Origin of the sequence: Bradyrhizobium sp. BRP56 (genome assembly GCF_020194035.1) — a bacterium.
Lineage (GTDB): Bacteria > Pseudomonadota > Alphaproteobacteria > Rhizobiales > Xanthobacteraceae > Bradyrhizobium > Bradyrhizobium australafricanum.
The window spans coordinates 1-87,245 of sequence record NZ_JADYVV010000037.1 but is presented as its reverse complement, the minus strand read 5'-3'; the positions used below and the strand labels follow the sequence as shown (position 1 = coordinate 87,245).

The following is an 87,245-nucleotide window of genomic DNA, read 5'->3' as shown; positions in this document are numbered from 1 at the left end:
CCCTCGGCGCGCCCGGAGGCATGGTGCAGCGTGCGCGCGGCAAGCTCCTTGCCGGCGCCGGAGGGACCGACGATCAGGATGCGGCTGTTGGCCTTGGCGGCGCGGTCGATGGTCTGGCGCAGCTGGTCTACAAGCACGCGATCTCGACCATCATGCCCGGAGCTCCGATTCAGTTGTTCGAAGGTGGTGAGGACGCACCGGCTTGAGAGTGAACTGATTGGAACCCTTCAATCGTGAAGGGGGCGCCGACCGTGCACGGTCGGCGGGGGACGGCAGCACCGGGCGGGTGATCGTCATCGGCCCGTACCTGCGCACGCGCCGTGGCGACGGCGATGCGCAAACGGATTCCTCTGTCCGCGATTATGAAGCGCGGATCGAGGAAGCCGCCGGCCTCGCTGGTGCGATCGACCTCACGGTGGTGGACTCCGTGATCGCGCCGATCAGCCAGATCCGGCCGGCGACCTATCTCGGCAAGGGCAAGGTCGAGGAGATCAACGGCCTCGTTGCCAGCAACGACGTCGAGCTCGTGGTGATGGATTGCGCGCTGTCGCCGATCCAGCAGCGCAATCTCGAGAAGGCCTGGAGCACCAAGGTGCTCGACCGCACCGGCCTGATCCTGGAAATCTTCGGCCGCCGCGCCAAGACCAAGGAGGGCGCGTTGCAGGTCGAGCTCGCCCATCTCAACTACCAGCGCAGCCGTCTGGTGCGGTCCTGGACCCATCTCGAGCGCCAGCGTGGCGGCTTCGGCTTCATGGGCGGCCCCGGCGAAACCCAGATCGAGGCCGACCGCCGCCTGATCAGCGAGCGCATCACCAAGCTCGAAGGCGAGTTGAAGAAGGTGCAGGCGACGCGGCGGCTGCATCGGGCCGGCCGCCAGCGCGTGCCGTATCGCGTGGTGGCGCTGGTCGGCTACACCAATGCCGGCAAATCGACGCTGTTCAACCGCCTGACCCGCGCTGATGTGCAGGCCGCGGACATGCTGTTTGCGACGCTCGACCCGACCCTGCGCGCGCTCAACCTGCCGCATGGCGGCAAGGCGATGCTGTCGGACACGGTCGGCTTCATCTCCAATTTGCCGACCCAGCTGGTGGCCGCGTTCCGCGCCACGCTGGAAGAGGTGCTGGAAGCCGACATTATCCTGCATGTCCGCGACATCTCTCATGAGGATGCGGAGGCGCAGGAGCGCGACGTCGAGGCGGTGTTGCGCCAGCTCGGCATCGATCCCGATGCCGACGGTGGCCAGCGCATCATCGAGGTCTGGAACAAGATCGACCGCTTCGATCCCGAGGAGCGGGACAATTTGCGCAATATCGCCGCGCGCCGTCCGCCGGAGCGGCCATGCTTCCTGGTTTCGGCCGCAACAGGCGAGGGGATCGATGCGCTGCTCGCCGCGATCGAGGATCGCCTCGCGGCCAAGCGCTCGACGCTCAATCTCTCGATCGACGCCTCCGATGGCGCCGGCATCAGCTGGCTGCACCGCAATGCCGAGGTTCTGAACAAGGAGCTGCATGGCGAGCGCTTCGACATGACGGTGCGCGTCGACGAGACCAAGCGCGACATCGTGATGAGCCGGTTCGCCGCCGTTCCCCACGAGGCGTAAGCCCTCGAATACGGACCCTGCAATCTTCCGAAATATGACGATGCCGTGACGTTGCGGGCGCCGATGCGCCTGCGACGCGGCGTCGCACTTTCTGTTTGAAATCCGCACCGCCTTGGTTCATTGCGCTGCAGAACGCAAAGCCGAGGCGGATCGATGCAGGACACCAGCGAAACCATCACGAAAGAGACGCTCGCCGGCCAGAGCGGTGATCTTGCCCAGGAGCGGGCGCCCGAAATCGTCGAGGCGCTCAATGCCCGGGAGCCCGCGGATGCCGCGAAGCTGCTGCGATCGCTGCCGGCCGAGAAGGCGATCGAGGTGCTCGACCTGCCTGGGCTCGACAACACCTGCGAGATCCTCGCCGAGCTGCCGAAAGATACCGCGGTCTCGCTGCTGTCGGGCGTCTCCGACGACCGTGCCGCAGATATCTTCAAGGAGCTGGTCGAGCCGCTGCGCACCACGCTGTTGAACGGGCTCAATCCGGAGACCCGCAACGTCATCTCGGGCCTATTGGCCTATCCCGAGCGCAGCGCCGGCAGCATCATGACGACCGAGTTCGTCAGCGTGCCCTCGAGCTGGACCATCGCCGAGGTCCTGCATCACATCCGGATGGTCGAGCGCACCCGCGAGACCGTCTACTCGATCTTCGTGATCGACCCGGTCAAGAAGACGCTGATCCAGGCCGTGCCGCTGCGCCGCCTGATCTCGGGCGATCCGCACGCCAATGTGCTGACGGCGGCGCCGGCGCGGAAGCCGTTGATGATCTCGCCGGAGGCCGACCGCATGGAGGCGGCGCGGCTGATCTCGCGCTACGACCTGCTCGCCGTCGCCGTCGTCGATGGCCCCGGCCATATCCTTGGCATCGTCACAGTCGACGACGTCATCGATGCCATCGTCGAGGAATCGACCGAGGACGCCCAGAAGTTCGGCGGCATGGAAGCGATCGACGAGCCGTATTTGCGGATCGGTTTCGGCGAGATGATCAAGAAGCGCGCCGGCTGGCTGTGCGCACTGTTCCTGTCGGAAATGCTGACCGCGACTGCAATGCAGTCGTACCAGAGCGAGCTCGAGAGGGCGATCGTCCTGACGCTGTTCATCCCGCTGATCATGAGCTCCGGCGGCAATTCCGGCTCACAGGCAACCTCGCTGTTGATCCGCTCGCTGGCGCTGCACGAGGTCCGGCTGCGCGACTGGTGGCGTGTCGCCGTGCGCGAGGTGCCGACTGGTATCGTGCTCGGCGCCATTCTCGGCCTGATCGGCGTCGTCAGGATCACGCTCTGGCAGACGCTCGGCCTGTTCGACTACGGCCCGCATTGGGTGCTCGTCGCAGCGACCGTCGGCACCGCGCTGATCGGCATCGTCACCTTCGGATCGCTGTGCGGCTCGATGCTGCCGTTCATCCTCAAACGCATCGGCTTCGACCCGGCCAGCGCCTCCGCGCCGTTCGTCGCGACACTGGTCGACGTCACCGGCCTCGTGATCTATTTCGGCGTCGCCGCGGTGATCCTGCGCGGGACGCTGTTGTAGCAGACTGCGTGGGCAGAGCGCCGCGCTGCGTCCACAAACTCACCGTCGTCCCGGCGAAGGCCGGGACCCATAACCACAGGCCGTCGTGATTGAGCCGGTCGCAGTTCCACGTTTGCGTGCGACTGGCAGTCTCGATGAACCGTTAGATCACGCGGTATGGGTCCCGGCTTTCGCCGGGACGACATCGGTGTTTGCGCTCTTCGCTTCATTCCACAACGCGTCCATCTCCTCCAGCGACGCACCATCGAGCGAACGCCCCTTCGCCGCCAGCGCCTTCTCGATATAGGCGAAGCGCCGCTCGAACTTGGCGTTGGTCGCACGCAGCGCCGCTTCCGGATCGGCGTCGACGTGACGGGCGAGGTTGACCAGCGCGAACATCAGGTCGCCGGTTTCCTCCGCGATCTCCGCCTTGTCGTTGCGGTCGAGCGCGGCCTCGATCTCGTTGGCCTCCTCGCGGATCTTGGCGAGCACCGCGCGCGGGTCGTTCCAGTCGAAGCCGACGGTGGACGCCTTGCGCTGCAACTCCATCGCGCGCGTCAGGGCAGGCAGGCCCGCCTTCACGCTCGCCAGCAGCGATTTGTGCGCGGTCTCTTCGGGCGGCCGCCGCGCCGCGCGCTCGGCCTTCTCCTCGGCCTTGATCCGTTCCCAGGCGCTCTTGACGCCGGCCGGCTGGATATTGCCGTCCTTGTCGGCGAAGACGTGCGGATGACGGCGGATCATCTTCCTGGTGATCGCCTCGACCACATCGCCGAACGCGAACGCGTTCTGCTCCTCGGCCATCCTGGCGTGATAGACCACCTGCAACAGCAGGTCGCCGAGCTCCTCGCGCAAATCGTCGAGATCGCCGCGCGTGATCGCATCCGCAACCTCATAGGCCTCCTCGATCGTGTAGGGCGCGATGGTCTCGAAATTCTGCACGAGGTCCCATGGGCAGCCGGTGACCGGCGTGCGCAGCGCAGCCATGATCTCGATCAGGCGGGAAATGTCGCGGGATGGGGTCATGGGGCACCGGCATCAAAGAGGTATTGGCTTTATGCCAAAACACCCCTCCCGATCCCAGTAAAACACGCCGGAATCGCGACGCTGTCCACGGATTGGCCACGGGCGCCGTCAGGTGCTAAATCGCGTTCCATGACCGATCAGAACGCTTCCGACACCGCGCTGGTGCTGTTTTCCGGCGGCCAGGATTCCACCACCTGCCTTGCCTGGGCCTTGTCACGCTTTGCCCGCGTCGAGATGCTCGGCTTCACCTACGGCCAGCGCCACGCGATCGAGCTCGATTGCCGGGACCAACTGCTGGCCGGGATCAAGCGGGTCCGGCCGGAATGGTCTGCGAAACTCGGCGACAGCCACACGCTTGATATCCCGACGCTGTCGGAGATTTCCGACACCGCGCTGACCCGCGACGTCGCGATCGAAATGGGCGCGGACGGCTTGCCGAACACCTTCGTGCCCGGCCGCAACCTCGTGTTCCTCACCTTCGCGGGGGCGCTGGCCTATCGGCGCGGCATCCGCCACATCATCGGCGGCATGTGCGAGACCGACTATTCCGGCTACCCGGATTGCCGCGACGAGACCATCAAGGCATTGCAATCCGCGCTCAATCTCGGCATGGCCAGGGATTTCGAGCTGCACACGCCGCTGATGTGGCTCGACAAGGCCGCGACCTGGCGGCTCGCGCACGAGCTCGGCGGAGCCGGGCTGGTCGACCTGATCCGCGAGCACTCGCACACCTGCTATCTCGGCGAACGCGGCGCGCGGCACGAATGGGGCTATGGCTGCGGCGAATGCCCGGCCTGCAGCCTGCGGGCCAAGGGCTGGCGGGAGTACGTCGCGCAGGGCGGCCCGTAACCGTGGGCTGATGGCCCCGCAGGGGAGCACGGCCAAAATATCGAAAACAACCCCATGCAAAGGAGTCGGCGGCTGCCGGCGTTCGACACGGCAACTTGACACGTCGGGCAACTCAACGGTACTCTTCTATTATCCAGAAATCCTGCAGGGCGACCCGACCGGGCGATCCTGTATGCTGCGGCTTCTCGGCTCCAGCACTGGCGTCTCTGGAATCCGTGCGCGCGGTTCTCTCACCGTCGTCGTCCCGGCGAAGGCCGGGACCCATACGCCGCGGCAGGCGTTGTAGGTGGGGCTCGTCGTTCCAGCATCGCGTAACAATTTGCAGTTGGGGTTATGGGTCCCGGCCTTCGCCGGGACGACGATGAGGATGAGTTCGCGATTCAAGGCGCCCCCCACGCGGTGTCATCACCCGCGCATGCGCATGCAGGTGATCATGGCATTCGAGGCTACCTAAAATCCCCCGCCGTCAACACGATCGGCTGGCCGTGCGGGGTGCGGTCAGCGGCGTGGTCCCAGGCGTCGCGGTAGCGGTGCAGCGTCTCCGGTGTCGTGACGCCTTTGGCGGCGACGAGATGTTCGAGCGTCGCGAGCCAGTGCCGGTAGTAGGTCTCGCCGGTGTCGGGATCGCCGGCAGCTTGCGCGCGCTTGATCTGGTCGGCAAGCGCCGCAGCCCATTCGGGCCAGGTGAACACGCCGCGGTCATGCAGCGTCAACGCCATGGCGAACGCCTGCGCCTCCCACGGTGCGCGGAACACCGGGCCGTCCTGGTCGCGGGGAATGCTGGACACTGCGCTGGTGGCGCGTGCGGCGGCACCTGCATCCATCACACGGCCTCCAGATACGGCTCGAACGCGTCGATCGAAACCTTGATGGTCGGATCGGAGTCCGGGCCCCACAGCTCGCGTCCGTCGAACACGACGGTGTACAGCCATTGCGGATGCTCGCCGGCGTCGTTGGCCACCGTATCGGGAAACACGTGGCAGCCATGATCGCGCTCGACCACCCCGACGTGACCGCGCACGTAGCGCGGCAGCCGGGTGTGCGTGGCGGGATGGATATTCTTCGCCCGCACCCGATCGCCGGCCTTGAATTTCGCAGGCCCCGGCGCGGCGCGGCCGAACTTGCCGCGCACCATGATGCGCTCGATGTCGGCCACCGAGAACTTGCCGTGCTTGAGCGATTTCGCCGGCGCGACCGAATGTCCGGCGGCGACGTCGTCCTCGGAGATATAGCCCTTGTCGAGCAGCAGGGCTTCCAGCCCGAGCAGCCATTTCCTGTAGTAGGAGCTCGACAGATAGACCTGCGGGGGCAGGGTCTCGCGATAGAAGCGCGACGCGTCGATGTTGAAGGCGCCGGCCGCGCCCATTGCGCGGACCATGGCGAGCACCCGGGATTCCCATTCCTCATGGAACATCGGCTCGTTCGGCTCGGGCTCGACCTTGCCGAACCCGTCCATGCCGCCCATGTCGTGGACGCCGTTCATGACGGCGCTCCCGGTTTTTTGGGAAAGCCGGTGCCGATCATGGAATCGCGCGTCACCAGCTCGGCGAGCTGGTCTTCGCTCCAGCCCTCGGTGCCTTCGGGCCGCATCGGCAGCACCAGGAAGCGCGTTTCCGCGGTCGAATCCCAGACCCGGATTTCCGTCTCCTTCGGCAGGCTGACGCCGAAATCGGCGAGCACGCCGCGCGGATCCTTGACCGCGCGCGAGCGATACGGCGAGGCCTTGTACCAGACCGGCGGCAGCCCGAGCATTTCCCAGGGATAACAGGAGCACAATGTGCAGACGACCATGTTGTGGCGGCCAGGCGTGTTCTCGATCGCGACCAGATGGTCGCCGACCCGGCTCACATGGCCGAGGGTGCCGACCGCTTTGCTGGCGTCCTCGAGCAGCGCCTTCTTGAAGGCAGGATCGGTCCAGGCCTTGGCGACGACCCGGGCGCCGTTATGCGGCCCGATCTTGGTCTCGTAGGCCTGCACGATGGCGTCGAGCGCGGCAGCCTCGACATAGCCCTTCTCGGTCAGGATCGATTCCAGCGCGCGGACGCGCAGTTCGGTCTCCGACAGTTCGGAATGGTCGTGATCGTGGTGGTGATGATCATGTTCGCTCATGCCCGCAGAATAGGCGAAACGGTCGTGCTATGTCGAGGCAGGCAGTACACAAGAATGCGAACGGGGAGGTATGCGTGGTTGATGATGTGACGATCGAGAAGGGCCTCGGGCCGGACGGCCGCATCGCCGTGGTGCGGTTCGACCGCGGCGACGGTATCAACGCGCTGTCGCCGGAGGCGCTGCGGCAGCTGACTGACGTGGCGCGCAGTTTCGAGGACGATGGCGAGACCTCGGTGGTGGTGCTGACCGGCGGAGCCAAATCGTTCAGCGCCGGCTTCGACCTCAAGGATGCCGAAGGACGTTCGCGCCAGACCATGGACATGGGCACGCTGCGCCGGCACCTGAAGCTCGGGCCGCGGCTGACGCGTGCCTGGCAGGACATGGAGCAGATCACGATCGGCGCGATCGAGGGCTTTTGCGTCGGCGGCGGCGTGGCACTCGCGGTCGCGCTGGATTTCCGCGTCATGGCGCGCGACGCGCATATGCGGGTGCCGGAAATCGCGCTCGGCATGAACATGAACTGGCAGAGCGTGCCGCGCATGCTGCATCTGATGGGACCGGCGCGCACCAAGCAGGCGGTGATCCTGGCCGACGACCGGATCTCGGCCGAGGAGGCCTACGAGTGGGGCCTGGTGGAGCAGGTGACCGATCCTGGAAAGTCATATGACGCCGCGATGGCGCTCGCGGCCAAGGTCGCTGCCCAGCCGCCGATCTCGGTCGCGATGACCAAGCTGACGGTCAACCGGCTCGCACATGCGCTCGACGATCTCGCCAGCCACATGGACCTCGACCAGTTCGCGCTGGCGAGCCTGACCGAGGATCACAAGGAAGGCGTCGCGGCCTTCCTCGGACGGCGGAAGCCGCGCTTCAAGGGGCGCTGATACGCGTCGTTCAAGAGCCCTTCCGGGCTTCGAAATGGCGAAGGCCCTGACGCCGGGCCGGTGCGTCAGGGCCTTTGCGGTGCGGAGACGACCCCAGCACCTTTGCGGGCCCTGGGGCCGACGCTGGGGTCATCCGCCTGCACCGTTGTCGAGACCGAGCAGGCAGCGGGTACCATGCGCCCATCACCGCTGTCCGCATTTGCCTATGTGAATCGCGCCTGTCGTGGATCCTAGGTTCCCGAGATCAAGGCTGCGCAGTGGCGAGCGATCATTGCTTCCTCTTTTGTCGCCATGACGAGCACGTCCGCCGAACTGTCCTCGCCAGCAATGTGCAGCTGCGCCGCGGCGTTGGCGGATGGATCGAGCTGGACACCCAGCCATCCCAGTCGTTCGCAGATCTGGCTGCGAACCTCGCCCGCGTGCTCGCCGATACCGCCGGTGAACACCAGGCATTCCAATCCACCCAGCGTGCCAGCCATCGCGGCGACTTGTTGCGCGATGCGGAACGTGAAGAGATCAACCGCTTCCTTCGCGGCGGGCTCCTGGCTTGCGAGCAGAACACGCATGTCGGAGGAGATGCCCGAAACGCCGAGCAGTCCCGATTGGTGATAAAGCAGCTGCTCAAGGTCGTCGACCGACATGCCGTTCTGCTGCTGGAGGTAAAGCAGAACGCCCGGATCGATCGTGCCGCAGCGGGTCCCCATGACCAGGCCGTCGAGGGGCGTCAGACCCATCGTGGTGTCGATGCTCCGGCCGCTCTGCATGGCGCAAAGGCTCGCGCCATTGCCGAGATGCGCCACCACGGTTCGCTTCGAGGAAAATTCCGGCGAGATGTCGGCAAGGCGGCCTGCGACATATTCAAAGGAGAGGCCGTGAAAGCCGTAGCGCCGGATGCCGGCGCGTTCGAGATGTCTCGGGATCGCAAACCGATTGACGGGCGGCGCGAGGCCATGATGGAACGACGTGTCGAAGCATGCGACCTGCATCAGTTCCGGCCGGATCGCGCTGATTGCCCGGATTGGCGTCAGGCAGCGTGGCTGATGCAACGGCGCCAGAGGGGTGAGGGCTTCGAGGACGGCAAGCACCGTCCGATTGACTTCGACCGGTCGCGGAAATTCGCGGCCGCCGTGTACGACGCGATGCCCGACGGCACGCAGCCGCTCGCCGAGATGATGTTCGATTCGTGTCAGGACATCGGCGAACAGCCGATCGGGCGGCGCATCCGGTTCGGCTTGCTCCAACGCGAACGACGCGCGGCCGGCCGGATCGGTGAAGACCAATCGCGACGCGCCCTCGTGCTCGTCGATCTGTGCCTTGCAGAGCAGCGCGGGATCGGCGTGCGAAGCATCGAAAACGCCGAACTTGATGCTCGACGAGCCGGAGTTGACGACCAGAACCGCATCGGACGTCGGCATGGCTCAACCGCCGGATTTGGCAGGGGTGGCACCGCCAGTGCTGTTCGGCCAGACCCAGTCTCGAACCTCCGGCATATCCTCGCCATGCTCGCGCACATATCGCGCATGCGCGATCAAGGCGTTCCGGTATCCTTGCTTGATCTGTGCGGCCTTGGTAGCGAGCCCCGGCACGCGCTCGATCACCTCGATCGCGAGATGATAGCGGTCGAGCCCATTGAGAACGACCATGTCGAAAGGTGTGGTCGTCGTGCCTTCCTCTACAAAGCCGCGCACGTGCATGTTGTCGTGATTGGCCCGGCCATAGGTGAGCCGATGGATCAGATAGGGGTAGCCGTGGTAGGCAAAGATGACGGGGCGATCGCGCGTGAACAGGCTGTCGAAGTCGCGGTCGCTGAGGCCGTGAGGGTGCTGTTGCATCGGCTGTAGCGTCATCAGGTCGACGACGTTGACCACGCGGATCTTGAGGTCGGGCAGGGCCCTTTGCAGCAGATCAACGGCGGCGAGCGTCTCCAGCGTTGGAACGTCACCCGCGCAAGCCATCACGACATCGGGCTCGCTTGTGGCATCCTCGGTTCCGGCCCACGTCCAGATGCCAATGCCGGCATCGCAATGAGTGGCGGCGTCCTGCATCGAAAGCCATTGCGCGGACGGTTGTTTGCCGGCGACGATGACATTGATCCGATCGTAGGTCCTCAGGCAGTGATCGGCGACCCACAGCAGTGTGTTGGCGTCGGGCGGGAAATACACACGGACGATGTCGGCTTTCTTGTTGGTGACCAGATCGACAAAGCCGGGATCCTGGTGGCTGAAGCCGTTGTGATCCTGTCGCCAGACATGCGACGTCAGCAGATAATTGAGCGAGGCGATCGGACGCCGCCAGGCCAATTGGCGCGAGACCTTCAGCCATTTGGCGTGCTGGTTGAACATGGAATCCACGATGTGGATGAACGCTTCATAGCAGGAGAAGAAGCCATGGCGTCCGGTCAATAGATAGCCCTCCAGCCAGCCCTGGCAGAGGTGCTCGCTAAGGACTTCCATGACGCGGCCGTCGTGAGCGAGATGGACATCATACGGCTCGGTCGGCTCCATCCAGACCCGGTCTGTGGCTTCGAATACGGCATCGAGGCGGTTCGAGGCGGTTTCGTCAGGCCCGATGATGCGGAAATTGCCGGCATCGGCATTCAGCTTGAGGACATCGCGCAGGTATTTTCCAAGCTCGTGGGTCGCTGCGGCGACGGTCTGACCCGGCTGCTTTACCTCGACGGCAAATGCGCGGTAGTCCGGCAGCCGGAGCTCGCGTTTCAGAAGGCCGCCATTGGCGTGTGGATTGGCGCCCATCCGGCGGTTCGCGGTCGGGGCCAGGGCCTGGAGCTCCGGGATCAGGGCACCATCCTCGTCGAACAGATCCTCGGGATGGTAGCTGCGCATCCAGTCTTCAAGCAGCCTGAGATGCGCGGGGTTGTCGCGGACTTGCGCGATCGGCACCTGGTGCGCGCGCCAAAAGCCCTCGACTTTGAGCCCGTCGACTTCCTTTGGTCCGGTCCAGCCCTTTGGACTGCGCAGCACGATCATCGGCCAGCGCGGCCGCTCCGATCGTTTGCGGCCGCGCGCCTCGGTTTGGATCTTGTGAATGGCTGCAAGCGCCTCATCCAGGGCAGCAGCCATGGCGCGATGCATCGGCATCGGATCGTCGCCCTCGACGAAAAGCACCTCATGTCCGTAGCCGCGAAACAGGCTGCGGATTTCCTCGTCGCCCATCCGCCCGAGCACCGTCGGATTGGCGATCTTGTAGCCGTTGAGATGCAGGATCGGCAGCACCGCGCCGTCGCGCGCGGGATTCAAGAACTTGTTCGAGTGCCATGATGCAGCCAGCGGACCGGTTTCCGCCTCGCCATCGCCGACGACGCAGGCCACGATCAGATCCGGATTGTCGAACGCCGCGCCATAGGCGTGAACCAGCGAATAGCCGAGTTCGCCACCCTCATGAATGGAGCCGGGCGTTTCCGGCGCCGCGTGGCTTGGGATACCGCCGGGGAAGGAAAACTGCCGGAACAGTTTGCGCAGACCGTCAGTGTCTCGGCCGATGTCGGGATAGATCTCGCTATAGGTGCCTTCGAGATAAGTGTTCGCCACCATGCCCGGACCGCCATGTCCGGGACCGCAAATGTAGATGACGTTGAGATCAAGCGCGCGAATGACCCGATTGAGATGGGCATAGACGAAATTCAAGCCCGGCGTGGTGCCCCAATGGCCGAGTAGGCGAGGCTTGATGTGTTCCTTGCGCAGCGGCTCGCTGAGCAGCGGATTGTCGAGAAGATAGATCTGGCCGACCGAAAGGTAATTGGCGGCGCGCCAGTAGCGGTCGAGCAGGTCGAGATTGCCGGCGGTCGTTCTTTGTTCGATCGTTGCTTTCATGGAGCCAACTCCTCCCCAAAACTATCACAACAGCTACAGGTTGATTCGGTCGGTGATCGTGCTCGATCCATGCCTTGTCGAGGATCTGGCGAGGCCGGGCGAGACGTCGGGCAGCGATAGCGTCGGCGGTTCTTGGCTGCGGTTCTTGGCTGATGCATTGCCTTCGCTGGCTCCAACCGCAGGCGCCGACCCTCGTTCCTTCGTTTGCCGCGCTGGAGCCGCGCTGCCGCTGCAGCCTAGCGGTGATGGCGACCGGTGTGTTCTTCGACATCGGCAAACGAGGCATCTCCGAGTGGAATCACCGATCTCTCATATGTAAATGCCGGAACCGGGCAGAGAGATGACAAGCGGCGGCGACTGATGTTTCGACCGCGATTCGATATCCGCCATAGTCAGCCGAAGGTGCAGTTGATGAATCTCATCGACCGCTACTTTTTCGCCGCAACGATTACCGTGACAATTGTACTCTGGCTGTACCTTGGGTTGCTGGTCGCCGGTAGCTGACGGCGCGTGCCTGGAGAACGGCACCAATCCGCCCCGGCGTCGAAATTCCCCGCCCGTTGAAATAGGTCATGGCCGCTGTCCTGAAGGTGCGCGGAACGACGCGCCCCGGAAACCGGACCGGCGCGAAAACGTTAACGCCTCGATCATCCGCGCACTGGCAGAGGTACTGCTATGCGTACGATCTTGATCGTGGAAGACGAGTATTTCATTGCCGATGACTGTGCCGCGCTGGCACGACAGGCCGGCTATCACGTCGTCGGCCCGTTCGCTTCGATCGACGAAGCCCGCCCGCACGCTTCCGCAGCCTCCGGCGCGCTGATCGACATCAACGTCAATGGAACCTCGTCCTACAGGTTGATCGATACACTGATTGCGATGGGGACACCGGTCACCCTGTACACCGGCTACGACGCAAGCACGCTGCCCAAGAAGTATGCGCATCTCCCCGTGGTGACCAAGCCGCGCGGGTGTGGGGAAGCTCTCGGGATACTGTGCAAGCAGATGAGCGTCGCCGGATAGCCGGCGAGCTGACCGCAGATCGATGCGCGCGCCGAGGTGCGCAGCGGTGGTTATGGCTCCCGGCCCACCGTGCGCAATGACACCAAAGAGAATGAGAGCTCGCTGCTCTTTCCACACGTCGTCCCTGCGAAAGCAATGCGAAAGCAGGGACCCATAACCACAGGGCTGCGTTGTTGAAACAGGCTGTGGCTCCAGCACAGCAAGCCAACTGACGTCGGCGGCTATGGGTCTCTGCTTTCGCAGGAACGACACCGTTTGTATTGCGCTGCCGGTGAGTCATACTTTCTTTTGCGTTGTCCGACGTCTCAGGTTCCCGGCGCGGCATTTTGTTGGCAACTTTCCTGGCCGAGGTTTATTGTCTTCGCATCACCGGCCGAGGCTCTGCCCGTAGGCGTCGGTGGCTGAGAGACCGATGGTGCTCCCGCCTGCATAATCCAGGGAGCACGCCCATGCCCAACGAGCGGCGTATCTATCGCCTTTCCAATTTCGACGATCTCGACGATGCCCAGCGGACGATCCGGGTCGTCGGCCAGGCACGCAAACTCCTCGCCGAGAGCCCGGCCAGCACGTTTCTGGGCCGCAAAACGCAGGAGCCCTTCCCGCAGGAGGAAAGCCAGTACGGGAACCTGAAATCCTGACCTGCGTTAAGCTTCGCAGCCTGCGGAGGCGGAACCATGCGGGATGACGATTACGGGGACCAGCTCGCCAATTATCAGGCCATGAAACGGCGCATCGATGCGGGCTACGAGCGCACGCTCGAACAATTTTCGAAGTCTCATGAGCTGATACGTTTGTCGCACCGCCTGCTCGGCAAATCTGTCCCTGACTTATCCCATGACAGGGCGGACGCCGCGATCGAGTGACATGTTTCGCCGATGATCGATCCCCTGTTCGCCCGCGCCCAGCTTGCCATCGAAGAAAGTCACACTTTGCGCGCACAGAAGAAATCGCTCGCCGATCAGCGAGACGATCAGCTCGCTGAGCTGCGGCAATCGGTGCGTAACTCCGCGAGCGCGCGCATGGAGATCAAAGCCCACCGCGACAACAGCGAGTAGGGCTTTCGCTGGCGGGGCGGGCACGTGCAATGTCCCGATCGGTCGGCAGGCCGACTAGCGGGCTTTGATGAAGCGCGCAAGATGCGTGGAGAATTCGTAGCTCAGCGCCAATCGTCGCCAGGATCGCGCCAGCAATTCGTAATCCTTGCGCGTCGTTTCGACGCTGGATGTCGAGGCCATACGGTCGGCTTCGTCAGCCAGTTGCCGGCATTCCGCGATCCGATCCGTTGAATCATGCGGCATCGTTGTGCTTCCTGAAGACGATGCGCCGTGAGGATGCGTCACGCCGCCGGTTCGCCGGAGATCGCGGGCCGAGACAATCAGAAGATATGAACGTCACCCGGCCTCAAGGTCCGGAGCTGCGCAATGACGAGGCGCAACTCGTCCGCCAATTGGGCGTTACGGATGCGGGTTTCCGTGACGGTTGAGAGGTCAGCGATCAGCGCGCGTTCTGCGGCCGTCTGCTCAAGTTGCTCGATACGTCTTTCGATGTCGGTCATTACGCACCCCAGTCCGATCGCAACTGGAGTATCGTGGGGCTCTGTGCAAACCTTCGCACTAACATTTGCAAATGGTCGAGCGGATTATTCGTGCCCGGCAGCGTCATTGAGACGGGTGGTCAAGCCTGCGGCTCAATCCGCTTCATGGGATCGCCATGCAGGATCATGCCGGCGAGCCCGTGCGCCATGGCGCGATGGTCGAACGGCTTCTCCCACAGCGGGACGTCCGCGAATTCGGTGCCGAGCACGATCTTGTCGTATCCCGAGGTGAACACGATGGGCACGCCGCGCGCCTGGAGCTCGCGCGCGACCGGATAGATCATCTGCTTGCGGATGTTCACATCGAGCACCGCACCATCGATCACGCCGCCGTCCTGCAGGATGCGAAGCGCATCGTCGATGTCCCCGGCCGGCCCGGCGATATCGGCACCAAGCGCGCGCAGCGCGCTGCGCATGTCGTCGGCAAGGAAATATTCGTCTTCGACGATCAGGACGCGCCGTCCTGTCAGGAGTGGGGGGTCGCGCAAAGGTGCAAATTCGGACATTTCAATTCCGGCCGCGCCCGGCGTGATGTCATCGCAAAATTGGAACATAGGACGAATGCTCGCCTTGTTGCAAACAATGTTGGAAAAGGCAGGTTCCATGTCCAATCGGGACATCATCGTCATCGGCGGCTCGGCTGGGGCGACTGCACCCTTGAAGGAGATTCTGGGCCGGCTGCCGACGGACCTGCCGGCCGCGGTCTTCATCGTTTTGCACATACCGTCTCACGGCATCGGCATTCTCTCCACGGTCGCCAGCGCGGCCGGCAAGCTGCCGGTCCGACAGGCGGAAAGCGGCATGGTCATCGAGAATGGTCACGTCTATCTGGCGGCACCGGACCGCCATCTCCTGATCCAGGACGGCCACCTGATGCTCGGCCGCGGGCCACGTGAAAATCTGGTGCGGCCGGCGATCGACGCGCTATTTCGCTCGGCCGCACTGCACTATGGACCGCGGGTGATCGGCGTCGTGCTCAGCGGCCTGCTGTCCGACGGCGCGGCAGGCCTGAACGCGATCAAGCGCTGCGGTGGGGTTGCGCTGGTTCAGGACCCGCAGGACGCGATGTCCGACGAAATGCCGCTCCGGGCATTGGAAGCGACCACGGTCGATCTCTGTATCTCGGGTGCACAGCTTGGCGATGTGCTGTCCGAACTGGCCCGGGAACGGGCCGGCGCGGTGCTGCCGATCCCGCCCGAGATCGCGCTGGAGGTGAAGATCGCGGCAGGCGAGCGCGTCGGCAGCGATACGCTGGTCGATATTGCCGATCCCGCGCCGCTGACCTGTCCGGGGTGCGGCGGCGTCCTTTCCGAGCTCAAGGTCGGGCATCCGCTGCGATTTCGCTGTCAGGTCGGCCACGCCTATACCGCCGATGCCCTCGCCAAGGAGCAGGAAGGCCGGGTCGACGAAGCGCTCCGGGTCGCGCTGCGCATCATCGAGGAGCGCGCCGAACTGGTGCATCGGATGGCCGAGGACGGCCGCCAGAGCGGGCGCCCGGCGGTCGCACAAATGTACGACGCGCGCGCCGCTGAATACCGCGAATATGCCGATATGATCCGGCGTGTCGTGCTACAATCACTCGATCCGAAGCGACCGGTGCGGAAGGAACCGTGATGGTCAGCGCCGAGCATGCGAACTGGGCCGGACAGTTGCGGTCCGAGCGCGAGCTGCTGGTCAAGGCCGACATCGACATCGAGGAGGGCTGGCAGCGCATCCGCAACCAGCAGGATTTGCTGGATTGGCTCCAGCGGGCCGGCCACGATACCGAGCAGGCCGAACGTCTCGTCAGTCTGCTCAAGCGGACCCTGATCGAGTGGGAACGACACCGGACCCTGATTGTGCAGCGGGTCGCATACCTGGAGGAGCAGGTCGCATCCCATTAGCGTTCGGGAAAAGCACGGCCCCGCGTTCGAGCATGCGGTTGGCCTGCCGCGGAAACCTCCGCCGGAGGTCATTTTCCGCCGAGCAACCACTCGTCCCCGCCGCAGCGGCCGTCGGCGCCTGCAAGGTTCCCAGCAAGGTGGAGATTCCCTACTTATCCCGTTGGGATAGGACTAAACTCTGCTAACAGCAGATGCAGGCGCGACGCCCGCAGACAAGACGCCCGCAGAAAAGTGAGAGCCGCTGCAACCATGGATGACGTTGGCCAACCCCAGAGCGGAGACGAAGGGCGCCAGTCCAAGGCGCCGCTGATCATCGGTGTGGGCGCATCCGCCGGCGCCCTCGATAGCATCGAACGGTTCTTCTCGAAACTGAGGCTCAATCCGGACCAGGCCGTCGTGCTCGTGTTGCAGTACCGGGATGCCATCGAGGACACTCGGTTGCGCAAAGCCTTGCAGCGATCGGAAGGCGCCCGGCTGTCCGAGATCAGCGACGGACAGCTGGTCGAGGGCGGCGTGATCCATCTGTGTCCGTCCGACATGATCACCACCGTTCACGGCGATCGTTTCGCCGTCCGGCGCGCCGAGCAGGCGCGCGCCGAGCGGGCCACCATCGACAGCTTCCTGGTGTCGCTGGCGGAGGAGCGCGCCGAGGAATCGATCGGCGTGGTGCTGGCCGGCACGGGTGGCGACGGCACGCTCGGGGTCGGGACCTTGAAGGATCATGGCGGCCTCGCGATCGCCGAACGCATTGGCGACGGTCAGTCCAACCCGCACGACGAAGGCAGTTCGGCCGCGGCGATCGCCGATTTTGTGCTGCCGCCGGAGGACATCCCGGAGCATATCGACGTCTATTCGCGCCATTTGCGCCGGCTCGAGGAGAAACAGGGCTTCGACGAGGTGCTGGCCGCGGCTGCAACTTCGCTTGCGCGCATTGCGGATATCCTTCGCAACAAGACCGGCAACGATTTCCACGGCTACAAGCAGAACACCTTCCTGCGCCGCGTCCAGCGCCGCATGCAGGTGGTGCAGATCGATGATATCTCCGCCTATGTCGATTTCCTGAGAAACGACAAGGACGAGGCGCAACATCTGTTCAACGATCTCCTGATCGGCGTCACGGAATTCTTCCGCGACAAGAAGGAGTTCGATGTCCTGGAAACCCAGGTCATCCCGAAGATATTCGAAGGGAAGGGCGCCGGCCGGCAGGTGCGTGTCTGGGTGCTTGGCTGCGCGACCGGCGAAGAGGCCTATTCGATCGGCATCCTGCTGCGCGAGCATATGGCCAGTCTCGACTCGGTGCCGCAGGTGCAGATCTTCGCGACCGACATCGACGGCCGCGCGCTCGCCGCCGCGCGGGTCGGGCGTTATCGGACCAGTATCGAGAACGATATGACGCCGGATCGGCTGGCGCGCTGGTTCGTGCGCGAGGGCGACACTTACTGCGTCGTCAAGGAGCTGCGCGAGATGTGCATCTTCTCGCAGCACAACGTCATCAAGGACGCGCCGTTCTCCAAGCTCGACCTGATCTCGTGCCGCAACCTCCTGATCTACCTCAATGCCGAGCTGCAGAGCCGCGTCATCCCGCTGTTCCATTTCGCGCTGCTGCCGGACCGGTTCCTGTTTCTCGGCAATTCCGAGAACGTCACCCGGCATCCGAAGCTGTTCGCGCCGGTCGACCGGCGCGCGCGCATCTTCAAGAAGCTCGAGACCGGAACGCGGCTGCCGCCGGAATTTCCGATCACGACGGCGACCGGGCGGGCCGCGATCGACGTGCCGCCGGTGCGCTCCGTTGGCCACGATGTCGGCCTCGAGCGGCGCGCCCAGCGCATCGCCGAGCGCCATGCGCCGGCCTACGTGATCACCGACGACCACTTTCACATCCTGCATTTCTCCGGCCGCACCGGCCGCTATATCGAGCCGACCGCAGGCACGGCGACGCTCGATCTGCTGCAGCTCGTGCATCGCGATCTCAGGCTGGAGCTGCGCACCGCGCTGAGCCGTGCCGCGGAAACCAACGAGGCCGCCCAAGCCGAGCAGGTGCAACTCGGCGTCAACGGGCATCGCGTGCTGGTCGATATCACGGTCGAGCCGATCCAGGACGGCCCTGCCGGCCATCGCAACTTCGTCGTCCTGTTCAAGGATGGTCCGATCCGGCAGGCGGAACAGGCCGAGACCAATCCCAACATTCTGGTCAGGACCGAGCATGTCGAGCGGCTGGAGAGCGAGCTGCGCGCCACCCGCGAGCGGCTGCAGGCCACGATCGAGGAGCTCGAAAGCACCAACGAGGAATTGAAATCCTCCAACGAGGAATATCAATCGCTCAATGAGGAGCTGCAATCCGCCAACGAGGAACTGGAGACCTCGCGCGAGGAATTGCAGTCGGTCAATGAGGAGCTGACCACCGTCAACGGCGAGCTGGCGCACCGCGTGCAGGAATTGACCCGCGCCACCAGCGACCTGAAGAATTTCCTCGAGAGCACCCAGATCGCGACCGTGTTCCTGGACAACGATCTGAAGGTGATGAACTTCACGCCGGCGATCACGCATTTGCTGCATCTGGTCGAGACCGATGTCGGCCGCCCGATCGCGCATATCAAGGCGCGGATTCCGATCGAGGAGCTCTACGACGATGTGCGGCGCGTGCTGCGGACGTTGGCCAGCGCCGAGCGCGAGCTGACCGCGCCCGACAGCGGCACGCGCTATATCGTGCGCATCCTGCCGTATCGCAGCATCGACAATTTCATCGCCGGCGTCGTGATCACCTTCATCGACGTCACCGCGATCACGCGGGCCGAGGAACGGCAGCGGCTGCTGCTCGCCGAGCTGCAGCATCGCGTGCGCAATACGCTCGGCGTGGTCCGCTCGATCGCGCGCCGCTCGGCCGAGACCAGCGCGAATGTTGAGGACTACGCATCGCATCTCGACGGCAGGCTCAACGCCTTCGCGCGGACCCAGTCGCTGGTGACCCGCGATCCGGAAGGCGGCGTCGATCTCGAATACCTCGTGGTCGAGGAATTGCTGGCTTACAACGCGCGGGAAGGCGAGCAACTGAGGGTGTCCGGTCCCGGGATTCGCCTGCAACCGAAGGCCGCGGAGACCTTCGCGCTGGCGATCCACGAGCTCGCAACCAACGCCTTGAAATATGGCGCACTGAGCCAACGCGCCGGGCGCATCGACGTCTCATGGCGGGTCGATGACGCCGCCGAGCCACGGCAACTGGTGTTCGACTGGCGCGAGCGCAACGGGCCTGAAGTGACGCCGCCGAGCCGCAGGGGATTTGGATCCGATCTCCTGGAGCGGACGCTGGCGTTCGAGTTCAAGGGTAAGAGCACGCTGGAGTTCAATCCGTCGGGACTGCGCTGCACGATCGCCATACCGATGAAGCCGCAAGCCATCCATACGCCGAGCATGGGGAGCTAGATGCATCCCCCGATCCTCGAGGGAAATCTGGCGCAGCCGGTGATCCGGCGGCTCAATGCCCTGCGCCAATTGTCCGAACGCGGGATCGCGTTGCTGCAACAGGCGATCCAGGATGGGCTGCACCGAGCCCGCCCGGGCGAAGACCTCGCGACCGAGGGCGATCCGGTCGAAAGCGTCAGGATCATCCTGTCGGGCTGGCTCTGCCGCTACAAGACGCTGCCGGACGGCCGCCGCCAGATCGTCAATTTCATCCTGCCGGGCGACAGCTGCGACGCCTGCGTTTATCTGCTGTCGGTGATGGATCATTCGATCGGCGCGCTGACCCCGGTCACCTATGCCGACATCAAGCGTCCGGCGTTCGAGCAGCTGCTGGCGAGCGACCGTTCGCTGGAGGAAGCGCTGTGGTGCGAAACCATGGTGAACAGCGCGATCCAGCGGGAATGGACGGTCAATATCGGACGGCGCGTGGCGCTGGAGCGGGTCGCGCATCTGTTGTGCGAACTCCATGAGCGCCTGCTGCCGGTTGGAATGATCGACGGCGATTCCTGCCTGTTCCCGGTCACCCAGATGGATCTCGCCGATGCCACCGGCCTGTCGGTGGTCCATGTCAACAGGACGCTCCAGGAGCTGCGCGGCGCCGGCCTGATCGTGCTGCGCGACCGCATGCTGACGATCAACGACCTGAAGCTGCTCAAGGACACGGCGCTGTTTTCGGCCGACTATCTACACACCAAGCGGCGCGGCTGAGACGCGGCAAGGCGGCTCTATGCTGCTCCCCCTGAAGTCGCGACGGATGCCGGTGCGGCTGGTGCGCGAGGCGCCGCAGGCGTTCGCTGATGCGATCCTTGAAATGGCGCAGCGGGACTGACGCGGGCGCGTCATTTTGCAGAGTGTACTGACGATCTGAACGTGACAGTGATTTGTCACGACGAAGACAGCGCGACGGTCGGCCGCGCAAGATTTGGATACGGCTGTAAACATACTTGAACGCCTCTCGCGCGGTCTCGCGCTACGATGCGGTTCGATCCACGAGGGCAGGGAGGCAATCATGCTCGATGGAGAGACGGCGGCAGTGCTTCGCGCGGTGCTCGACGAGGTCTGCGGAGGCGTGCCCCGCTCGGATACGACGAAGCGGACCAACGTCGCCTCTGGATTGCTGCAAGCCATCCGCGAGGGACGCTCGTCAATCGATGAGCTGCGCATCGCAGGCCAGGCCGCGTTGCGCACCGCCCCGAGCATGTGGCGCTAAGCGGTCCGATCGGACAATCGCAGCGGCACGATTGTGCGTCGCACATTTGCAGACGTTAGTGCCGGAACTGATTGCGACGCGCATGCTCTCGCGAGCTGACGCGCCGACCGGCCGTCAGCGCAACCAGGAGAACCCCGCTAAGACCCCAGCTCTCCATCCCTGAGCTGGGGTCACTTGTGTCGAACAGAGAGTGGAGCCACGCGATCGAGTAGAGCGTCGAGGGCTCCTCGATCTCGTGCGCCGGTCACGTCCAGCCGCCAAGATGGTGAAGGAACGTTCAGGAAAGTTCCGATCCTGTTCCTGCAACATGCGCGGACGCCAGTCGTTATCACGGCGTACTAGAAAGGAGGATGCCATGACGAAGCTTACTTACGCTCTTGCCGCGGTTGCGGCACTCTCGATAGCGGCACCGACCGTTGCGAGCGCGCAGGGTGTGGGCATCTATGTCGGCAGGGACCACGGGTACTACGGTGATCGATATTATGGTGGTCCGCGCGTCGACGTATACCGGCATGACCGGGGCTGGCACCACGGCTGGTACAACCATCATCGCGACTACTACCGCGACCGCGGCTTCGTGATCCGTGGTCATGACTGGGACGACGACTAACGGTGTTGGTCGCACGTCGCGATCAGCAGATCGCGACGACCAATGAGGGCCTCGCTTCGGCGGGGCCCTTTTTATTGGCCTGCCGCATCGCGCCGGTTCGTCCGCGTAGGAACCTTGGCTTCTCCACCAGATTGTCAGGACGGGAAGGACGGAGGAGGTTTTCATGAACCAGTTGATTTATCTGGTCGGACTGATCGTGGTCATTTTGGCGATATTGTCGTTCTTCGGGCTGCGGTAGGCGCGTCATGGATAACGAGCGAGGGCTTGCCGTTTCCGCCGCCAACAGGACCGGGCTTCGGCTGCAATGGAGCCCGGTCGTCGCCGGCGCGCTGGCCGCGACTGCGCTGTCGGTGATTTTGATCGGCTTCGGAGCGGCGGTCGGATTGGGCGTGAGTTCAAGCTCGCCGTCATGGCGCGACGCATCAGCCGCGCTCGCGTTGCTGTCGGGGCTGTATCTGATTCTGCAAGCACTGGTGAGCTTCGGCGTCGGCGGCTACATCGCCGGCCGGGCCCAGCGCGTGATCGGCGCGACGCCATCCGACGAGATCGACAGCCGCGACGGGCTTCACGGACTGACCGCCTGGGCGCTCGCCGTCATCCTCGGTGCTACGATCGTCGCGTTGGTCGGCCTGTCGACCGCGCGTCCGGTGGTTCAGAGCCGGCCATCTGCGACGGCCGCGGAGCCGTTGCTGAGCGCCGAACTCGACCGTCTGTACCGGTCGCCGCGGCGTCCGGCCAATATCGATATCGGCTATGAGCGGGCGGAGGCGGGCCGCATCCTGCTGACGAGCTCCGGCCGCAGTGGCGTCAGCTCCGACGATCGCAGCTATCTGATCCAGCAAGTCGCGGCCGCGACCGGTCTGCCTGCTGCGGAGGCGGAGAAGCGCGTCGACAGCGTGATGGGCGATGCCAGGACCGCCATCCAGCGGTCGCGGCGCAGCGCGGTGATTTTGGCGTTCTCGGTTGCGGCGGCGCTGCTGTTCGGTGCGGTCGCCGCGTGGGCCGCGGCCGGCGCGGGTGGCCGTCACCGCGACGGCGCCGCGCTGCCGGAGTGGATGGGCGGCAGGCCGACGACGGCCGCGCCGATTGTCTGATGCAGTTGTGAATGTCCTTCAAGGGAGACGATGATGGCAACGATCTTGGTGATGGACCACTCCGGCGACACGAGACAGCAGTTCGACCCCGACAACAGTGAGCAGCTGGCCTGGGCGAATGCTCGCTTCACCCAGCTCACGTCCGACGGCTACACCGCCGCAATCCGGCAAGCGACCGGAGAGGCGAAGTTGGTCCGCGCGCTCGATCCGACCGCCGAGGAAACCCTGCTCTATCCGAGGCTGGTCGGCGGCTGACGCCATGCTCGTCCGTCTGCGCGAGATGTCCCTGCGGTCCGTGCTCCGGCGCGCCGCCAGCACGCTGGGTGCGACGCTGGCCGCGATCTGGGATCGCTGGCAGGCCTATGAGCGAATTGAGGCGCGCGGACTTGCGCTGCTGTCCGCGTGGCTGTCACCCGAGCAGCGGGCGCAGTTCGAAAAGTATAAGCGCTTCGACGTCATCGGCTCGGAGTCCGGCAAGCGATACCGGATTTGCTACGGCACCTCGACCAACGTCTATGAGATGGACGGCGGCGATCGCATCGTGCTGGGCTGGTGCTTCCGGCCCGTCGGCGCGCTGGCGGCGGGCGACGTGATGCTTGCCCAGAAGATCGCGCTCGAAACCGACGAGCGCGGGACACTCTTGGTCGCTAAGCCATTCCCGAGCTCCATGCCACCACGCGCAAATCTCCCTCCGGTCAGTTAGCGCTCGGTCCGCGTTGAACCGCATGGCGCGAACTGTTGCGCGTTGCCAGGACAGGAACGTCGATCTTCCCGCCGGGTTGTCGGATGCCGCCTTGCAATGGATTTCGTCATGCCCGTCAACACGTCGTCTTCGCTGAGCCTGATCTTCCGCTCCTACCTTGCGGACTTGCGACAATGGATGACGCGCCTGGTGACCGGCTACGCATTTGCGTGCAGCTTCATGCTGGCGGGTGCGGTCTCGCTTCTGATCGCGATCGGGATCGGGGTTGGCGCGGCTTTCCACGCCCTTGAAATGCATTACGACATCTGGATCGCATATGCCGCGATCGGCGGCGCCTTTGTCCTGCTCGGGATCCTGGGGCTGGTCATGGGCCGCGTGCTGCTCGCGCGTCCTGCGCCGGCCGTGCCGCGCCCGGGCCGACAGGCCGACATGCTCAAGCGCGCGATCGCAGTGCCCGTCGCCGCGCGGCTGATCGCCACCACTCGGACGGGAGCAGGGGCGAGCGTAGATCCCACCACCCGCGCACTGGCCGCCGGAGCTGCAATCATGCTTGTAGGCTGGTTTGCTGCATCGCGCGCCCGGCGTCAGCGCGATGCGATCCAGGACTAGCGATGGCTACGCTGCGCAATTGGCCGAACGACCTGATGCTCGCCGGTGCAACGGCTCTGGCGACGTTGGCGATCTCTCGCCACCTGTCCCGATCGGAGCGGCCGTCCGCTCGGGAGCAGGGCGTCGAACCCGTGCTAGCGGAAACGCAAGATCGTGGACGGCTCGCCGACACGCCGCTCGAGATTCCGACTGCCGGCTGGAAGGACATTCTGCTCCGCACCTATCAGCAGATCGACGAGGACCGTCTGCTGGCAACCGCGGCCGGCGTCGTGTTCTACGGCTTGCTGGCGATCTTCCCGGCGATCACCGCGCTGGTCTCGAGCTACGGCCTGTTCGCCGATCCGTCCACGATCTCATCGAACCTGCAGAGCCTGGCGCTGATGCTGCCGGAAGGCTCGTTTGCGATCGTCCAGGACCAGATCGCGCGCGTGCTCGCGAAGGGGACCTCGACGCTCGGCCTGACCTTTGCCGCCGGCCTGCTGATCGCGATCTGGAGCGCCAATGCCGGCGTGAAGGCGATCTTCGATGCGCTCAACGTCGTTTATGACGAGAAGGAAAAGCGCAGCTTCGTCAAACTCAATCTGATGTCCCTCTCGTTCACGATCGCCGGGCTGATTTCCATCATGTTGATGGTCGGAGCGGTGGTCGTCGTCCCGCTTTTGCTGCAGCAGGTCGGACTGGGCACGACGGCGGAGCTCGTCATCCGGTTCGGACGGTGGCCAATCCTGGTGCTCCTGCTCCTCACCGCGCTCGCGGTGCTGTACCGCTATGGTCCGAGCCGAACCAGGCCGCGCTGGCAGTGGCTCAGCGTCGGCGCCGTCGCAGCGGCCGTACTGTGGCTGGCCGGTTCGGTGCTGCTCTCCTGGTATCTGGCGAATTTCGGCGATTACAACGCGACCTATGGCTCGCTGGGGGCGGCCATCGGTCTGATGACGTGGATGTGGATGTCAGCCATCATCGTGCTGTGCGGGGCAGAGCTGAATTCAGAGATCGAGCATCAGACCATGCTCGATTCGACTGAGGGCCGCCGCAAGCCGCTCGGAGCGCGTGGCGCAACCATGGCCGACACGGTCGGCAGGGCGTCTTAGCCGGCGCAGACCCCGCCGCAGCGCACCCGGCAATGAGCATAGGAACCAACGGCATGACCCGGGCTTATGCCAAAATGGTTGAGATCAACGTGCTGGAAAAACCGATCGAGCGGATCAAGCAAACCTGCGAGCTGATGGGCATCGCGCGCGCAATGGCTTTCAACGCATCGGATGGCATCGCACCGGCTCCTTTCCTTGGGAGCCAATGCAGGCTGGAACCGTTCGTTCCTATTGCGAAGGCTGCCGCGGAACGGCGGAGCCGAGCAGCGCGCAAAGCCGTTTGGCATCCGCCGGCGCTGCGCTCTTCTGGTCGTTGTCGAAATAGACATAGATGTCGCATCCCTGCCGCTTCCAGCCGCGGATGCGTTTGGCCCAGTCGGAAAGCTCGGCCGGCTTGTAGTGCCCGCGATATCGGCCGCCCGGGCCATGGCCGCGGACATAGACGAAATCCGCGGTCCGTTTCCACGGCGCCGGCGCGTCGTGGTGATCGGAAATGCAGAGCGCGATATTGCGATCCGCCAGCAGTTTCAGGATATGCGGCGCGTACCAGCTGGGGTGGCGGAATTCGAACGCATAGCGCCGCCGCCGCTTCAACAGCTTCAGGAACGAGGCTAGCCGATCGGCATCGATCGTGAAGTTCGGCGGCAGCTGAAACAGGACCGGGCCGGCCTTGTTGCGCAGCAACGACAGACGCTCTTCCAGCAACTGGAGACTGTTGACCGAGTTCGCGGAGAGGCGCTTCCAGTGCGTGATGAATTTCGACGCCTTCCAGGCGAAGACGAAATCCGCATCGGTCGCATCGCGCCAGCCTGTCACCGCTTGTTCGGTCGGCGTGCGGTAGAAGACGCCGTTCAGCTCAGTCGTCGGAAACTGCGTCGCGTAGTAGTCGAGTTGCCGCTTGAGCGGCAAGCCCCTGGGAAAGAACGGACCGCGCCAGGACGAATAGTGCCAGCCGGAGGTGCCAATCAATACGCGCGCCATGCGATGGTCCAAGCGGTGGATCAAGCCTTCGCCTAGGGCTTGCTGATGCCGTTGCGCTCGGCAAGGTCCGCTTCCCAGCCGAACACCGAGCGGCCGTCGAGCGCGGGCGAACGGGCGCGCTCGTTCGCGACAAACGCCTCGAAGGAGGGGCCGGTGGCGGTTCGTTCCAATCTGCGGGCCTGATCGTCGAGCCGCTTCAAGGCCTGCATCTCCTCGTCGCGGCCGAGCTTTGCCTGCTGCACGGCCGACTTCAGCACGCGGATGGTCTCGTCATAGACCTTGATCGGCACCGGGAAGGGATGACGGTCCTTGCCGCCATGGGCGAGCGAGAAGCGCGCCGGGTCGCGGAAGCGGTAGGGCGTCCCGTGAACGACCTCGGCGACCATCGCGAGCGACTGCACCGTGCGGGCGCCGACGCCGGGCGTCAGCAGCAGTTCGGGAAAATCCAGCGGCCCGCAATCGGCAGCCGCGGCCAGGGTGCCGTGCAGGCGGCGGACGAACACGTCGCTCGAGCGCACGTCGTGATGCGCGGGCATGATCAGGTGGAGGAGATCCGGTTGCGCGGTCGCGCTCTGCGTCAGCTCGGCATATTCGCGCGTGATGCCGTCCGGCCCCAGCGCAGCGAGCAGATCGAGCTGCGCCTGGCGGGAGCTTTCGGCGCGGTGATCGGTGAGATTGACGATCTCGCCCTGCGTCGGGCCGTCGATCGCGCTGTGCGGCTCGTCGACGAAGCTACGCAGGCCTTCGGAGTGCCAGTGATAGCGGCGGGCCTGCCGCTTGTCGCCGTTCATGCCTTGCTGGACGACGGTCCATTTGCCGTCGTCGGTGACGAAGAAGCCGTGCAGGTAGAGCTCGAATCCATCCTGCACCGCGGCGCTGTCGACCTTGGCCACCAGCCGGCTCGCGCGGGTCAGGGCGGCACCATCGAATCCGACGCGGTCGCCGAGGGCGGACAGTTCATCGGGCGTGCGGCGCGAATGCTTGCCGCGGCCGCCGCAGACGTGGATTCCGAGTTCGCCTTGCAGCGGCGCCAGACCTCGCTTCAACGCGCCGATGACGCTGGTGGTGATACCGGACGAGTGCCAGTCCATACCCATCACGGCACCGAACGACTGGAACCAGAACGGATGCGACAGTCGCTGCAAAAAGGCATCGCGGCCGTAATGGTGGACGATGGCCTGGGTGATGATGCCACCCAGCGTCGCCATGCGCGCCGCCAGCCATGGCGGCACGCGGCCACCATGGAGCGGAAGATCGGCGCTGCCGGTGCGTCGGGCCATCGGGCTCCCGGATGCTGAATCGGCGTCCAATCTACCAGCAAATGCGAGCGTGTGTACAAAGCGGACGTCGCTTCATCGCGCGTCTGGTCAGGCGGCTTCGGCGTTGATGCCGCTGACGGCGAGCTTGGTGAGCGCTTCATCCGTCTTCTTTTCCTCGGCCAGGGTCTGGTCGATGAGCTTGACCGCATCCTTCATGCTGAGCCGGTTGGCCCAAGCCTTCAAGGTGCCGTAGCGGGCGATCTCGTAATGCTCGACCGCCTGGGCTGCCGAGAGCAGGCCCGCGTCGAGCGCCGGCGTGTCGGCATACTCCTCCATGATCTCCTTACCCTCGTCGATGATCCCCTCGATGGCGTCGCACTTCTTGCCGCGCGCCGGCTTGCCCATCAGGTCGAAGATCTGTTCGAGCCGCTCGATCTGTCCTTCGGTCTCGTCATGATGCTTCTCGAACGCCGCACGCAGATCGTCGGACTCGGCGGCCTTGGCCATCCGCGGCAACGCCTTCAGTATCTGCTTTTCCGCGTAATAAATGTCCTTGAGGGTATCGAGGAAGAGGGCGCTGAGATCCTTGTCCGGCATTGGTCGCTCCGTGAGTTGGGTGAACAGTCCGGAGTGCCAACACGAATGCGGAAAGCAAGTTCCTATCCTTGATCGATGCGTGGCAAAGCGCCTCGTCGGCCGTCGCACATTCGAGCGCGTCACGATGGAGCTTGGTCGGATTGCGAAGTCTGGATTGCGAAGTCTTGATTGCGAAGTCTTGCCGCAACGCGGCTTCGGAACGAAGCCTCGGCCGGCCCGTTGGTCGGTCTCATCGTTCAAGGGAGAACCGCGATGGATTGGAATCGTGTCGAAGGCAACTGGAAGCAGGTCAAGGGTAAGGTCAAGGAGCAGTATGGTGAACGGGACCGCGTTCCGGGCCCCGCTTCGGCGGGGCCTTTCGCGGCCTGGGCGGCTGACCCTGCGTGTGACGGCATCCGGTCGGCGCGCGCAGGAGTGAGCGATGGGACAGCTTCTGAGCCCGCCGGGTCCGCGCGCGGCGCACCTTTGCATCGACATGCAGCGGCTGTTCGAACCCGGGGCGCCCTGGGCGACGCCCTGGATGGATCGCGTGCTGCCGCGCATCATCAAGCTGGCGCAGCATGCGCCTGAACGTACCGTGTTTACCCGCTTCATTCCGCCGCGCTCGAAGCACGACGCGCGAGGGATTTGGCGGGCTTATTACGAGAAATGGGAATGCGTGACCCGCGAGCGGCTCGATCCGGAGTTGATCGAGCTCGTGCCGGCGCTCGCCGCCTGTGTGCCGCCGGCCGCCATCGTCGACCGGCCGATCTATAACGCGTTCGGCAACGGGCGCCTGCAAGCTCATCTGGATGCGCATGGGATCGATACGGTGATCGTGTCGGGCGGCGAGACCGACGTGTGCGTGCTCGCCACCGTGCTGGCCGCGATCGATATCGGCTACCGGGTGATCGTGGCCGAGGATGCGCTGTGCAGCTCTTCCGATCAAAGCCATGACGCGCTGCTGCAGCTCTATGCCGAACGCTTCAGCATCCAGATCGAGGTGGCATCCACGGCCGATATCCTCCGGATGTGGACCCTCGACGACTGAAGCGACAACGGGCCGAAACGAGGTACCGGTATCAGGGCGGTCGGAGCAGGGGTGGCAATACCTGCTTCCTGAGGCTGAGCTGACGCTGGCGATCGGTAGCCATAACCGGACCGCACAAGGTCTCGTAGTCCGCGGCATTCCAGACCGTCGGGACCCCGCCGAGAGCCAGGTCTTCAATGGCGCGGTCTCGTCGCGGTCTCCGCGGTCGGCATTTGCGCGCGCCTGGACGCGGCACGATCGCGGCTTGTGGTCCGGCTGCGACCGGCTGATGGCCATCGCGGGCACTGAGCAAGCCGAGTGCGCGCGCCAATCTTGCGAGCCCGGAGCGCGTGCCTGGGGCCGATACGGCTCATCGCTCACCGCTGGAAGGTAGGACTGGGCCGTCGATCTGCCAGACGGTGCATGGTTCCTGATTCTCGGCGTTGCGGCGAAGGTGAGCGGAGCTATGGGATAGCTGTCGGCAATCGTGGCCACGCCCGCATCCGTATTTCGCATAAGGTATATTATGGAATATTTATATCTACAATTAGATCAGATATTTAGTGGGAAATCTTCGCACTGGTCCGCAAGTTGGCGCGCGTGATGGTGTGTCCAAGCCGTTCGTCGGGCCCGTGCTGACGCCGCAGCGATCCACGCGCGCGCATCTCGTCTGAAAGCCGATATTGCCGCCGCGTACGGACGCTGCAATAAGCCCCAGCTGTGCAGAGATCGCTGGTGACCCCGCGGCATCAGGTCCGTATAGGATGGCATCTCAGAACAACAACAAGCCTCTTGAGGGAGCAACCAATGAGCTTTTCACGACGCACGCTGCTGAAGGTTTCCGCCGCTTCCGCCGTCCTCGGCGGGATCGGCGCGCCCTATGTCGCGCGCGCCCAGTCGGCCGAATTCTCTTACAAGTTCGCCAACAATCTGCCGGAGTCGCATCCGTTCGTGGCGCGCGCCCGGGAGATGGCCGCGGCGATCAAGACCGAGACCAACGGCCGTTTTGACCTGCAGGTGTTCCCGAACAGCCAGCTCGGTTCCGATACCGACATGCTGAGCCAGGTGCGCTCTGGCGGCGTCGAGTTCTTCACGCTGTCCGGCCTGATCCTGGCAACCCTGGTGCCGGCCGCCTCGATCAACGGCATCGGCTTCGCATTCCCGGACTATCCCACGGTCTGGAAGGCCATGGACGGCGAGCTCGGCGCCTATGTGCGCGGCGAGATCAACAAGGCCGGCCTCGAGGTCATGGAGAAGATCTGGGACAACGGCTTCCGCCAGACCACGTCCTCGACCAAGCCGATCACCGGTCCCGACGATCTCAAGGGCTTCAAGATTCGCGTGCCGGTGTCACCGCTGTGGACCTCGATGTTCAAGGCGTTCGATGCATCGCCCGCCTCGATCAATTTCAGCGAGGTCTATTCGGCGCTGCAGACCAAGATCGTCGAAGGCCAGGAAAACCCGCTGGCGCTGATCTCGGCGGCGAAACTCTACGAGGTGCAGAAATACTGCTCGATGACCAACCACATGTGGGACGGCTTCTGGTTCCTGATGAACCGCCGGGCCTGGGCGGCGCTGCCGGACGACATCAAGACCATCGTCGCCAAGAACGTCAACGCGGCGGCCGTCAAGGAGCGTGAGGATACCGAGAAGCTGAACGCCACCGTGAAGCAGGAGCTCACGGGCAAGGGGCTCGTGTTCAACCAGCCCGAGGTCGGGCCGTTCCGCGACAAGCTCCGCGCCGCCGGCTTCTACGCCGAGTGGAAGGGCAAATACGGCGAGAAGGCCTGGGATCTGCTCGAGAAGTCCGTCGGCAAACTGTCCTGATCGATCAAGCAGGAGGCTTGCCATGGCTCATGTCGAGATGACGCCGGCCGTGGCCGGCGAGGCGGCGTCGCAGCCCCCTCGCCGCCGCTCCGTCCTCGGTTCCATCGACGCGGCGCTCGGGATGCTGGTCGAACTCCCGGCGGCGATCCTTGTCGTCGCCGAGGTCGTGATCCTGTTCGCCGGCGTGGTGTCGCGCTACGTGCTCCATGCGCCGCTGATCTGGTCCGACGAACTGGCGTCGATCCTGTTCCTGTGGCTCGCGATGCTCGGCTCGGCGGTGGCGTTTCGCCGTGGCGAGCACATGCGGATGACGGCGCTGGTCGCAAGTGCGGGACCGCGGCTCTGGGCCTATCTCGATGTGATCGCGACCTGCGCCGCGCTGGCGTTCCTGATCCTGATCGTGCGGCCGGCCTATGAATATGCCTACGAGGAAAGCTTCATCACCACGCCGGCGCTGCAGATATCCAACACCTGGCGCGCGGCGGCGCTGCCGGTCGGCACCTGCCTGATGGCGCTGTTCGCGCTGCTGCGGCTGGCCCGGGTCGGCGATTTCAGGACCTTCCTGCTGGCCGCGCTGACCGTGGCGGCGCTAATCGGCGCGTTCTGGCTGGCACAGCCGATGCTGCGGCCGCTCGGCAATCTCAACCTGATCATCTTCTTCGTCGGCGTGGTCGGCTTCTGCGTGTTTGCCGGCGTGCCGATCGGCTTTGCCTTCGGCATGGCGATCTTCGGCTACCTGGCGCTGACCACGCGAACGCCGCTGATGGTGCTGGTCGGCCGGATGGACGAGGGCATGAGCCATCTGATCCTGCTGTCAGTGCCGCTGTTCGTCTTCCTCGGCCTCCTGATCGAGATGACCGGCATGGCGCGGGCCATGGTGGCGTTCCTGGCGAGCCTGCTCGGCCATGTCCGCGGCGGCCTGCATTACGTGCTGGTCGGCGCCATGTATCTGGTCTCCGGCATCTCCGGATCGAAGGCCGCCGACATGGCCGCGGTCGCGCCTGTGCTGTTCCCGGAAATGAAGCAGCGCGGTGCCAAGCCGGGCGATCTGGTCGCCCTGCTCGCCGCCACCGGCGCGCAGACCGAAACCATTCCGCCGAGCCTCGTGCTGATCACGATCGGCTCGGTGACCGGCGTCTCGATCTCGGCGCTGTTCACCGGCGGCCTGCTGCCGGGTGTGGTGCTGGCGATCACGCTGTCGGGGCTGGTGTGGTGGCGCTACCGCGGCGAAGACCGCAGCCACGTCCAGCGCGCCACCGGCAGCGAGATCGGCAAGGCGTTCGTGTTCGCCCTGCCCGCATTGGCCCTGCCCTTCGTGATCCGCTACGCCGTGGTCGAAGGCATCGCCACCGCCACCGAAGTCTCGACCATCGGCATCGTCTACGCCTTCGTCATCGGCCTCCTGATCTACCGCCAGTTCAACTGGCGACGTCTGTTGCCGATGCTGATCGACACGGCATGCCTGTCGGGGGCGATCCTGTTCATCATCGGTACCGCGACCGGCATGGCCTGGGGCCTGACCCAGTCCGGCTTCTCGCGGGCGCTGGCGGCGGCGATGACCGGGCTGCCCGGCGGGTCGGCGACCTTCATTGCGGTCTCGATCCTGGCCTTCGTGATCCTCGGCAGCGTGCTCGAGGGCATCCCGGCCATCGTGCTGTTCGGGCCGCTGCTGTTTCCGATCGCGCACCAGGTCGGCGTTCACGAGGTGCACTACGCCATGATCATCATCCTGGCGATGGGCATCGGCCTATTCGCGCCGCCGTTCGGGGTCGGCTATTATGCCGCCTGCGCCATCGGGCGCGTCGATCCGGCCGAGGGTATCCGGCCGATCTGGGGTTACATGCTGGCGCTGTTGATCGGCCTGATCATCGTCGCCATCTTCCCCTGGATATCGATCGGCTTCCTGTAAAGCACCTTGCGGATGGGATAGAGCCATGAGTGCAGCTCAGAACCAGTACTCGATCGGGTTGGACAAGACGCCGGCCAACTACGTGCCGCTCTCGCCGCTGAGCTTCCTGGCGCGCTCGGCCGCCGTCTATCCCGACCATCTCAGCGCGGTCTATGAGGGCCGCAGTTTCACCTGGAAGGAGACCTACGAGCGCTGCAGGCGCTTTGCCTCCTATCTCGCGGGCCATGGCATCGGCCATGGCGACACGGTCGCGGCGATGCTGCCGAACATTCCGGCGATGAACGAATTGCACTTCGCCGTGCCGATGACCGGCGCGGTGCTCAACGCGCTCAACATCCGCCTCGACGCGGCGTCGATCGCGTTCCAGCTCGAGCATGGCGGCGCGAAGATCATTCTGGTCGATCCCGAATTCTCCGGCGTGATCGCGGAGGCCCTGACGCTGATGAAGGGCGCAAAGCCATTCGTGATCGACGTCGATGACGCGGCCTTCAGTGGCGGCAAGCGGATCGGCGAGATCGAGTATGAGGCGGCGGTCGCGGCGGGCGATCCCGGCTTCGTGGAACGGCCGCCGGCCGACGAATGGGACGCGATCGCGCTGAGCTATACGTCGGGCACGACGGGCAATCCCAAGGGCGTCGTGACCCATCACCGCGGCGCCTATCTCAACGCGGTCAGCAACATCCTCGCCGGCAATCTCGGCCAGCATCCGGTCTATCTCTGGACGCTGCCGATGTTTCATTGCAACGGCTGGTGCTTCCCCTGGACCATCGCGGCGGCCGCCGGCGTCAATGTCTGCCTGCGCAAGGTCGACCCGGCCAAGATCTTCGAACTGATCCCGAGGCACGGCGTCACCCACATGTGCGGCGCGCCGATCGTCTACAACACGCTGATCAACGCGCCCGATGCGCCAAAGGGCGGCAAGGCAAAGCCCGTCGTCGGCCTGATCGCCGGCGCGGCGCCGCCGGTTGCGGTGCTCGAGGGTGGCGAACGCATCGGCATCAAGCTGACCCACGTCTACGGGCTGACCGAGGTCTATGGCCCCGCCTCGGTCTGTGCCGAGCAGCCAGGTTGGGACGAACTGTCGGCTGATGCGCGCGCACAGCTGAAGCGGCGTCAGGGCGTGTCCTATCCGCTGCAGGAAGGCGTCACGGTGCTCGATCCCGAGACCATGCGCGAGGTGCCGCGCGACGGCGAGACCATCGGCGAGGTCATGTTCCGCGGCAACATCGTGATGAAGGGCTATCTGAAGAACGTGACGGCGACGCAGGAAGCCTTTGCCGGCGGCTGGTTTCACACCGGCGATCTCGGCGTGCTCGACGAGCACGGCTACGTCATCATCAAGGACCGCTCCAAGGACATCATCATCTCCGGCGGCGAGAACGTCTCCTCCGTCGAGGTCGAGGACATCCTCTACAAGCACCCGGCCGTGCTGTTCGCGGCGGTCGTGGCCAAGCCCGACCCGAAATGGGGTGAAGTGCCCTGCGCCTTCATCGAGCTGAAGGACGGCGCCAAGGCAACCGAGGCCGAGATCATCGCCTATTGCCGCGAGCACATGTCGGGGTTCAAGACGCCGAAATCCGTGGTGTTCGGCGTGATCCCGAAGACCTCGACCGGCAAGATCCAGAAATTCCTGCTGCGCAACCAGGTCGGATCGGCCAAGGCGATCTCGGCCTGAGCCTTCAGCCTGCCCGGTCGAGCGTCAGCCGCATGCCGTCATGGGCCGGGATGACGTCGGCCGGCAGGCTCTGCCGCAGCACCTCGTAGTCGAGGTCGGAATGCATGTTGGTGATGACGGCGCGCTTCGGCTTGAAGCGCTCGATCCACGACAGCGCGTCGGCAACGCTGAAATGGCTGGGATGCTGCGCATAGCGCAAGCCGTCGACGATCCAGAGATCGAGACCTTCGAGCGCCGGCCAGCTCTCCTGGGGGATGTCGTGCAGATCGGGCGTGTAGGCGGCACCGCCAATGCGGTAGCCGAGCGCCGGGATTTTGCCATGATGCACCAGGAAGGCCGCGAGCTTCAGCGGACCGCCCTTCCCCTGGACCGTATGGCTCTCGCCGGCCTCGATCGAATGCCGCGTCAGGATCGGCGGATAGTCGCTGCCTTCCGGCGAGATGAAGCAATAGGAGAACCGCGCCATCATGTCCTTGGCGGTCGACTGGTTGAAGTAGACCGGGATGCGGCGGCGCTGATGCAGTACGACCGAGCGCAAATCGTCGATGCCGTGGGTCTGATCGGCATGCTCATGCGTCAGGAACACCGCGTCGATGTGCTCGACATTGCTGTCGATCAGCTGCTCGCGCAGATCGGGCGAAGTGTCGATCACGACCCGCGTGGTGCCGTGCTCCATGGTGCGCTCGGCCATGATCGAGCAGCGGCGGCGGCGGTTCTTGGGATTGCCGGGATCGCAGGCGCCCCAGCCGAGTGCCGGGCGCGGCACGCCGGCGGACGAGCCGCAGCCCAGAATGGTCAGTGTCAGCGTCATGCAGCAACCTTCGGCGCCGGCACCTTGGAGAACAGCCGGAAGAAGTTTTCGGTGGTCTGCCGCGAGATCTCCTCCAGGGAGACGCCGCGGGTTTCCGCGAGCACCTTGGCGACCTCGACGACATAGGACGGCTCGTTGCGCTTGCCGCGGAATTTGCCGGGCGCAAGATACGGCGCGTCGGTCTCGACCATGATGCGGTCGGCCGGCAGCTCGGCTGCCAGCGCGCGCAGCGCGTCCGACTTCTTGAAGGTCAGGATGCCCGTGAACGAGATCGACAGCCCAAGCGCGATCGCCTTCATCGCAAGCTCGCGCCCGCCGGTGTAGCAGTGCAGGACCGCCTTGAACGGGCCCTTCGCGACCTCGTCCTCCAGGATGCGGCCGCAATCCTCATCGGCCTCCCGGGTGTGAATGACGAGCGGCAGGCCGGTTTCGCGCGCCGCCGCGATGTGCGCGCGAAAGCCGCGCTCCTGCGCCTCGCGCGACCCATGCTCGTAGAAATAGTCGAGCCCCGCCTCGCCGAGCGCCACGACCTTCGGATGCTTCGTCAACTCGATCAGTTCGCTGGCCGGGATGCCATCCTCTTCATCGGCATGATGCGGATGAGTGCCGACCGAGCAGTAGACGTCGGGGAAGCGCTCGGTGATCGCAAGCAGGCCGCCGAGCCGCCTCACCCGGGTCGAGATCGTGACCATGCGGCCGATGCCGGCCGCTTCGGCGCGCCCGAGTATCCCGTCGAGATCGTCGGCGAAATCAGGAAAATCGAGATGGCAATGACTGTCGACCAGCATGAATTTCGAACCGCTCACTCGGTCTTCGGTTCCACATAGCGCGGGAACACGCCGACAGGCGCCGGCAAAACCGTACCCGGTTTGATCCGTTCGGCGACCGCGGCAAAGCTGCGGGCGTCAGCAGCGATACCGAGGCTGTCGAGCATCTTGCCGCAGGACTCCGGCATCACGGCCTGCGCCATGATCGCGATCTGGCGCACGACTTCGGCGGTGACATACAGCACCGTCTTCTGGCGCGCGGGATCAGTCTTCGCCAGTGCCCACGGCGCCTCGCCGGCAAAATAGCGGTTGGCCTCGGCGACCACAGCCCAGACCGTGTTGAGCCATTGATGGATCTGTTGCGTCGCCATCGCGGTCCGCGACGTCTCCAGCATGGCGTCGGCCTGCGCCAGAATCGCCTTGTCGTTGTCGCTGAATTCGCCGGGCTCCGGCAGCACGCCGCCGAGTTGTTTGGCGATCATCGACAATGAACGCTGCGCCAGATTGCCGAAATCATTGGCGAGGTCGGCGTTGATACGCGCGACGATGGCCTCGTGGTTGTAGTTGCCGTCCTGGCCGAACGGCACTTCGCGCAGAAAGAAGTAGCGCATCTGGTCGACGCCGTACTGCTCGGCGAGATTGAAGGGGTCGACCACGTTGCCGACCGACTTCGACATCTTCTCGCCCCTGTTGAACAGGAAGCCGTGTGCATAGACCCGCTTCTGCACGGGAATGCCTGCCGACATCAGGAAGGCCGGCCAGTACACGGCGTGGAAGCGGATGATGTCCTTGCCGATGATATGCACGTCGGCCGGCCAGTAGCGCCAATGCTTGTCGTTCTCATCGGGATAGCCGACGCCGGTGATGTAGTTGGTCAGCGCATCGACCCAGACATACATCACGTGCTCGGGATCGTCCGGAACCTTGACGCCCCAGTCGAACGTGGTGCGCGAGATCGAGAGATCCTTGAGCCCGCCGCGCACGAAACTCATCACCTCGTTGCGGCGCGAATCCGGGCCGATGAAATCGGGCTGGCTCTCATAAAGGTGCAACAGCTTGTCCTGGTAGGCCGACAGCTTGAAGAAATAGCTCTTCTCCTCGACCCATTCGACCGGCGTGCCCTGCGGGCCGCGGCGAACATTGTCCTCGCCGACGACGGTCTCCTCCTCGGCGTAATAGGCCTCGTCGCGCACCGAGTACCAGCCGGCATAGGTGTCGATATAGATGTCGCCATTCTCCTGCATACCGCGCCAGATCGCCTGCACCGACTCGTGATGCGCAGGCTCCGAGGTGCGGATGAAGCGGTCGAACGAAACGTTGAGACGCTCGTCCATCTCCTTGAACCGCGCCGCGTTGCGGGTCGCGAGATCGTACGGCGTCATGCCCTCGCCGGCCGCGGTCTGGATCATCTTCTGTCCGTGCTCGTCGGTGCCGGTGAGGAAGAACACGTCCTTGCCGTCGAGCCGCTGGAAGCGCGCCAGCGCATCGGTGGCGATCGCCTCATAGGCGTGGCCGATATGCGGCTGACCGTTCGGATAAGCGATCGCGGTCGTGATGTAGAAGACGTTGCCGCGGTCCGCGGCGGGCACCGGAGCGGAAGCGGCCGCGGGAGCCGCCGCTGCGGGTTTGGGCTGCTTCGGCGCGCGAACCTTTGCCGGTCTCGGCGCCTTCTCGGTAACGGGAGCCACCGACAGAGCGGGCTTCTTTGCCGCCGGTGCGACGGCTGCTGCGGCTGCTTTCTTCGGCGGAGTTTTGGCGGCCTTCGCAGCAGCCTTCTTGGCCGTGCTCTTGGCCGTCTTCTTCACAGTCTTCTTGACGGCCTTTTTGACGACCTTCTTCGCCGCCGATTTCCTGGCGCCCTTGGCTCCGGTCTTGGATTTGGACTTGGCGGCCTTCTTCGCTTTCCTGGCGACGCGCCCGGCCTTCTTGGCCGCGCGCGATTTCGCCGTGGCTTTGCTGGTCGCGCGAGCGGGCGATGCCTTTTTCGTCTTCTTGGCTTTTTTCGACGATTTCTTCTTAGCGGTCGCCACCACGGAATCCTTTGCAGATCGAAACGAGATTGTCGGGAGTGTCGTCAGACGGATGTGTTTTCAGCAGATGCGTTTAGGACGCGGTGTCTATCGGGTCGCATCCGCGAGCATCGAAAACACCGAGAAAACCAGCGGCTTGCGCTCCAGATTGTAGGCTTCGGTATCGCGCGCGGCGCGGACGATCTTTTCCCATACCTCCGCCAGCCGTGCAAGGCGCGGCAGATTGGCATTGGCGTCGCCCGTGCGCATGCGCTCGCTCATCCAGCGATCGATGCCGTCGATAAAAGCGGCGAGCGCGACGCGGTCGCTGGTGCCGAGCGCTTCGCCCAGCGCATGCAGCTCACGCGGATCGACGCTCGGAAGCGTCGCGAGCAGCGCGGCCGTGCGTTGCTGCAGTTTCAGCGCATCGCCGCCGAGCAGCGACAGCGCCCGCCCGACGCTGCCTTCGGATGCTGCGGCGGCTTCCGCCAGCGCCGGATCGTCGGCCTCGATATCGGTTGCGGCCGCGGCCGCGCCCACCACATCGTCCGCCTCCAGCGGCCGCAGCAGCAATTTGCGGCAGCGGGACAGAATGGTCGGCAGCACCCGTGACGGTGCGTGGCTGACCAGGAGGAAGAGCGACTGCTGTGGCGGCTCCTCGAGGATTTTCAGCAGTGCGTTCGCGGCGTTGGGATTGAGCTCGTCGACGGTATCGACAATGCAGACGCGCCAGCCGTCGACCGCAGCCGTCGAGCCGAAGAACGAGATGGTCTCGCGCGTCTCGTCGACGGTGATGACGGTCCGCATCACGCCGCGATCGTTGAGGCCGCGCTCCAGCACCAGCAGCCCGCCATGAGCGCCTGCCGCGACCTGCCGCGCTACGGGGTCGGCCGGATCGACCCGCAGCGTCGGCGCCTGCTGCACCTGGGACGATTTCGGATTGCGAAACGCCAGCACGAACCGCGCCATGCGGTAGGCCAGCGTCGCCTTGCCGATGCCCTGCGACCCGCCGATCAGCCAGGCGTGCGGAATTCGCCCGCTGCGATAGGCATCAAGCAAGGCGGTCTCCGCCTCGCGATGCCCGAACAAATCCGGCGTTTCGCGCGGATGGCGGGCGGCGCTCTCCTGTTCGACCTTGCGCGCGCTCATGCAGGATTGTCCGCCGTGAGCGCTGCGCGCAGATGTTCGCGCAGCGCGGCCCATATCCTGGCCGTGACCGTGTCCGGATCGGCTGTGGCGTCGATCAGCACGCAGCGCTCCGGATCCTCGGCCGCGATCCGGCGGTACGCGTCACGCAAATCCTGATGGAACTTGATGCCTTCGGCTTCGAAGCGATCGGCGGTGGCGTCGCCGCGTCGCGCGGCGGCGCGTTGCAGTCCGACCTCGACCGGCACATCGAGGATGAAGGTCAGATCGGGCTTGAGATCACCGATGGTCACGCGCTGCATGGCGTTGACGAGTTCGGGCGACACCTGCCCGAGCTGGCCCTGATAGGCACGCGTGGAATCGAAGAAGCGATCGCACAGCACCCAGATGCCCTGGTTGAGCGCCGGCAGGATCACGGTGCGGACATGGTCGTCGCGCGCGGCGGCAAACAACAGTGTCTCGGCCTCCGGCCCGAGCAGCTTGCCCATCCCCGACAGCACGAGGTGACGGATGATCTCCGCCCCTGGTGAGCCGCCGGGCTCGCGGGTCACGATCGCGCGCAGCTTGGCGGCATCGAGCCGTTCGGCGAGCTTGCGGATCTGGGTCGATTTGCCCGACCCCTCGCCGCCCTCAAAGGTGATGAAGCGACCGCGCAAGCTCGGCCGTTGGACTGCTGCTTCCGCCATGTCAGAGCTTCTCGACCCCTGCGCGGAACATGCCGATGACCAGCTCCTGGGCGCCGTCGAGCGCACGGCGCATCGTCGATCCGGTGCCGACGGCGTCCGCTGCGAAGACCGGAGCCTCCATCGCGACATTGGCGCCGCGCCACACCCGCACCACCCCGATCTTCTGGCCGGCGGTGATCGGCGCCTTGACCGGGCCGCTATAGATGATGCGCGCGAGCAGCTTGTCGTTGCCGTTCTTCGACACCATCACCTTGATCGGATCGGGGCTGACGAGCTTGACCGAGCGGCTCTCGCCGCCGAACACCCGGGCATAGCCGACCGGCTGATTGGCCGCGATCAGGATCCGGGTCTCGAAGCTGCGGAACCCCCATTCCAGCATCTTCTTGGCTTCGGTCGCGCGGTCCTCGGAATCCTCGAGGCCATTGACCACGACGATCAGCCGCGTGTCGTTCTGCACCGCCGAGCCGACCATGCCGTAGCCGCCTTCCTTGGTGTAGCCGGTCTTCAGGCCGTCGGCACCGGGCAATGCGTTCAGCAGCGGATTACGGTTCTGCTGGCGGATCTTGTTCCAGGTGAATTCCTTCTCGCCGAACAGCTTGTACCTGTCCGGGTAGGTCAGGATGATGTGGCGCGCCAGCGTTGCGAGCTCCCGGACCGTCATCTTGTTGGCCGGGTCGGGCAGCCCGTTGGAATTGCCGAAGGTCGACTTGGTCATGCCGAGCTCGCGGGCGCGCTTGGTCATGACGTCGGTCGCAAAGCTATGCTCGTTGCCGGCAATGCCTTCGGCGAGCGCGATGCAGGCGTCGTTGCCGCTCGGGATGATCGCGCCGTGCAGGAGATCGTCGACCGAGACCTTGCTGTTGATCGCCGCGAACATCGTCGAGGTGCCGGACGGCGCCCCGCCCCGTCGCCAGGCGTTCTCGCTGATCCGGTACTCGTCCGTGAGCTTGATGTCGCCCTTCTTGATGGCGTTGAACACCACCTCGGCCGTCATCAGCTTCATCATGCTGGAGGGCGCGCGCAATTCGTCGGCGTTCTTCTCGAACAGCACGCTGCCGCTACTGGCCTCGACCAGGATCGCGGTCGGCGCATCGCCGTCGAACCCGCCCTCTTCCTTCTTGGCGCCCTGGACGCTGTTGTTGGCGGCATAGACCATTCCGCCGCAACCGATCGCCAGCGCGACCGCGGCCGCGACCAGGCCGCGCCAGCAACGCCCGGCGCGAGCTGACAACGTGCGGGGAACTGCGGTCTGGGCTGCCATCGGCGATGTCCTGAAAGACTGCGTTCTAACAGCTGGAAGTATCGCAAACAACTGAGGTTTCTGCGCTTGTGCACGGCCGGCCGGATTGCCGGTTGCGTTGAACGTCCGTATCCTTGGAACCAGCTAACGTCAGCAGAACCGGCAAACAAGGCGGAAACGCGAATGTCATCCTCCCGCACCATCTCCGCCAACGGCATCGACATGTTCGTGCGCGAGGCCGGGCAAGGCCCGCTGGTCGTGCTCTGTCATGGCTGGCCGGAACTGTCCTATTCATGGCGGCACCAGATCACAGCGCTGGCCGCGGCAGGCTTTCGGGTCGTCGCGCCTGACATGCGCGGCTTCGGCCGCACCGGCGCGCCGGCCGAGGTCGGCGCCTACACGATCTTCGATACGGTCGGAGACATGGTGGCGCTGGTTGCTGCGCTCGGCGAGACACGCGCGATGGTCGTCGGCCATGACTGGGGCGCGCCGGTGGCCTGGCACGCGGCCCTGTTCCGTCCCGACATCTTCACGAAGGTCGCCGGCCTCAGCGTGCCGCCGCCGTTCCGCGGCCGTGGTCGCCCGCTCGAGACCCTGCGCGACAGCGGCATCACCAATTTCTATTGGCAGTACTTCCAGCCGCCTGGCGTGGCCGAGGCCGAGTTCGAGCGCGACATCGCCCACACCATGCGGCTGGTGCTCGGGCGTGGCGTCTCCGATCCAAGCTCGATGTTCGTCGACGAGGCCAAGGGCTTCCTCGGCAAGCTGCCGGCCGGAATGCCGTTGCCGGCCTGGCTGACCGAGGCCGACATTGCCGAATTCGCCGAAGGCTATCGGCACTCCGGCTTTCGCGGCGGCCTCAACTGGTACCGCAATCTCGACCGCAACTGGGAGCTGACCGCGCCCTGGCAGGACGCGCAGATCCATCAGCCGTCGCTGTTCATCGCCGGCTCGAATGATTCGGTGATCACCGGGTTGATCGGCGCCAAGCGGGTCGCGGACATGGAGCGCGTGCTGCCGAACCTCAAGCAGAAGCTGATCATCGAGGGCGCCGGCCACTGGATCCAGCAGGAGCGCCCTGACGAGGTCAACGCGGCGCTGATCGCGTTTCTTAAATGATCAGGCCAACAGCCTGATCTGTAAGCGCATGGCTCAGTAGAGGCCGCGCCCGCTCAGGACTTCGGCCGGTCCGCGCGCGTCGATCGGGACATAGCCGGCCGCCGGGCTCGGGCTTGCGGCGTAGCGCGCGTCACCCTCATAGGAGACTTCGCGCGGATTGTTCGTGGCGCGGCGGTGCGACCGGCTCGATGCCGACATTTCCGAGGTCGCGCTCACCGAGGCGTAGTCGGCCTGGGTGTTGCCGAGGCTGTAGGGCCGCCCCTCAGGCAACGGAACGTCGCCACGGACCCGGCCCCCCGAGGAGGACGACATCTCCGGCACGAACGGCCGTGCGGAGGCGACCCGGACCATCGACGGGGACGGCGCGGGAGTACCGGTGCGCAAGGTCGCCATCAGCTGGCGGTCGTCGGACCCTTCGAGCGGCGCCCGCCCGACATATTCGACGCGGACGCGAGCCACGCCATTGCCTTTGAATTCAAGCAGTTCTGCGGCTTTGTTCGAGACGTCTATGAGGCGATTGCCGTGGTACGGGCCGCGGTCATTGACCCGAACGACGAGCGACCTGCCATTGCTCAGATTGGTGACGCGGGCGTAGCTCGGCATCGGCAAGGTCGGATGGGCGGCCGTGAGCGAGCCCATGTCGAACACCTCGCCATTGGCGGTCAGGCGGCCATGGAAGTCGTCGCCGTACCAGGACGCCATGCCCTCGGCGCGGTAGTTCTCATTCTCCTCCGGCACATAGGTGCGGCCGGCGACGACATACGGCTTGCCGATGCGATAGGTGCCGCCGCCTTTCGGCACGGGATCACCCAGCGCCACCACGCGCGGGCTCGACGACACCCCGTATTTGGGGTCGACCCGGCTGGCGAACTTGTTCGAGGAGGCACAATTGGCGAGGACGAGGCAGGTCGCCACCGCAACGGCGCCGCGCGCCGTCCGGATCATCGAATCTGGCCGTCTAATCCCCATCTGCCCCAAGTACCATTCTGCCGGACCTGCGCCTACTCCGAGACGTCGAAGTCCCTTGCCGTCGCTGTGCGGCCCACCTCCGCACCAGAGCGTGACGATATCGCAACCGGAACACGGCGGAAATGGGGAGAGCCGGCTGGCGGTGGCGTCTTGGTGAATGGTCTGTTGCGCCGCCTCCGTCGTTCTACTGACCTTCGCCCCCGCCAACTCCCCTCGCCTGTCCCGCGATCAGACACACTGTTGCAGCAAATCATCAGTCTGGGGGCATCTTGGATTCCAACAATTGAATCTTTTTGACTGTGCAAGGCTGCAATCGTTTTCTCGTCCGCGTGGGGCGCAAAGGAAGTTTGCGATGATCGAGACGGTTACAGCGGTGATGGGCCTGGTGAGTGCGGCGATCTTCTTGGCGCACGCCGTGGAAGGCTATCGGTACCGGGCCTGACAGTCCGTTGAAGGCGGAAAGACGCGTCACCTCTTTCCAGGAGTGAATGTTCGGAAAGCTTTAATCAATTCGGATGAGCATCGATTGAAGGTAGGTGTGTCATGCGTAATCACGATTTGGTCTCCGACGGATTTCTGACCCTGACCGCAGCAAGCCTCGTGCTGCTGTGCTCGAGCCTGCTGGCGTTCGCTTTCGGCTGAACGTTTTTGAGATCTCGGGCGCCACCGAGACCCGTGCGACATGCATCGGTTACCCCTACTCATTCCCCGCCAATCGGGTTGCGGCAGACGCGCCGTCTTCTCCCCGTCCCACTCGTGACGCATCCTCGGCTTTTCCAGAAGAGGATGTACGGATGACCGGCAGTGTCAGGGAGGGAACGTCCGCCCTTCTCGTCAGCACAGATGGCCGGCTGCTGATGCAACGGCGCGACGACCTCCCGCATGTTACCGATCGCGGAAAGATCAGCCTGTTTGGCGGACGGCGGGAAGGCGCCGAGACCTTCCTCGAATGTGTGGTGCGCGAGATCCACGAGGAGATCGGCTACTACTTGCCGCCCGAGCGTTTCGAGTTGATCGGCCGCTATTCCGGTCCCGATCATGCAACGCCAAACGGCACGCTTCGCGGCGAGGTGTTCCTCGCGCGCGACGTGCCCATCGACCAATTGACGGTGACCGAAGGCCGCCTCGAGATCGTCGCCATCGACGACCTCGAACGCATCAGCGACATGCTCGCGCGCCCGGCTACGTTTGCGCTGGAGATCTTTCTGAAGCGCGAACCGATGACCTGAGCGCTGAAACCAGTGCGCGGATGTGATCGTCGATCATGGCCAACGCGACTGACGGATGAGCAAAGTCGATATCGTCCACGTGCCAGTAAGTCACCCTGTCGGCGACCTCCGGGAACCGGCGCTCGATCAGCGGACGGTGCTCGGCCTCCTTGAGCGCGATCACGAGGTCGGCGTCGTCGAAGTCGGCCAATGAACAGGGCTGCGGAAAGCGCGCTGCGCCTTCCGGCACGATGCCGCTCGCGCGAAGACGATCGTCGGTGAAGACTGACATGGGCCCGACATTGTCGGGCGATCCCCGCTCGGCCGCGCCTCTGGAAGATGCGCGCCACGCCAGTTGTTCGGCTCTTGCAAGATGATTGAACAGTTCCTCGGCGTATCGACTGCGATAGTAGTTGCCGGTGCAGAGAAAGAGGACACGCTTCATGGGCGTCATGATGGCCAATGTAGGCCCTCGCGGTCAACGGCGTTGCGAGCATGGGCCCTTGCTAATCCTCATCCCTGCCCGTCCCGTTGAGTTGGGTGCCAATTGCGGTTCCAATTTTGAGCGGCGGGCGGCAACCGAAAACGGCCTCAGCGTGGGGTTGCTGAGGCCGTCATTCCATCTGCCGGGGGCGCGGGCGCCAGTGAGCAGGCCGCCTCAGGTTCAGCAGATCGCGCCGGTACATCCGCGGCAGCCTGAATTGTACTCGACGTCGCAGCGCACTTGCCGAGATCTCACGGGGTACCCCACAGGGCGCATCCGGAAATTGGGGTTCGTTAGCAAATCAACAACCCCATTGGCGCAGGCTTCTCTGAGGGACGGGACCGTTGGGGACGCAGCACGGTCACGTTTCGGAGGAGCTGGCGCGCCGGCCCTGAGCCGTCGGCTCCTCTTTTTGACCTTATGTGAGTTAGGCAACAGCCGACACTCCGTGTACCTGCTAAGGAATTGGCATTGGGAATTTCAGGGCCCAAGCGCTGGGAATGACAGGGCGCCGCCGGGACAAACCATTTCGGTCCCGGCGGCTTAGTCTCCTTCGGAGATTGGGCACTGTCGCTTTAGGCTGGCGTCATTCGAGCGGTAGAGAAAGCGCCGGCAGCGGCTTATTGCCCTGCTCGCAGCCTGTTCGCCCCTTCAGCGGTAGAACCGGCGTCGAGGCATCCGGGGCAGTCCGGCCCATGAACTGGGTCAGATTAACGCCCGATGACCACTCCACATAACCAACAGCCGCAAAGGCAACCGCTCCCACGATGACAATACTGGGAACTGAAGCCGCGGCTGCTGACGACAAGCTTTGGCTGCTGAAATACGGCATCACAATTCTCCGACACCGAGCTGCCACCCGCCCGTGCGTTAGGCCAGCTCGCGATTATCGAGTGTGAACGGCCTCACATTTCACGGACACTTGATGCCGAGACCAGGACCGCCGACGCCGGTTCGCGCCCGGCGGGCCGATTTCGCTAATTCAGATTCAGGCCGTGGCCCAGTCGGGCAGACGATCTGGAAGTGGCTTGTCGAGTAGGCCCGCCGCGCCTTCGATAGCGCCTCGGCGTACTCGACGTTCCATTCCATTCGAAATGAAGGACCGTTGAGGCGATGGCTCGCATTCCCTCGGCAGTATTGGGGCGCATTGCGATCATTCGAGCGATTGATCGCAGCTGATCCACGGCGTCGTTAAATGCATCTTCGGCCGCGGCCTGGCCTGCTGCTCGTCAGCCCCGAGCATTTGAGCCGACGGGCACGCCTAAAATTTGCGTCCGGACGATTCCATTTTTTTGCATTCCCCGCTGACTGTGAGGGATTTCCCTTCCGACCTCAGCGTTTTGGTAGCTTTGCCTGACTGTCGGGAAATAATGATCGAAAGCGAAGCTGCGCTATCCTTTCCACCGATAGTAATTTTTGTCGGACCATCGAAGGAGAAGGAATCTTCGTTCACTCTCCAACCTCCTGCTGTATCGATATAGTACTGGAGGGTCGATGCGGCCATGTTCCAATCACCCGTTGAAGCTCGCGGAAAATCGCACTCCAATGCTGCGACCACAGTTTGCGCGTGACCTTCCAGGGTCAACGCTCCCAAGGCCAGCAGCGATAAAAATCCAATCCGTATGACTTGCACGTAAAAACTCCTCGTGGCGCTCATCGCATATCGATTGGCGATCTCACCAAAGCTGCATTTTAGCCTATTCTCCTCACCCGAAAGTCCCGTGTTTCTACGGCCATCGTCGCCATTTCGCAAAGCGCGGAACGCTTATCTTCGAGCCGTGCTCAAACGAAGGCCTCTCGAGACCCGTCCGAAAGCGCTCGGCAATTTGCCGCCGATATGCGGGCGTTCCACGCCGGGCGCGACCGATGAAGCGTGACGAGTTAGCGGCTAATACCCGGGCATCCTCCTGCAATATATGCCTAAAGGCACGACGCTCCGGCTTGCCGATGTCATCGAGCTGTTCAAGCTGATGCGATCACAGTCCCAAAGACAATGACTGACGGGAAACTTTGTCCTTGATAGCAGCCTGCGGTTGACTCAGAATCTCGGAAGAAGATCACCGGGAGCAAGACTACGATGGCAACCATCGGCACCGTGACTTTTCTCGTAATTGTGGGCATTCCGATCGCGCTGATCATTGCCGCCCGTTTCAGCGTGCGCGCGGCCTATCAGAAGCAAATGACAGACAACGCGATGCGCTCCATGGGCAACCAGAGCACATGAAACTTGTCTGGGCGGTCGCAGTTTCGCTCATGCCTTGCGTACTTGCCGCGAATGCCAATGCCCAAAACTGTTTCACCGGCCCCATCAAAACGAAGGACGGCTCTTTGCAGACTTGGACTGTCGTCAATCGCTGTGGCGCACCGGTAACGATGCAATATTCGCTAAAGCGACCCGACGGCAACAGCACAAAAAGCGCAGTCGTCCCAGCCTGCAGCAGACAGCGAATCATTCAGACTTTCGAGGCAGATCAGATCGAATTTCTAGGCACAGCCTATGGTGTAGGCTGGGAGAAGATATGCCCATCATCGAACGATGAGATTCGTTTCGAGAAACGACTAGAGAAATCAATCAATGGAGCGGATCAAATCCCCTTTCCGTCCATGAGCCCTCCACCCCTAGCCGGCCCCAAGCCAATAGGCCCTGCGGGGCGGAAATCCATTCCCTAACAAGCCGCCGTTGGCGACTCCCTCGAAAGGGTACCCGGCGAGGCTCCGGCTTGCTGATGCCTTCCAGCACAGAGCAGACCATGGCGGTCGAAGTCCTGCGCCGTTGGCGCGCGGCCCAGGCTGAGGAATTGCTTCGCCTTTGAGTTGGACCGCCGAGCTTCACGTCGTCACCCAGCGGACGACAGCCGGCTCCAGCCGCAAAGCCTGACGCACGTCGTGTCCGACTTCCTGAGGGGATGGGACGTCACCCTGCATAGCCTACGGCACAGACACGCCAGCCACATGCTGGCATCCAACATCCACCCCAAGGTGGTGCAGAAACGGCTCGGACATTCGTCCGTCGCGATCACGATGGATCTCAGCCACCTGATGCCGAATATGCAGGATGAAGCTGCCCCGGCGGTTGACGGGGTACTGCGCGCGGCCATAAACAAGCGCGCCGACGACGTTGGGTAGCAAGACGGTAGCAAAGTCCTAGCTTTGTTCTCACCTGCCAGCTAGAAACCTCAACGATTACAAGGCCTGGAAGGGTGGCCGAGTGGTTTAAGGCACCGGTCTTGAAATACGCATGGGCGTGTTTCGGTCTATCACTTCACATACCATCGGGTTCGTGATTTCAGTCGCTTAGGTGCCTGCCTTACCTCCCGTCATACTGCCCTGTACCGCCCTGTTCGCCTTTGTTTGGGTCCAAGCTTGGGCCCAAAATGAAAATGCCCGGGACTTAGCCCGGGCATCATCAAAAGCACGTCCCTGCCCCCGATCAGTTCACCGTCCCGCGGTGCGGGATGGCCGCAAGGGGAATGTGGTCGAGGTCATTGCCTTCCGCCTGCTCGATAGCAAGCACCGCGTCGACCGCGAAGGCGAAGTTTCCGGCGACCGAAGCGCAGGGCATTTCTAGCACTGCCCGGTCCTCCCATGCGGCCCCGTTCTCGACCGCGAAGTACATCCGGACCATGCCGTGGCCCATCGGTTCGACCTTCCTGATCGTGGTGGCGAGCTGCGGCGCGCACCGGCGGGTTGCGGTCCTCATGTCTGTCCTCCCACCGCCAGCGCGCCCTGGATCGTGGCGAGAAGCGTTTCAATCCTGCACTCGTCTCTCAGCTGGAACTCAATTCCGTCGATCTCCTCCACCAGGTAGGAAAGCAACGCATACAGCCCGGCGGTCGACGTTGGGACGGTCGAAAGCAGGCGATCGAGCGCCTCGCAATCGGCCTTATACGCGGCATCAGCGACATTCTCGGCCTCACCGAAGACCTCCGCATACCGGCTCAAGGCCGTATCCAGATCGGCGTGCGCCTCTGCGCGCTGCCGATCCGTGGCGCCGGTGTTTTTGTCGATTTGAGCGTGGGTGTGGACGGTGACCGGGCGGCCGTCCCACATGATCACGACAAAGGGGCTAAGGCCGATGCCTTCGTCGATCAGGATCTGCTCCCGGCGACATTGCTCCTCCGCGGCCTCTCGCGAGACCTTTGCCGCCTCGCGGTGAGCCTTAATCAGGGCGAAGATGGGATCGGCGCCCTGTGCTGCGGCGACTGCGGTGGTGGGGACAATAGCGGCGACGGCCGCCCCGGCGAGAAACCGCCGTCTCGATGTGGTATTTGTGGTCTTAGCCTGTGACATGGATCAAGCTCCAAGTTGTGGGTCAGAGCCGGGAGCGAGGTTGCCGCCTTGCCCCGGCTTGCTTTTACGATTATCTTTTATTCATGGCAAAGTCAATAAAAGATAATCGTAAAATAGCACGAGGCCGCCCGGCTACCGGGACCGCGCCAATGGTCGGCGTTCGCATGCCAGAAGAGCTGCAGGCCGAAGTCCGAGCCTGGGCGAAACACCGGCCAGACAGTCCCAAGCTCGCGACCGCCGTCAGGCAACTTGTCGAGATCGGGCTGAAGGCGAAAAATTGATCAGGTCGCGCTTTCTAAATCGGAGTGCTTGCCCGGACTGAGCGACAAGGCGGTTTGCAAATGACCTTACTCTTAATCGCGTCGAATGCTCGTTACGGAATGATGTTTGCCGACTGCCGCATCAGCGGTGACGACGGGATACTTGAAGACGATCACGCCAAGATTGCCCAGCTAGAGTTGGCGAATGTTCGCCTTCTCTTTGCCTATACCGGGCTAACTTACACGCTCGATCATCAATTTCGAACAGATCATTTTCTGGCGAGCGCTATCAACGAATATCTGCAACCTGACGTGACCGCTGAGCACGCGCTCCAGGTAATAGGCGCCCGACTTACGCAGATATTTCAGTCGTCACCAGCGATCCTCGCACTTCGACCTGCCCACCGCCGGTTGACGGTCTATTTTGTGGGATTTGAAGGCGGCCAGCCGCTTATCGGAACGCTCTCGAACTTCGAGAACCTTGACGGTACCGGAGAAAGATTGCGCGACACGTTCTGGCGTAGAATGATCAGGCCAACGGTCGACGCCCCGATCGCAATGGCATCCGGCAATATCAATTCAGTGCAGATCGGAGATGTTGACGCGCTGAGACTCCTAATGCGCGACGAAAAGCCGTTGCATGCCGTTGTCGCCAAGGCCACCGAGATTCTTGATGCGGCCGCCCACGATCCTAGGTCTAAAAACACGATTGGGGCCAACGTCCTTTACGGTTTGATAATGGCTGACGAAAAACAAGCTTCTCGATGCGAATTCGTTTGCAATACAGGCGGACAGCTCACGCCCGTGATACCCATCATCAAGCCACAACAAAGTATCATCGCATTTAAAATGGCGCTTCATTCAGTGGAGCCGACTCCGCCAAAGCAGCGTCCAAACGAGCGATGCTCCTGCGGAAGCGGCAAAAAGTACAAAAAATGTCACGGCCGAGATCAGAGGCTATAGTCAACACGCACGGGTTATTAGCTTCATCGTAACTAGCCGCGCGGCGCGCCATTAAGATTTTGGGCAAACTGCGCTTCATTTCCGCAGCTATTCTGACTCGATCCTAACACGGCACAGACGCGATTCAGGATTCGGCTCCGCGTGCGCAATTCTGCGCAAGGAGCGATCACATGACGAGCCCACAAATTGCCGAGACGAGGCACTGCCGTAGGTGCGAGTTGGATCTTCCAGCAGCCTCCTTCAATCGCGGCAAACGACTGGAACTGCAGACCATGTGTAAGGCATGCATGGCGGAGATATGCAACGGTCATGTCTTCACGATGAATCCAACTGAGGCTGCGTCCTTTATGGCTCGTCTCGAGGCCGGCGAAGCGCTTCGAACGATCACTGGCGGATTTGGCAATTCTCCAATCTGCTCAAAGAAAGCGTTCGCAAAACACTGTGAGTTGCATCCCGAGTGGGGCAACGAGGCGAAGATGTTGGCGGAGCAGAATCGGATAGGCCGCATCCAGGCCGGCACCCGAAAGAGGATGACAAACCGTACCGCATGCCGCAATGGGCACCCTCTCACGGCGGAAAACATTGCGCTCATGCAGCAGACCGGAACGTGGGATCACCGACGGTGCGAGCAATGCGTTAAAGAATGGCGCGGCGTGGGGCGCTTCATCGCTGAGGACACAACTGAAGATCCACCGGAATTAGATGGCTTCCTAGAACTGTCCGGACAGCAGGACCTGACGCCCAACGACGTCGCGGAGATCGAAAGGTGGCTTCGCCTGGGTGTGTCACTGCGCAAGCTCCTCAGTTGGGGAAGCTTGGGCCGCTTAACGCGATATAGGAATGCGAACGCCTCTTGGGATGCTGAATTCAAGCCGATTATCATCGCCAACGCAAAGCGCGCTGTCTCGATCGCTGCGCGCAAGATGTGGAAGGCAGCCAATGTCACCCACTGCAAAAGGGGGCATCCGCTCACACCAGAGACCACGTATCTCCATGCCAAGCTGGGTACCCGACAATGCCGCGCATGCGTCAGGATCAGAACGGGCGCCCCCGTCACCGAAACGCAGATCAGGAACGTTGAGCGAGCCTTCCTGACGGGCATGAAGATAGCAGATGTTACCAAGCCCCGCGACGGTAAGCGCTCAATCATTTCCGCCGAGCAGTTGCGAGCACTCCGTCTCACACGACCAGACGTCAACGAACGCCTACTCCGTAGTATCCGCCACCCGGCAAGTCTGCGGACCCTCCAAAGTTCAATCGGTTTGGCGCCTGTGCGAAGCATTGCGCTTGTGCTGGAGGTGACTAGTCAGATCTCGAACGATATCCCGCTCTACGAGCCTCAACCGGGCGACTATGAATGGCTTCTTGGTCTGACGCCGCGCTATCTGCAGAAGCACGATCGCGACGAGATCGTGAGCGATCTCTGGATCGAACTAACTGAACGTCGGCTGCGACGAGAGGACGTTCCAGCCAGAGCGAAGGATCTCATCAAAAAGCACAACAAGGAAAACCCCAGCCGTGCTTACGGGGACATCCGCAGCCCGTTATCGCTCGACGCGCCGGCCTACCTAGACGGCACATTGCTCCGCGGCGAGACCGTGTCGGAAAGCTTGTGGGAGCGGCTGTAGCCAACGGATTTCCCAGCGCTGCGACGGAGGTTCGCTTCCTTCGGGCAGCGCTGGGGACAGGCACAGTTGTCGCTGAGGGAGCGACGGGGACTAGAAGGCCGAAGCCAAGAGGGCAGACAGCTACTTGACCTTTCCTGCCCCACCGGAAAGGAAGCCCACGACAAATCCAATTATCGTGCGAGTGGTGTCCTTACCAAAAGTGACTTTTGTTCCGTTCGTAGCAAACATGGTCAGGCCCCAGGAGCAAAGCAAGCTTATGCCCATCAAGACGCCCACGTACCACTCGAAGAGTTCTCTCGATGTAAGAGAAGTGGTTTGCGACGATCGCTCTTGTGCCTGCGCGGCAGTTGCAAACCACTGGTCAATGCCCAGATGAATAGATCCCGCGATAAGCATGTAAATGCCGCCGAATAAAGCGAGCATCGAAACGATCAATTCGGGCTTGTTATTTTTTGCCAAGTACTTCCACCGGTCGAGTGGTGGGAGCGTCGCCAACACGTCATCTTCATCTTCTACTGCGACAGGAACCTGCACCTCTGCAGTTCGACTGATTGTCGTGGAACGAGAAATATAGACTCTCGGAGTCGAGGCCTCAGTCAAGGGAGATGAAGTGAACGCCGAGGATGACGTAGGCTTTGTAAGGCTAACTTGGGACATTACTTGCTTCTCGATCTAATAAGCTCGGCGACAGCTTGTCCCTCGACTATGCGCTCAGCTAGCCAGTCTCGAAGAGCGATTGCTGCGTCCAAGGACATCACCAAATCAGCTTCCAGTTCTCTGAAGACGCCTGTGCGGGCTACGCGCTTGTCCGCGACCTCCTCACCAAGTCGTCCTTGGTGCGATATGAAAACTGCCTTTTTTGGGATTGGCGCGCGTTCACTATAAACTGCCATATGCACGTAATTTCCGCCCGGGGCTAAACTTCCAGCAGCTCCGTCGACATGAATTACGCGGAAATAATTGGATTTCTCGAAATGAAACTCAATTTCGCCATCCTCTGGCTCAATCGACACCATTATCGCCCTTCCCCGAATATCGTGTGCTGATTACCATCGGTTGCAGCCGGTGAGAAGCAAAACTATCGATCTAGGGCTCCGACTAAAGCGCCGAATTCGTTGATTCTCGCAACAGCGAAATGTGGATATTCTCGATCTGTTCACCTCAGACGATAGTCTTTTCGACCCACCTATGGACCTCTTCCTCCGCCCCACCGTAATAGCCGGCGACCGCCATGGCTGAGCCCAAAATCACCCTGGGCGAGATGCGCCAGTCCGGCGCCCGCGGCCTGCTGGTCTACTGCTCCGACCACCGCTGCAGCCACTCCGTCGAGCTGCCGCCGGGAAAGGTGGATCAATGGCCGGATCGCGTCCGCCTCTCCGACCTAGAACCCCACTTCACCTGCATGGCTTGCGGCAGGCGTGGCGCCGATGTACGGCCGCACTTCCCGCAGACGAGGATGGGGACGCACTAACCCAAGAAACGCGTCCTTAGGAACGCTGACTGAACTAGGTTGTTGAGAGGCATTATGGCGCCTCCCGTCACCGTTTATTTCACCTGTATCGGCTGCGGCATCGTCTATTCAGCGAGCCAAGAACGCAGCGCAACCCATACGAATACTTCCGGGGCCTTCGATTGCTGGCAATGCGGAAAGCTTGTTCACCACTGGGCTGGGCTCTACGACTATAACGAATGGAGAATCGCCTACGTGCTGCCCAAGCAACCCAAAGTGAAAAATGAAATACGCGGGTGATCGCCCCTACTCCGTCCCCGAAAAGGCCGCGCGCCGGATCATGGAGCACGCCCGCGCGTTCGAGCCGATCCAGGACGGCCGGATCTACATCGAGAAGATCAACTATCCGATGCTCTACCAGGACAAGGCGACGCCGGCCGAGTATTGGGCCGGCTTGGAGTACGCCAAGGATCAGGGCTGGCTCGAGTACCACGAGAGCGGGACGTTCGTGAGGATGCTCCAGCCGGGCAAAGACCTGTTCGCCTGACCGAGGGCCGCAGGCCTTTCTCAGTTGAGCCTATCGCCGCTGCCGCTCTGACACGATGTACCAATATCCGGTCCCAACCGCGGCGGCCGCACTGAGCACTCCGACGATTGCGACGATCCCTTCCGCCAGCTCCATACGGGCCTCATCAAACCACCAGAGCTTAGAAGACAAAGTCAAGCACCAGCACCGCGCCGACGACGCTCAGAACTACGATGATGAGAATCCAATCACCTCGGCGTTCTTCCGTCATGGGTCCGCCTAGAAAAGGAACGGCCCCAGCGCCCCGGGGAGAGCGCTGAGGCCGATGGTCGTCCCACTCCTCAACCCGACCGAGATCGCAACGCTGAAAATTGCTACTTGTTCCGGAAAAGAAACAGCCCCAGCGAGGGGACAGCTGGGGCCAAGTTTGTAGCTGGGCGTCTCAGTGCCTGTAGCGGTGCGGCACCGAACAGGGCGACCAATGCCCCTGCCTGCGCTTCGTTCCTACTCATGAAAAAGGACCCCAGCATCCGGATCATGCTGGGGCCAATCTGGATCGAACCGCTGTTCACCGAGTAGCAGCGACCGTCGTAACTAGGGCTGAAAAAATAGGAGATGAAAATCACCTGCCCGTTGTTGCTCGGATCATCGCAAACGACGCGCCCGTCCGAAAATAACCCGTGTGAATCCTGAGACGATTTCCGCTTATTCCCGAAACCTTGACGCCGCCGTCGAAGCGAGTTTGAATTCATTCCTCGGCTCTCTCCAGGCCGAGAACCCCTACCGTGCAAGGCGAGGCCCCGTAGAACCCCACATCGGGGCCTCCACTGCGGATTCGTAAATCGGCCCTGGATACCTATCTTCCAGGCATGCCGATAACCCTAAAGCAGCTCGAAATCCCGCCGGATGTCGCACGGCAGTTCGCCGCGAAGATGCTGGCGTTCCACGCCGAGTACAGCCCGCTCAAGCGCGACGAGATTGCCTCGGACACCAGGCACCTCCTGCTCCAGCACATGCCGAAGGGCGCTAAGCTCCGACTGGCGGACGTCCTCGACCTGTTCGAGTTAATGCGATGACCGAGCCAGCATGCATCCTCTGTGACGACACCGGTTGGGTCTGTGAGAACCACCAGGACCAACCGTGGACCGGCAACCACGCTTGCAGATGCGGCGGCGCTGGCGCACCCTGTCCGAAGTGCAATAGGCCAAAACCGGAAGATGGATTTCCGCGGCTGCCCCGAGGGTTTCGAAGCATGTTCAGCAGGCGCGACCGCCAACGCCGATGAAACGAGGACTCGCAATATTCGCTGGAGCGCTAGGATCGTTGTTCCTCGCATTCGCGGCGCTCGATTATGCGCCGTCGCTTTTTGGCTGTCACATCAAGGGAAATCTAAGTGCGGCCGGCGAGCGGATCTATCATCTCCCAGGGCAGATATACTATTCGCAGACGCGCATTAATTGGTTCCGCGGTGAGCGCTGGTTCTGCACAGAGGAAGGTGCGATTGCGGCCGGATGGCGCAAGGCGCGGATTTAGATGGGCATGTCTTCACCGCGTCCCTGAAAAAGCTACGCCGCCGGGCTCGAAATGAGCTGTCCCGACGGCGCCTGAAACTGGGCCCCTGAAATCCCCCAGCGCGGGTCTGATCTAGCAGTCAGCCTGGCGGCCGGTTTGTGAACCAGTTCACACTCAGCGCCCCGTAAGATCACGGGACTGATGCTGTATACGCGCCAACGGCGTGACAGCCTCTTGCGATCGCCTTTCGGTTGCACGATCATCCGAGCTTTTTAGGGGGGCGATTTTGAGCGGCATATTCAGTCGTCTTTATACTCCGGAAGGCCAGAAGGCTTTTCGTGAAGAGCGTCAACGCAAGATCGATGAACTTACATCAATGTTGGCCAGACAATTACCTCCCGACAAGAGAACCGAAATCGAAGTTGAACTTGCCAAGGTAAGAGCCACTGGCCTCGGGTACATTCCACCCACCAAACCGGGTCCCGAAATGATCGGGTCCTTTACCAAAGACCAGATGTTGGAGATCCTCGCCCGTCAGACCGAGGCAGGAAGCGCCCTGGTGACCGCCGGTCTTGTTGAAGACTGGCTTGAGAAACTGCTGCTCGCCGCAGGCCGCGAACTTTCAAACAAAGACGCGGAGCGCATTTTTCAAGGGATGGGTGCACTCAGCTCATTTTCGGCGAAGATCGAGATCACATACCTTTTCCACTTGATCGAGAAGGCTGTGCGCAACGATTTGCGTGTGATCAAGAGTATCCGAAATAATTTCGCTCATACCACACGCTTCGTGAACTTTGGAACGGAACACATCGCGACCGACTGCCGCCGCCTCTCGACCTGGAATCAAGGTGCTAGCAATCAGCAATGCTACCAAGACGCGGCCTTTGATTGCATCAAGGCGATCAAGAGTAAATTGGACGCGTTGATGTACGCGAACGCCCTCAAAGAAGAACCAACCGTGGGGTTGTCAAAATGAGCGCATCGGCAATTGCGGGAGTGCTCCTTCTTATCATTATCGCCTGCATTCTCTTCCTCGCTGTGGAGAGGCGCGACAAACAACTGAAGCAGGATGCCCCCAGTTATAGTGCGCCGCCGCGGATTGCGGTGGTCGAGGTGCAATCGAAATTGACTGGCGGCGGCCAGTTCTGCGTCGTGATGCTCGCGCTCACTATCCTAGTGTCAGCCTCGCTTTACCACGAAGCGACGACCGTGTTTCTGCAAATCCACGCTGGCATCGCGATGATAGCGGGAACCTTGTTGTTTGGTCTCGGCATAGCTCTATGTCGAAAGACAACCTACACGGTCTTCGATGCCAAGCCCGTCGCTATGCCTCCTCCGATGCCGCCCGAGCAGCCGCTGCACAGCTGGTCGCGAAACTGATGCTGAATACGATCGGTCGCCGCACCGCGATCTGCATGCTGGTGCTGCTCGCCGTAGCAATCTGTTGGGTGATGATGCGTTAAGGCAACCCTGTGAATGTCACGTCAGCAGCTATCTTCGGCGGGTCCTTGCCAAACGTCAAACCGCGGATCTTAGTATCACCAGCCGTGACAACGACGTCGGATTTCCATGCGGGCGGCGCTCCGTAAACGTTATCGGTGCCCTTCTTGTCGACCCTATATGCGATCGTTTCCCAGCCCGTCGTGACGTAGATGATATCGTCGATACCAGAAGGCCACTCATTGTTTCCACTGGTCGGATAGCACTGAACCATAGCGTTTTTCACGCCAGGTCGCGGATTGGTCAAATGCGGCTTGTACCGAATATTGAAATTGATTGTCGTCGGCTTCCCGACTGACCGAATTTGCGCGTACCAGAGAAATGGATCAGCCGGCAGAAAGCGATCATCGAGAAAATCGAGTTGCGCCATCGCTTGTACGTAGTTGAACCAGTTTTCCTTCACGGAATCCTTCTTCGGACAGACGAGAATGCGCACCCGTTCGGGCCCGATCGGATTGTCTAGAGACGTAGTTCTGAGTGTGCAGAACTTTTTCCCGGCGTTCGCGGAGCACTCAATTAGGGTGCCAGCCAAGGGCTCGGCGAACGGCACGCTGGTGAAGGACTGGCTCTCTTTGTCGATCACCTTCACGTTTTCCAGATTGGAAACAGCGTAATCGAATCCGCTAGCCATGATGATAACGTAGACACGAGGAGTGAATTGCACGTTGACGATGTTTTGAAACGGATCGAGCCGGTATGGCGGGTTGAAGCCATTCTGACCGGCGACCTTGCCCTTCGGAAGATCGCTCTCGTCGATCAGATACTGGTTGAGCAGTTTGGTCTGTCCGCCAATGCCGCTGACGTCACCGGTATTGCCCTTGTGTTTTAGGTACGTGATGATTTCCTGCTCGATGTACTGTTCGTCGTCTTTGTCGTCATTGTTTGTTTTCTTCTCGTAGTCCTCGCTTTGAACGACGTGCGCGTCGTGGCCGGCATCAAATGAAGCCTGTGCAGCATCATCGATATTGGAGTCGTGATGTATGATTTTGCGAACTTCAACGACCCGCTCAGTCAGCTCATTATCGGCAACACTGGACAGAAATCGATCCATCGCAGCACCGCCGCCGTTTTCAGTTCCCTCAACCCGAGAGCGCAGTCCCTTGACGACCTTGATCGGAATCCATTCCTCCGGATCGTTCACATCGTCTTCATTCTCAGGATCGCAGATCTTGAGCGTTTCGAAGATGCGCGACGGTGTTCCATCTTTGGAATAATCGTCGCCGTTCGGATCGTCGCACCATCGCATGGTCCGCTGCAGCCCTTGCGACCAAGGCGTTCCCGGGATTTTGTGTTTGCTTTTCACGACGTCGATACGCTCGACGTCAGCCCAAATATGATCCAGGCGCTCGCCGTTCCGATTTGTGCCGAAGATGCGAACGATGTGCGTTTCGCGTGACCCGGGCCCGTCCGTCATTCTTGCCACACGATCAATTCAGAAGGCTTGCCCTCAGAGCGCAGCGTTGCCTCACGTTCCTCGAAGTAGGCGACCATCTCCGGTGTCATATCGAACATCGACACGATGTCGGGCGCGATGTTGTCGTCAGCCCGACAGGCAACGCGAAGCATCAGAGCGGTCGCATGGTCTTGGACAAAGGCGGCGTTGCCGCGCCACGGAGCATCGTCTTGTCTGCTAGTCCAACGGATTATTAGCCTCCGCTCGACGCCGCCTTCAGTCCAAAAGACTGCATAAGCGTCGTGGCCCTCGATGAACCGAACGAGAGCGCTATTGATGTCCGCGACGGTCAAAAGATAGGCGCGTTTCGTGCTCGCCGACTCTCGCATCATCTCCAGCAGGTCGTCTTGGATGATTTGATCGCGGTTTGTCATTCAGCGATACCAATCTGGCGCCGAGCCAATTTGGGTATTGAGCCGATCCCGCGCCTCTTTCCGGAGAGACTCGAGGACACTCGGAGCGGCCCTCAGCCCTCCGACTTGTCGATTGCCGAAGTCGAGCGTGACGGGGTGCAGAAGTTCATTGCTTGGAGCAGCAAGGCCCACGTCATCAAGGCTAGGCGCCCCACCGTTCAAGCCAGAAGCACCGTCACCAAGATTCAGCATTGGTGAGATCGTGGCCTGCCCGCCATCTGCAAAATGAGCCCAGCTACTGCCAATCGGACCTCCGCCAGCCACATAGGTATCGCTATCGTCGCTGTGACCGAACCGACCGACGAACCAGGACTTGTATTTGCTCTTGGAAGGCTTCTGGTTCATCCCGGCCTTTGACTGCGCGATGCTCTGCTGAACGATGGGATCATTCAGGAGCGGGTCACCGGGAAGGTGCAGCTGGCCGTCAATGTATGCGCCGCCCGTCGCCGGGTCGTAAACGATTTGGTGCTGACCATCACCAAGAGAGGTTCCAGAGCTCGCGAGCGTTGGCGAAACCTCACCACCGTCTGCAAAACGCTTGACCATGGCGAGGCGCCGGGTTGTGACATCACCGCCTTCGGCGAAGTTTCCAGCGTTCAGCCGATCAAGGCGCGCGCGGCCGAGCTTGCGGGCCGAACTTGTCTTGATGACGTATTCGCCGTCAGAGAGCATCGCTGGGATGCTGTCTGAGGTCGACGTGCCGGGGCCGTTGACGTGGCCGCCGACATCCATGTTCTTGCGGACGACAGATCCGCCGGTTGCCGCCTGCACGCTTGCTGGAGCTCCTTTGGCTTGAACGCTGCTGATGAGCGCGGTCACACCATCCAGCGCCGCGGCCAACTTGGCGCCGGATGCCGCGATCGACTGGCTTGCGTCGGCTGTAGCGGTTCCGGACGGACCCTCGCCCCGGATGCCGCCGGTGGCGGGCTCATTGACGTTCAGGTTCGGCTTGCTGGCATTGTTCGCGGCAGCAGACACGCTCTCGAGGATGCGCGAGATGAGGCTGGAGATGTCAGCCGTCTGTTGCTGCGGTTGAGCCTCACCAACGCGCGGAAGCGCTTCGGGCGAAACCGACGGCACAGGAGCAGTCGGACCCGGCGCGATCGGCCAGTTGTACCTCGGATTCGGATCCTCGCGACGAATATAGTCGCCGCCGTTCGGGGCGGGCGTATAGGTTTCGCGCCTTCCGTTCGGCCCTTCAACATTAATGTCCCTCGATCGGTCCTGGAACGGCGGTGGCTTCACCTCGATCGGCTGGCCGATCGAGCCGGGGTCGGTGATGGCTCTTTTCACAAAGTCGGTGATCACGCCGAACGGATTTCCGCCATTGATTCCGGAAGCCGCGTCGTTGCGAAGGTAGCCGACGAACCGGCCGAGCAGATCTCCTTTGTCCGACGAGAATACCTCGCCGAGGCTCTGCGGCGCCCGTGGCACGTCCTCAGGGCGCACTGGGCCGATGAAACGTCCACCGCCGGGTTGGTAGTCCTTGGCGTGCATGAGCTGGTCGACGCCCTCGGCTGCCTTGTCGACATAGGCGGAAGCCGCATCGATCCCTTTCGTGAGGCCGGCGTGGTCGCCGCCCATCGTAACGGTCAACCGCTTGGTCGCGGCTTCGAGCCCCTCAAAAGCTTCGGTGACCCCGCGCGCAGCCTCGGCATCGGCGATAGCTTTTGGGGCGTTCCTCGCCAGATCGCTGATGACCGAGTTGGGCTGCAGAATGCCGCCATGCTGCACAAGCTCGTCCGCGTTCTTGAATGGTGCGCCGTAGGGACGCGAGATAGATCGTGCGACAAAGTTTGCAGCGTTCGGCGAAACCTGTTGCAACGCCCTCACGGCCGATTCAGTGACCAGCTTGTTATCGAAGAGGCTTCCGAAAAATTGCCCAATCGCTGCAGATGCCTCTTTAGTGTTGGTCTTGTCGACCCGGCTCGCGGCGAGCAGGCCGCCTTGTGCCTTCAAAAAGGCGTCGTCAGTTGCCGGCGTGACGGCGGTGTTTCCCTCGAAGATGGGGAAATACTTGTTCTGCGCAAGCAGGTCGCGACGATACGTCAAAAACTTCTCAAACCCGGGCTGCAGGTTTTCGACATCGGTGCCCAACTCTTTCGCCGAGCCGGAAAGCTTCCCGAAGGCATCGGCATTGCCGCCCAGCCCCTTCAATCGAGCTTTGGTGCGATCGGTCTCCTCGCCGAACTTGGCGAGACCGATTAGCGAGCCGGTGATGCCGGCGATCAGCCCCGCGGGCGAGAGAGCGCTCGATGCGAACCGGCCGATCAGGCTGCCGAGGCCACCGAGGCCAGCACCGCCCAGTGCACCGGCGATACCCCCCTGTTCGATGATCGGCGCGAGCGCTTCCCGCACCTTGCCAATCGGCTCTGCCAGCTTCTGCGCCGCCGTGTTCCCCGCTTCGCCGATGGTCCTTTGGGTGTCATGAAGCGATTTCTGACTGGCGTCGCCGACGGCCTGCAGCTTCGCCTTGACCTCCTGGTCGCCCTCGAGCGCGATGCTGAGCAGGATCTCGTTTTTCTTTGCCATGGGTCAGGCCCTCCCTTATTTCCGCAACTGTCCGCGACGCTGTGCGATTAATTCGCGCTGCGTGCACAACTGTTGGCTGATGATCCTTCGCACGGCCGCGGCGGCCTCAGCAGCGGCGCCGTTCTCGACAGCCTCGCCCTCGTCCCAAGTCCATCCGCTGGTGTCGTCGACCTTGTCCTCCTCCTCGTAAACGACGCAGTAGACGAGGAGCACCAGACACAGCGAGAAAGCTGCGCCCATGAAGTCAGCCGAGTTCGATTTTAGGAGCAGAGGCTCTATGGTCTCCACCAGCGCCATGTACTCGTTGTCATGCCTCTTCTTGTACGTGTCGATATAGAGGCGCGCCCGATTGGCCACCCTTGAGACCGACCGCATCGGGATGGTGGCTGACCGATCGGCCCGAACCTCGCTGAGACGTACCCCGCCGGCATGCGTGCGAATTCGCTTCTGAGCGATTTGCCGGCTCAGCGTCGACTTGTGCAGTCCCAGCTGCCTGGCGCATTCCGAGATCGAGATTAGCGGCTCTGCTTCGTTGCGTTTCATGTTGCGCGTTGCATAAATTTTGAGGGCTGGCTCTAGCGCAACCGAGCGCATTGCCATCTGTATTGTTTTTTTCGGCCGGACAGGACCCGGAAAACACAAGACAAATCAATTGCGTACCACGCGGCATGTTGCCTGCGCGTTGAGTGACACCCGCTCATCTGGGTGACACCCCGAATTCAGTGTTCACCCTGGCGATGGCCCGGTCCCATCCGCCGCCGTCCTCGACCGGACGTGGGGTGGTGATCAGCTCCACGGTGCTAGACGGGTGATGGGTGGTTCGCCCCGAGGCTGCCGCGCAGGGCTTGCTGGCGACGACCTGCCGCACGCGCTTCATCGCCTCCGAAAGGGAGATGCCTTCGCGTTTCACGAGCCTGTGCAGCTCCTGGTCCTTGCCGCTGCTAATCAGCCGCTCTGCGGTCTGCGCCGAGATGACGGCCGGTCTCTTCTTGCCGCCTTGCCAGACCGTCTGCGCCATGGTGCGCAACCAGCCGCGGGTGATGTTCCGGTTCATGAGCGTCCCCTGCCTGCTGCGCCCGCTACTGCCTGCTCAACAACCCTATTCGCCCGGGCGACCGCCCTGTTGAGGGCGTTGGCCGCCTTCAGGGACTTCACCATTTCGGCTTCCGCTCTCAATGCGGCTCCTGCCCTGATCGAGTGTTCATAGGCCGCCACAGCTCTCGCTCTTGCCAAGTCGTTTCTCATCAGCATTTCCTTCCTTGAAGATGGCCGCCACGCGCCCCAACCAACCAAGCGCGTGGCGGCGGGATCGATGGAAAGGAGCAACAATCCATCGATCAACTCTCTGTTTCAGAAGCCGCGTCGGCCCGCTTCGGTCGGCATCCGAGCTTTCCGTGCATGCCGGCGCCGCTCGTAGATCTCTGAGGCCGAGAGTTGCTCTTCCAAGGTCTGCTTTCGGTCGGTCGCGAGGGTCTGGTAAAAGGGCGGTGTCGCGCACGCCGCGCGCCGACGTGCGTAAATTTCGGAGGCGGATGGCATCCTGTGATCCTCAATTGTCATCATCGTTGTCCCCTCACTTAGGCGGCTTCACTCTTGATTTCGCGCTGCTTGGCTTCCCAAGCCTGCATTTCCTCGAGGCTATCGAAGACCGGCGAGACAGCTTCAAGCTCCTCCTTGATTTCGGGCTCGGGATCGTTGTTGGTGTAGGCCTCGACCCGATCGAGTTCGCTCAAAATGGTTTGCGGCGAGACGTAGCGCAGCGCGGTCCAGCCGGCCGGTCCACCCTTCAGGCCCGGCAAGCTGAGTTCGCGGGCGAGCGATCCCACGCCGCGGCTCGGAAGCCAGTCCGAGTAAACGACCTTGTCGAAATACCGACGCTGAGTAATTTTCGTCGTTTGACCTGAGGTGTACGCCCCGCCCGAAGTGGACAGCGATGCCGTCCCGTCGCCGTTGTCCCGGATCTTGCGGGCAAAGTCCGAGCCGTAGGGTTGGCCGCCAAACGGATTGATCCAGTGCAGCTCGCGCACCCGCGAAATTTCCTTCCGCGGCACACCCGGCGCGTCCATCACCGCTACCTCGAACGAGCGGAGTTTTCGATCGTCGGGGAGCGCGTGATTCAAAATCTCGCGCTCAAGCTCCGCCTGCGCCATTGCGCGCATCGCCTTGCGGAGGCCCTTCGTCGCCGCCGTGACCTCGGTCGCCATCAGCTTCTGAGCTGCTTCGCCCAGAGCGGTGACGCGTGCGATCTCGTCCTTCTGGAGCTTTTCTGTCGCCGCCGCCCGTGCAGCTTCCAGGGCCTGTTCGCTCCGACCCACTCGATTGCGCGCCTGGTCAACGCGGGCCTTCGCGAGATCCCTCTTCGAGATCAGTGCTTTCAAGTCGTCGTCGGTCAAGTCCACGTCAGGGGTCTCGAGGTCAGCAGACGCTTTGGCGAGCTCCTGCTTGGCTGTCTCGAAGGCCTTGGTGTCTTTTGCCAAGGCATCCTCAAGCTTGGCGACTTGCGATCCACGGGTGAAAGGTAGATTCATTGCGCGCTCCTTATTTGCCCCGCCGCTGGATGCGATCGGGCACGAAAGTCGAATTGGAGAGGATGGGAAGCCTCGGCACGGCGATGCCGGCATCAACGGCACGCTCTGCGACGGCCAGACGAACGAAGTCCGCAGTCGATAGGCCCTGCCTGGCAGCGGCCTCGCGCACAGCACGGCCAAATGCTTGAGGCGCCGAAACCGTCAAGCGGTCGACGTAGCGGTCAGGAAATGGAAGCGGCTTGTAGGTCATGCCGCAATTCCTGACTGCTGAACGCAACGCGAAAAAGCGCTCAAACGCAAAGAACGCAAAGCGCCTCAGATTTTTTTAAGCAGCTCATGAAGCCGGCGCGCTGATATCTGCCACCGTCCGGCTACGAACTTTCCGATCCCATATTTCTTGCACCAAACGCGGATGGTCTGGGTGGTCCGACGGGCTCGCCTCGCCGCGACACCGATGGGAATGAGATCATCATCGTCAAGAATCGGGCGGCAGTCCGCTTGGGCATTTCCGAGCAAGCGATCGATTTGGTCGATCCGGGCATGCGACCTTGCTATCTGCGCGACATGTTCCGCTCTCTGCCGCCGGAGCTCGTCACGGGCGGCGTCGAGCGCATCGGCGAGTTTTTCAGTTTCAGTTTCAGTTTCAGTTTCAGTTTCAGGCTTTCCGGCCCCCCGATTGACTGGCGATAGCGCTTGCTCTGCCCGTTGGTGTTGTTCCAGCGGCCTTGGAGGACCCGCGGCAAGGCGTTCCTCGGAAGGCCTATACCCTGCTAACTCTCCTAACACCCTAACACTGGGCACCTTAGCACCCTCCCCAAGTGTTAGCGGTGTGAGCGCTGTGAGTGGGGGTATAGAGACCGTATCCCTGCTTTTCGATCTCGCCGGCTTCGGCCATCTTGGTCAGCAGGTATCGGACGTTGCCGTCCTTCATGCCGGTGGCAGCCGCAATCTCCTTCGGTCCCAATGGGGTCGTGGTATTCCGCAAGGCATCAAGGATCTTGCGACGTTGGTCCGACTTGTTTACCTCGGCGGCATCGCCGAGCACGGTCCAGTTGCCCCGATCGAATTTGATGGCGGCTTCCTTTTCTTCGACGTCGCGGCCACGGACATACAGCGTGCGTCCGTTCTGGTCCTGGTCGAGGACGATGGTCGTGTCAGCGCACGCCGACAATCCATTGGAGCCCGACAAAGCCTCAAGAGGATCGTCAGCGCCGCCCTTTTTCGTATGATGCAGACCAAGCACCGCGACGTTACAGGCTGTCGCCCACTGCTGGAGCGGCGCCCAAGCGCTATAGTCGTTCTCATAGGCATTTCGCGCTACACTGCCAGCTGGCTTAATCCTCTGCAGTACATCGATCACGGCAAGCGTCGGCTTCCGAACCGATTTGCGCCAGCGCTCAAGGTGATCGATAAAGCCCTGATCGAGAGATGGCGCCTCCGTCATCCACTCGAGTCGGCCAAGATCTGGTCGGCTGCGTTCATCGGGAAATAGCGTGTTGATCCGGCCTTGGATACGACGCGGTCCGTTTTCCAAGTCGACGTAAAGCACATCGCCGGTGTCGCAGTTGATCGAGCCCATCGCATATCCGCCGCTGCACACGGCACATGCCCAGTCCATGGCCAACCACGTCTTGCCGAGCTTTTGCCGACCAGCAAAGACGGTGAAACCCTCGTAGAGGTAATCTTCCACGATGGCGCGCACCGGGGGATATTTCGCAGCCATCAGCGTGTTTGTGCTGGTGCGCTGATAACGGCCGCCGTCTAATTGGACGCTACGAGCACCGAGCGGCGCCAGAGCGGCTTGAATTGCTTCCTCGCCGAACTCATCGAGGTATCTGGCTGACTTGGCGATTTGGTAAAGCCTGTCGACGACGACTTGCTTTGTGGCGAGACCATAGCGAATGATCTGCCCGGCCTCCGCTACATTGGCTTGAAACACGCTAAGCCGATCTTCCTTCGCCAGGCCAATGACAGCGAGGATTTGACCGAGCTGTTGCTGCCCTTCGGGAGACATTGCGTTCATGGCGCCTCCGCCATTAGCAATGCGGTCGCGATCGGTCCGCGGATCGAATGCAGGATGACGTCCACGCTGACGCCATGCTGAAGTAATAGGCTGACCAGCACTGCAGCGGTTTCCGCTTGCTGCTGAAGCGGGCTGTTGAACTTGCCGGCGTCGAGGAAGAGTTCAGCGAGCCGACCGTCCGCGAAACGGGTCGCGCTGGCGCGGTACCGATGCCCTTCAAACTCAAAGGTGAATGCAATACTGCGTCGCTTATTGGGGAGTTTCTCTCTGGTCATCGGCCCTCCCCGTGCATCATGGGGGCGACAATCGATGCCATTGCGAAGGTGATGGCGCACCGGCGCGTCATCGCGCGGGCTTGCCGCTGATGAAGGTCTGCGCTATTTGTGGATCCGAGCTCGCCGCCAAGCTGCTCAAAATTCGGCGCCGGTTCACCGCATAACGCGGTGGCCGGCGTCGCCGTGTTAGATGTTGCCATCGCCTATGCGGCTGCCTCGGTGTCTGCGCACTCAAGCATCCGCTCGAGCGCGGCCTTCGGCACGCGCAGCAGACGGCCTATTCGAATGGTCGGCAATTCTCCGCGAGCAGCGGCCAGATAGGCTCGATTTCTGTTCAATCCCAACAACTTGCCGGCCTCAGGGACCGTCAACACAAGCACATCATTGCTCATCCTGATCCATCCTCGTGTCATACAATACGTATGACGTATACCCGACTTGCGCTTTTGCGTCATGACTGGTACATACAATATGTAAGACATTCCACAGGGAGTTTTTCGGATGGCAAGACGGCCAGCTGCGCGAAAGAAAAAGGCAACGCAGAAGAGCGAGGTGTTCTCCACCAGGATTCGTCCTGACATCAAAGAGAGGCTCGAAAAGGCCGCCGCCCAATCAGGCCGCACATTGTCGAACGAATTCGCGATTAGGCTGGTTCAGTCATTCTCGCTCGACGACAAAATTCACGAGCACTTCTTCGATCGGCGCACCTACCTGATGTTGAGGATGGCCGCGGCGGCGATCGAGCGCGTTCATCCGTACAACAACAAAGATGGTGTGCATTGGTTAGATGATCCGTTCTTGTTTGACGCCGCGATCGCAGTCGTAATTGACGTGCTTAGCCAGATCCGGCCGCCGAGTCAGGCGGTCGAGCCAATGGACCCCATAAAGGCAACCTCCCTGCAGGCCGCAAAGCAGGGCATCGCCAATTTACTGTGGACTTATGTTCAGTTGGCTAATGACGACCTCGCCCTTAACCCCCGCTACGACACTGATCGACTTGTCGCCATCGTGAAGAGTGAACTCGGAAACGCGGTCTATCGAGCCGGCCTGCTTGACGGAACGATGGAAAAACTAATCAAAAGTGCAGGCGAAGGTGACACTCACGCGAAGCAGATTCTGGAGGAAATAAGCAAATTCAGGGAGGGTAAATAAATGACCCGACGTGTAGTTCGAAAACGGTCGCATGGCGACGGCGGTATCGATCAGCGCGGCGAGAACACGTTCCGCCTGCGGTACCGCGTGAATGGCAAGCGGTTTGCGAAGACCTTTCGAGGCCCGCTGACCGAGGCGCGCAAGGAGCTCCGCAAGCTGCTCAAGGCCAAGGATGACGGCTTGGCGGTCGAGCCGAGCAAGCTGACGCTTGCCGGCTGGATCACGCTGTGGATTGACTCCGGCGCACCGGGTCCCAAGAACAAGCGTAAGGTCGGTCAGCGAACCCTCGAGAGGTACGAACAGCTGTTGAAGGAGCACGTCGTGCCGGTGCTTGGCGCCACTGCCCTCCAGGTGCTGCAGGCGAGCGCGATCGACAAGCTGTACGCCGGCCTCGATGGTAAGGTCATCCGCGACGAGCTCGCGCCACGCACAGCCCGCCACGTCCACACCGTGTTCAATGCCTGCCTCGGCATGGCCGAGCTCAAGCGATTGGTCGCCGTCAACCCCATGCGATTCGTCGGGCAGATTCCGAACCCGAATCCGGGGAAGCCTGAGGCGGTCGACCTTGAAGCTGATGACGTCGACGGCGCCGACGAGGTCGACGAGCACGACGAGGGCCTGTCGGAGGCCGAGCTGAAGACGCTGGTAACCGGCTTCAAGCCGTCGAGCCTCTATCCAATCATCGTTCTCGCCGCAGCGACTGGCGCTCGCCGCAACGAGGTCCTGGCGCTGCGCTGGTCCGATCTCGACGCCGACAAGAAGACGCTGCGGATTGAGCGGGCGTGGGAACACACAAAGAAGTTCGGACTGCGGTTGAAGCCGCCGAAGACTGAGCGCGGCCGCCGCAGCATCGACCTCGATGAGGCCACGATCGCGGTCCTGTTGGCCGAGAAGGATCGGTTGCAGCGCATCGTCGCCGGCGTCCCGGATGGCGTCGACGTCGACCTGTCGCTGGTGAAGCTGCCGGCCAGGGCACTGATGTTCCCGGCCCTACCCGAGCCCGGAAACGGCTGCGTCTTGACGGCACCGCGGGTGCCGCGCAACGTCTCGAAGGAATTCCGGCGCCGAGCCGACCTCCTCAAGTTCAAGGGGATCAAGCTGCACACGTTGCGCGGTGTTCACGCGACCGCGCTTCTCGATGCCGGCATCGGGGTCCACATCGTGGCAAAGCGCATCGGCGACGACCCGGCGACGCTGTTGCGCTGGTACGCGAAGCGGAAGCGGACCCAAGCTGCGGACACGGCGGTCTCCGCAGCGCTCACCTCCCTCGCCGCTGGCTTCTTGGGAAAATGAGCGGTTGGGTCCGATTTGGGTCCACGTTCGCATTGCGTTCGTCAGGACCATGCGCTAAGTGCCTGATCCGATTGATCCGGAAGGGTGGCCGAGTGGTTTAAGGCACCGGTCTTGAAAACCGGCGTGCCCGCAAGGGTACCGTGGGTTCGAATCCCACCCCTTCCGCCACTGCTTTCGATTGGGCGACGTCCTGCCGGGCTCGGAGCTGCAGCGATAGCCAACCACCAGATGGGCAGCGGAGGTAATGGGTTGCGCGCCGCCGTATCCGGCCACCTCCCGCAGGACGTGATCCGCAGAAAGTGATCGCTCCGGCGTTGTGCGGGTGTTTCCGAATATTGCTCGGGCTGGAGCCGCGATGATAGCTCTGAGGAGCCATGCGTCGCGCACTACCTTGGGTTTTGGCCGTTACTTTTCTGATTGGTTTTGTCGCTTCCTTTGCGGAGCTGCAGAGGATGCGCAACCGCTTCGGCGAAGTGTCTCAGCACGCCTTTCACGATCATGCGGCTGTGCGCGAATTCATGATACGCGCTGCGCTCGCCGACGCGCCGGCGCCGATCGTCGTGCTTGGCGACAGCATCACCGAAATGGCTCCGCTGCCCCGGCAGCTCTGCGGACGTCCGGTCGTCAATGCCGGCGTTGGCGGTCAGACCATCGCGGAGGCAAAGCAGCTCGCCGGGCGCGTGCTGCAGGACCAGGGCGCGTTCTTGCTCGTGCTCGCGGTCGGCGCGAACGACGCCGGATCGCCAACGGCGCAACGCGACTTCACCGACCTCATCGAGACCGTCAAGTCGCTGTCGACGCGGCCATTGGTGGCCATCGCCGTCGCAGCTGACGAATCGACCAACCGGGCGATCGAAGCCGCCGCAGTTGCGCGTGGCGTTCGGTTCATCGATGCGCATCTGCCGCCCGGCGCGAAAATGGCCGACGGTATTCATTTCACCGCGGCCGCCTACAAGGCCTGGGTGCCGGCACTTGAGGCTGCGATCTCGGCGGAATGCACGATGTGACGCGCAGTCACGTCTGCCGGATGAACTCCGCAATCAGGCCGGCGATGTCCTCAGGCGCATCCTCGAAACAGTAATGCCCGACGCCGACAAGGCGCCTGACCGGCGCCGTCGGGAAGATTGCGGAGAACAGCGGCAGGAAATGCTCCGCGCGCAGCGTGCGGTCCGCGTCGCCCCAGATCGCGAGCGCAGGCTTGCTGCGGATCAAGCGGTCGGCGGCGGGATCGGGCGTCTGGAATTGATGCGCGCCGGTCGCAAAGCCCTTGGCCCAGCCGATCGCACCGAGGCAGTCCGCCGGACGGGCGAAGTGCGCGCCGTAGGCGGCGAGCCAGGCGTCCGTGATGACGGCGTTGTTCTCGAATCCGTTGAGCTTCAGCGTGCTCAAAATGTTGAAGCCGAGCTGTCCGAGAACCGGCTCAAGGTCGCCGCTCGCCTCGGCCTTTGCGATCCATTGAAACCACGGCGAGACCTGCGCGTTGGCGGCGACGCGATCGAACAGATCGCTCTGCCCGAACGGCGTTGGCCCATTGGCGGAGACGATGCGGCGGATCCGGCCCGGATGCCGGGCCGCTAGCCCCATGCCGACCGGGCCGCCGAAATCATGCATGACGAGCGTGATGTCGGTGAGATCGAGCGCGCGGACCAGCGCTTCGAGATTGTCGACATGGTCCTGCAGCCAATAGCTGCGATGCGCCGGCGTCGCGCTCTTGCCAAAACCCATGTGATCCGGAACGACCACCCGGTGCGTCGCACTGAGGCCCGGCACGAGGTGGCGGAACAGATAGCCCCAGCTTGGTTCGCCGTGCAGGCAAAGCACCACCTCGCCGTCCCGCGGACCTTCGTCGACATAATGCATCTGAAAGCCCGGCGCCGCGCTGAAATGCGGTGCGAATGGAAAGGTGCCGTCGAACGCGGCGTCGGCTTGGATCATGGCGCACCTCACGAGGTTTCAATTTGAAACCATCGTGTACCGCTTGAGGTTTTACTTTGCAACCAATATATCGAACCCACGATCGGGTGGTTTTCCGGCCGCGGCACTGAGCGCCGATCATCCCCAGGGAATGAGTGTTGAGGATCACGATGGCCAAGCGAGTGAGCCACAGGGACTCGATGTGCGGCGTCGCCCGGCCGCTGGATGCGATCGGCGACTGGTGGTCGCTGCTGATTGTCCGCGATGCGTTCGACGGGCTGCGCCGCTTCGGCGAGTTTCAGAAGAGCCTCGGGCTTGCCAAGAACATCCTCTCGGCCCGGCTCCGCAATCTTCTGGCGCACGGCATCATGGAGACGGTGCCCGCAAGCGACGGCAGCCCCTACCAGGAATATGTGCTGACCGAAAAGGGACGCGGCCTCTTTCCCCTCCTCGTTGCGCTCCGGCAGTGGGGTGAGGATTTCTTCTTTGAGCCCGATGAGGCGCATGTGCTGCTGGTCGACCGCAAGAACGGGCTGCCGGTGCGACGGCTCGAGTTGCGCGCGCAAGATGGACGCGTCGTTGGCGCGGAGGACACGATGGTGCGGCTGCCGCCGGCTTCACCTGAGTGAGAGAAGCGACCGTGTCGCGCGCGCCGTCAACGGCAACCGGATGTTAACCCCCCGTGCCGCAGCATCCGCGCGTGGAGGTTAGACCAATGCAGACATTCCGGATTTCGCTGAGCGATGGGACGCGGCAATTCCACACCGCGATTCAGGCGCCGGACCCTGCTTCCGCGCGCATCAAGGCCGCCTACTTCTTCGATATCTCGAAGTGGCGGATTCTGAGCGTGTCGCTGAGTGGAGCCAGTGCCGCTGCGGCGTAGTCGCTGCGCGCTCTACGCCATCCGGTCGAGCTCGGCGGCGGCGAGCTGCGCGATCGTAAGGTCGATTTCGGCGAGCGGATCGCCATCCCCCAGAAACCATGCGGCCGACAAGCCGGTCCAGGCCACGATCCATGACAGCAGGCGCTGGCGATCCAGCCGAGCCGCTTCGACGACGATGTCGAGCCGCCACGCAAAGCGTCCGGGTTCGGTCGCGACCGGCCGTGTCGGATCCGCAAGATCCGGATTGGTGAAGATGTTGGCGAAGTCGAAGCCGCGCTCGCCGACAAGATGCTTCGGATCGATCGCAAGCCAGCCGCGCGCGCCGAAGTCGAGCACGTTGTCATGGTGCAGATCGCCGTGCAGGACCACGATCTCACGCTGACTGCCCAGCAGAGCTTCGGCAACTTCCGCCGATCGGTTCAGAATACCGCCATGCGTCCTCGCCGCGGGCCACAACTCACGAAACCAGTGCGTCAGCGGCGTCAGATCCGGCCGCGGCTTCGCTCTCTCGGCGTGAAGCCGATCAGCCGTTGCACAGAGAATCCTGCAGGCCTCGTCGTCCCGGCCGGTTCGCGCCATTTCGCTGAGCGAAGCCGATCCCGTCGCCCTCTCGAGCAGAAGGGCGTCGCCGTCACGAGCAAGAACCCGCGCCGCGCCTTCGCCGTCCCACCACTCCATCACGACGGCACCGAGGCGTTCGTCCGGCTCGTGCGAGAGCTTGAGCATGGCCGGCTCCCCATGCCGGCGCACCGGCAGCAACCGTGCGGCGTGCGTCACGATCGGGTCGCCGTCGGGGACAAGACTCCAGGCCGAGAGATAGGGAGCGAACATTTGGGTGGACTGACCGGGGACGAAGAAGCGAGCCTCGTGGTTCTAATCATTGCTTCCGCGCGCTGCCACGCCGGTTCCCTGCGGCGCATCGTGGCAGGGCCACGCGAACCGGTTCCCCGCTGCCTTGGCCATGTTGGCTGATGACAGCCCCCACCCATCTCGCGCTACAATGTCGCAGCCGGTGCTACGGAGGGTGTGGCGATGCCGCGAAAGGGAATTACCGGACACGACGAATGGGTAGTCACGGAGGCCCTGGCCACAGCGCTGGTGGCGCTCGAACAGCTGCCGTCAAAGCATCAGCCGCGCGCGCATATGGAGGATGTCCGAAAAATCCTGACCGCCAGATGTGAGGCCGGCGCCGTCACGCTGCATCTTGCGCAGGCCAAGTGCCGGTTGTTTCCCGACACCGATCCCCTGACCATCTACGAGGAGTATGGCCTCAAGGACGGGCTCGGCTAGCGTGCGCCGCCTGCAGCGCTAGTCGCGGCTGACGCGCCAGATCGTGCCGTTGCCGTCTTCGGAGACCAGCAGTGCGCCGTCGCGCGCGACCGTCACACCGACCGGACGGCCCCAGACCTCATTGTCGCCGATGACGAAGCCGGTGACGAAATCCTCGTACTCGCCGGTCGGCACGCCGTCCTTCAGCCTGATGCGAATGACCTTGTAGCCGGTGCGCTTCGACCGATTCCACGAGCCGTGTTCGGCGGCAAACGCATCGCCGCGATATTCCGGCGGAAAACTGCTGCCGGTGTAGAAGGTCAGGCCAAGCGACGCCGAGTGGGCCTGCAACAGCACGTCGGGGACCGTCACCTTGTCCTTCAGGTCGGGCCGCGCGCCGGCATGCGCGGGGTCTTCGTTGCCGCCGATGTAGTACCAGGGCCAGCCGTAGAACGCGCCTTCGCGGACCCGTGTCACATAGTCGGGCACGAGATTGTCGCCGCGGCCGTCGCGCTCGTTGGTCGAGCACCACGGCGTGCCGCTTCCCGGCTGGATCGCAAGTCCGACGCAGTTGCGGATCCCGGTGGCAAACAGCTTCTGGTTCTTGCCATCAGGATCGAAGGCGAGCACGGCGGCGCGATCGGTCTCGTCGCCCCAGGCAGCGCCGAGCGCATGGTCGCGGCTCCAGGCCTCGATGCCCTTCGGCGGGCGGCCCAGCCCCTCGCCTGCGTTGCCGGCGGAGCCGACCGACACCAGCATCCGCTTGTCGTCCGGCGTGAACACGATATCACGCGTGGAATGGCCGTAGCCGGGCGGCAGCCGGGCGACGATCGTCTCGGGCTTTCCCGACGCCTTGCGATCGCCGTTACGGTAGCCAAACCGCACGACGCTGTCGGTGTTGGCGACATAGAGCCATTGCGGATTGTCACCGCTCGGGAAGAATGCGATGCCGAACGGCTGGTTCAATCCGGTTGCGTAGACTTCGTTGGTCGCAGGCCTGGCGGCACCATCGGCGCTGCGCAGGATACGAATGCGGCCGGAGCCGGTTTCCACCACAAAGATATCGCCATTGGGCGCGGTCCGGATGATCCGCGGGCCGCTGAGCCCGCTCGCAAACAGTTCGACCTTGAACCCTGCCGGCACCTGCGGCGCGGCCGACGCAGGTCTCGGCATGACGCGCGGAAACTTGCTGCTCGACGCCGTTGCCCCGGGCTTGGGCAAGTCCTGCGGCGTGATCAGGCGCACCGTGCCCGGCTTGTCGCGTTGCCAGTCGCCGAAGGCTTCCGCGCCTTTCAGCACGGGCTCGGCGCCCGACCGCGTGATGCTGACCGCTGCGAGCAAGACGGCCGACAGACCCGCACCGGCAAGATTCGTCCTGGGCATATGCTCCTCGCGCGATTTCCCCTCGGCCACGCCGTTCATAGCGCGGTTCGGCCGCTCCCGCGTTCACAATGTCGTCTGCTCTAATGTCCCTTGGGTGGCGCCGTCAGATCGACCGGTTTGATGATCAGCGCCAGCGGGATCATCACGAGGCCGATGATCGAGAGCATCCAGAACACGTCGATATAGGCGAGCAGGTCGACCTGCCGCTGCAAGGTCTGGCCGACCCAGGCGACCGCCTGGGACGCGGCGTCCGATGCGTTCGACCCCTGCGCCTGAAAGAAGCGCGTCATCGTGTCGATGGTCTGCTGATACCCGAGATCGGACGGCGCGGCATGCTCGATCAGCCGGCTCTGGTGGAATTGCTGGCGTTGCGCCAGCGCGGTCTGGGCGAGTGCGACGCCCATCGACCCGCCAATATTGCGCGCGACGTTGATCAGCGCCGAGGCCTGGTTGGTCTTGTCCGGCGGCACGCCGTCATAGGACGCCGTCGTGACCGGCAGAAACAGGAACGGAAGCCCGGCGGAGAGGAAGATGCGTGCGAGCGCGGCATAGCCATACGTGATGTCGCCGTTCAGTCCCGTCAGGTGCCACATCGAGAATGCCACGATGCAGCCGCCGATCGCGATCAGATATTTCGGCTGGACGCGACTGACGAGATGGCCGACCACCGGCATCAAGATCAGCGTGACGACGCCGCCGGGCGACAGTGCGAGCCCGGCGAGCAGCGCAGTATAGTTCAGCTCGGTCTGCAACAGCTGCGGCAGGAGCTGCGTCGACGAGATCAGCACCGCGCCGGTGCACAGCATCACCAGGAAGCACGATCCGAACTGGCGACGTCCCAGCAGGCGGAGATCGACGATCGGGTCCTTGCGCGTCAGCTCCCAGGGGATCAGCGCGATCAGGCAAATCGCCGAGGCCAGCGCGAAGCCGACGATCATGTTGGACCCGAACCAGTCCTTGCGCTGGCCTTCGTCGAGCACGAATTCGAGCGAACCGAGCCCGATCGCGACCAGCATGAAGCCGATGTAGTCGACGCGCAGGCCGTCCTTGAGCAGCTCCTTGCGCTCCTGCTCGGCGCCGGACGGCTCCTTGACCAGCGTCCCGACCAGGAACAGCGAGAGCAAGCCCATCGGCACGTTGATCAGAAAGATCCAGTGCCAGCTATAGGTATCGGTGATCCAGCCGCCGAGCGTCGGCCCGACCACGGGAGCAACCACCACCGCGACGCCGTAGATCGCGAACGCCTGGCCACGCTTGGCCGGCGGAAAGGAGTCGGCGAGGATCGCCTGCTCGCTCGTCGCCATCGCGCCGCCGCCAAGGCCCTGGATGATCCGGAACAGAACCAGCGCCTCCAGGCTCCAGGCCAGCCCGCACAGCAGGGACGCGAACGCGAAGGTGCCGACGCAGATCATGTAGAAGCGCTTGCGGCCGATCACGGTTGAGAGCCAGCCCGAGATCGACAGCACGATGGCGTTGGCGACGAGATAGCTGGTGATGACATAGGTGCTCTCGTCGATGCCGACTGCCAGACCGCCCGCGATATGGCGCAAGGCCACATTGGCGATCGTGGTGTCCAGCACCTCCATGAATGTCGCGATCGAGACGACGAAGGCAATCAGATAAGGATTATGTCCGCCGGCAGCCGAACGCTCCGGCGACCAGACCGCGCCGCCGCCTGCCGCAATGTCGTTCATCGCACCCTGGTCCAGGGCACGACTGACATGCCCGGCCCGATCGGGACGTCATTCGGCCAATTGTCGATCACGATCTTCACGGGAACGCGCTGCACGACCTTGACGAAATTGCCCGTGGCGTTCTCCGCCGGCAGCAGGCTGAACGCAGTGCCCGAGCCTGGCTGAACCGAAGCCACGCGGCCGGTGAGCTTGCGCCCCGGATACGCATCGATCCTGATCTCGACCGGCTGGCCCGGGCGCATGTCCGTCAGCTGCGTCTCCTTGTAGTTGGCAGTGATCCAGACCTCGTCAGGAACGAACATCATGACGCTCTGGGCCGGCGCCACATAGGTGCCGACCGCGCCGCTCAGTTTGACGACGCGCCCGGACTGCGCTGCGACGATGCGGGTATACTGCAAGTTCAATTTGGCCTGATCGAGCTGGGCCTGCGCCTGCTCCAGCGATGCCTTGCTGCTCTTGAGCTGAGCCTCGAGCGTCTTGACGCCGAGCTCAGCGGCAGTCACTGCCGTCCTGGCGCGGCTGGCATTGGCCTGCTGGGCATCGAGATCCGAGCGGGTCTGCTGCTGCCGCTGCACGGTGCCCGCGCCCTTTTCGACGAGGTTCTGGGCGCGCTCAGCTTCCTCCTGCGCGAACTTCAATTGCGCCTCGGCCTGCTGCTGCTGCGCCTTGGCTTCCTTGATCTGCTCCTGCTGGCTGTCGATCTGGGCCTCGACATTGGCGATATTGGCCTCGGCGACCGCGACCTGTGCGCTGGCCTGATCGACGGCGATCTTGTAGTCGCGCTCGTCGATCCTCGCGAGGAGGTCGCCGGCATTGACGTGCTGGTTGTCGGTGACGGGGACCTCGACGACATAGCCGCCGACCTTCGCCGCCACCGCAAAGCTGCGTGCGGCCACGAACGCGTCATCGGTCGATTCATAGTGACGCACGTTGAGCCAATAGCTCACGCCACCGATGATCGCGAGCAGGAGCAGACAGGCGCCGACTGTGGTAAGCAGCCAGTGCTCGCGCAGCCGGTCGCGCATCGATGGCTTGCGCTCGGTTTCCTGCTGTGGCGAGGATGCGCGGTCAGGTCGCGATCCTTGCTCGGGATTGCGCTCGGGCTGCCGTGGCTTCTCCCCGGACGGCCCGCGCTCTCGGGTTTGGGCATCCACGGTAGCACCTCAAGCCACGAATGGAGCGATCAAGCCCCGTTAACCGCAGCGTCCGGCGCTTGGTTCCTGTTCGGGTGGGATGCGCTATACGGCCCTGGAACTGACCATGGGCTGGCGCTGCTCGGCCGTCGACAAATCGCGGTAGGCCGCGGGCTCTCCAGCCAGCGCCTTGAGCGGAACCGTGAGCCGGCAGACCAGGCCCTCGGTGCGCCAATCGAAGTCGGCGCGGCCGCCGAGCTGGGTCTCGATGCTGGCGATGACGCTTCTCGTGCCGAAACCTCTCTGCTTCGGCTTGGTCACGGGAGGTCCGCCGGATTCCACCCAGGCCAGGATCAACGTTTCGTCGTGCAGTTCCCAAGTGATCGCAAGCCGGCCCGACAGCACCGACAGGCTACCGTATTTGGCGGAGTTGGTGACGAGCTCATGCAGCGCCAGCGCCAAGGTCTGCGCGGTCGCGGGCTGCAACTGCACCTCTTCGCCATCGATCTGGATCTGTCCGGCTTCCGAATACGGCGCGATCTCCTCGGTGACCAGCCGCCGGATTTCGGCGCCCTGCCAGCTCGACAGCGACAGCACGGTGTGCACGCGTGCCAGCGCCGTGATGCGGCCCTCGACCGCCCGCACATAGGCGGTCACGTTCTGCGCGCGCGTCAGCCGCACGATCGATTGCGCCAGCGCGAGCGCGTTCTTGGCGCGATGGTCGACCTCGCGGGTGAGCAGGCTCTGCCGCTCCTCGGCCTTCTTGCGATCGGTGATGTCGACGGTAACGCCGCTCACCCGCACCACCTTGCCGTTGCGGTCGCTGGTGGCCGCGGCTGTGCCGACGCACCAGCGCACTTCGCCGTCCGGCCGCATGACGCGGAATTCGGTTTCATAGGACGTCTGGCCCTTGCCGAAGCCGGTCCAGGCTTGTCGGAGGTGCTCGACATCGTCGGGATGAAACAGCGCCTGTATATTGTCGGAGGTGAGCTTGAAGGATTTCGGGTCGACGCCGAAGATCTTGTATTGCCCCTCGTCCCACATCCAGTCGCCGTTGACCCAATCCCAGTCCCACGAGCCCATCTTGCCGGCCGCAATCGCCATGCTGCGGCGCGCCTCGCTTTCGACCAGTCGCGTGGTCGACTGCTCGAGCTCGGCCGTGCGTGCGCGCACGCGGTCCTCGAGCTCCGCGTTGAGGCGTTCGAGCTGCCGTGTCTTGCGGTAGAGCTCGGCGAACACGCGGATCTTTGCCCGCAGCACCTCGGGCACGACGGGCACCGGCACGTAGTCGACCGCGCCCATCTCGTAGCCGCGGAGCCGGTCGATATCGCTGACCTGGATTGCCGAGATGAAGATCATCGCGGTCTTCTGGAAGCGTGGATGGTCGCGGATCATCGCCGCGAGCTCGAAGCCGTCGAGCTCTGGCATGCAGACGTCGACCAGGATGACCGCGACTTCGTTCTTGAGCAGGAACTCCAGCGCCTCGCGGCCCGACGACGCGGCGACCAGCGTCTCGCCGAGCTCCTTCAGGATGACCTCATAGGCCAGCAGCTTCGCCGGCTGGTCATCGACCAGAAGGATGTTTACCTTTTCGTGGTCCATCATGTTCGATCGCCGATCAGCGGTGCAGCCACATGCGGATCGCCAGCAGCAGTTGCTCGGTGTTCACGGGTTTCGCCAGATAGTCGGACGCGCCTGCCTCCAGGCATTTCTCTCGATCGCCTTTCATCGCCTTCGCGGTCAGCGCGATGATCGGCAGCCGCGCGAAGGCGGGGTTTTGCCGGATGGCGCCGATGGTCTGGTAACCGTCCATCTGCGGCATCATGATGTCCATCAGCACGATAGCAATCTTGGGATTGGATTCGACCAGCGAGATGGCCTCGTGACCGGTTGTCGCAGTCAACACCTTCATACCTCGCCGCTCCAACACGCTCGAGAGCGCGAAGATGTTGCGGGCATCGTCGTCGACCAGCAGTGCGGTCTTGCCAATAAGATCCTCGTCGGAGCTATTGAGCTTCTCCAGCATCCTCTGTTTTTCGACGGGCAATTCCGTGATCACACGGTGCAGGAACAGTGACGTTTCGTCGAGCAGACGCTCCGGCGATTCCACGCCCTTGACGACGATGCTGCGCGCCATCGTGTGCAGTTCCGCGTCTTCTTCCGCTGAAAGTTCCCGGCCCGTAAACACGACAACGGGAATATTGGAGAGCGTCTCGTCCTTGCGGATCTGATCCAGCACCTCGAAACCGCTCATGTCGGGCAGGCGAAGGTCGAGCACCACGCAGTCGCACGGATTTTCGCGCATCGTCGACAGCGCCCCTGCCCCGGTGCCGCTGGTCACGATCTCGATATCCTCGTGCCCGAGCAGTTCGGTGATGCTGAGCTGCTCCGCTGCATTGTCCTCCACGATCAGCAGGCGCTTGCGGCGTGGTCTGGCGTATTCCTTGATCTGCGACAGTGCAGCGCTGACGCCCTCCGTGGTCGTCGGCTTGTTGACGAAGGAGAACGCGCCGCGCGCCAGCGCGTGCTGCCGGTCCTCGTCGAGCGTGATGATCTGAACCGGAATGTGACGGGTCAGCGGATTGTGCTTGAGCTGGCTCAGCACCGTCCAGCCCAGCATGTCGGGCAGGAAGACGTCAAGCGACACCGCGCTCGGCTGGAACTGCTTGGCCAGATCCAGCGCTTCGGCACCGCGGCTTGCGACCAGCACCTTGAAGCCCTTGTCGCGCGCCAGGTCGATCAGCACCCGCGCATAATGCGGATCGTCCTCGACGATCAGCAGGATGGTATCGCCGGGCTCGAGATTGAGCCGGTCGTCCGGAAGCTGCTCGATCACACGCTCCTGCGCGCCTGACACCTGCAGCGCCGGAGCCGGTGTATGCGGCATCGCTATCGATTGAGCCTGCGGGCGCAGCGCCACCGAGGGTCCGGCATATTTCAGCGGCAGATAGAGCGTGAAGGTCGAGCCCTTGCCCGTCGCACTGCGCAGATGGATCTCGCCGCCGAGCAGACCCGCGAGCTCACGGCTGATCGCCAGTCCAAGACCGGTGCCGCCATATTTGCGGCTGGTGCCGGCGTCGGCTTGCTGGAACGCCTCGAAGATCAGCTTCTGCTTGTCCTGTGGAATGCCGATGCCGGTATCCGACACCTCGAACGCAACGACCGCGGGCGCCGCATTGAGGATCGGATGCTCGACGCTCCAGCCGCCGAGCGCGGCCGACACGGTCAGGCTGACGCCGCCTTCCGCGGTGAACTTGAACGCATTCGACAACAGGTTCTTGAGCACCTGCTGCAGCCGCTTGGAGTCGGTCACCATGCTGCGCGCAAGATTGGCGTCGACATCGATGCTGAACGAGAGATGCCGGTTCTCCGCCTCGTGCCGGAACGGCCGTCCGACGGTCTCGAGCAGGCTCGATGTCAGAATTTCCTCGGCGTCGACCGTCACCGTGCCGGACTCGATCTTGGAGAGATCGAGGATGTCGCTGATCAGGTTCAACAGGTCGGTGCCGGCGCCGTGAATGGTGCGGGCAAACTCGACCTGCTTGCCGGTCAGATTGCCGTCGGGATTTTCGGTGAGCTGCTGGCCCAGGATCAGGATCGAATTCAGCGGCGTCCGCAACTCGTGCGACATGTTGGCGAGGAATTCGGATTTGTACTTCGAAGTCAGCGACAGCTCGGTCGCCTTTTCTTCCAGCGCGCGCCGCGCCTGCTCGATTTCCTGGTTCTTGCGCTCGACGTCGACATTGCGTTCGGCCAGCTGCTGGGCCTTCTGCTCCAGCTGATCGTTGGTCTGCTGCAATTCCTTCTGCTGGGTCTGCAACTCGCCGGCGAGCTGTTGCGACTGCTTGAGCAGCGCCTCGGTCTGCATCGTCGCCTCGATGCTGTTGAGCACGATGCCGATGCTGTCAGTCAACTGTTCGAGGAAGGTGATCTGCGAGGTCGTGAACGAGGAGATCGAGGACAGCTCGATCACCGCCTTGACCTGGTTCTCGAACTGCACCGGAAACACGACGAGGTTCTTCGGCATGATCCGCATCAAGGCCGAATTGATCGGCACCGCATCGCCGGGAATCTCGGAGACGAGGCGCTGGCGCTTGTCGAGTGCGCATTGGCCGATCAATCCCTCGCCGAACTGGACGATCTGCGGATGCGGATTGCTGCTGTCGCTGGCATAGGCCGACAAGAGGCGCAACTGCGCATTCTCGGGATTGTCGACCTGGTAGATCACGCCCATATGCGCGTTGATCAGCGGCGCAAGCTCGGTCAGCAATAGCCGGCCGACGGTCGCAAGATCGCGCTGGCCCTGCAGCATATTGGTGAAGCGCGCCAGATTGGTCTTCAGCCAGTCCTGTTCGGTGTTGCGCTCCGTGGTGAGACGGAGGTTGCCGATCATCGTGTTGATGTTGTCCTTGAGCTCGGCGACCTCGCCGCGGACGTCGACCTGGATCGAGCGCGTCAGGTCGCCCTTGGTCACGGCGGTCGCCACTTCCGCGATCGCGCGCACCTGCGAGGTCAGGTTGGCCGCGAGCAGGTTGACGTTGCCGGTGAGATCCTTCCAGGTGCCGGCCGCGCCGGGCACGTTGGCCTGACCGCCGAGCCGTCCCTCGACGCCGACCTCGCGCGCCACGCTGGTGACCTGTTCGGCGAAGGTCGCAAGCGTCTCGGTCATGTTGTTGATGGTGTCGGCGAGCGCGGCCACCTCGCCCTTCGACTTCACCGTCAGGTTCTGCTTCAGGTCGCCGTTGGCGACCGCGGTCACCACCTTGACGATGCCGCGCACCTGCTCGGTCAGGTTGACCGCCATGACGTTGACGGTGTCGGTGAGGTCCTTCCAGGTGCCGGCAACGCCGCGCACCTCGGCCTGGCCGCCAAGCTTGCCTTCGGTGCCGACCTCGCGCGCCACGCGCGTCACCTCGCCGGCGAAGGCGTTGAGCTGGTCGACCATGGTGTTGATGGTGTTCTTGAGCTCGAGGATTTCGCCCTTCACGTCGACCGTGATCTTGCGCGACAGGTCGCCGCGCGCCACCGCGGTGGTGACTTCGGCGATGTTGCGCACCTGGGTGGTCAGGTTCGCCGCCAGCAGGTTGACGTTGTCGGTGAGGTCCTTCCAGGTGCCGCCGACGCCGGGCACCACGGCCTGGCCGCCGAGCCGTCCCTCGGTGCCGACCTCGCGCGCCACGCGCGTCACTTCGGCGGCGAACGAGCGCAGCTGCTCGACCATCGTGTTCAGGGTGTCCTTGAGCAGCAGGATCTCGCCGCGCACGTCCACGGTGATCTTCTTCGACAGGTCGCCGCCGGCGATCGCGCTCGCGACCTCGGCGATGTTGCGGACCTGCGCAGTCAGGTTCGACGCCATGAAGTTGACGTTGTCGGTCAAATCCTTCCAGGTGCCGGCGACGCCCGGCACTTCGGCCTGGCCGCCGAGCTTGCCCTCGGTGCCGACCTCGCGCGCCACGCGCGTCACCTCGCCCGCGAACGCATTGAGCTGGTCCACCATCGTGTTGATGGTGTTCTTGAGCTCGAGGATTTCGCCCTTCACGTCGACGGTGATCTTGCGCGACAGGTCACCGCGCGCCACGGCGGTCGTCACCTCGGCGATGTTACGGACCTGCGCGGTCAGGTTGCCGGCCATCGAGTTGACGTTGTCGGTCAAGTCTTTCCAGGTGCCGGCGACGCCGGGCACGTTGGCCTGGCCGCCGAGGCTGCCGTCGGTGCCGACCTCGCGCGCCACGCGCGTCACCTCGCCCGCGAAGCGGTTGAGCTGGTCGACCATCGTGTTCAGCGTTTGCTTCAGCTGAAGGATCTCGCCGCGCACGTCGACGGTGATCTTGCGCGACAGGTCGCCGCCGGCGATCGCGGTCGCGACCTCGGCGATGTTACGAACCTGCGCCGTGAGATTGCCGGCCATCGAGTTGACGCTGTCCGTCAGGTCCTTCCAGGTGCCGGCGACGCCGGGCACCTCGGCCTGGCCGCCGAGCTTGCCGTCGGTACCGACCTCGCGCGCCACGCGAGTCACCTCGCCGGCGAAGGCGTTGAGCTGGTCCACCATCGTGTTCAGCGTTTCCTTCAGCTGAAGGATTTCGCCCGACACGTTCACCGTGATCTTCTTCGACAGGTCGCCCTTCGCCACCGCGGTCGCGACCTCGGCGATGTTGCGGACCTGCGCGGTCAGGTTCGAGGCCATCGAGTTGACGCTGTCGGTGAGATCCTTCCAGGTGCCGGCGACGCCGCGCACCTCGGCCTGGCCGCCGAGCTTGCCTTCGGTGCCGACCTCGCGCGCCACGCGCGTCACCTCGCCCGCGAACGCGTTGAGCTGATCGACCATCGTGTTGATGGTGTCCTTCAGCTCGAGGATTTCGCCGCGCACGTCCACCGTGATCTTCTTGGAGAGGTCGCCGCCAGCGACCGCGGTCGTCACGGCGGCGATGTTGCGCACCTGCGCCGTCAGGTTCGACGCCATGAAGTTGACGTTGTCGGTCAGATCCTTCCAGGTGCCGGCGACGCCGAGCACATTGGCCTGGCCGCCGAGCTTGCCTTCGGTGCCGACCTCGCGCGCCACGCGCGTCACTTCCGATGCGAACGCGTTGAGCTGGTCCACCATGGTGTTCAGCGTTTCCTTCAGCTGAAGGATCTCGCCCGACACGTTGACCGTGATCTTCTTCGAGAGGTCGCCGCCGGCGATCGCGGTCGCGACGTCGGCGATGTTGCGGACCTGCGCGGTCAGGTTCGACGCCATGAAGTTGACGTTGTCGGTCAGGTCCTTCCAGGTGCCGGCGACGCCGGGCACCTGGGCCTGGCCGCCGAGCTTGCCCTCGGTGCCGACCTCGCGCGCCACACGCGTCACTTCCGACGCGAACGAGTTGAGCTGGTCCACCATCGTGTTGATGGTGTCCTTCAGCTCCAAAATCTCGCCGCTGACGTCGACCGTGATCTTGCGCGACAGGTCGCCGCGCGCCACGGCCGTGGTCACGTTGGCGATGTTGCGTACCTGGGCCGTCAGGTTGCCGCACATCGCGTTCACCGAGTCGGTGAGGTCCTTCCAGGTACCGGCGACGCCGGGCACGATCGCCTGGCCGCCGAGCTTGCCGTCGGTGCCGACCTCGCGCGCCACGCGCGTCACTTCGGAAGCGAACGAACGCAGCTGATCGACCATCGTATTGATGGCTTCCTTCAGCTGCAGGATCTCGCCGCGAACGTCGACCGTGATCTTCTTGGACAGGTCGCCGTTGGCGACCGCGATCGTCACCTCGGCGATGTTGCGGACCTGGCCGGTCAAATTGTTGGCCATCGAGTTGACGCTCTCGGTCAGGTCCTTCCAGACGCCGGTCACTTCCGGCACCTGGGCCTGGCCGCCGAGCTTGCCCTCGGTGCCGACTTCGCGCGCCACGCGCGTGACCTCCGAGGTGAACACCGAGAGCTGCTTGATCATCGTGTTGACGATGTTCGCCGACTGCAGGAATTCGCCGCGCAGCGGCCGGCCCTCGACGTCGAGCTGCACGGTCTGCAGCAGGTCGCCTTGCGCCACCGCAGCGACCGCGCGGGTGACCTCGCGCGTCGGCCACAGCAGATCATCGATCAGCGTGTTGACCGAACTCTCCATATCGGCCCAGGCGCCGCTGGCGAGGCCGAAATTGACGCGCTGGCGGGTCTGTCCCTCGCGGCCGACGACCTGGCCGACGCGCGCCAATTGCTGCGCCATGCGCTCGTTGGCGGCTGCGATTTCGTTGAAGGCGTCCGCGATCTTGCCGTCGATGCCGAGATAGTCGCCACGCATCCGGACCGAGAAATCGCCGGCGCGCATCGCCTGCAGCGACTGCAGCAGGTCATGCGAAGAATCGAGGCTTCCGTTTGATTGCTGGCTGCGGCGCGTATCAGCACGGGGACGAGGCGACGAACCGACATCGGTCATGTAATTTCCCCTACGCGCTGGCCGCGAATCCAGAGACTCGGAAAAGCCAGTGTGACCATAAGAATGACTGCCGTTGATCTATTCAAGCGGGAAAGCGCCAGAACCGCAATTTGTGACGCAAACCGAGTACCTTAATCGCGATTGGAACCAAAAGTTCCGACCGTTGGCCGAACTTTTCCGAAGAACGACGGAACCGGCCCTGATCGCCCGGTCCTCGTGCTCGCATGGAACATTGACTGCCCCCGCGCGTTTCGGGCGGGGGCAGGATCGGTGATGGTTAAGAAATCAGAACAACCCAAACGGGGCATCGTCGAGAGCCCGCACGATCGTCGGCCGGTGGCGTGCGGCGTGGCCGACTACGGCATTTGTATGCTCGGCCCCGATGGCCGGGTCATCAACTGGAACAAGGGCGCCGAGCGCATCACGGGCTATCCGGCCAAGGCGATCCTCGGCCAGCACTTCTCGGTCTTCTATCCTGCCGAAGACCGGGCATCCGGCGTTCCGGCGAGAGCGCTGCAGATGGCGCGGAAGGACAAGCACTCAGCGGCCGAAGGCTGGTCTGTCCGCAAGGACGGGTCGCAATTCTACGCCGCTGTGGTCATCGATCCGATCTACGAGAAGCGCAAGCTCGTCGGCTACGCAATGGTCACCCGCGACATCACCGAGCGGCATCAGGCGCGCGCGGATCTCGAGGCCAGCGAAAGCCAGTTCCGCCTGCTGGTGAGCAATGTCACCGACTATGCGCTCTATATGTTGACGCCGGCCGGCATCGTCGCCAATTGGAACGCCGGCGGCGAGCGTATCAAGGGCTATTCGCCCGGCGAAATCATCGGCCAGCACTTCTCGCGGTTCTATACGCCGGCCGACCAGGCTGCTGGCAAGCCCGCCCATGCGCTCAAGATCGCGGAAGAGACCGGGCATTACGTGGAGGAAGGCTGGCGGGTCCGCAAGGACGGTTCGTTCTTCTGGGCGAGCGTCGTGATCGATCCGATCCGCGATACCGACGGCAGCCTGGTCGGGTTCGCCAAGATCACCCGGGATATTTCCGAGCGGCGCGACGCGCATCAGAAGCTCGAACAGGTGCAGCGTCAACTTGCGGAATCGCAAAAGATGGATGCGCTCGGCCAACTGACCGGCGGCGTCGCGCACGACTTCAACAACCTGCTGATGATCATCTCCGGCAATCTGCACCGGATCAAGCGCGAGGTGACGAGCGAACGGGGCACGCTTGCACTCGGCGCGATCGAAACCGCATCCGAGCGTGCCGCGTCCCTCACCAGGCAGCTCCTCACCTTCGCGCGTCGGCAGAGTGTCAATCCGCAGACCATCAACGTCGCCGACAGGATCGCCGCGGTGCGAGAGGTTTTGACCAGCGCGCTCGGCGGCGCGATCAAGCTGAACATGGAGATCGGACCGGATCTCTGGCCGATCTTCGTCGATCCGACGGAATTTGAGACCGCGCTGATCAACCTCGTGGTCAATGCCCGGGATGCGATGACCGGCGGCGGCACGCTGACCGTCGCGGCGCGCAATGTCCCGGAAGCCGCCCAGGTGGTCGTCAGCATTACCGACACCGGCGAAGGCATTCCAGACGATGTCATGAACAAGGTCTTTGATCCCTTCTTCACCACCAAGCCGGTCGGCAAAGGGACCGGCCTTGGGCTGTCCCAGGTTCACGGTTTCGCGCACCAGGCGGATGGCCGGGTCGAGATTACAAGTGCGCTCGGCAAGGGCACGACGGTCAGCATCTATCTGCCGCGGGGGACTGCGGCCGCAAAGCGCACGGCTACTGGGCACGGCACGCCCGGCTTGGCCACGATCCTGCTGATCGAGGACAATCCTGCCGTCGCCGATGCGAGCACGGGCCTGCTCGAACAGCTCGGTTACACCGTGCGCTGGGCGTCGAACGCAGAGGCCGCCTTGTCGGAAATCGACGCCAACGGGATCGACGTGGTGTTCAGCGACATCGTCATGCCCGGCAGGATCGACGGACTGAAGCTGGCGCGCACGATCCGGGACAGAAAGCCCGAGCTGCCGATCCTGCTGACGACAGGCTACAGCGCGAGCGCACGCGACGTGAGGTCCGACTTTCCGGTGTTACGCAAGCCGTACCACATCCACGACCTCAGCCGCGAACTCGCAAAGTTGACGGGGCATGGCGTCGGCAGCGCGACGAGCGGGCCATCGGGCAACGCTTCGAGCGAGTTCGATGCCACCGCGCATGACGTCGCGGCAAGACCAAAGGCGAAAGCTCGCTCCTAGTGTGCTGAATGCGAAGTTCGTGCGATTTCGCGGCAGCCACTTTCACGAACTTCGCATTCATAAAGCACACTAGAATCATAAGTTTGCTAGTGTCCTTATCGAATCCGAAGTCCGCCGTGAAGAACGCGGACGAGCGCTGATTTAAGCGATCTTTTGAGCCGGGACAGTTTCGGCGATGGCCCGGATGATGGCACACAGGAGTTGTGCGAGCCATCGCAGGAGCAGGCCGAAGTTGT

At 63.1% G+C, this 87,245-nt stretch carries 88 protein-coding genes, 1 tRNA gene and 3 pseudogenes; 48 read left to right on the top strand and 44 right to left on the bottom strand.

What is annotated here, in order from left to right; translation table 11 throughout:
- Positions 1-134, bottom strand: a pseudogene (locus I6F38_RS24935) (sigma 54-interacting transcriptional regulator); the annotation flags it as partial.
- Between I6F38_RS24935 and I6F38_RS24930 the strand changes: the two are divergent.
- The 3 genes and pseudogenes from I6F38_RS24930 to mgtE all read left to right on the top strand — a co-directional run.
- Positions 108-206 (top strand): annotated as a pseudogene (locus I6F38_RS24930) (RNA chaperone Hfq); the annotation flags it as partial. The pseudogenes I6F38_RS24935 and I6F38_RS24930 sit on opposite strands and share 27 nt — an antisense overlap.
- An 11-nt stretch (positions 207-217) precedes the next feature.
- A complete protein-coding gene (hflX, locus tag I6F38_RS24925) occupies positions 218-1,600 on the top strand; it encodes a GTPase HflX (protein ID WP_225162187.1) in 1,383 nt (460 codons plus the stop codon).
- A 153-nt stretch (positions 1,601-1,753) separates the two neighbouring features.
- Positions 1,754-3,124 carry a magnesium transporter gene (gene mgtE, locus I6F38_RS24920; protein WP_225162186.1) on the top strand — a complete coding sequence of 457 codons (1,371 nt, stop codon included), beginning with the start codon at positions 1,754-1,756 and terminating at the stop codon, positions 3,122-3,124.
- Positions 3,125-3,271: 147 nt separating this feature from the next.
- Here the strand turns inward: mgtE and mazG are convergent, their stop codons facing one another.
- Positions 3,272-4,126 carry a nucleoside triphosphate pyrophosphohydrolase gene (gene mazG, locus I6F38_RS24915; protein WP_225162185.1) on the bottom strand — a complete coding sequence of 285 codons (855 nt, stop codon included), beginning with the start codon at positions 4,124-4,126 and terminating at the stop codon, positions 3,272-3,274.
- A gap of 129 nt (positions 4,127-4,255) precedes the next feature.
- Here mazG and queC point away from each other — a divergent pair, with 129 nt between their 5' ends.
- Positions 4,256-4,975 carry a 7-cyano-7-deazaguanine synthase QueC gene (gene queC / locus I6F38_RS24910; RefSeq protein ID WP_225162184.1) on the top strand — a complete coding sequence of 240 codons (720 nt, stop codon included), beginning with the start codon at positions 4,256-4,258 and terminating at the stop codon, positions 4,973-4,975.
- A 446-nt stretch (positions 4,976-5,421) separates the two neighbouring features.
- On the opposite strand, the gene I6F38_RS24905 is transcribed toward queC, so the two are convergent.
- The 3 genes from I6F38_RS24905 to nthA are packed head-to-tail and all read right to left on the bottom strand — an operon-like array spanning position 5,422 to position 7,084.
- The gene (locus tag I6F38_RS24905) at positions 5,422-5,799 is read right to left on the bottom strand and encodes a nitrile hydratase accessory protein (protein ID WP_225162183.1); all 378 of its coding nucleotides are present in this window, start codon (positions 5,797-5,799) and stop codon (positions 5,422-5,424) included.
- Positions 5,799-6,458 (bottom strand): nitrile hydratase subunit beta, encoded by a 660-nt coding sequence (nthB, locus tag I6F38_RS24900; protein ID WP_225162182.1) that lies wholly within the window; start codon positions 6,456-6,458, stop codon positions 5,799-5,801. Before nthB ends, I6F38_RS24905 begins: the two co-directional genes overlap by 1 nt.
- Positions 6,455-7,084: a nitrile hydratase subunit alpha gene (nthA, locus tag I6F38_RS24895; protein ID WP_028344028.1), complete on the bottom strand. Its 630-nt coding sequence runs from the start codon at positions 7,082-7,084 to the stop codon at positions 6,455-6,457. Before nthA ends, nthB begins: the two co-directional genes overlap by 4 nt.
- Positions 7,085-7,158: 74 nt before the next feature.
- On the opposite strand from nthA, the gene I6F38_RS24890 reads away from it, so the two are divergent.
- On the top strand, positions 7,159-7,965 hold the full coding sequence (locus I6F38_RS24890) for an enoyl-CoA hydratase/isomerase family protein (RefSeq protein ID WP_225162181.1): 807 nt from the start codon (positions 7,159-7,161) through the stop codon (positions 7,963-7,965).
- Between the two features lie 230 nt (positions 7,966-8,195).
- On the opposite strand, the gene I6F38_RS24885 is transcribed toward I6F38_RS24890, so the two are convergent.
- Together I6F38_RS24885 and I6F38_RS24880 are read right to left on the bottom strand one after the other, a co-directional pair.
- Positions 8,196-9,380: an acetate/propionate family kinase gene (locus I6F38_RS24885; RefSeq protein ID WP_225162180.1), complete on the bottom strand. Its 1,185-nt coding sequence runs from the start codon at positions 9,378-9,380 to the stop codon at positions 8,196-8,198.
- 3 nt (positions 9,381-9,383) lie between these two features.
- Positions 9,384-11,795 (bottom strand): phosphoketolase family protein, encoded by a 2,412-nt coding sequence (locus I6F38_RS24880; protein WP_225162179.1) that lies wholly within the window; start codon positions 11,793-11,795, stop codon positions 9,384-9,386.
- Positions 11,796-12,470: 675 nt separating this feature from the next.
- Here I6F38_RS24880 and I6F38_RS24875 point away from each other — a divergent pair.
- From I6F38_RS24875 to I6F38_RS24860, 4 genes are all read left to right on the top strand, one after another.
- Positions 12,471-12,818: a response regulator gene (locus tag I6F38_RS24875; protein WP_225162178.1), complete on the top strand. Its 348-nt coding sequence runs from the start codon at positions 12,471-12,473 to the stop codon at positions 12,816-12,818.
- 449 nt (positions 12,819-13,267) lie between these two features.
- On the top strand, positions 13,268-13,456 hold the full coding sequence (locus I6F38_RS24870; protein WP_225162177.1) for a hypothetical protein: 189 nt from the start codon (positions 13,268-13,270) through the stop codon (positions 13,454-13,456).
- Positions 13,457-13,492: 36 nt separating this feature from the next.
- Entirely contained in the window at positions 13,493-13,681 is a 189-nt protein-coding gene (locus I6F38_RS24865) for a hypothetical protein (protein ID WP_225162176.1), read from the top strand.
- A 12-nt stretch (positions 13,682-13,693) separates the two neighbouring features.
- The gene (locus I6F38_RS24860) at positions 13,694-13,873 is read left to right on the top strand and encodes a hypothetical protein (protein ID WP_225162175.1); all 180 of its coding nucleotides are present in this window, start codon (positions 13,694-13,696) and stop codon (positions 13,871-13,873) included.
- Between the two features lie 54 nt (positions 13,874-13,927).
- Here the strand turns inward: I6F38_RS24860 and I6F38_RS24855 are convergent, their stop codons facing one another.
- The 3 genes from I6F38_RS24855 to I6F38_RS24845 all read right to left on the bottom strand — a co-directional run bounded on the left by I6F38_RS24855 (position 13,928) and on the right by I6F38_RS24845 (position 14,918).
- Positions 13,928-14,116, bottom strand: coding sequence for a hypothetical protein (locus tag I6F38_RS24855; RefSeq protein ID WP_225162174.1), 189 nt, complete (start codon positions 14,114-14,116; stop codon positions 13,928-13,930).
- A 77-nt stretch (positions 14,117-14,193) separates the two neighbouring features.
- Entirely contained in the window at positions 14,194-14,373 is a 180-nt protein-coding gene (locus I6F38_RS24850) for a hypothetical protein (protein WP_225162173.1), read from the bottom strand.
- Positions 14,374-14,492: 119 nt separating this feature from the next.
- Positions 14,493-14,918, bottom strand: coding sequence for a response regulator (locus tag I6F38_RS24845; protein WP_225162172.1), 426 nt, complete (start codon positions 14,916-14,918; stop codon positions 14,493-14,495).
- Between the two features lie 97 nt (positions 14,919-15,015).
- Between I6F38_RS24845 and I6F38_RS24840 the strand changes: the two genes are divergently transcribed.
- The 11 genes from I6F38_RS24840 (at position 15,016) to I6F38_RS24790 (ending at position 25,068) form a co-directional block, all read left to right on the top strand.
- On the top strand, positions 15,016-16,026 hold the full coding sequence (locus I6F38_RS24840) for a chemotaxis protein CheB (RefSeq protein ID WP_225162192.1): 1,011 nt from the start codon (positions 15,016-15,018) through the stop codon (positions 16,024-16,026).
- Entirely contained in the window at positions 16,026-16,295 is a 270-nt protein-coding gene (locus I6F38_RS24835) for a hypothetical protein (protein WP_225162171.1), read from the top strand. The genes I6F38_RS24840 and I6F38_RS24835 overlap by 1 nt, the downstream gene beginning before the upstream one ends.
- A 249-nt stretch (positions 16,296-16,544) precedes the next feature.
- Positions 16,545-19,715 carry a CheR family methyltransferase gene (locus tag I6F38_RS24830; RefSeq protein WP_225162170.1) on the top strand — a complete coding sequence of 1,057 codons (3,171 nt, stop codon included), beginning with the start codon at positions 16,545-16,547 and terminating at the stop codon, positions 19,713-19,715.
- A complete protein-coding gene (locus tag I6F38_RS24825) occupies positions 19,716-20,462 on the top strand; it encodes a Crp/Fnr family transcriptional regulator (protein ID WP_092084640.1) in 747 nt (248 codons plus the stop codon).
- A gap of 301 nt (positions 20,463-20,763) precedes the next feature.
- Positions 20,764-20,964: a hypothetical protein gene (locus I6F38_RS24820; RefSeq protein WP_028331978.1), complete on the top strand. Its 201-nt coding sequence runs from the start codon at positions 20,764-20,766 to the stop codon at positions 20,962-20,964.
- A 355-nt stretch (positions 20,965-21,319) separates the two neighbouring features.
- Positions 21,320-21,574 carry a hypothetical protein gene (locus I6F38_RS24815; protein ID WP_028331979.1) on the top strand — a complete coding sequence of 85 codons (255 nt, stop codon included), beginning with the start codon at positions 21,320-21,322 and terminating at the stop codon, positions 21,572-21,574.
- 245 nt (positions 21,575-21,819) lie between these two features.
- Positions 21,820-22,668: a hypothetical protein gene (locus I6F38_RS24810; protein WP_225162169.1), complete on the top strand. Its 849-nt coding sequence runs from the start codon at positions 21,820-21,822 to the stop codon at positions 22,666-22,668.
- A 33-nt stretch (positions 22,669-22,701) separates the two neighbouring features.
- Complete coding sequence (locus I6F38_RS24805; protein WP_225162191.1) at positions 22,702-22,923, top strand: hypothetical protein; 222 nt, start codon at positions 22,702-22,704, stop codon at positions 22,921-22,923.
- Between the two features lie 4 nt (positions 22,924-22,927).
- Complete coding sequence (locus I6F38_RS24800) at positions 22,928-23,371, top strand: hypothetical protein (protein ID WP_225162168.1); 444 nt, start codon at positions 22,928-22,930, stop codon at positions 23,369-23,371.
- A gap of 108 nt (positions 23,372-23,479) precedes the next feature.
- Entirely contained in the window at positions 23,480-23,980 is a 501-nt protein-coding gene (locus tag I6F38_RS24795) for a hypothetical protein (protein WP_225162167.1), read from the top strand.
- A 2-nt stretch (positions 23,981-23,982) separates the two neighbouring features.
- Entirely contained in the window at positions 23,983-25,068 is a 1,086-nt protein-coding gene (locus I6F38_RS24790) for a YihY/virulence factor BrkB family protein (RefSeq protein ID WP_225162166.1), read from the top strand.
- 228 nt (positions 25,069-25,296) lie between these two features.
- On the opposite strand, the gene I6F38_RS24785 is transcribed toward I6F38_RS24790, so the two are convergent.
- From I6F38_RS24785 to I6F38_RS24775, 3 genes are all read right to left on the bottom strand, one after another.
- Positions 25,297-26,049 carry a DUF72 domain-containing protein gene (locus tag I6F38_RS24785; RefSeq protein ID WP_225162165.1) on the bottom strand — a complete coding sequence of 251 codons (753 nt, stop codon included), beginning with the start codon at positions 26,047-26,049 and terminating at the stop codon, positions 25,297-25,299.
- A 32-nt stretch (positions 26,050-26,081) separates the two neighbouring features.
- Positions 26,082-27,329 carry a DUF763 domain-containing protein gene (locus tag I6F38_RS24780; protein ID WP_225162164.1) on the bottom strand — a complete coding sequence of 416 codons (1,248 nt, stop codon included), beginning with the start codon at positions 27,327-27,329 and terminating at the stop codon, positions 26,082-26,084.
- An 87-nt stretch (positions 27,330-27,416) separates the two neighbouring features.
- Positions 27,417-27,905, bottom strand: coding sequence for a ferritin-like domain-containing protein (locus I6F38_RS24775; protein ID WP_028344048.1), 489 nt, complete (start codon positions 27,903-27,905; stop codon positions 27,417-27,419).
- 252 nt (positions 27,906-28,157) lie between these two features.
- Here I6F38_RS24775 and I6F38_RS24770 point away from each other — a divergent pair.
- From I6F38_RS24770 to I6F38_RS24750, 5 genes and pseudogenes are all read left to right on the top strand, one after another.
- Positions 28,158-28,223: pseudogene (locus I6F38_RS24770) on the top strand (CsbD family protein); the annotation flags it as partial.
- 103 nt (positions 28,224-28,326) lie between these two features.
- The gene (locus tag I6F38_RS24765; protein ID WP_225162163.1) at positions 28,327-28,935 is read left to right on the top strand and encodes a cysteine hydrolase; all 609 of its coding nucleotides are present in this window, start codon (positions 28,327-28,329) and stop codon (positions 28,933-28,935) included.
- 786 nt (positions 28,936-29,721) lie between these two features.
- Entirely contained in the window at positions 29,722-30,741 is a 1,020-nt protein-coding gene (locus I6F38_RS24760; protein ID WP_018271684.1) for a TRAP transporter substrate-binding protein, read from the top strand.
- A 22-nt stretch (positions 30,742-30,763) separates the two neighbouring features.
- Positions 30,764-32,650 (top strand): TRAP transporter large permease subunit, encoded by a 1,887-nt coding sequence (locus I6F38_RS24755; RefSeq protein WP_225162162.1) that lies wholly within the window; start codon positions 30,764-30,766, stop codon positions 32,648-32,650.
- A gap of 25 nt (positions 32,651-32,675) precedes the next feature.
- Positions 32,676-34,325, top strand: a complete 1,650-nt coding sequence (locus I6F38_RS24750; RefSeq protein ID WP_225162161.1) for an acyl-CoA synthetase — start codon at positions 32,676-32,678, stop codon at positions 34,323-34,325.
- A 4-nt stretch (positions 34,326-34,329) separates the two neighbouring features.
- On the opposite strand, the gene I6F38_RS24745 is transcribed toward I6F38_RS24750, so the two are convergent.
- From I6F38_RS24745 to I6F38_RS24720, 6 genes are all read right to left on the bottom strand, one after another.
- Positions 34,330-35,136 (bottom strand): MBL fold metallo-hydrolase, encoded by an 807-nt coding sequence (locus tag I6F38_RS24745; RefSeq protein ID WP_092084660.1) that lies wholly within the window; start codon positions 35,134-35,136, stop codon positions 34,330-34,332.
- On the bottom strand, positions 35,133-35,924 hold the full coding sequence (locus tag I6F38_RS24740) for a TatD family hydrolase (protein ID WP_225162190.1): 792 nt from the start codon (positions 35,922-35,924) through the stop codon (positions 35,133-35,135). Before I6F38_RS24740 ends, I6F38_RS24745 begins: the two co-directional genes overlap by 4 nt.
- Positions 35,925-35,938: 14 nt before the next feature.
- Positions 35,939-37,933 carry a methionine--tRNA ligase gene (metG, locus tag I6F38_RS24735; RefSeq protein WP_225162160.1) on the bottom strand — a complete coding sequence of 665 codons (1,995 nt, stop codon included), beginning with the start codon at positions 37,931-37,933 and terminating at the stop codon, positions 35,939-35,941.
- 87 nt (positions 37,934-38,020) lie between these two features.
- A complete protein-coding gene (locus I6F38_RS24730; RefSeq protein ID WP_225162159.1) occupies positions 38,021-39,061 on the bottom strand; it encodes a DNA polymerase III subunit delta' in 1,041 nt (346 codons plus the stop codon).
- A complete protein-coding gene (tmk, locus tag I6F38_RS24725) occupies positions 39,058-39,744 on the bottom strand; it encodes a dTMP kinase (RefSeq protein WP_028340651.1) in 687 nt (228 codons plus the stop codon). Before tmk ends, I6F38_RS24730 begins: the two co-directional genes overlap by 4 nt.
- A gap of 1 nt (position 39,745) precedes the next feature.
- Positions 39,746-41,005, bottom strand: coding sequence for a D-alanyl-D-alanine carboxypeptidase family protein (locus I6F38_RS24720; RefSeq protein WP_225162158.1), 1,260 nt, complete (start codon positions 41,003-41,005; stop codon positions 39,746-39,748).
- Between the two features lie 162 nt (positions 41,006-41,167).
- On the opposite strand from I6F38_RS24720, the gene I6F38_RS24715 reads away from it, so the two are divergent.
- A complete protein-coding gene (locus I6F38_RS24715; RefSeq protein ID WP_225162157.1) occupies positions 41,168-42,103 on the top strand; it encodes an alpha/beta hydrolase in 936 nt (311 codons plus the stop codon).
- Between the two features lie 33 nt (positions 42,104-42,136).
- Here the strand turns inward: I6F38_RS24715 and I6F38_RS24710 are convergent, their stop codons facing one another.
- On the bottom strand, positions 42,137-43,048 hold the full coding sequence (locus I6F38_RS24710; protein ID WP_225162156.1) for a septal ring lytic transglycosylase RlpA family protein: 912 nt from the start codon (positions 43,046-43,048) through the stop codon (positions 42,137-42,139).
- A gap of 632 nt (positions 43,049-43,680) precedes the next feature.
- Here I6F38_RS24710 and I6F38_RS43795 point away from each other — a divergent pair.
- Complete coding sequence (locus I6F38_RS43795) at positions 43,681-44,301, top strand: NUDIX domain-containing protein (protein WP_225162155.1); 621 nt, start codon at positions 43,681-43,683, stop codon at positions 44,299-44,301.
- Here I6F38_RS43795 and I6F38_RS24700 read toward each other — a convergent pair.
- The 3 genes from I6F38_RS24700 to I6F38_RS24690 all read right to left on the bottom strand — a co-directional run bounded on the left by I6F38_RS24700 (position 44,255) and on the right by I6F38_RS24690 (position 46,397).
- The gene (locus tag I6F38_RS24700) at positions 44,255-44,734 is read right to left on the bottom strand and encodes a low molecular weight phosphatase family protein (protein ID WP_225162189.1); all 480 of its coding nucleotides are present in this window, start codon (positions 44,732-44,734) and stop codon (positions 44,255-44,257) included. The genes I6F38_RS43795 and I6F38_RS24700 overlap by 47 nt on opposite strands.
- Before the next feature lie 616 nt (positions 44,735-45,350).
- Positions 45,351-45,596, bottom strand: coding sequence for a hypothetical protein (locus I6F38_RS24695; protein ID WP_225162154.1), 246 nt, complete (start codon positions 45,594-45,596; stop codon positions 45,351-45,353).
- Positions 45,597-46,025: 429 nt separating this feature from the next.
- Positions 46,026-46,397 (bottom strand): hypothetical protein, encoded by a 372-nt coding sequence (locus I6F38_RS24690; RefSeq protein WP_225162153.1) that lies wholly within the window; start codon positions 46,395-46,397, stop codon positions 46,026-46,028.
- Between the two features lie 444 nt (positions 46,398-46,841).
- Between I6F38_RS24690 and I6F38_RS24685 the strand changes: the two genes are divergently transcribed.
- Both I6F38_RS24685 and I6F38_RS24680 read left to right on the top strand, forming a co-directional pair.
- Positions 46,842-46,988: a hypothetical protein gene (locus I6F38_RS24685; protein ID WP_225162152.1), complete on the top strand. Its 147-nt coding sequence runs from the start codon at positions 46,842-46,844 to the stop codon at positions 46,986-46,988.
- 662 nt (positions 46,989-47,650) lie between these two features.
- Positions 47,651-47,890, top strand: a complete 240-nt coding sequence (locus tag I6F38_RS24680; protein ID WP_346657128.1) for a tyrosine-type recombinase/integrase — start codon at positions 47,651-47,653, stop codon at positions 47,888-47,890.
- A 304-nt stretch (positions 47,891-48,194) separates the two neighbouring features.
- Here I6F38_RS24680 and I6F38_RS24675 read toward each other — a convergent pair whose 3' ends face one another.
- Both I6F38_RS24675 and I6F38_RS24670 read right to left on the bottom strand, forming a co-directional pair.
- Entirely contained in the window at positions 48,195-48,464 is a 270-nt protein-coding gene (locus I6F38_RS24675) for a hypothetical protein (RefSeq protein ID WP_225162150.1), read from the bottom strand.
- Positions 48,461-49,054: a hypothetical protein gene (locus tag I6F38_RS24670; RefSeq protein ID WP_225162149.1), complete on the bottom strand. Its 594-nt coding sequence runs from the start codon at positions 49,052-49,054 to the stop codon at positions 48,461-48,463. The genes I6F38_RS24675 and I6F38_RS24670 overlap by 4 nt, the downstream gene beginning before the upstream one ends.
- Positions 49,055-49,203: 149 nt before the next feature.
- On the opposite strand from I6F38_RS24670, the gene I6F38_RS44060 reads away from it, so the two are divergent.
- The 3 genes from I6F38_RS44060 to I6F38_RS24660 all read left to right on the top strand — a co-directional run bounded on the left by I6F38_RS44060 (position 49,204) and on the right by I6F38_RS24660 (position 51,905).
- Positions 49,204-49,335, top strand: a complete 132-nt coding sequence (locus tag I6F38_RS44060; protein ID WP_276573511.1) for a hypothetical protein — start codon at positions 49,204-49,206, stop codon at positions 49,333-49,335.
- Between the two features lie 60 nt (positions 49,336-49,395).
- The gene (locus I6F38_RS24665) at positions 49,396-50,277 is read left to right on the top strand and encodes an SEC-C domain-containing protein (protein ID WP_225162148.1); all 882 of its coding nucleotides are present in this window, start codon (positions 49,396-49,398) and stop codon (positions 50,275-50,277) included.
- A 170-nt stretch (positions 50,278-50,447) separates the two neighbouring features.
- Entirely contained in the window at positions 50,448-51,905 is a 1,458-nt protein-coding gene (locus I6F38_RS24660; RefSeq protein ID WP_225162147.1) for a hypothetical protein, read from the top strand.
- 120 nt (positions 51,906-52,025) lie between these two features.
- On the opposite strand, the gene I6F38_RS24655 is transcribed toward I6F38_RS24660, so the two are convergent.
- Entirely contained in the window at positions 52,026-52,439 is a 414-nt protein-coding gene (locus tag I6F38_RS24655) for a hypothetical protein (RefSeq protein ID WP_225162146.1), read from the bottom strand.
- Positions 52,440-52,561: 122 nt separating this feature from the next.
- On the bottom strand, positions 52,562-52,921 hold the full coding sequence (locus I6F38_RS24650; protein ID WP_225162145.1) for a hypothetical protein: 360 nt from the start codon (positions 52,919-52,921) through the stop codon (positions 52,562-52,564).
- Positions 52,922-53,136: 215 nt separating this feature from the next.
- Between I6F38_RS24650 and I6F38_RS24645 the strand changes: the two genes are divergently transcribed.
- The 7 genes from I6F38_RS24645 (at position 53,137) to I6F38_RS24615 (ending at position 56,773) form a co-directional block, all read left to right on the top strand.
- Positions 53,137-53,376, top strand: a complete 240-nt coding sequence (locus tag I6F38_RS24645; protein WP_225162144.1) for a hypothetical protein — start codon at positions 53,137-53,139, stop codon at positions 53,374-53,376.
- A gap of 54 nt (positions 53,377-53,430) precedes the next feature.
- On the top strand, positions 53,431-53,655 hold the full coding sequence (locus I6F38_RS24640) for a hypothetical protein (protein ID WP_225162143.1): 225 nt from the start codon (positions 53,431-53,433) through the stop codon (positions 53,653-53,655).
- Positions 53,639-53,902: a hypothetical protein gene (locus I6F38_RS24635; RefSeq protein WP_225162142.1), complete on the top strand. Its 264-nt coding sequence runs from the start codon at positions 53,639-53,641 to the stop codon at positions 53,900-53,902. Before I6F38_RS24640 ends, I6F38_RS24635 begins: the two co-directional genes overlap by 17 nt.
- Positions 53,903-54,750: 848 nt before the next feature.
- Positions 54,751-54,957, top strand: a complete 207-nt coding sequence (locus tag I6F38_RS24630) for a hypothetical protein (RefSeq protein WP_225162141.1) — start codon at positions 54,751-54,753, stop codon at positions 54,955-54,957.
- 247 nt (positions 54,958-55,204) lie between these two features.
- Positions 55,205-55,414 (top strand): hypothetical protein, encoded by a 210-nt coding sequence (locus I6F38_RS24625; RefSeq protein WP_346657127.1) that lies wholly within the window; start codon positions 55,205-55,207, stop codon positions 55,412-55,414.
- 265 nt (positions 55,415-55,679) lie between these two features.
- Positions 55,680-56,369, top strand: a complete 690-nt coding sequence (locus I6F38_RS24620) for a hypothetical protein (protein ID WP_225162139.1) — start codon at positions 55,680-55,682, stop codon at positions 56,367-56,369.
- Positions 56,366-56,773, top strand: a complete 408-nt coding sequence (locus I6F38_RS24615) for a hypothetical protein (RefSeq protein WP_225162138.1) — start codon at positions 56,366-56,368, stop codon at positions 56,771-56,773. The genes I6F38_RS24620 and I6F38_RS24615 overlap by 4 nt, the downstream gene beginning before the upstream one ends.
- A gap of 79 nt (positions 56,774-56,852) precedes the next feature.
- On the opposite strand, the gene I6F38_RS24610 is transcribed toward I6F38_RS24615, so the two are convergent.
- From I6F38_RS24610 to I6F38_RS24580, 7 genes are all read right to left on the bottom strand, one after another.
- A complete protein-coding gene (locus I6F38_RS24610; protein WP_225162137.1) occupies positions 56,853-58,307 on the bottom strand; it encodes a hypothetical protein in 1,455 nt (484 codons plus the stop codon).
- Positions 58,304-58,720 (bottom strand): hypothetical protein, encoded by a 417-nt coding sequence (locus tag I6F38_RS24605; RefSeq protein ID WP_225162136.1) that lies wholly within the window; start codon positions 58,718-58,720, stop codon positions 58,304-58,306. The genes I6F38_RS24610 and I6F38_RS24605 overlap by 4 nt, the downstream gene beginning before the upstream one ends.
- A complete protein-coding gene (locus I6F38_RS24600; RefSeq protein ID WP_225162135.1) occupies positions 58,721-61,291 on the bottom strand; it encodes a hypothetical protein in 2,571 nt (856 codons plus the stop codon).
- A gap of 15 nt (positions 61,292-61,306) precedes the next feature.
- Complete coding sequence (locus I6F38_RS24595) at positions 61,307-61,834, bottom strand: hypothetical protein (RefSeq protein WP_225162134.1); 528 nt, start codon at positions 61,832-61,834, stop codon at positions 61,307-61,309.
- A 154-nt stretch (positions 61,835-61,988) separates the two neighbouring features.
- Positions 61,989-62,345, bottom strand: coding sequence for a hypothetical protein (locus tag I6F38_RS24590; protein WP_225162133.1), 357 nt, complete (start codon positions 62,343-62,345; stop codon positions 61,989-61,991).
- Between the two features lie 523 nt (positions 62,346-62,868).
- Positions 62,869-63,819, bottom strand: a complete 951-nt coding sequence (locus I6F38_RS24585; RefSeq protein ID WP_225162132.1) for a hypothetical protein — start codon at positions 63,817-63,819, stop codon at positions 62,869-62,871.
- Positions 63,820-63,829: 10 nt separating this feature from the next.
- Positions 63,830-64,069, bottom strand: coding sequence for a hypothetical protein (locus I6F38_RS24580; protein WP_225162131.1), 240 nt, complete (start codon positions 64,067-64,069; stop codon positions 63,830-63,832).
- Between the two features lie 248 nt (positions 64,070-64,317).
- On the opposite strand from I6F38_RS24580, the gene I6F38_RS24575 reads away from it, so the two are divergent.
- Positions 64,318-64,509: a hypothetical protein gene (locus tag I6F38_RS24575; protein ID WP_225162130.1), complete on the top strand. Its 192-nt coding sequence runs from the start codon at positions 64,318-64,320 to the stop codon at positions 64,507-64,509.
- A 112-nt stretch (positions 64,510-64,621) separates the two neighbouring features.
- On the opposite strand, the gene I6F38_RS24570 is transcribed toward I6F38_RS24575, so the two are convergent.
- The 3 genes from I6F38_RS24570 to I6F38_RS24560 all read right to left on the bottom strand — a co-directional run bounded on the left by I6F38_RS24570 (position 64,622) and on the right by I6F38_RS24560 (position 66,509).
- Positions 64,622-65,842, bottom strand: a complete 1,221-nt coding sequence (locus I6F38_RS24570; RefSeq protein WP_225162129.1) for an AAA family ATPase — start codon at positions 65,840-65,842, stop codon at positions 64,622-64,624.
- The gene (locus tag I6F38_RS24565) at positions 65,839-66,117 is read right to left on the bottom strand and encodes a hypothetical protein (protein ID WP_225162128.1); all 279 of its coding nucleotides are present in this window, start codon (positions 66,115-66,117) and stop codon (positions 65,839-65,841) included. The genes I6F38_RS24570 and I6F38_RS24565 overlap by 4 nt, the downstream gene beginning before the upstream one ends.
- 203 nt (positions 66,118-66,320) lie before the next feature.
- On the bottom strand, positions 66,321-66,509 hold the full coding sequence (locus I6F38_RS24560) for a helix-turn-helix domain-containing protein (protein WP_225162127.1): 189 nt from the start codon (positions 66,507-66,509) through the stop codon (positions 66,321-66,323).
- A 109-nt stretch (positions 66,510-66,618) separates the two neighbouring features.
- Here I6F38_RS24560 and I6F38_RS24555 point away from each other — a divergent pair, with 109 nt between their 5' ends.
- From I6F38_RS24555 to I6F38_RS24540, 4 genes are all read left to right on the top strand, one after another.
- Positions 66,619-67,269 carry a hypothetical protein gene (locus I6F38_RS24555; RefSeq protein ID WP_225162126.1) on the top strand — a complete coding sequence of 217 codons (651 nt, stop codon included), beginning with the start codon at positions 66,619-66,621 and terminating at the stop codon, positions 67,267-67,269.
- Positions 67,270-68,562 carry a site-specific integrase gene (locus I6F38_RS24550; RefSeq protein WP_225162125.1) on the top strand — a complete coding sequence of 431 codons (1,293 nt, stop codon included), beginning with the start codon at positions 67,270-67,272 and terminating at the stop codon, positions 68,560-68,562.
- A gap of 78 nt (positions 68,563-68,640) precedes the next feature.
- Positions 68,641-68,730: transfer RNA gene (locus tag I6F38_RS24545), tRNA-Ser, on the top strand.
- A gap of 284 nt (positions 68,731-69,014) precedes the next feature.
- Complete coding sequence (locus tag I6F38_RS24540) at positions 69,015-69,569, top strand: SGNH/GDSL hydrolase family protein (RefSeq protein ID WP_225162124.1); 555 nt, start codon at positions 69,015-69,017, stop codon at positions 69,567-69,569.
- Between the two features lie 7 nt (positions 69,570-69,576).
- Here the strand turns inward: I6F38_RS24540 and I6F38_RS24535 are convergent, their stop codons facing one another.
- Positions 69,577-70,497 (bottom strand): alpha/beta fold hydrolase, encoded by a 921-nt coding sequence (locus I6F38_RS24535; RefSeq protein ID WP_225162123.1) that lies wholly within the window; start codon positions 70,495-70,497, stop codon positions 69,577-69,579.
- A gap of 149 nt (positions 70,498-70,646) precedes the next feature.
- Here I6F38_RS24535 and I6F38_RS24530 point away from each other — a divergent pair, with 149 nt between their 5' ends.
- Positions 70,647-71,105: a helix-turn-helix domain-containing protein gene (locus tag I6F38_RS24530; protein WP_028340657.1), complete on the top strand. Its 459-nt coding sequence runs from the start codon at positions 70,647-70,649 to the stop codon at positions 71,103-71,105.
- Between the two features lie 86 nt (positions 71,106-71,191).
- Positions 71,192-71,359, top strand: a complete 168-nt coding sequence (locus I6F38_RS24525) for a hypothetical protein (RefSeq protein ID WP_016847764.1) — start codon at positions 71,192-71,194, stop codon at positions 71,357-71,359.
- 12 nt (positions 71,360-71,371) lie between these two features.
- On the opposite strand, the gene I6F38_RS24520 is transcribed toward I6F38_RS24525, so the two are convergent.
- The gene (locus I6F38_RS24520; RefSeq protein WP_225162122.1) at positions 71,372-72,190 is read right to left on the bottom strand and encodes an aminoglycoside phosphotransferase family protein; all 819 of its coding nucleotides are present in this window, start codon (positions 72,188-72,190) and stop codon (positions 71,372-71,374) included.
- Between the two features lie 201 nt (positions 72,191-72,391).
- On the opposite strand from I6F38_RS24520, the gene I6F38_RS24515 reads away from it, so the two are divergent.
- On the top strand, positions 72,392-72,649 hold the full coding sequence (locus I6F38_RS24515) for a hypothetical protein (RefSeq protein WP_028340659.1): 258 nt from the start codon (positions 72,392-72,394) through the stop codon (positions 72,647-72,649).
- Positions 72,650-72,667: 18 nt separating this feature from the next.
- On the opposite strand, the gene I6F38_RS24510 is transcribed toward I6F38_RS24515, so the two are convergent.
- From I6F38_RS24510 to I6F38_RS24490, 5 genes are all read right to left on the bottom strand, one after another.
- Positions 72,668-74,011 (bottom strand): sorbosone dehydrogenase family protein, encoded by a 1,344-nt coding sequence (locus I6F38_RS24510; RefSeq protein ID WP_225162121.1) that lies wholly within the window; start codon positions 74,009-74,011, stop codon positions 72,668-72,670.
- Positions 74,012-74,091: 80 nt separating this feature from the next.
- Positions 74,092-75,705 (bottom strand): DHA2 family efflux MFS transporter permease subunit, encoded by a 1,614-nt coding sequence (locus I6F38_RS24505; RefSeq protein ID WP_225162120.1) that lies wholly within the window; start codon positions 75,703-75,705, stop codon positions 74,092-74,094.
- Entirely contained in the window at positions 75,702-76,859 is a 1,158-nt protein-coding gene (locus I6F38_RS24500) for an HlyD family secretion protein (protein ID WP_225162119.1), read from the bottom strand. The genes I6F38_RS24505 and I6F38_RS24500 overlap by 4 nt, the downstream gene beginning before the upstream one ends.
- Positions 76,860-76,943: 84 nt before the next feature.
- A complete protein-coding gene (locus I6F38_RS24495; RefSeq protein WP_225162188.1) occupies positions 76,944-78,440 on the bottom strand; it encodes an HWE histidine kinase domain-containing protein in 1,497 nt (498 codons plus the stop codon).
- A gap of 16 nt (positions 78,441-78,456) precedes the next feature.
- Complete coding sequence (locus tag I6F38_RS24490) at positions 78,457-84,747, bottom strand: HAMP domain-containing protein (RefSeq protein ID WP_225162118.1); 6,291 nt, start codon at positions 84,745-84,747, stop codon at positions 78,457-78,459.
- Between the two features lie 273 nt (positions 84,748-85,020).
- On the opposite strand from I6F38_RS24490, the gene I6F38_RS24485 reads away from it, so the two are divergent.
- Positions 85,021-87,009, top strand: coding sequence for a PAS domain S-box protein (locus tag I6F38_RS24485; RefSeq protein WP_346657126.1), 1,989 nt, complete (start codon positions 85,021-85,023; stop codon positions 87,007-87,009).
- Positions 87,010-87,245 lie beyond the last annotated feature (236 nt).

Bases quoted from the DNA above. Each gene is read 5' to 3' on its own strand.
- mgtE (WP_225162186.1), top strand. From the start codon at position 1,754: ATGCAGGACACCAGCGAAACCATCACGAAAGAGACGCTCGCCGGCCAG.
- mazG (WP_225162185.1), bottom strand. From the start codon at position 4,126: ATGACCCCATCCCGCGACATTTCCCGCCTGATCGAGATCATGGCTGCG.
- queC (WP_225162184.1), top strand. From the start codon at position 4,256: ATGACCGATCAGAACGCTTCCGACACCGCGCTGGTGCTGTTTTCCGGC.
- I6F38_RS24905 (WP_225162183.1), bottom strand. From the start codon at position 5,799: ATGGATGCAGGTGCCGCCGCACGCGCCACCAGCGCAGTGTCCAGCATT.
- nthB (WP_225162182.1), bottom strand. From the start codon at position 6,458: ATGAACGGCGTCCACGACATGGGCGGCATGGACGGGTTCGGCAAGGTC.
- nthA (WP_028344028.1), bottom strand. From the start codon at position 7,084: ATGAGCGAACATGATCATCACCACCACGATCACGACCATTCCGAACTG.
- I6F38_RS24885 (WP_225162180.1), bottom strand. From the start codon at position 9,380: ATGCCGACGTCCGATGCGGTTCTGGTCGTCAACTCCGGCTCGTCGAGC.
- I6F38_RS24880 (WP_225162179.1), bottom strand. From the start codon at position 11,795: ATGAAAGCAACGATCGAACAAAGAACGACCGCCGGCAATCTCGACCTG.
- I6F38_RS24875 (WP_225162178.1), top strand. From the start codon at position 12,471: ATGCGTACGATCTTGATCGTGGAAGACGAGTATTTCATTGCCGATGAC.
- I6F38_RS24870 (WP_225162177.1), top strand. From the start codon at position 13,268: ATGCCCAACGAGCGGCGTATCTATCGCCTTTCCAATTTCGACGATCTC.
- I6F38_RS24865 (WP_225162176.1), top strand. From the start codon at position 13,493: ATGCGGGATGACGATTACGGGGACCAGCTCGCCAATTATCAGGCCATG.
- I6F38_RS24860 (WP_225162175.1), top strand. From the start codon at position 13,694: ATGATCGATCCCCTGTTCGCCCGCGCCCAGCTTGCCATCGAAGAAAGT.
- I6F38_RS24855 (WP_225162174.1), bottom strand. From the start codon at position 14,116: ATGCCGCATGATTCAACGGATCGGATCGCGGAATGCCGGCAACTGGCT.
- I6F38_RS24850 (WP_225162173.1), bottom strand. From the start codon at position 14,373: ATGACCGACATCGAAAGACGTATCGAGCAACTTGAGCAGACGGCCGCA.
- I6F38_RS24845 (WP_225162172.1), bottom strand. From the start codon at position 14,918: ATGTCCGAATTTGCACCTTTGCGCGACCCCCCACTCCTGACAGGACGG.
- I6F38_RS24840 (WP_225162192.1), top strand. From the start codon at position 15,016: ATGTCCAATCGGGACATCATCGTCATCGGCGGCTCGGCTGGGGCGACT.
- I6F38_RS24835 (WP_225162171.1), top strand. From the start codon at position 16,026: ATGGTCAGCGCCGAGCATGCGAACTGGGCCGGACAGTTGCGGTCCGAG.
- I6F38_RS24830 (WP_225162170.1), top strand. From the start codon at position 16,545: ATGGATGACGTTGGCCAACCCCAGAGCGGAGACGAAGGGCGCCAGTCC.
- I6F38_RS24825 (WP_092084640.1), top strand. From the start codon at position 19,716: ATGCATCCCCCGATCCTCGAGGGAAATCTGGCGCAGCCGGTGATCCGG.
- I6F38_RS24820 (WP_028331978.1), top strand. From the start codon at position 20,764: ATGCTCGATGGAGAGACGGCGGCAGTGCTTCGCGCGGTGCTCGACGAG.
- I6F38_RS24815 (WP_028331979.1), top strand. From the start codon at position 21,320: ATGACGAAGCTTACTTACGCTCTTGCCGCGGTTGCGGCACTCTCGATA.
- I6F38_RS24810 (WP_225162169.1), top strand. From the start codon at position 21,820: ATGGATAACGAGCGAGGGCTTGCCGTTTCCGCCGCCAACAGGACCGGG.
- I6F38_RS24805 (WP_225162191.1), top strand. From the start codon at position 22,702: ATGGCAACGATCTTGGTGATGGACCACTCCGGCGACACGAGACAGCAG.
- I6F38_RS24800 (WP_225162168.1), top strand. From the start codon at position 22,928: ATGCTCGTCCGTCTGCGCGAGATGTCCCTGCGGTCCGTGCTCCGGCGC.
- I6F38_RS24795 (WP_225162167.1), top strand. From the start codon at position 23,480: ATGCCCGTCAACACGTCGTCTTCGCTGAGCCTGATCTTCCGCTCCTAC.
- I6F38_RS24790 (WP_225162166.1), top strand. From the start codon at position 23,983: ATGGCTACGCTGCGCAATTGGCCGAACGACCTGATGCTCGCCGGTGCA.
- I6F38_RS24785 (WP_225162165.1), bottom strand. From the start codon at position 26,049: ATGGCGCGCGTATTGATTGGCACCTCCGGCTGGCACTATTCGTCCTGG.
- I6F38_RS24780 (WP_225162164.1), bottom strand. From the start codon at position 27,329: ATGGCCCGACGCACCGGCAGCGCCGATCTTCCGCTCCATGGTGGCCGC.
- I6F38_RS24775 (WP_028344048.1), bottom strand. From the start codon at position 27,905: ATGCCGGACAAGGATCTCAGCGCCCTCTTCCTCGATACCCTCAAGGAC.
- I6F38_RS24765 (WP_225162163.1), top strand. From the start codon at position 28,327: ATGGGACAGCTTCTGAGCCCGCCGGGTCCGCGCGCGGCGCACCTTTGC.
- I6F38_RS24760 (WP_018271684.1), top strand. From the start codon at position 29,722: ATGAGCTTTTCACGACGCACGCTGCTGAAGGTTTCCGCCGCTTCCGCC.
- I6F38_RS24755 (WP_225162162.1), top strand. From the start codon at position 30,764: ATGGCTCATGTCGAGATGACGCCGGCCGTGGCCGGCGAGGCGGCGTCG.
- I6F38_RS24750 (WP_225162161.1), top strand. From the start codon at position 32,676: ATGAGTGCAGCTCAGAACCAGTACTCGATCGGGTTGGACAAGACGCCG.
- I6F38_RS24745 (WP_092084660.1), bottom strand. From the start codon at position 35,136: ATGACGCTGACACTGACCATTCTGGGCTGCGGCTCGTCCGCCGGCGTG.
- I6F38_RS24740 (WP_225162190.1), bottom strand. From the start codon at position 35,924: ATGCTGGTCGACAGTCATTGCCATCTCGATTTTCCTGATTTCGCCGAC.
- I6F38_RS24730 (WP_225162159.1), bottom strand. From the start codon at position 39,061: ATGAGCGCGCGCAAGGTCGAACAGGAGAGCGCCGCCCGCCATCCGCGC.
- tmk (WP_028340651.1), bottom strand. From the start codon at position 39,744: ATGGCGGAAGCAGCAGTCCAACGGCCGAGCTTGCGCGGTCGCTTCATC.
- I6F38_RS24720 (WP_225162158.1), bottom strand. From the start codon at position 41,005: ATGGCAGCCCAGACCGCAGTTCCCCGCACGTTGTCAGCTCGCGCCGGG.
- I6F38_RS24715 (WP_225162157.1), top strand. From the start codon at position 41,168: ATGTCATCCTCCCGCACCATCTCCGCCAACGGCATCGACATGTTCGTG.
- I6F38_RS24710 (WP_225162156.1), bottom strand. From the start codon at position 43,048: ATGATCCGGACGGCGCGCGGCGCCGTTGCGGTGGCGACCTGCCTCGTC.
- I6F38_RS24700 (WP_225162189.1), bottom strand. From the start codon at position 44,734: ATGACGCCCATGAAGCGTGTCCTCTTTCTCTGCACCGGCAACTACTAT.
- I6F38_RS24695 (WP_225162154.1), bottom strand. From the start codon at position 45,596: ATGCCGTATTTCAGCAGCCAAAGCTTGTCGTCAGCAGCCGCGGCTTCA.
- I6F38_RS24685 (WP_225162152.1), top strand. From the start codon at position 46,842: ATGGCAACCATCGGCACCGTGACTTTTCTCGTAATTGTGGGCATTCCG.
- I6F38_RS24675 (WP_225162150.1), bottom strand. From the start codon at position 48,464: ATGAGGACCGCAACCCGCCGGTGCGCGCCGCAGCTCGCCACCACGATC.
- I6F38_RS24670 (WP_225162149.1), bottom strand. From the start codon at position 49,054: ATGTCACAGGCTAAGACCACAAATACCACATCGAGACGGCGGTTTCTC.
- I6F38_RS44060 (WP_276573511.1), top strand. From the start codon at position 49,204: ATGGTCGGCGTTCGCATGCCAGAAGAGCTGCAGGCCGAAGTCCGAGCC.
- I6F38_RS24665 (WP_225162148.1), top strand. From the start codon at position 49,396: ATGACCTTACTCTTAATCGCGTCGAATGCTCGTTACGGAATGATGTTT.
- I6F38_RS24660 (WP_225162147.1), top strand. From the start codon at position 50,448: ATGACGAGCCCACAAATTGCCGAGACGAGGCACTGCCGTAGGTGCGAG.
- I6F38_RS24650 (WP_225162145.1), bottom strand. From the start codon at position 52,921: ATGGTGTCGATTGAGCCAGAGGATGGCGAAATTGAGTTTCATTTCGAG.
- I6F38_RS24645 (WP_225162144.1), top strand. From the start codon at position 53,137: ATGGCTGAGCCCAAAATCACCCTGGGCGAGATGCGCCAGTCCGGCGCC.
- I6F38_RS24640 (WP_225162143.1), top strand. From the start codon at position 53,431: ATGGCGCCTCCCGTCACCGTTTATTTCACCTGTATCGGCTGCGGCATC.
- I6F38_RS24635 (WP_225162142.1), top strand. From the start codon at position 53,639: ATGAAATACGCGGGTGATCGCCCCTACTCCGTCCCCGAAAAGGCCGCG.
- I6F38_RS24630 (WP_225162141.1), top strand. From the start codon at position 54,751: ATGCCGATAACCCTAAAGCAGCTCGAAATCCCGCCGGATGTCGCACGG.
- I6F38_RS24615 (WP_225162138.1), top strand. From the start codon at position 56,366: ATGAGCGCATCGGCAATTGCGGGAGTGCTCCTTCTTATCATTATCGCC.
- I6F38_RS24610 (WP_225162137.1), bottom strand. From the start codon at position 58,307: ATGACGGACGGGCCCGGGTCACGCGAAACGCACATCGTTCGCATCTTC.
- I6F38_RS24605 (WP_225162136.1), bottom strand. From the start codon at position 58,720: ATGACAAACCGCGATCAAATCATCCAAGACGACCTGCTGGAGATGATG.
- I6F38_RS24600 (WP_225162135.1), bottom strand. From the start codon at position 61,291: ATGGCAAAGAAAAACGAGATCCTGCTCAGCATCGCGCTCGAGGGCGAC.
- I6F38_RS24595 (WP_225162134.1), bottom strand. From the start codon at position 61,834: ATGAAACGCAACGAAGCAGAGCCGCTAATCTCGATCTCGGAATGCGCC.
- I6F38_RS24590 (WP_225162133.1), bottom strand. From the start codon at position 62,345: ATGAACCGGAACATCACCCGCGGCTGGTTGCGCACCATGGCGCAGACG.
- I6F38_RS24585 (WP_225162132.1), bottom strand. From the start codon at position 63,819: ATGAATCTACCTTTCACCCGTGGATCGCAAGTCGCCAAGCTTGAGGAT.
- I6F38_RS24580 (WP_225162131.1), bottom strand. From the start codon at position 64,069: ATGACCTACAAGCCGCTTCCATTTCCTGACCGCTACGTCGACCGCTTG.
- I6F38_RS24570 (WP_225162129.1), bottom strand. From the start codon at position 65,842: ATGAACGCAATGTCTCCCGAAGGGCAGCAACAGCTCGGTCAAATCCTC.
- I6F38_RS24565 (WP_225162128.1), bottom strand. From the start codon at position 66,117: ATGACCAGAGAGAAACTCCCCAATAAGCGACGCAGTATTGCATTCACC.
- I6F38_RS24560 (WP_225162127.1), bottom strand. From the start codon at position 66,509: ATGAGCAATGATGTGCTTGTGTTGACGGTCCCTGAGGCCGGCAAGTTG.
- I6F38_RS24555 (WP_225162126.1), top strand. From the start codon at position 66,619: ATGGCAAGACGGCCAGCTGCGCGAAAGAAAAAGGCAACGCAGAAGAGC.
- I6F38_RS24550 (WP_225162125.1), top strand. From the start codon at position 67,270: ATGACCCGACGTGTAGTTCGAAAACGGTCGCATGGCGACGGCGGTATC.
- I6F38_RS24540 (WP_225162124.1), top strand. From the start codon at position 69,015: ATGCGCAACCGCTTCGGCGAAGTGTCTCAGCACGCCTTTCACGATCAT.
- I6F38_RS24535 (WP_225162123.1), bottom strand. From the start codon at position 70,497: ATGATCCAAGCCGACGCCGCGTTCGACGGCACCTTTCCATTCGCACCG.
- I6F38_RS24530 (WP_028340657.1), top strand. From the start codon at position 70,647: ATGGCCAAGCGAGTGAGCCACAGGGACTCGATGTGCGGCGTCGCCCGG.
- I6F38_RS24525 (WP_016847764.1), top strand. From the start codon at position 71,192: ATGCAGACATTCCGGATTTCGCTGAGCGATGGGACGCGGCAATTCCAC.
- I6F38_RS24520 (WP_225162122.1), bottom strand. From the start codon at position 72,190: ATGTTCGCTCCCTATCTCTCGGCCTGGAGTCTTGTCCCCGACGGCGAC.
- I6F38_RS24515 (WP_028340659.1), top strand. From the start codon at position 72,392: ATGCCGCGAAAGGGAATTACCGGACACGACGAATGGGTAGTCACGGAG.
- I6F38_RS24510 (WP_225162121.1), bottom strand. From the start codon at position 74,011: ATGCCCAGGACGAATCTTGCCGGTGCGGGTCTGTCGGCCGTCTTGCTC.
- I6F38_RS24505 (WP_225162120.1), bottom strand. From the start codon at position 75,705: ATGAACGACATTGCGGCAGGCGGCGGCGCGGTCTGGTCGCCGGAGCGT.
- I6F38_RS24495 (WP_225162188.1), bottom strand. From the start codon at position 78,440: ATGGACCACGAAAAGGTAAACATCCTTCTGGTCGATGACCAGCCGGCG.
- I6F38_RS24490 (WP_225162118.1), bottom strand. From the start codon at position 84,747: ATGACCGATGTCGGTTCGTCGCCTCGTCCCCGTGCTGATACGCGCCGC.
- I6F38_RS24485 (WP_346657126.1), top strand. From the start codon at position 85,021: ATGGTTAAGAAATCAGAACAACCCAAACGGGGCATCGTCGAGAGCCCG.